This window comes from Shimia haliotis, assembly GCF_900114415.1.
In the GTDB taxonomy this organism is placed as follows: Bacteria; Pseudomonadota; Alphaproteobacteria; order Rhodobacterales; family Rhodobacteraceae; genus Shimia; species Shimia haliotis.
In genome coordinates, this window is record NZ_FOSZ01000002.1 from 341,191 (window position 1) to 454,945 (window position 113,755).

116 protein-coding genes, 1 other RNA gene and 1 riboswitch (2 of these 118 running past the window's edge) are annotated in these 113,755 nt (G+C 58.5%); of the genes, 63 read left to right on the forward strand and 54 right to left on the reverse strand.

Going from position 1 to position 113,755, the window contains the following annotated elements; translation table 11 throughout:
* Window positions 1–277: the beginning of a glycine--tRNA ligase subunit alpha gene (locus BM069_RS07070; RefSeq protein WP_093322210.1), read on the reverse strand. 653 nt of this gene lie to the left of the window's left edge; 277 of the gene's 930 nt are visible here — the first part of the coding sequence; it begins with the start codon at window positions 275–277; the stop codon falls past the left edge of the window.
* Window positions 278–429: 152 nt separating this feature from the next.
* On the opposite strand from BM069_RS07070, the gene BM069_RS07075 reads away from it, so the two are divergent.
* Window positions 430–2,190 (forward strand): trypsin-like peptidase domain-containing protein, encoded by a 1,761-nt coding sequence (locus BM069_RS07075; RefSeq protein WP_093322213.1) that lies wholly within the window; start codon window positions 430–432, stop codon window positions 2,188–2,190.
* A gap of 83 nt (window positions 2,191–2,273) precedes the next feature.
* Here the strand turns inward: BM069_RS07075 and BM069_RS07080 are convergent, their stop codons facing one another.
* The 4 genes from BM069_RS07080 to metZ form a co-directional block, all read right to left on the reverse strand.
* Window positions 2,274–3,920 carry a thiamine pyrophosphate-binding protein gene (locus tag BM069_RS07080; RefSeq protein WP_244503556.1) on the reverse strand — a complete coding sequence of 549 codons (1,647 nt, stop codon included), beginning with the start codon at window positions 3,918–3,920 and terminating at the stop codon, window positions 2,274–2,276.
* Entirely contained in the window at window positions 3,920–5,368 is a 1,449-nt protein-coding gene (locus BM069_RS07085) for a TrkH family potassium uptake protein (RefSeq protein WP_093322215.1), read from the reverse strand. The genes BM069_RS07080 and BM069_RS07085 overlap by 1 nt, the downstream gene beginning before the upstream one ends.
* A 131-nt stretch (window positions 5,369–5,499) precedes the next feature.
* Window positions 5,500–6,597, reverse strand: a complete 1,098-nt coding sequence (gene folE2, locus BM069_RS07090; RefSeq protein ID WP_093322218.1) for a GTP cyclohydrolase FolE2 — start codon at window positions 6,595–6,597, stop codon at window positions 5,500–5,502.
* A gap of 196 nt (window positions 6,598–6,793) precedes the next feature.
* On the reverse strand, window positions 6,794–7,981 hold the full coding sequence (metZ, locus tag BM069_RS07095; RefSeq protein WP_093322220.1) for an O-succinylhomoserine sulfhydrylase: 1,188 nt from the start codon (window positions 7,979–7,981) through the stop codon (window positions 6,794–6,796).
* 65 nt (window positions 7,982–8,046) lie between these two features.
* Window positions 8,047–8,124, reverse strand: a riboswitch (SAM riboswitch).
* Window positions 8,125–8,225: 101 nt separating this feature from the next.
* On the opposite strand from metZ, the gene BM069_RS07100 reads away from it, so the two are divergent.
* From BM069_RS07100 to rnpB, 6 genes are all read left to right on the forward strand, one after another.
* On the forward strand, window positions 8,226–8,912 hold the full coding sequence (locus tag BM069_RS07100; RefSeq protein ID WP_093322223.1) for a glutathione S-transferase N-terminal domain-containing protein: 687 nt from the start codon (window positions 8,226–8,228) through the stop codon (window positions 8,910–8,912).
* 258 nt (window positions 8,913–9,170) lie between these two features.
* A complete protein-coding gene (gene gatC / locus BM069_RS07105; RefSeq protein WP_093322226.1) occupies window positions 9,171–9,458 on the forward strand; it encodes an Asp-tRNA(Asn)/Glu-tRNA(Gln) amidotransferase subunit GatC in 288 nt (95 codons plus the stop codon).
* A 49-nt stretch (window positions 9,459–9,507) separates the two neighbouring features.
* Complete coding sequence (gene gatA / locus BM069_RS07110; RefSeq protein WP_093322228.1) at window positions 9,508–10,995, forward strand: Asp-tRNA(Asn)/Glu-tRNA(Gln) amidotransferase subunit GatA; 1,488 nt, start codon at window positions 9,508–9,510, stop codon at window positions 10,993–10,995.
* Window positions 10,996–11,031: 36 nt separating this feature from the next.
* Window positions 11,032–11,844 (forward strand): hypothetical protein, encoded by an 813-nt coding sequence (locus BM069_RS07115; RefSeq protein WP_093322231.1) that lies wholly within the window; start codon window positions 11,032–11,034, stop codon window positions 11,842–11,844.
* A gap of 3 nt (window positions 11,845–11,847) precedes the next feature.
* The gene (locus tag BM069_RS07120) at window positions 11,848–12,498 is read left to right on the forward strand and encodes an N-acetylmuramoyl-L-alanine amidase (RefSeq protein WP_093322234.1); all 651 of its coding nucleotides are present in this window, start codon (window positions 11,848–11,850) and stop codon (window positions 12,496–12,498) included.
* 72 nt (window positions 12,499–12,570) lie between these two features.
* Window positions 12,571–12,947, forward strand: an RNA gene (gene rnpB / locus BM069_RS07125) — RNase P RNA component class A.
* A gap of 9 nt (window positions 12,948–12,956) precedes the next feature.
* Here the strand turns inward: rnpB and BM069_RS07130 are convergent.
* Window positions 12,957–13,892: a LysR family transcriptional regulator gene (locus BM069_RS07130; protein ID WP_093322827.1), complete on the reverse strand. Its 936-nt coding sequence runs from the start codon at window positions 13,890–13,892 to the stop codon at window positions 12,957–12,959.
* A 98-nt stretch (window positions 13,893–13,990) separates the two neighbouring features.
* Here BM069_RS07130 and BM069_RS07135 point away from each other — a divergent pair, with 98 nt between their 5' ends.
* From BM069_RS07135 to BM069_RS07155, 5 genes are all read left to right on the forward strand, one after another.
* Entirely contained in the window at window positions 13,991–14,488 is a 498-nt protein-coding gene (locus tag BM069_RS07135) for a lactoylglutathione lyase family protein (protein WP_093322236.1), read from the forward strand.
* Window positions 14,489–14,615: 127 nt separating this feature from the next.
* Window positions 14,616–15,293: a lysoplasmalogenase family protein gene (locus tag BM069_RS07140; protein WP_093322239.1), complete on the forward strand. Its 678-nt coding sequence runs from the start codon at window positions 14,616–14,618 to the stop codon at window positions 15,291–15,293.
* A gap of 50 nt (window positions 15,294–15,343) precedes the next feature.
* Window positions 15,344–16,567 (forward strand): signal recognition particle-docking protein FtsY, encoded by a 1,224-nt coding sequence (gene ftsY / locus BM069_RS07145; protein ID WP_093322241.1) that lies wholly within the window; start codon window positions 15,344–15,346, stop codon window positions 16,565–16,567.
* Between the two features lie 78 nt (window positions 16,568–16,645).
* Entirely contained in the window at window positions 16,646–17,548 is a 903-nt protein-coding gene (locus tag BM069_RS07150; protein ID WP_093322244.1) for an EamA family transporter, read from the forward strand.
* Window positions 17,549–17,559: 11 nt separating this feature from the next.
* Window positions 17,560–18,189: an inner membrane-spanning protein YciB gene (locus BM069_RS07155; protein ID WP_093322246.1), complete on the forward strand. Its 630-nt coding sequence runs from the start codon at window positions 17,560–17,562 to the stop codon at window positions 18,187–18,189.
* 75 nt (window positions 18,190–18,264) lie between these two features.
* Here the strand turns inward: BM069_RS07155 and BM069_RS07160 are convergent, their stop codons facing one another.
* Window positions 18,265–20,277, reverse strand: coding sequence for a M3 family metallopeptidase (locus BM069_RS07160; protein ID WP_093322248.1), 2,013 nt, complete (start codon window positions 20,275–20,277; stop codon window positions 18,265–18,267).
* Window positions 20,278–20,388: 111 nt separating this feature from the next.
* Here BM069_RS07160 and BM069_RS07165 point away from each other — a divergent pair, with 111 nt between their 5' ends.
* Window positions 20,389–21,597 (forward strand): trans-sulfuration enzyme family protein, encoded by a 1,209-nt coding sequence (locus tag BM069_RS07165; RefSeq protein WP_093322252.1) that lies wholly within the window; start codon window positions 20,389–20,391, stop codon window positions 21,595–21,597.
* Between the two features lie 42 nt (window positions 21,598–21,639).
* On the opposite strand, the gene BM069_RS07170 is transcribed toward BM069_RS07165, so the two are convergent.
* The 4 genes from BM069_RS07170 to BM069_RS07185 all read right to left on the reverse strand — a co-directional run bounded on the left by BM069_RS07170 (window position 21,640) and on the right by BM069_RS07185 (window position 25,286).
* A complete protein-coding gene (locus BM069_RS07170; RefSeq protein ID WP_093322255.1) occupies window positions 21,640–22,701 on the reverse strand; it encodes a HesA/MoeB/ThiF family protein in 1,062 nt (353 codons plus the stop codon).
* A complete protein-coding gene (gene dut / locus BM069_RS07175; RefSeq protein WP_093322258.1) occupies window positions 22,701–23,168 on the reverse strand; it encodes a dUTP diphosphatase in 468 nt (155 codons plus the stop codon). The genes BM069_RS07170 and dut overlap by 1 nt, the downstream gene beginning before the upstream one ends.
* 48 nt (window positions 23,169–23,216) lie before the next feature.
* Complete coding sequence (gene coaBC, locus BM069_RS07180) at window positions 23,217–24,407, reverse strand: bifunctional phosphopantothenoylcysteine decarboxylase/phosphopantothenate--cysteine ligase CoaBC (protein ID WP_093322260.1); 1,191 nt, start codon at window positions 24,405–24,407, stop codon at window positions 23,217–23,219.
* Between the two features lie 72 nt (window positions 24,408–24,479).
* Entirely contained in the window at window positions 24,480–25,286 is an 807-nt protein-coding gene (locus BM069_RS07185; protein WP_093322263.1) for a ChaN family lipoprotein, read from the reverse strand.
* A gap of 135 nt (window positions 25,287–25,421) precedes the next feature.
* Between BM069_RS07185 and cobU the strand changes: the two genes are divergently transcribed.
* The 5 genes from cobU (at window position 25,422) to BM069_RS07210 (ending at window position 29,655) form a co-directional block, all read left to right on the forward strand.
* Complete coding sequence (gene cobU, locus BM069_RS07190) at window positions 25,422–25,943, forward strand: bifunctional adenosylcobinamide kinase/adenosylcobinamide-phosphate guanylyltransferase (protein ID WP_093322265.1); 522 nt, start codon at window positions 25,422–25,424, stop codon at window positions 25,941–25,943.
* On the forward strand, window positions 25,940–26,518 hold the full coding sequence (locus tag BM069_RS07195) for a histidine phosphatase family protein (protein ID WP_093322268.1): 579 nt from the start codon (window positions 25,940–25,942) through the stop codon (window positions 26,516–26,518). The genes cobU and BM069_RS07195 overlap by 4 nt, the downstream gene beginning before the upstream one ends.
* A 59-nt stretch (window positions 26,519–26,577) precedes the next feature.
* Window positions 26,578–27,444, forward strand: coding sequence for a glutathione S-transferase (locus BM069_RS07200; protein ID WP_093322271.1), 867 nt, complete (start codon window positions 26,578–26,580; stop codon window positions 27,442–27,444).
* Window positions 27,445–27,523: 79 nt separating this feature from the next.
* The gene (locus BM069_RS07205; RefSeq protein ID WP_093322829.1) at window positions 27,524–29,038 is read left to right on the forward strand and encodes a YifB family Mg chelatase-like AAA ATPase; all 1,515 of its coding nucleotides are present in this window, start codon (window positions 27,524–27,526) and stop codon (window positions 29,036–29,038) included.
* Window positions 29,039–29,133: 95 nt separating this feature from the next.
* A complete protein-coding gene (locus tag BM069_RS07210; RefSeq protein ID WP_093322273.1) occupies window positions 29,134–29,655 on the forward strand; it encodes a phage tail protein in 522 nt (173 codons plus the stop codon).
* Window positions 29,656–29,692: 37 nt separating this feature from the next.
* Here BM069_RS07210 and gshB read toward each other — a convergent pair whose 3' ends face one another.
* The 3 genes from gshB to rsmI form a co-directional block, all read right to left on the reverse strand.
* Complete coding sequence (gshB, locus tag BM069_RS07215) at window positions 29,693–30,631, reverse strand: glutathione synthase (RefSeq protein ID WP_093322831.1); 939 nt, start codon at window positions 30,629–30,631, stop codon at window positions 29,693–29,695.
* A 63-nt stretch (window positions 30,632–30,694) separates the two neighbouring features.
* Window positions 30,695–31,087: a YraN family protein gene (locus BM069_RS07220; RefSeq protein WP_093322833.1), complete on the reverse strand. Its 393-nt coding sequence runs from the start codon at window positions 31,085–31,087 to the stop codon at window positions 30,695–30,697.
* Window positions 31,088–31,159: 72 nt separating this feature from the next.
* The gene (gene rsmI / locus BM069_RS07225) at window positions 31,160–32,026 is read right to left on the reverse strand and encodes a 16S rRNA (cytidine(1402)-2'-O)-methyltransferase (protein ID WP_244503557.1); all 867 of its coding nucleotides are present in this window, start codon (window positions 32,024–32,026) and stop codon (window positions 31,160–31,162) included.
* A 95-nt stretch (window positions 32,027–32,121) separates the two neighbouring features.
* On the opposite strand from rsmI, the gene BM069_RS07230 reads away from it, so the two are divergent.
* The 4 genes from BM069_RS07230 (at window position 32,122) to BM069_RS07245 (ending at window position 38,224) form a co-directional block, all read left to right on the forward strand.
* Window positions 32,122–33,288 (forward strand): penicillin-binding protein activator, encoded by a 1,167-nt coding sequence (locus tag BM069_RS07230; protein WP_093322276.1) that lies wholly within the window; start codon window positions 32,122–32,124, stop codon window positions 33,286–33,288.
* A complete protein-coding gene (locus tag BM069_RS07235) occupies window positions 33,248–36,055 on the forward strand; it encodes a [protein-PII] uridylyltransferase (protein ID WP_093322279.1) in 2,808 nt (935 codons plus the stop codon). The genes BM069_RS07230 and BM069_RS07235 overlap by 41 nt, the downstream gene beginning before the upstream one ends.
* Window positions 36,052–37,596 carry a murein biosynthesis integral membrane protein MurJ gene (gene murJ, locus BM069_RS07240; protein ID WP_093322281.1) on the forward strand — a complete coding sequence of 515 codons (1,545 nt, stop codon included), beginning with the start codon at window positions 36,052–36,054 and terminating at the stop codon, window positions 37,594–37,596. The genes BM069_RS07235 and murJ overlap by 4 nt, the downstream gene beginning before the upstream one ends.
* Window positions 37,597–37,705: 109 nt before the next feature.
* The gene (locus BM069_RS07245) at window positions 37,706–38,224 is read left to right on the forward strand and encodes an HdeD family acid-resistance protein (protein ID WP_093322285.1); all 519 of its coding nucleotides are present in this window, start codon (window positions 37,706–37,708) and stop codon (window positions 38,222–38,224) included.
* Between the two features lie 10 nt (window positions 38,225–38,234).
* On the opposite strand, the gene BM069_RS07250 is transcribed toward BM069_RS07245, so the two are convergent.
* Window positions 38,235–38,921, reverse strand: a complete 687-nt coding sequence (locus tag BM069_RS07250; protein WP_093322287.1) for a rhomboid family intramembrane serine protease — start codon at window positions 38,919–38,921, stop codon at window positions 38,235–38,237.
* A gap of 107 nt (window positions 38,922–39,028) precedes the next feature.
* Here BM069_RS07250 and trpS point away from each other — a divergent pair, with 107 nt between their 5' ends.
* A complete protein-coding gene (gene trpS / locus BM069_RS07255; protein ID WP_093322290.1) occupies window positions 39,029–40,066 on the forward strand; it encodes a tryptophan--tRNA ligase in 1,038 nt (345 codons plus the stop codon).
* 161 nt (window positions 40,067–40,227) lie between these two features.
* On the opposite strand, the gene BM069_RS07260 is transcribed toward trpS, so the two are convergent.
* On the reverse strand, window positions 40,228–40,857 hold the full coding sequence (locus tag BM069_RS07260; RefSeq protein WP_093322294.1) for an HXXEE domain-containing protein: 630 nt from the start codon (window positions 40,855–40,857) through the stop codon (window positions 40,228–40,230).
* A gap of 581 nt (window positions 40,858–41,438) precedes the next feature.
* Here BM069_RS07260 and BM069_RS07265 point away from each other — a divergent pair.
* From BM069_RS07265 to BM069_RS07335, 15 genes are all read left to right on the forward strand, one after another.
* Window positions 41,439–41,921 carry a VOC family protein gene (locus BM069_RS07265; RefSeq protein ID WP_093322297.1) on the forward strand — a complete coding sequence of 161 codons (483 nt, stop codon included), beginning with the start codon at window positions 41,439–41,441 and terminating at the stop codon, window positions 41,919–41,921.
* Window positions 41,922–42,032: 111 nt separating this feature from the next.
* Window positions 42,033–43,946, forward strand: coding sequence for a PhoX family protein (locus BM069_RS07270; RefSeq protein ID WP_093322299.1), 1,914 nt, complete (start codon window positions 42,033–42,035; stop codon window positions 43,944–43,946).
* A gap of 181 nt (window positions 43,947–44,127) precedes the next feature.
* On the forward strand, window positions 44,128–44,988 hold the full coding sequence (locus tag BM069_RS07275) for a branched-chain amino acid aminotransferase (RefSeq protein ID WP_093322302.1): 861 nt from the start codon (window positions 44,128–44,130) through the stop codon (window positions 44,986–44,988).
* 170 nt (window positions 44,989–45,158) lie between these two features.
* Window positions 45,159–45,614: a universal stress protein gene (locus BM069_RS07280; RefSeq protein ID WP_093322304.1), complete on the forward strand. Its 456-nt coding sequence runs from the start codon at window positions 45,159–45,161 to the stop codon at window positions 45,612–45,614.
* A 124-nt stretch (window positions 45,615–45,738) separates the two neighbouring features.
* On the forward strand, window positions 45,739–46,302 hold the full coding sequence (locus tag BM069_RS07285; protein WP_093322307.1) for a NifU family protein: 564 nt from the start codon (window positions 45,739–45,741) through the stop codon (window positions 46,300–46,302).
* Window positions 46,292–46,729 carry a GFA family protein gene (locus BM069_RS07290; RefSeq protein WP_483151463.1) on the forward strand — a complete coding sequence of 146 codons (438 nt, stop codon included), beginning with the start codon at window positions 46,292–46,294 and terminating at the stop codon, window positions 46,727–46,729. Before BM069_RS07285 ends, BM069_RS07290 begins: the two co-directional genes overlap by 11 nt.
* A 10-nt stretch (window positions 46,730–46,739) precedes the next feature.
* Window positions 46,740–47,330, forward strand: a complete 591-nt coding sequence (gene tsaB / locus BM069_RS07295) for a tRNA (adenosine(37)-N6)-threonylcarbamoyltransferase complex dimerization subunit type 1 TsaB (protein ID WP_093322310.1) — start codon at window positions 46,740–46,742, stop codon at window positions 47,328–47,330.
* Entirely contained in the window at window positions 47,323–47,739 is a 417-nt protein-coding gene (locus tag BM069_RS07300) for a GNAT family N-acetyltransferase (protein ID WP_093322312.1), read from the forward strand. Before tsaB ends, BM069_RS07300 begins: the two co-directional genes overlap by 8 nt.
* A gap of 158 nt (window positions 47,740–47,897) precedes the next feature.
* Complete coding sequence (locus BM069_RS07305; protein ID WP_093322315.1) at window positions 47,898–48,887, forward strand: BMP family lipoprotein; 990 nt, start codon at window positions 47,898–47,900, stop codon at window positions 48,885–48,887.
* A gap of 84 nt (window positions 48,888–48,971) precedes the next feature.
* Window positions 48,972–49,328, forward strand: a complete 357-nt coding sequence (locus BM069_RS07310) for a molecular chaperone GroEL (protein WP_139216163.1) — start codon at window positions 48,972–48,974, stop codon at window positions 49,326–49,328.
* The gene (locus BM069_RS07315; RefSeq protein ID WP_093322320.1) at window positions 49,325–50,893 is read left to right on the forward strand and encodes an ABC transporter ATP-binding protein; all 1,569 of its coding nucleotides are present in this window, start codon (window positions 49,325–49,327) and stop codon (window positions 50,891–50,893) included. Before BM069_RS07310 ends, BM069_RS07315 begins: the two co-directional genes overlap by 4 nt.
* Window positions 50,886–51,980: an ABC transporter permease gene (locus BM069_RS07320; RefSeq protein ID WP_093322322.1), complete on the forward strand. Its 1,095-nt coding sequence runs from the start codon at window positions 50,886–50,888 to the stop codon at window positions 51,978–51,980. Before BM069_RS07315 ends, BM069_RS07320 begins: the two co-directional genes overlap by 8 nt.
* Window positions 51,980–52,990: an ABC transporter permease gene (locus BM069_RS07325; RefSeq protein WP_093322325.1), complete on the forward strand. Its 1,011-nt coding sequence runs from the start codon at window positions 51,980–51,982 to the stop codon at window positions 52,988–52,990. Before BM069_RS07320 ends, BM069_RS07325 begins: the two co-directional genes overlap by 1 nt.
* 188 nt (window positions 52,991–53,178) lie before the next feature.
* Entirely contained in the window at window positions 53,179–54,093 is a 915-nt protein-coding gene (locus BM069_RS07330) for a sulfite exporter TauE/SafE family protein (RefSeq protein ID WP_093322328.1), read from the forward strand.
* On the forward strand, window positions 54,093–54,857 hold the full coding sequence (locus tag BM069_RS07335) for a TIGR02186 family protein (RefSeq protein ID WP_093322330.1): 765 nt from the start codon (window positions 54,093–54,095) through the stop codon (window positions 54,855–54,857). Before BM069_RS07330 ends, BM069_RS07335 begins: the two co-directional genes overlap by 1 nt.
* A 30-nt stretch (window positions 54,858–54,887) precedes the next feature.
* On the opposite strand, the gene BM069_RS07340 is transcribed toward BM069_RS07335, so the two are convergent.
* The 5 genes from BM069_RS07340 to BM069_RS07360 form a co-directional block, all read right to left on the reverse strand.
* A complete protein-coding gene (locus BM069_RS07340; protein ID WP_093322333.1) occupies window positions 54,888–55,616 on the reverse strand; it encodes an SDR family oxidoreductase in 729 nt (242 codons plus the stop codon).
* Complete coding sequence (locus BM069_RS07345; RefSeq protein WP_093322336.1) at window positions 55,613–57,145, reverse strand: ATP-dependent DNA helicase; 1,533 nt, start codon at window positions 57,143–57,145, stop codon at window positions 55,613–55,615. The genes BM069_RS07340 and BM069_RS07345 overlap by 4 nt, the downstream gene beginning before the upstream one ends.
* A 190-nt stretch (window positions 57,146–57,335) precedes the next feature.
* A complete protein-coding gene (locus tag BM069_RS07350) occupies window positions 57,336–58,034 on the reverse strand; it encodes a substrate-binding periplasmic protein (RefSeq protein WP_093322338.1) in 699 nt (232 codons plus the stop codon).
* Between the two features lie 175 nt (window positions 58,035–58,209).
* Window positions 58,210–59,496: a crotonyl-CoA carboxylase/reductase gene (ccrA, locus tag BM069_RS07355; protein WP_093322838.1), complete on the reverse strand. Its 1,287-nt coding sequence runs from the start codon at window positions 59,494–59,496 to the stop codon at window positions 58,210–58,212.
* Between the two features lie 150 nt (window positions 59,497–59,646).
* Window positions 59,647–61,005, reverse strand: coding sequence for a 1-acyl-sn-glycerol-3-phosphate acyltransferase (locus BM069_RS07360; protein WP_093322839.1), 1,359 nt, complete (start codon window positions 61,003–61,005; stop codon window positions 59,647–59,649).
* Window positions 61,006–61,199: 194 nt separating this feature from the next.
* Between BM069_RS07360 and BM069_RS07365 the strand changes: the two genes are divergently transcribed.
* The 3 genes from BM069_RS07365 to deoD all read left to right on the forward strand — a co-directional run bounded on the left by BM069_RS07365 (window position 61,200) and on the right by deoD (window position 64,526).
* Entirely contained in the window at window positions 61,200–63,179 is a 1,980-nt protein-coding gene (locus BM069_RS07365; protein ID WP_093322841.1) for a protein meaA, read from the forward strand.
* Between the two features lie 193 nt (window positions 63,180–63,372).
* A complete protein-coding gene (locus tag BM069_RS07370) occupies window positions 63,373–63,693 on the forward strand; it encodes an H-NS histone family protein (protein WP_093322340.1) in 321 nt (106 codons plus the stop codon).
* A gap of 128 nt (window positions 63,694–63,821) precedes the next feature.
* Entirely contained in the window at window positions 63,822–64,526 is a 705-nt protein-coding gene (deoD, locus tag BM069_RS07375; protein ID WP_093322343.1) for a purine-nucleoside phosphorylase, read from the forward strand.
* 171 nt (window positions 64,527–64,697) lie between these two features.
* On the opposite strand, the gene BM069_RS07380 is transcribed toward deoD, so the two are convergent.
* The 14 genes from BM069_RS07380 to BM069_RS07440 form a co-directional block, all read right to left on the reverse strand.
* The gene (locus BM069_RS07380; protein ID WP_093322346.1) at window positions 64,698–65,552 is read right to left on the reverse strand and encodes an urea carboxylase-associated family protein; all 855 of its coding nucleotides are present in this window, start codon (window positions 65,550–65,552) and stop codon (window positions 64,698–64,700) included.
* Window positions 65,553–65,574: 22 nt separating this feature from the next.
* Window positions 65,575–67,215: an FAD-binding dehydrogenase gene (locus tag BM069_RS07385; protein WP_093322348.1), complete on the reverse strand. Its 1,641-nt coding sequence runs from the start codon at window positions 67,213–67,215 to the stop codon at window positions 65,575–65,577.
* A 109-nt stretch (window positions 67,216–67,324) separates the two neighbouring features.
* The gene (locus BM069_RS19800; protein WP_170846697.1) at window positions 67,325–67,474 is read right to left on the reverse strand and encodes a hypothetical protein; all 150 of its coding nucleotides are present in this window, start codon (window positions 67,472–67,474) and stop codon (window positions 67,325–67,327) included.
* Between the two features lie 239 nt (window positions 67,475–67,713).
* A complete protein-coding gene (locus BM069_RS07390) occupies window positions 67,714–68,493 on the reverse strand; it encodes a succinate dehydrogenase iron-sulfur subunit (protein ID WP_093322351.1) in 780 nt (259 codons plus the stop codon).
* A gap of 54 nt (window positions 68,494–68,547) precedes the next feature.
* Window positions 68,548–69,378 carry a hypothetical protein gene (locus tag BM069_RS07395; protein WP_093322353.1) on the reverse strand — a complete coding sequence of 277 codons (831 nt, stop codon included), beginning with the start codon at window positions 69,376–69,378 and terminating at the stop codon, window positions 68,548–68,550.
* 9 nt (window positions 69,379–69,387) lie between these two features.
* Complete coding sequence (gene sdhA, locus BM069_RS07400; RefSeq protein WP_093322356.1) at window positions 69,388–71,193, reverse strand: succinate dehydrogenase flavoprotein subunit; 1,806 nt, start codon at window positions 71,191–71,193, stop codon at window positions 69,388–69,390.
* An 11-nt stretch (window positions 71,194–71,204) separates the two neighbouring features.
* Window positions 71,205–71,576, reverse strand: a complete 372-nt coding sequence (gene sdhD / locus BM069_RS07405) for a succinate dehydrogenase, hydrophobic membrane anchor protein (protein ID WP_093322358.1) — start codon at window positions 71,574–71,576, stop codon at window positions 71,205–71,207.
* An 11-nt stretch (window positions 71,577–71,587) separates the two neighbouring features.
* Window positions 71,588–71,971, reverse strand: coding sequence for a succinate dehydrogenase, cytochrome b556 subunit (sdhC, locus tag BM069_RS07410; protein WP_093322843.1), 384 nt, complete (start codon window positions 71,969–71,971; stop codon window positions 71,588–71,590).
* A gap of 263 nt (window positions 71,972–72,234) precedes the next feature.
* Window positions 72,235–72,894: a DUF1194 domain-containing protein gene (locus BM069_RS07415; RefSeq protein ID WP_093322361.1), complete on the reverse strand. Its 660-nt coding sequence runs from the start codon at window positions 72,892–72,894 to the stop codon at window positions 72,235–72,237.
* A 52-nt stretch (window positions 72,895–72,946) separates the two neighbouring features.
* Window positions 72,947–73,699 (reverse strand): DUF4344 domain-containing metallopeptidase, encoded by a 753-nt coding sequence (locus tag BM069_RS07420; RefSeq protein ID WP_093322364.1) that lies wholly within the window; start codon window positions 73,697–73,699, stop codon window positions 72,947–72,949.
* A 7-nt stretch (window positions 73,700–73,706) separates the two neighbouring features.
* Complete coding sequence (locus tag BM069_RS07425; protein ID WP_093322367.1) at window positions 73,707–74,738, reverse strand: MaoC family dehydratase; 1,032 nt, start codon at window positions 74,736–74,738, stop codon at window positions 73,707–73,709.
* The gene (locus BM069_RS07430; protein WP_093322369.1) at window positions 74,738–74,941 is read right to left on the reverse strand and encodes a DUF1737 domain-containing protein; all 204 of its coding nucleotides are present in this window, start codon (window positions 74,939–74,941) and stop codon (window positions 74,738–74,740) included. Before BM069_RS07430 ends, BM069_RS07425 begins: the two co-directional genes overlap by 1 nt.
* 4 nt (window positions 74,942–74,945) lie before the next feature.
* On the reverse strand, window positions 74,946–75,497 hold the full coding sequence (locus tag BM069_RS07435) for an NnrU family protein (RefSeq protein ID WP_093322372.1): 552 nt from the start codon (window positions 75,495–75,497) through the stop codon (window positions 74,946–74,948).
* Between the two features lie 39 nt (window positions 75,498–75,536).
* Window positions 75,537–76,391, reverse strand: a complete 855-nt coding sequence (locus BM069_RS07440; RefSeq protein ID WP_093322375.1) for an HpcH/HpaI aldolase/citrate lyase family protein — start codon at window positions 76,389–76,391, stop codon at window positions 75,537–75,539.
* A gap of 230 nt (window positions 76,392–76,621) precedes the next feature.
* Here BM069_RS07440 and BM069_RS07445 point away from each other — a divergent pair, with 230 nt between their 5' ends.
* Window positions 76,622–76,933: a hypothetical protein gene (locus BM069_RS07445; RefSeq protein ID WP_093322377.1), complete on the forward strand. Its 312-nt coding sequence runs from the start codon at window positions 76,622–76,624 to the stop codon at window positions 76,931–76,933.
* Here the strand turns inward: BM069_RS07445 and BM069_RS07450 are convergent.
* The gene (locus BM069_RS07450) at window positions 76,930–77,670 is read right to left on the reverse strand and encodes a sulfite exporter TauE/SafE family protein (RefSeq protein ID WP_093322380.1); all 741 of its coding nucleotides are present in this window, start codon (window positions 77,668–77,670) and stop codon (window positions 76,930–76,932) included. The two genes, BM069_RS07445 and BM069_RS07450, sit on opposite strands and share 4 nt — an antisense overlap.
* A 42-nt stretch (window positions 77,671–77,712) precedes the next feature.
* The gene (locus tag BM069_RS07455; protein WP_093322382.1) at window positions 77,713–77,916 is read right to left on the reverse strand and encodes a hypothetical protein; all 204 of its coding nucleotides are present in this window, start codon (window positions 77,914–77,916) and stop codon (window positions 77,713–77,715) included.
* A 211-nt stretch (window positions 77,917–78,127) separates the two neighbouring features.
* Between BM069_RS07455 and mdh the strand changes: the two genes are divergently transcribed.
* From mdh to lpdA, 8 genes are all read left to right on the forward strand, one after another.
* Window positions 78,128–79,090, forward strand: a complete 963-nt coding sequence (mdh, locus tag BM069_RS07460) for a malate dehydrogenase (protein WP_093322385.1) — start codon at window positions 78,128–78,130, stop codon at window positions 79,088–79,090.
* A 100-nt stretch (window positions 79,091–79,190) separates the two neighbouring features.
* On the forward strand, window positions 79,191–79,967 hold the full coding sequence (locus BM069_RS07465) for a hypothetical protein (protein ID WP_093322387.1): 777 nt from the start codon (window positions 79,191–79,193) through the stop codon (window positions 79,965–79,967).
* A 72-nt stretch (window positions 79,968–80,039) separates the two neighbouring features.
* On the forward strand, window positions 80,040–80,183 hold the full coding sequence (locus BM069_RS19805) for a hypothetical protein (protein ID WP_170846698.1): 144 nt from the start codon (window positions 80,040–80,042) through the stop codon (window positions 80,181–80,183).
* Window positions 80,184–80,473: 290 nt separating this feature from the next.
* The gene (gene sucC, locus BM069_RS07470; protein WP_093322390.1) at window positions 80,474–81,667 is read left to right on the forward strand and encodes an ADP-forming succinate--CoA ligase subunit beta; all 1,194 of its coding nucleotides are present in this window, start codon (window positions 80,474–80,476) and stop codon (window positions 81,665–81,667) included.
* 5 nt (window positions 81,668–81,672) lie between these two features.
* Window positions 81,673–82,560 carry a succinate--CoA ligase subunit alpha gene (sucD, locus tag BM069_RS07475; protein WP_093322392.1) on the forward strand — a complete coding sequence of 296 codons (888 nt, stop codon included), beginning with the start codon at window positions 81,673–81,675 and terminating at the stop codon, window positions 82,558–82,560.
* A 90-nt stretch (window positions 82,561–82,650) separates the two neighbouring features.
* Window positions 82,651–85,611 (forward strand): 2-oxoglutarate dehydrogenase E1 component, encoded by a 2,961-nt coding sequence (locus BM069_RS07480; RefSeq protein ID WP_093322394.1) that lies wholly within the window; start codon window positions 82,651–82,653, stop codon window positions 85,609–85,611.
* A 3-nt stretch (window positions 85,612–85,614) separates the two neighbouring features.
* On the forward strand, window positions 85,615–87,114 hold the full coding sequence (odhB, locus tag BM069_RS07485) for a 2-oxoglutarate dehydrogenase complex dihydrolipoyllysine-residue succinyltransferase (RefSeq protein WP_093322396.1): 1,500 nt from the start codon (window positions 85,615–85,617) through the stop codon (window positions 87,112–87,114).
* A gap of 147 nt (window positions 87,115–87,261) precedes the next feature.
* Window positions 87,262–88,659: a dihydrolipoyl dehydrogenase gene (gene lpdA / locus BM069_RS07490; RefSeq protein ID WP_093322399.1), complete on the forward strand. Its 1,398-nt coding sequence runs from the start codon at window positions 87,262–87,264 to the stop codon at window positions 88,657–88,659.
* Between the two features lie 68 nt (window positions 88,660–88,727).
* Here the strand turns inward: lpdA and BM069_RS07495 are convergent, their stop codons facing one another.
* Window positions 88,728–89,726, reverse strand: coding sequence for a sterol desaturase family protein (locus BM069_RS07495; RefSeq protein WP_093322401.1), 999 nt, complete (start codon window positions 89,724–89,726; stop codon window positions 88,728–88,730).
* A gap of 281 nt (window positions 89,727–90,007) precedes the next feature.
* Between BM069_RS07495 and BM069_RS07500 the strand changes: the two genes are divergently transcribed.
* Complete coding sequence (locus tag BM069_RS07500; RefSeq protein WP_093322404.1) at window positions 90,008–90,868, forward strand: tellurite resistance TerB family protein; 861 nt, start codon at window positions 90,008–90,010, stop codon at window positions 90,866–90,868.
* 9 nt (window positions 90,869–90,877) lie between these two features.
* Here the strand turns inward: BM069_RS07500 and BM069_RS07505 are convergent, their stop codons facing one another.
* Genes BM069_RS07505 through BM069_RS07520 form a run of 4 tightly spaced genes read right to left on the reverse strand, consistent with a single transcriptional unit; the run spans window position 90,878 to window position 93,786 of the window.
* Window positions 90,878–91,483, reverse strand: a complete 606-nt coding sequence (locus BM069_RS07505; RefSeq protein WP_093322407.1) for a pyridoxamine 5'-phosphate oxidase family protein — start codon at window positions 91,481–91,483, stop codon at window positions 90,878–90,880.
* The gene (locus BM069_RS07510; RefSeq protein WP_093322409.1) at window positions 91,470–92,210 is read right to left on the reverse strand and encodes a lysophospholipid acyltransferase family protein; all 741 of its coding nucleotides are present in this window, start codon (window positions 92,208–92,210) and stop codon (window positions 91,470–91,472) included. The genes BM069_RS07505 and BM069_RS07510 overlap by 14 nt, the downstream gene beginning before the upstream one ends.
* A complete protein-coding gene (locus BM069_RS07515) occupies window positions 92,210–93,112 on the reverse strand; it encodes a cell division protein FtsX (protein WP_093322412.1) in 903 nt (300 codons plus the stop codon). Before BM069_RS07515 ends, BM069_RS07510 begins: the two co-directional genes overlap by 1 nt.
* Window positions 93,109–93,786, reverse strand: a complete 678-nt coding sequence (locus BM069_RS07520) for a cell division ATP-binding protein FtsE (protein WP_093322415.1) — start codon at window positions 93,784–93,786, stop codon at window positions 93,109–93,111. The genes BM069_RS07515 and BM069_RS07520 overlap by 4 nt, the downstream gene beginning before the upstream one ends.
* 146 nt (window positions 93,787–93,932) lie before the next feature.
* Between BM069_RS07520 and BM069_RS07525 the strand changes: the two genes are divergently transcribed.
* Complete coding sequence (locus BM069_RS07525) at window positions 93,933–94,991, forward strand: zinc-ribbon domain-containing protein (RefSeq protein ID WP_093322418.1); 1,059 nt, start codon at window positions 93,933–93,935, stop codon at window positions 94,989–94,991.
* A gap of 3 nt (window positions 94,992–94,994) precedes the next feature.
* Here the strand turns inward: BM069_RS07525 and BM069_RS07530 are convergent, their stop codons facing one another.
* The 6 genes from BM069_RS07530 to argH all read right to left on the reverse strand — a co-directional run bounded on the left by BM069_RS07530 (window position 94,995) and on the right by argH (window position 101,213).
* Window positions 94,995–97,583: a TIGR02302 family protein gene (locus BM069_RS07530; RefSeq protein ID WP_244503559.1), complete on the reverse strand. Its 2,589-nt coding sequence runs from the start codon at window positions 97,581–97,583 to the stop codon at window positions 94,995–94,997.
* A 57-nt stretch (window positions 97,584–97,640) separates the two neighbouring features.
* Complete coding sequence (gene lysA / locus BM069_RS07535) at window positions 97,641–98,906, reverse strand: diaminopimelate decarboxylase (RefSeq protein ID WP_093322420.1); 1,266 nt, start codon at window positions 98,904–98,906, stop codon at window positions 97,641–97,643.
* 82 nt (window positions 98,907–98,988) lie between these two features.
* Window positions 98,989–99,306, reverse strand: coding sequence for a DUF2834 domain-containing protein (locus tag BM069_RS07540; RefSeq protein ID WP_093322423.1), 318 nt, complete (start codon window positions 99,304–99,306; stop codon window positions 98,989–98,991).
* Between the two features lie 73 nt (window positions 99,307–99,379).
* Window positions 99,380–99,577, reverse strand: coding sequence for a hypothetical protein (locus BM069_RS19920; protein ID WP_212611519.1), 198 nt, complete (start codon window positions 99,575–99,577; stop codon window positions 99,380–99,382).
* Between the two features lie 98 nt (window positions 99,578–99,675).
* Window positions 99,676–99,825 carry a hypothetical protein gene (locus tag BM069_RS19810; protein WP_170846699.1) on the reverse strand — a complete coding sequence of 50 codons (150 nt, stop codon included), beginning with the start codon at window positions 99,823–99,825 and terminating at the stop codon, window positions 99,676–99,678.
* Complete coding sequence (gene argH, locus BM069_RS07550) at window positions 99,825–101,213, reverse strand: argininosuccinate lyase (RefSeq protein WP_093322425.1); 1,389 nt, start codon at window positions 101,211–101,213, stop codon at window positions 99,825–99,827. Before argH ends, BM069_RS19810 begins: the two co-directional genes overlap by 1 nt.
* 21 nt (window positions 101,214–101,234) lie before the next feature.
* On the opposite strand from argH, the gene BM069_RS07555 reads away from it, so the two are divergent.
* The 8 genes from BM069_RS07555 (at window position 101,235) to phbB (ending at window position 107,386) form a co-directional block, all read left to right on the forward strand.
* The gene (locus BM069_RS07555) at window positions 101,235–101,852 is read left to right on the forward strand and encodes a TlpA family protein disulfide reductase (RefSeq protein ID WP_425288669.1); all 618 of its coding nucleotides are present in this window, start codon (window positions 101,235–101,237) and stop codon (window positions 101,850–101,852) included.
* 30 nt (window positions 101,853–101,882) lie between these two features.
* A complete protein-coding gene (locus tag BM069_RS07560; RefSeq protein ID WP_093322429.1) occupies window positions 101,883–102,518 on the forward strand; it encodes a hypothetical protein in 636 nt (211 codons plus the stop codon).
* Window positions 102,519–102,584: 66 nt separating this feature from the next.
* Window positions 102,585–102,974 carry a hypothetical protein gene (locus BM069_RS07565; protein WP_093322432.1) on the forward strand — a complete coding sequence of 130 codons (390 nt, stop codon included), beginning with the start codon at window positions 102,585–102,587 and terminating at the stop codon, window positions 102,972–102,974.
* Window positions 102,971–103,900 (forward strand): sterol desaturase family protein, encoded by a 930-nt coding sequence (locus BM069_RS07570; protein ID WP_093322436.1) that lies wholly within the window; start codon window positions 102,971–102,973, stop codon window positions 103,898–103,900. The genes BM069_RS07565 and BM069_RS07570 overlap by 4 nt, the downstream gene beginning before the upstream one ends.
* Before the next feature lie 106 nt (window positions 103,901–104,006).
* On the forward strand, window positions 104,007–104,174 hold the full coding sequence (locus tag BM069_RS19815; RefSeq protein ID WP_170846700.1) for a hypothetical protein: 168 nt from the start codon (window positions 104,007–104,009) through the stop codon (window positions 104,172–104,174).
* 126 nt (window positions 104,175–104,300) lie between these two features.
* Window positions 104,301–105,149 carry an EAL domain-containing protein gene (locus BM069_RS07575; RefSeq protein ID WP_093322438.1) on the forward strand — a complete coding sequence of 283 codons (849 nt, stop codon included), beginning with the start codon at window positions 104,301–104,303 and terminating at the stop codon, window positions 105,147–105,149.
* Window positions 105,150–105,294: 145 nt separating this feature from the next.
* Window positions 105,295–106,470 carry an acetyl-CoA C-acetyltransferase gene (locus tag BM069_RS07580; RefSeq protein ID WP_093322441.1) on the forward strand — a complete coding sequence of 392 codons (1,176 nt, stop codon included), beginning with the start codon at window positions 105,295–105,297 and terminating at the stop codon, window positions 106,468–106,470.
* A gap of 193 nt (window positions 106,471–106,663) precedes the next feature.
* Window positions 106,664–107,386, forward strand: coding sequence for an acetoacetyl-CoA reductase (phbB, locus tag BM069_RS07585; RefSeq protein ID WP_093322444.1), 723 nt, complete (start codon window positions 106,664–106,666; stop codon window positions 107,384–107,386).
* Between the two features lie 87 nt (window positions 107,387–107,473).
* Here phbB and BM069_RS19820 read toward each other — a convergent pair whose 3' ends face one another.
* On the reverse strand, window positions 107,474–107,626 hold the full coding sequence (locus tag BM069_RS19820) for a hypothetical protein (RefSeq protein WP_170846701.1): 153 nt from the start codon (window positions 107,624–107,626) through the stop codon (window positions 107,474–107,476).
* 121 nt (window positions 107,627–107,747) lie between these two features.
* On the opposite strand from BM069_RS19820, the gene gcvA reads away from it, so the two are divergent.
* On the forward strand, window positions 107,748–108,698 hold the full coding sequence (gcvA, locus tag BM069_RS07590; RefSeq protein ID WP_093322446.1) for a transcriptional regulator GcvA: 951 nt from the start codon (window positions 107,748–107,750) through the stop codon (window positions 108,696–108,698).
* Window positions 108,695–109,564 (forward strand): aromatic amino acid exporter YddG, encoded by an 870-nt coding sequence (gene yddG, locus BM069_RS07595; protein ID WP_093322449.1) that lies wholly within the window; start codon window positions 108,695–108,697, stop codon window positions 109,562–109,564. The genes gcvA and yddG overlap by 4 nt, the downstream gene beginning before the upstream one ends.
* Before the next feature lie 22 nt (window positions 109,565–109,586).
* On the opposite strand, the gene BM069_RS07600 is transcribed toward yddG, so the two are convergent.
* From BM069_RS07600 to BM069_RS07610, 3 genes are all read right to left on the reverse strand, one after another.
* On the reverse strand, window positions 109,587–109,751 hold the full coding sequence (locus tag BM069_RS07600) for a YdcH family protein (RefSeq protein ID WP_093322451.1): 165 nt from the start codon (window positions 109,749–109,751) through the stop codon (window positions 109,587–109,589).
* 237 nt (window positions 109,752–109,988) lie between these two features.
* On the reverse strand, window positions 109,989–110,738 hold the full coding sequence (locus BM069_RS07605; RefSeq protein WP_093322454.1) for a tRNA1(Val) (adenine(37)-N6)-methyltransferase: 750 nt from the start codon (window positions 110,736–110,738) through the stop codon (window positions 109,989–109,991).
* A complete protein-coding gene (locus tag BM069_RS07610) occupies window positions 110,735–110,956 on the reverse strand; it encodes a putative signal transducing protein (protein ID WP_093322849.1) in 222 nt (73 codons plus the stop codon). The genes BM069_RS07605 and BM069_RS07610 overlap by 4 nt, the downstream gene beginning before the upstream one ends.
* A gap of 72 nt (window positions 110,957–111,028) precedes the next feature.
* On the opposite strand from BM069_RS07610, the gene BM069_RS07615 reads away from it, so the two are divergent.
* Window positions 111,029–112,030, forward strand: a complete 1,002-nt coding sequence (locus BM069_RS07615; protein ID WP_093322457.1) for a polyprenyl synthetase family protein — start codon at window positions 111,029–111,031, stop codon at window positions 112,028–112,030.
* A gap of 13 nt (window positions 112,031–112,043) precedes the next feature.
* Here BM069_RS07615 and BM069_RS07620 read toward each other — a convergent pair whose 3' ends face one another.
* Both BM069_RS07620 and BM069_RS07625 read right to left on the reverse strand, forming a co-directional pair.
* Entirely contained in the window at window positions 112,044–112,895 is an 852-nt protein-coding gene (locus BM069_RS07620; protein WP_093322459.1) for a 4-(cytidine 5'-diphospho)-2-C-methyl-D-erythritol kinase, read from the reverse strand.
* A protein-coding gene (locus BM069_RS07625) for a tetratricopeptide repeat protein (RefSeq protein ID WP_093322851.1) crosses the window boundary here: on the reverse strand, window positions 112,879–113,755 show its 3' portion. 836 nt of this gene lie beyond the right edge of the window; the window shows 877 of its 1,713 coding nt (coding positions 837–1,713); the start codon falls outside the window, past its right edge; the stop codon is at window positions 112,879–112,881. The genes BM069_RS07620 and BM069_RS07625 overlap by 17 nt, the downstream gene beginning before the upstream one ends.

Sequence of the window (113,755 nt, forward strand, 5' to 3'; positions counted from 1 at the left end):
GGCTCGGTTTGATCAGCACCTGATACTGATAGTAATGCTGCAAGCGGTTCGGGTTCTCGCCATACCGCCCGTCAGTCGGGCGACGCGACGGCTGCACATAGGCCGCAGCCCAGTGTTTGCTGCCCAATGACCGCAAAGTCGTCGCGGGGTGGAACGTACCGGCACCCACTTCCATGTCATAAGGTTGCATGATCGCACAGCCTTTCTCGGCCCAATAGGCCTGAAGACGCAGGATGATCTCCTGAAAGCTGCGGGGTTTGCCGTCAAATTGTGTCATGCTTGATCCCTCTGGAAACGCGGGTCTTGCTTAAGCGGATGCGCCAGCGGGGTCAATTGCACCCTCGCGCAAATTAGACGTGCAACACAGCGGGAAACTGCTAAATAGGTCAGACAAGAACAATGTCATGAGTTTCAGGGGCTCCTCCGAACATGTTGCGCACACTTCTGTCGCTGATTTTTTCAATCACCATTTCAATTTCTGCCGTTTCGGCACAATCCACCGAAGATACCGTCTGGGTTCAACTCGAGGCTCAGCCCAGCCTGACCGTCGCACAGGACCGAATCCGCGGCTATGCCGCGACCATGCAAGATGTGAACGGGTTTTCTCTGGGCGGCGGTTGGTATGCCGTAGCCCTCGGGCCTTACGTGCGCGAGGACGCCGAGCGTGTCCTACAAGTCTATCGCGCCGAGGGTGTGATCCCGATCGACAGCTACATCGCAGTGTCAGCAGACTACCGCAGCCAGTTCTGGCCGGTGGGCGCAAACCTGCTGGATGGCGTTGCTCCAGCCGCACCGCAAATCACGCAGGACACACAACCCGATGCGGTTGTGGTTGTCGAAGAGCCCGCACCGCAAGAGCCCGAGGTGCCTGATGAAACCGTCCGCGAGGCCCGTTCCTCGGAGGCAGCATTGTCGCGTGAGCAAAAAATGCAGTTGCAGGTCTATTTGCAATGGGGCGGCTATTATAACTCCGGCATCGATGGGGCCTTTGGCCGTGGCACCCGCAACTCGATGGCCAATTGGCAAGCCGACAACGGCTTTGATCCCACAGGCGTTTTGACAACCCGTCAGCGCGACACTCTCCGCGGCCAGTACTTTGCTGTTCTCGAAGGCATGGACTTGCGCCTTGTGTCCGATTTGGACGCAGGGATCGAGATGCAAATTCCCACCGGCGTCGTGCGCAAAGCCGCGAGCGAATACCCGTTCGTGCGCTTTGAAGCCAGCTCCGACCTGCCCGCCACCGTGCTCCTGATCAGTCAGGCGGGTGATCAAAACACGCTCTTTGGTCTCTATGACATCATGCAAACGCTGGAGGTTGTACCTCTGAACGGCCCGCGCGAGCGCAAGAAATCGTCCTTTACCCTTGTGGGCGAAAACGCCGACATCATCTCCTACACCCAAGCAGCGCTTGAGGACGGAGAAATCAAGGGCTTTACCCTTGTCTGGCCCGCCGGTGATGAAGAACGCCGCACCCGTATTCTCAATGAGATGAAGGCGAGCTTTACCCGCATCGATGGCACCCTCGATCCCGCCGCGGGTGACGATGATGCGCAAAGCATCGATCTGATTGCCGGTCTTCAAGTGCGCAAACCGCGCCTGTCTCGCTCCGGTTTCTTTGTCGACACGCGCGGCCATGTTGTGACCACCGTCGAAGCCGTGGCAGCCTGTGAAAAGGTCACGCTCGAAGGCGAATATGAAGCCAATGTGACCCTCATCGACGAAGCCCTAGGAATCGCCATTCTCAGCCCGAAAGCGGCGCTGGCTCCGATGGGCGTGGCCTCGTTGCGCTCTGGAGCGCCGCGTTTGAAATCCGAAGTCGCCGTGTCTGGCTATAGCTACGAAGGTGCGCTGGGCGCACCCACCATGACCTTCGGGCAGCTCTCCGACGTACGCGGCCTTGGCGGCGAACAAGAGCTGACGCGCCTTGCTCTGGCCCCACAGCCCGGTGATGCGGGCGGGCCGGTGTTTGACGCCGCGGGCTCGGTCTTCGGCATGCTCCTTCCGCGCGCCACCGACACCGCCCAGCAGTTGCCGAGCGAAGTGAACTTCGCGGTCAACGCTGACGCCATCCGCACCCTTTTGGTGCAAGAGGGTATTGCGACGGGCACCGCCGACACTGGTACCACCCTCGCACCGGAAGACCTGACAAAAATGGCCAGCGGCATGACCGTTCTGGTCAGCTGCTGGTAATCTTACTTTCCGCAAAACGCCAAAGGCCCGAAGCAGTGCTTCGGGCCTTTTCTTTGTCTGGACAGCGAAATTGGATGCGTCTTTCAGGACAGGGCCGAGGTCATCCGGATCAATGTCGGTCGGTCCACCTGAAATGCCTCCGTCAAAGCAGCTTGTAGTTCGTCCAACGTTGCAGGCTCCGTTGCGAGGCACCCATAGCTCTCTGCCAACTTGCAGAAATCAGGGTTCAGCGCGACAACTGCATTGGGCGCAATCTGGCTTGCCACCATGCTGTCCTCGATCTCTTTGAGTTTGTGGTTGTCCCACAACAAAATCGGGATCGGCAGCTTCATCTCAACCGCCGCACCAAGTTCCTGCACCGTGTACTGGAACCCATAGTCGCCGGCGATACACACCGTCGGCTTGCCGCGCCGCGCCATCGCGCCGCCAATCGACGCCGGCAGCGCATAGCCCAAAGTACCAAAACCGGTTGGATGGTGCCAAAATCCCGGTTGATCGATATCCCAGACTTCCTTTGCGACATAGGCAAACTGAGTCATGTCTGAATAAATCATCGCATCCGCAGGCATCACCTCCCGCAAGGCATCACAGATACCCGCAATCCCCGGACGCTCCGCATCGCTTTCCGCGCGGAACCGCGCCTTGGCGTCGGCAATCTCTTTCGCAGACCATTTGGCAGGCATCACCTCATCCGGCAAATCGTCCCGCATCGACAAGGCAAAGGCAAAATCCGCGCGCATTTTCATCACAAACGAGAACGCATCCGCCAGAACCGTGGTGTCCGCCCGATGCCGATCCACCAGAACCTCAGGGTCGATATCCACGCGAACGAACTGCCCCGTGTGGCCCAGCTCATCACGCCACAAGTCACACTCGCTCAATTCCGTGCCGATCGCGATCACCAGATCGCTCTCGCCAATGATCCGCTTGCTTTCGGCCCGCCCCAGATAGGTGCCAAAACTCATCTCGTCATCCGACGCCAAAAGGCCGGAGCCTGCATAGGTCATGAAAGCAGCAGCGCCGGTTTCCTTAAGCAACAAACGCATGTGCAAGGCCGCTGCGCCGCCAGAAACCGCCAACCCTCCGCCTAGAATGAACAGCGGCTTACGCGCATTCAGAAGATCCAGCGCAATCCCACGCATGTCCCCGGCTTCCAAGCCGGGATGGCTTTCCATCGCGCCTGGGACCGTCGCGGGCGCCTCAGGCGCCATCTCCCCCAACAGGCCAATGGGCACCTGAATGTGCTTTGACCGCGGACGTTTCGTTTCAAATTCGACAAAGGCCCGATCAATCAGGTCATAAGCCGCGCGCGGGCTGCGCGCCTCCTCGGACCAATCGCAAACCGTTGCCGCAGCAGCGCGCTGATCCTTCATCTGATGCAACTGACCACGATGGCCGACGTGCTCGTCAAGACAGCTCGAAATCGTCAGCACCGACACGCTGTCGGAATAGGCCTGCCCCAGCGGCGTCATGATGTTGCACAGCCCGGGTCCGGTGATGACATAGGCCACCCCCGGCTTGCCACTGGCCCGCGCATAGCCATCCGCCATGAACCCCGCGCCCTGCTCGTGGCGCGCAAGAACATGCGTGATGCCGGCCTCTTCGATGCCGCGATACATCTCGACATTGTGCACACCGGGAATGCCGAAAATCACATCCACACCGCGCGATTTCAACATATGTGAAATCTGCGCTCCCAAGGGGCGCATTGCCTCACCCTTTTGACCCATCAGGCCCTCCAGAATTGAACAGTAAAGAGTACATAAACCGCCAACAGCTCCAGCCGGCCAATCAACATGCCTGCTGCCAAAAGCCATTTGGCCGTATCATTGAGTGTCGCGAAATTGCCCGCGGGACCGATGATATCCCCCAATCCCGGACCGATATTTGCCAGCGCCGCCGACGCCCCCGAAAGCGCCGTTGTGAAATCCAGCCCCGTAAGCCCCAAAAGCACGGACAAAACGCCAAGCGACACCACGAAGAACACAAAGAAACTCATCACCGAGCTCAACACATCATCCTCGATTTTGCGCCCCTGATAGGTCGCTGCGAACACGCCGCTCGGATGCTGAATTTTTCGGATCTGCACTTTGATGGACGCGAACAAAAGCTGATAGCGGAACACTTTGATCGAGCAGGCCGTCGACCCCGCGCAGCCCCCGATCAGCCCCGCAAAAAACAGCACCGCCACCGGAAACCCGCCCCAAAGCATATAATCTGCGCTCGCGTATCCGGTTCCGGTCAGGATCGAGACTGAATTGAACATCGCCTTGCGCAGCCCCTCTTCTGAGCGCACCCCCATGACCATCACCTGCCACAAAACCAGCATTGTCACGATCACCAACGCAATAAAGAAAAACATGCGGATCTGGCTGTCTTGAAACAACGGTTTGGCGCTGCCTGCGGTCAGCTGGACAAATCGAACAAACGGCAGGGCCGCGAGGAACATGAAGATCACCGCCACATATTCCGAGCCCGATCCGAACGCTCCGAAAGAGGCGTCATAGTTCGCAAATCCCCCGGTCGCGATGGTCGTCATCGCATGCACCAAACTGTCAAACTTGCCCATGCCGGTGATGCGGTAAGCCAAGGCACAAATGGCGGTCAACGCCAGATAAATCACCGAAATCCGGCTCGAAATCTCTGTGGCACGCGGCAAAATTTTTCCAAAAGTATCAAAGCCTTCGCTGCGGAAAATCTGCATACCGCCAACCCGAAGCTCCGGCAAAAACACCATGGCCACAACAATGATACCAATGCCGCCCAGCCATTGCAGAAGGCCCCGCCAGAACAAGATCCCACGTGGCAAATCCTCAAGACCGGAAAACACCGTCGACCCTGTGGTTGTCAGACCTGACATGGCCTCAAAAAACGCATCCACTACACGGGCTTCGGTGGCGCCAAACACAAATGGCAACGCCCCAAACATCGGCAAAGCAAGCCACACGCCGGTGGTCAGCAAAAAGGTTTGCTGCAAGGTCAGTCGCGACCCACGCCCGTTGTGACAGGACAATGCCACCAGCCCCCCCATCAGAAACGTGGTCAAAGCGCTGGCGAAAAATGCGCTCCAATGAGGATCGTTGTCATACAGATCAATCGCCATCGGCAACAGCATGACAACCCCGAGGCTCGCCACCAAAAGGCCAATCAGATATGCAACGGGTCGCAGGTCAAACATGGGCGCAGGGTTGGCCGCTCACTCGCCGCCTGTCAAGCACCCCCAGTCCACCAAAACAGCGCCGGACCGCCTGTCTTGGCGGCAGGGCGGCAAAAACGACCTCTCAAAAGTCACGCGCGACCATCGTAGTTCTACCCTACGTGGAACAGCGTAGAAAACAGTTTCGGGTCAAGGCTTTGCGCCTCAAAGAACGGCCCATCGGTCAGAATGCTGACCGCGTCGTGGCTGTGCAGGCTTTCCTGATGGCTCGCGATCACGCGGAAATCGCCAATCCGCGGATCGGCCTTCAATTGCTCGCAGAACAGCCGTGCCGCATCTTCCACAAAGATCGGATTGGCCGCGTTCAACTCCGCAAACGCCTGTTCATCCTCGCGTTTGACCATCACCTGCGTTTCCGTCGGCACCGCTGCTCGGGCCAGATCAATCAGATCCTCGAACCACAGCATACCATCGGTCACGTTCACCGAAATCCGCGCCACCGAGCGTTGCGAATGAGGCGTTGCCAATTGCCCGCGTTCTGAGCGCGCATGTTCGGATAACTCCAGCGAACATGGACAGGTCGAGGAATACACATAATCCAGATGCATCACTTTATGCAGCTGCCCGTCCTGTTGCACCTTTTCCAACGCAAAATCGTAGTATTGATACCCCTGAAGACCAGAGCGCAGCGAATTGATCTTCATCGGATAGGAAAACCGCATCTGGAGCCGCGCATCAAAGCTCTCCAGATCGGTGATGTAATCGGCCAAAGCCGCCTCCATCACTTCAAAGCTGAAGGTTTTTTCTGCGTGTTTGTAAAACGAACGCATGATGCGGGACATGTTGATGCCCTTTTTGTCCGCCTCAAGACTCACAGTTCCGGTCACGCTGGTTTGCAGGCTGATGTCGCCATTGTCGCGGGTATGAAACCGGATCGGCAGGCGGAAGTTGGAAATTCCGACGTGCTGGATCTGCTGCTTTTCCCCTTTGATCAGGCTGGACGGTCCATTCTGCAAATCAGGCAAAGATTTTCGGTACTCCGGCGTGACCTCAAAATTCTCGTCATAATGACGCGACAGCGCAGGATAATTCGCTTTCAACTGATCTGGCAAAAGACGCGCCACAGAGGGATCAAGCTCGGCAATCTCGGTCACAGACGCAACTTTGGCCCAAGCGCGCAAGGTCTCAAGCGCCGCCTCCGCCTCTTTGCGGGAAATCTCGTCGTTTGATTTTGGAGTCTGCATGTTCATGATCCAAGCCACCTTTCGCGCCTCAACGCCGGTCTAACTTAATGACACGGCGGGCTAAATGCCAATTACGCATTCTATTACGCTCAAAGCGACGTTGCGGATCGATTTGCCGCAACGAAAAAGGCGGGCCGCGGCCCGCCTTTCAACCCTGACGCAGCCCCAAGGCCCGCGTCTTGTTTCGATTTTCTGGCGTTGGCTATGCCTGTGACGCCGCAACCGCCTGCGTGATGTCCTTGATCAGATCGTCCGTGTCTTCCAATCCCACAGAGAACCGCACAAGACCGGACGTGATGCCAAGTTCCGCCTTCTGGTCTTCAGGCAGACGTTGATGGGTTGTGGTTGCCGGATGGGTTGCGATCGACTTGGCGTCCCCGAGATTGTTGGAAATCACCGCAATCTCCAGCGCATTCAGAAACTTGAACGCTGCCTCTTGGCCACCTTTCAAGTCAATCGACAAAACCGTGCCGCCCTTGCCGCCCAATTGCGTCTGCACCAGCGCATTCTGTGCATGCGCCTTCAATCCCGGATAGATCACCCGCTCCAAGGCCTCACTGCCCTCAAGCGCTTCGGAGATCGCCAAGGCACTCGCAGCCTGCGCCCGCACTCGCAGATCAATGGTTTCAAGCCCTTTAAGCAGCACCCATGCATTGAACGGGCTCATGCTGCCGCCAGTATGTTTCATATAGGGTTCAACCGTCTTGCGGATGAACTCCTGCGTGCCAAGGATCACGCCGCCCAAACAACGTCCCTGCCCGTCGATGTGTTTGGTCGCCGAATAAATCACCGCATCCGCACCCTGCGCAATCGCGCCGCTGAAAACGGGCGTCGAGAACACATTGTCCACAACAACCTTGGCGCCTTTGGCGTGCGCGATCTCGGCAACGGCAGCCACGTCGATTACCTCAAGCGTCGGGTTGGACATGCTTTCAAAAAACACTGCCTTGGTGTCGTCGCGCACCGCCGCGCGCCATTCATCAAGGTTGGTGCCATCCACAAATGTCACCTCAACGCCAAAGCGGCCAAGAATTTCCTCAAGGATGTATAGGCAAGAGCCAAAAAGCGCCTTGGCACTGACCACGTGGTCGCCCGCCTTCAGCATTGAGGTCAACGCACCGCTGACCGCTGCCATACCGCTGGCTGTGGCAAAGGCATCTTCTGCGCCTTCCAGTGCCGCAATGCGTTCTTCAAACATCGCCACCGTCGGGTTGCCATAGCGGGCATAAATGAATTCATCCGGGCCGGTCTCGATAAACCGCGCTTCGGCTTGCTCGGCGCTGTCGTAAACAAACCCTTGGGTAAGGAAAATCGCCTCGCTCACCTCATTGTATTGGCTGCGTCGCGTGCCACCATGCACCAGTTTTGTGCGTGTGTTCCAATCGCTCATCTTTGTCTCTCCCGGGCCATCGTGAGCGGCCCAAATAAAAAGCCCCGTTCCGGCCAAGCGGAAGGGGCTCCTTCGTCTCGACCTCTTTAGCGGCATGTTTAACGTGGCCCGCAATCCGGTAACAAATCGCCACGCCAGCGACCTACGCCGCAGGTGCAAAAAGGTCAAGACCATTTGACCGCAAGCCCCTTGCGAGCGCGGCTGAAACCGGCATCATGCCTCACGAATATGCAAAGGATGCGCCATGACTGCCCCCATCGACCTTTATTACTGGCCCACGCCCAACGGTTGGAAAGTCTCGATTGCCCTCGAAGAGATGGGGCTCCCCTACACCACCCACCTCATCAACCTTGGCAAAGGCGATCAGTTTGCGCCCGATTTTCTGAAAATCGCGCCCAACAACCGCATGCCCGCCATCCTTGATCCCGACGGGCCTGACGGCAAACCCATGTCCGTTTTCGAAAGCGGCGCCATCCTGCAATACCTCGCCCGCAAAACAGGGCGCTTCATGGGCGCCACCGAGCGTGACCGCATCGCGGTTGAAGAATGGCTGATGTGGCAAATGGGCGGGCTCGGACCAATGGCCGGCCAAACACACCATTTCCTGAAATACGCGCCTGAGGACATCGCCTACGCCAAAGACCGCTACCGCAGCGAAACCGCCCGACTCTACGGTGTGCTCGACCGACGGCTTGCCGAACGCGAATACGTCGCCGGTGACTTCTACTCCATCGCAGACATGTCGATCTGGGGCTGGGCCTCGCTCTGGGAAGGTCAGGAGCAAAGTCTGGAGGACAAACCGCACCTCGCGCGCTGGCTCAAACAGCTCTGGTCCCGCCCCGCCCTGCGCCGCGGCCGCGCGCTGCAAGCAGACCTGCGTGGCGACCGCTCCGACACATGGGTGCAGGCAGACCTGTTTCCGCCCACCTAAGGCTCCCGCCCCCTTCGATGCCTGCCGGCATCTGCCAGCGGTTGGGGGCAGCTCAGCTGCGCTGAGCCTGTGGGTATCTATGGCCAGGAAAAACGTGCCTTCCTATTGCCGAAAATACCTCGGGGGTGAGGCCGAAGGCCGAGGGGGCTGGCCCCATATATGCACCCCCTGAGCCAGCTTCCGCCCGCTCTGCGCTTGCACCGCCAAAGCCTGCGCGCTAAAGGCTGTAGCCAAGTTCTAATCCGGAGAGTTCAAGCGATGTCGATTGACGAAAGCACCGCCGCCAAAGTGGCGAAACTGGCCCGCATCAAGGTCGAAGAAGACGCCCTGCCCGCTCTGGCGCAGGAATTCAATGCCGTGCTTGGCTTTATCGAACAGCTCAACGAGGTGGATGTTGAGGGCGTGGAGCCGATGGTTTCAGTCACCCCGATGCGTCTGAAGCGTCGCGAAGACGTGGTGACGGATGGCGACCAGCAAGAGAAAGTCCTCTCCAACGCGCCCGACGCGCGCGAAGGTTTCTTCACTGTTCCCAAGGTGGTCGACTAACCGTCCCTCCTTTCCGATTTTTGCCCGATATCCAGAAGGCGCACCCGATATGACCGATTTGACCAAACTCACCCTTGCCGGCGCACGCGACAAACTGCGCGCAGGCGATGTGACCTCCGTGGAACTGACCGAAGCGTTCCTGACTGCCATCGACAAGGCCGACGCGCTCAATGCGTTTGTTCACAAAACACCGGAACTGGCGCTGGAACGCGCCAAGGCGGCCGACGCCCGCATCCAGGCCGGCGACGCACCTGACATGTGTGGCCTGCCCATCGGCATCAAAGACCTGTTCTGCACAAAAGGCGTGCCAAGCCAAGCCGCCAGCCGCATCCTCGAAGGCTTCACGCCGGAATATGAATCGACCGTTTCCCAGAAACTGGAAGACGCAGGCGCCGTCATGCTGGGCAAGCTCAACATGGATGAATTCGCCATGGGCTCGTCTAACGAAACCTCCGTTTATGGCAACGCCATCAACCCGTGGCGTCGTGGCAATGACGACGCAGACCTGACCCCGGGTGGCTCCTCCGGTGGTTCCGCCGCTGCCGTGGCCGCTGACCTGTGTTTGGCCGCAACCGGCACCGACACCGGCGGCTCGATCCGTCAGCCTGCGGCCTTCACAGGCATCACCGGCATCAAGCCCACCTACGGCCGCTGCTCACGCTGGGGTGTTGTCGCCTTTGCCTCCTCGCTGGATCAGGCAGGCCCGATGACCAAAGACGTGCGCGACGCCGCCATCATGCTTGAGGCCATGTGCGGCCACGACGCCAAAGACAGCACTTCCTCCGAGCTGGCTGTGCCGAACTTCGAGGCCATGCTGACCGGTGACATCAAAGGCAAAAAAATCGGTATCCCCAAGGAATACCGCATGGACGGCATGCCCGCCGAGATCGAAAAACTCTGGGCCGAAGGCACCGAAATGCTCAAGGCCGCAGGCGCCGAGATCGTCGACATCTCCCTGCCGCACACCAAATACGCCCTGCCAGCATATTACGTGATTGCACCGGCAGAAGCCTCGTCCAACCTCGCGCGTTATGACGGCGTGCGCTACGGCCACCGCGCCACCTTGGGCGCAGGCGACGGCATCACCGAGATGTACGAAAAAACCCGCGCCGAAGGCTTCGGTCACGAAGTACAGCGCCGCGTGATGGTTGGCACCTATGTGCTGTCGGCTGGCTTCTATGACGCCTACTACAACCGCGCCCGCCGCGTGCGCACGCTGATCAAGCAGGACTTTGAAAACGTCTTCGCCCAAGGTATCGATGCGATCCTGACGCCCGCCACCCCATCTGCGGCCTTTGGCGTTGGCGAGATGACCGACGCCGACCCGATCCAGATGTACCTCAACGACGTCTTCACTGTGACTGTGAACCTCGCAGGTCTGCCTGGTGTGTCGGTCCCCACCGGCCTCAACGACCAAGGTCTGCCTCTGGGTCTGCAACTCATCGGGCGCCCGTGGGAAGAAGGCGATTTGCTAAACACCGCCTATGCTCTGGAACAGGCCGCAGGTTTTGTAGCCAAGCCCGCGCAATGGTGGTAAAACCAAGCCAAAGCTAAAAGAGCAGGCAAGGTTACAATGACACGGTTTTTCCTCACAGGGTGCGCTCTGGTGGCGCTGGCAGCATGTCAGCCCGCCATTCCCGACAGCGCCGCGGGCGTGGGTTTTGACAACATCCACAACTCTCCCGAAGCGCGCGCCAAACGTGACGCACAACTGAGCGGAACCGCCCTACCCAACCCGCAAGCAGTCAGCGGCGAAACCATTCCCGCCGCCCCGACTGTGGCGGCGGCGCCTTTGGCAACAACGGCAACAGCCTCCGCCCCGCCGGCACCTGCCCCCGCACCAGTGGCCCTCGCACCGGCCGCCACCGCGACCACGTCCGAAGCCGCCGAGATCGCGCGCGAAACCCAGTCTGCTCTGAATGCGGCCTCCGTCAATTCCGGCCAACAGCCGCTTGACGCCAGCCCATCAAATCCGGCACCCGAGGTATTTTCCAACCCCGGCATCTCTGACAACAGCTTTGGTACCGTTGGGGATCAGCGCTCCATCGAAGCCGACGCCGCCCAGCGGGAACGCAACAAGGCGCAATATCAGGTTGTCACCCCAGGCGCCGTGCCGACCCGCTCGGGCAGCACCGGACCCAACATTGTGGCCTATGCTTTGTCGACCACCAATCCGGTCGGCGTGAAACAGCACAGCCGCCTAAAGCTGAAAACAGCAGCTCAATACGAAGCGGCCTGTTCCGCATACCCAAGTTCGGACCTCGCCCAAATCGCTTTCCTTGAAAAAGGCGGGCCCAAGCGCGACCGACTCGGGCTTGATCCTGACGGCGACGGCTTTGCCTGCGATTGGGATCCGACCCCTTTCCGCAGCGTGTCTGGCAACTGAACCTTGGCCGACGCGCCCAAGATCATAGATCATCCATCTCCGAACTTCGGGCCGCGCCGCGACGGGTTGCGGCCCGAATTCATTGTTCTGCACTACACCGCCATGGACACCGCAGAGGCCGCTCTGGGCCGTCTCTGCGATCCCGACCCCGAGGTCTCAGCGCACTACCTGATCTGTGAAAAAGGGCGTATTTTCAAACTTGTGGACGAAGATATGCGTGCATGGCACGCGGGCGCTGGCACGTGGCAAGGCAAGACCGATCTCAATTCCCGCTCCATCGGGATTGAACTGGACAATCGCGGCACACACCCGTTTTCCGAGCCGCAAATGACGGCGCTTGAGGCCCTGCTGCCCGCGATCATGACCCGATGGGACATTCCCGCCTCCGGCGTCATCGGTCATTCCGACATGGCACCGGGGCGCAAATTCGACCCCGGCCCGCGCTTTGACTGGCGCCGGTTGGCCCTTGCGGGGCTCGCCGTATGGCCGGACGGGCGACAGGCCGTTGGTGACTGGGCAACCGCCGCTTCGCGCCTTGGCTATGACACAGACATCCCCGAAGCCCTAAGCGCCTTCCGCGCAAGGTTCCGCCCTTGGGCCAAAGGCCCACAGGACGCCGAGGATGTGCGCATTGTGACGCGCCTGACGTCCTGATCTCCCGCCGCTGTCCTGCAGCCGGCACCCTTCCATTGACCCGCGCCACCTTTCGCCCTACACCGCCCCTGCGCAGAGGGCCGGATGGCCGCGGGGGCATTTGCCCGCGAGGAAAGTCCGGACTCCACAAGGCAACGGTGCCGGGTAACGCCCGGCCGGGGAAACCCGAGGGATAGCGCCACAGAGAACAGACCGCCTTTGTCCGCAAAGGTAAGGGTGAAACGGTGGGGTAAGAGCCCACCGCGGACTTGGCAACAAGGACGGCACGGCAAGCCCCACCGGGAGCAATGCCAAATAGGGACCGCGCGTGAGCAATCACAGGGCTGCTTTGGCCCGAGCAGGTCCGGGTTGGCAGCTAGAGAGCGTCTGGCAACAGGCGCTCTAGATGAATGGTCATCGAACCGGGGCAACCCGGGGAACAGAATCCGGCTTATAGGCCCTCTGCGCGTATCCCCCACTCACCGCCTGACGTCGGCTGATGCTGTTCTTCCAGAGGGATCTCCTCTGCCCAAGTCGTCCGCGGCCTGCTGAATGACCTTGGCAATCGCCGAGATACGCGCGAATTTTGCCCGCCCCTGCCGCGTGATCAGCCAAAGATCCTGAAATCTCTGCTGCATCAGCGAAACCACCATCAGCTTTGCCTTGTCTGGGAAGGCTTCCACGCCAGACCGAGGCAGTATTGTGTAACCCAGCCCCTGTGCGACCGGCACCGGAATTTGCCCGATCTGATTGACCGAAGTTCTTACCTTCAGGCGGTCCGACCCTTTGAAATCATCAGGAAAATTCGCCGAGAACAGCTCATCGGCATAGGCGAACCCATCCGGATGTCCAACCATGCCCAACGCTTCCAGCGCGCCCAGATTCAAATTTTCTGTTTGATGGCCTGCCGGCACCACAAGGCAGAGTTCTTCGTGTGCCATATGCGTGGCCTTCAACCTCGGGTGATCAGGATTCCTTGCCACCACCCCCAGATCAAGCCCCCCTTCCAGCACCGCGTTGACAATGCTGGCTTGTGGGGCCGCCGTGACATTCACCACCAACTCCGGCGCTTCGCGCAACTGTTCAAGCATCAACGGATACATCCACATCGCAAAACTGCCGGAACAGCCGACATTCACGACGCCGGTTTTGGGGTCATCCAGCGTCACAACGTCCTGCAACGCCCGCTCCTGCGCCCGCCTGTCGCGCCCAACTTTTAGAACCGCCTCACCCGCAGGCGTCACTGAAAAAGCCTTACCATCTTGTGTAATCAAAGGCTTGCCCACCTGCGCTTCCAGCTTTCGCAGATGTTGCGACACGCCCGGCTGGGTCATGCCCAATTGCTGCGCAGCGCGTGTGAAATGCCCCACATCGCAAAGTGTGGTAAAGGTCTCAAGCCAGGTTGCATTTAGCACGATCATTCCAAAATATTATCAAAAACATACAATATGATAATTTCACAAGCCGATCAAAGCCACCTATTTCTTGATCACATTCTGAAAAGGACACTGACATGACCCCGACCCCCCGCACATTCTCCCACATCGGCCTTTCCGTTCCCGATCTGGACAGCGCCGTCAAATTTTATTCCGAGGTGCTAGGATTTTACGTCATAATGCAGCCCACCGAGATCCTCGAGGACGACAGCGACATCGGCCAGATGTGCACCGATGTCTTTGGTCCGGGCTGGGGTAAAATCCGGATTGCCCACCTCGCCACTGCAGATCGCGTTGGCATCGAGCTTTTTGAATTCGACGGCAACACAGCCCCCGCGAACAACCTGAACTACCGCCAACACGGTACATTCCATTTCGCCATTCAAGACCCCAACCTCGAAGACCTGCTTGCGAAAATCGTTGCCGCAGGTGGCAAACAGCGTATGCCCGTGCGCGAGTATTTCCCCAACGATAAACCCTACCGCATGGTCTACGTCGAAGACCCCTTTGGCATCGTGTTTGAACTCTACAGCCACAGCTACGAGTTGACCTATTCCGCAGGCGCTTACGAGTAACGCTCTTTGGCATCCCCGTTGCGCGGGGATGCCCACCTTCCGTTGCAGGACCCCACCTCCTTTCGGTGTTTTCCCTTGACCACTCCCCCGCTAAGGTCAGCGCATCTTTTGCAACAAAAGCCTGACCATGACGCCCTTTGAAATCATTGCCCTGCGCCAAACGCTGAAATTTGTCTTTCTCGCCGTTGGCCTGATTGCCACCCTGATCTATGCGGTCTTTTTCTGTCACCGCCCGCCAAGTCGCGCCAAAACCATCGTCAAGGCCATCCCCATGCCAGCATTTGCCGCCGCCGCATGGATCAGCTTCGGCCACCCCGCCGTCACCATTGCGCTTTTGCTCTCGGCAGTTGGCGACATTGCCCTGTCCCGCGACGGCGAGCGCCCGTTCCTGATTGGGTTGATCGCCTTCGCCACAGCCCATGTGGCCTTCATCATCCACTTCTGGACCATTGGCGCGGGTCCGCTGGATGCTCCTTGGTATCTGATCGCAGCGATTGCCCTTTTTGCGCTCTCAACCGAACGTTGGCTGATCCCTTTCACTGGCGATATGCGCTGGCCCGTGCGCATCTATGTGGTCCTGATCGCCCTCATGGGCCTTACGGCGCTTGGCCTGCCCACAATGCCGCTCGCCACCATCGGTGCCTTTGCGTTTTTGGCGTCTGACACCATCCTGTCGCTGCAACTCTTTCGCATGTCCGACACCTCCCGCCTCCAACGCCCTGCCTCCGTCGCGCTTTGGTTGCTGTATGCCGGCGGGCAGTTCCTGATCCTCGCTGGCAGCGGTTGGGCCACGCCGCTCTTTTAAGTCCAACCGAATAATACTAAGTGGAGTGAGGACGTTTTCCGGAGGCCCCAATGGCGTTTTTTTCCAAACTCAAAGACCGCTTGTTCAAATCTTCTTCCAAACTCGAAGAAGGGCTTGATGCCATTGTCGAGGATGGCGGTCAGGAAGAAGCCGTCGAGGCCCCTGTATCTCAGCCTGAGCCACAACCGGACCCAACGCCTGCCCCGACACCGGAACCGACGCCAGAGCCTGATCCGCAGCCTGAACCAGAACCCGCGACAGAGCCCACGCCAGAACCCGTCACTGCACCTGAACCGGAGCCTGCATCCGAACCAGAGCCGTCTCCTGAACCTGCCCCCGCACCTGCTCCGAAACCCGAACCAACTCCAGCACCCGCCGCGACAAAACCCGGCCTGCTTGCCCGCCTCACGGGCCGCACCGTCGCGCCGACCGAGGTCAAGCGCGAGCTCGACGACGACATGCTGGAACAGCTCGAAGAGCTGTTAATCGCGGCGGACATGGGCGTCGACACCGCCCTGCGCGTCACCGCCAACATCGCCGAGGGCCGCATGGGACGCCGCGTTTCTTCTCGTGAAATCAAAGAGATGCTTGCCGCCGAAGTGGCCCGCATCATGGACACAGTCGCGCGCCCGATGCCGCTTTACCCGTCCAAACCGCAGGTCGTGCTTGTGGTGGGCGTGAACGGGTCGGGCAAAACAACCACTATCGGCAAACTCGCCAGCCAGTTCCGCGCAGCGGGCAAATCCGTAGTTATCGCCGCCGGCGACACCTTCCGCGCAGCGGCAGTCGAGCAACTGCAAGTCTGGGGCGAACGTGCCGGTGTGCCGGTGCTCACCGCACCCGAAGGTTCTGACCCTGCATCGCTCGCGTTTGACGCCATGACCAAAGCCGAGGCGGACGGCGCCGATCTTCTGATGATCGACACCGCAGGGCGATTGCAGAACCGTCAGGACTTGATGGAAGAACTCGCCAAAATCGTGCGCGTGATCCGCAAGAAAGATCCCGATGCGCCGCACAACACATTGCTGGTGCTCGATGCCACGACCGGCCAGAACGCCATTTCGCAGGTCGAGACCTTCCAGAAACTCGCCGACGTGTCGGGCCTCGTGATGACCAAACTCGACGGCACTGCGAAGGGCGGCATTCTGGTCAGCCTCGCGGACAAATTCGGCCTGCCGATCCACGCCATTGGTGTCGGGGAACAGATCGACGATCTGCAACCTTTTGATCCCGAAGAGTTCGCCGCCGCGCTGACAGGTCTGGAGAAAAGCTAAGGTGCAAGCTTCGACCCGGAAACAAGGTGACATAGTCTCCGCCGGGTCCCGCCCGCCTCACATAGAGAACCCTGATCCATGAGCGATTGGCTGATCTCTCTCGAAGGCACTGACGCAGGCCATCAAGTGGCCCTCATCCTAGCGCTGGCCGCCGCCTTTCTGCATGCCGTCTTCGGAGCTCTACAGAAAGGCCGGCACGACCCGTGGCTCACCCGCGGCGCGATTGATTTCTCCTACGCCGCAATGGCCGCACCCTTTGCGTTCTTTGTCGTCCCATGGCCGGAACCCCACATGTGGCCGATCTTCGCAGGCGCGTTCGTCATCCATTTGGGCTACAAATTCCTGCAAAGCTGGGCCTACACCAAAGGCGCCTTTACAGTCGTCTACCCTGTCGTGCGCGGCACCGGCCCCTTCTTCACTGTCATCGGGGCTTACCTGATCTTTGGTGAAACCTTCACAGGATACCAATGGCTTGGCGTGCTGGTCCTGATGTCGGGCATCCTCGGTCTCGCGGTCTACAACATGGTCTTTATGACCGAAGGCCGTGACACGCTCGTGTCTGCCATGGTCATTGCCCTCTTCACCGGCTTCTTCGTCGCGCTTTACACCACCTATGACGCCTACGGCATTCGCGCCACCGCCGACCCGTTCACCTTCCTTGCGTGGTTCTTCCTGATCGACGGCCTTGTCTTTCCCGTCCTCGCCTTCCTGCGCTGGCGCTCGATGACTGACGCACCCGCGCCCGGCCCTCTGATGCTGCGGGGCTTCTTTGGAGGTCTGGTGGCTTTCGCCAGCTTCGGTTCCGTCATGCTCGCCACGCGGCTGGACAAAGTTGGCGAAGCCGCCGTGTTGCGCGAAACCTCTCCGATCTTTGCTGCGCTTATCGGCTGGCTGGTGCTCAAGGAAACCGTCGGACCGCGCCGCATTGCCCTTATGGCATTGATTGCCGCTGGCGCTGTGATAGTTGAGATCGGAGGATAACAGGAGCGCCCATGTCTGACCAAACGCCAGATCAGCCGGAAAAAAAGATCAACCCGATGCTCAAAATGGGCTTGGAACTGGGACCAATCGTCCTGTTTTTCATCGGCTACATGCGCCTGAAAGACCAGGTTTTCACCATTGGTGGCACTGAGTATCAGGGATTTATCATCGTCACCGCGTTGTTCGTGCCCCTGCTGATTTTGACCACCGGGATCCTGTGGAAACTCACCGGCCATCTGTCCAAGATGCAGATCATGACGCTGGTTCTCGTGATCGTGTTCGGCGGCCTCACGGTTTGGCTCAACGATCCCAAGTTCATCAAAATGAAGCCGACGATCCTTTATGCAGCCTTTGGCGGCATTCTCGCGGTTGGCCTCGCACGCGGCCAATCATATCTGCGTCACGTGATGGAAGGCATGATGCCGCTTGAGGACGAAGGCTGGATGATCCTCACCAAACGCCTGATGCTGTTCTTTTTTGGCCTCGCAATCGCCAACGAACTTGTCTGGCGTTTGATGAGTGAACAAGCCTGGGTCAACTTCAAAACTTTTGGCCTGACGGCGGCGGTGTTCGGGTTTTTCATGACGCAAAGCAAAGTCTTCTCCGAATATGGCATCGAAGAAGACGAGGACGCCGAGTAAAGGGGGCTTTGCCCCCGTTGCAGCAAGCTGCGCCTCCCCCAAGGTATTTTGGGCAATAAGAACCTAGCGACAGGCTCAGGCGGCCAGCCCCCGCCCCTTCAGAAGCGCCTCAACGCCCGGCAGACGGCCGCGGAATCGTTTGTATAGTTCATCCGCCTCCACAGTGCCGCCAGTCGACAGGATATGGGTTTCAAGCGCCTTGGCCGTGGCCGCATCAAACGGGCTGCCCGCTTCCTCAAAGGCCTCAAAGGCGTCCGCGTCCATCACCTCTGACCACATATAGCTGTAGTACCCCGAGCTATATCCATCACCCGCAAAGACATGCGCAAACTGCGGCGTCGCGTGACGCATGGTGATCGCACGCGGCATGCCAAGACTGGCCAGCACTTCTGTTTGTTTCGCCATCGGATCGGCCGGCGCATCACCTTCATGGAACGCCAGATCAACCAATGCGGACGCCACATATTCCACCGTTGCAAACCCCTGATCAAAATTCGCCGCACCCAGCACCTTCTTCAGCATTGCCTCAGGCATCGGCGCGCCGGTCTCTGCGTGCGTCGCATACTCCGCCAGCACCTCCGGCACTTCCAGCCAGTGTTCGTAAAGCTGGCTTGGCAGTTCCACAAAGTCCCGCGCCACGGATGTGCCCGACACGCTTTCATAGGTCACGTTGGACAGCATCTGATGCAGCGCATGGCCGAACTCATGGAACAACGTGCGCGCGTCGTCATAGCTCAGAAGCGCCGGATCTCCCTTTGCAAAATTGCAAACGTTGATCACCACAGGCCCTTGCACCTTGGGAAATTTCGCCTGCCCCCGCATGGCCGAACACCACGCGCCGGACCGCTTGCCACCCCGCGCGAAATAATCACCAATGAACACCGCCACATGATCGCCATCCCGCGTCACCTCCCAGGCGCGGCAGTCCTCATGATAAAGCGGCACGTCCAGCTCTTTGAACTCAAGGCCGAAAAGACGTGTCGCACAGGCAAACGATGCCTCAATCATGCGCTCCAGCTGCAAATACGGCTTCAGCGCCGCCTCATCCAGATCGTGCTCTGCTTTGCGCCGCTTCTCCGCGTAATACCGCCAGTCCCACGGTTCCAGATCGCCATTGATCCCGTCCGCATGCATCATCTCGGTCAAAACTGCGCCGTCTGCTTCCGCCCGCGCCTTCGCCGGCTCCCAGACCGCCATCAACAACTCGCGCACCGCCGCCGGTGTTTTGGCCATTTCAGTTTCCAGCTTGAAGTCCGCGAAACAGTCATAGCCCAAAAGCTTCGCCCGTTCTTCGCGCAACGCCAGTGTTTCAGCGGCAATCCCACGGTTATCGGTCTCGCCACCATTGGCCCCACGCGCGGCCCATGCGGCAAAGGCTTTCTCGCGCAAGTCGCGGCGCGGCGAGAACTGCAAAAACGGCACGATCAACGACCGCGATAGCGTCACCACCGGTCCGCCAGCGGATTTTTCCTCGCCCGCCGCCCGCGCGGCATCGACAACAAACGCTGGCAAGCCCTCTAGGTCATCCTCGGCCAGTTCCATAAACCAGTCGCGCTCATCCGCCAGCAGGTTCTGCGTGAACTCCGTTCCCAGAACCGCCAGCCGCGACTTTATCTCCTTCATCCGCGCGTCCGCATCGCCCTCAAGCGCCGCACCGCCGCGCACAAACCCGCGATGAGTCAACATCAGAACCCGCTGCTGCTCCGCGCTCAGATCCAGCGAGTCGCGCGCCTCCCAAACGGTGGCAATCCGGCCAAACAGCGCTTTGTTTGACGAAATCTCCGCCCCGTGCGCGGCCAGTTTCGGCGAAAACTCCCGCTGCAATTCCTGCCGCGCCGGATTGCTTTCTGCCCCTGCAACGGAAAAGAACACCGACAACACCTTGTCGAGCGCACCGCCCGCGACCTCCATCGCCTCGATGGTGTTGGCAAAATTCGGAGCCTCGGGATTGTCGGCAATCGCCGCAATTTCCGCCTTGTGCTCGGCCAAAGCCACCTCAAATGCGGGCGCAAAATCGTCGTCCGAAATCGCATCGAACGGCGCGATTTCAAATGGGGTGGTCCAGTCGGCAAGCAGCGGGTTGGTCATAGGTGAGGTCTCCTTTTGTGGCCACCCTAAGCGCGTGCGCTGCAGGTCGCAATCAGGCTTGCAATCACAAGGCCGCGCCCCCACGCTGACGCCACGCAAGGGAGGACAGACATGACACATCGCAATAGCCGCAAAGGCGTGATGACCACAGCCATACACGCAGGCGAAGCGCCCGATCCCGCCACCGGTGCCTCCGCGCCGCCGCTGCATATGTCTTCGACTTTTGTCACCGATCAGGTCGCGGGTTTCTCGGCTCACGATCTGGAAGAGAACAGCGCATATCTCTATGCCCGCTGGGGCAACCCGACAGTACAGATGCTGGAGAAGAAACTTGCCGCCCTCGAAGGCGTTGAAGATTGCCTTTGTGTGGCCTCCGGCATGGCCGCGGCAACCGCGATCTTTCTGACCTTCCTATCCGCAGGCGATCACGCCATCGTTTCCGATGTCTCTTATGCCGGCGTCGCTGAGCTTGCCCGTGACACCCTTCCGCGCTTTGGCATCGCAGTGGACACGGTGAACATGTCCGACCCCGCCGCCGTGGCCGCCGCGATCCGACCCAACACAAAACTCATCCACACCGAAACACCGGTGAACCCCATTGGCCGCCTGACCGACCTTGCTGCGATCTCGGCCATCGCCAAGGACGCAGGCGCGCTTCTGTCCTGTGACGCCACTTTTGCATCGCCTCTGGGACAAAATTGCGCAGAGCTTGGTGTCGATCTGATCATGCATTCCGTGACCAAATACATTGGTGGTCACGGCGATGCGGTGGGTGGGGCGGTTGCGGGGTCCAAAGAGTTGATCGCAAAAATGCGTGCGGAGGCGTCCATTCACCACGGCGGCGTCATGTCGCCGTTCAATGCATGGCTCATCGCACGTGGGCTGTCACTGTTGCCGCTACGCATGAAGGCGCACGAAACAGGTGCGCAGGCCGTCGCCGAATGGCTCGAAACCCGCGACGCAGTGACACGCGTGATATACCCCGGTTTGAAAAGCCACCCGCAGTATGATCTCGCGCAGCAGCAAATGACCAACATGTCGGCGATGATCTCCTTTCAGGTAGGCAACACCGCGCAGGGCGAAGCCACGGCGCAGGCGATGATCGAGAAACTCGAAACCATCCACTACGCCGTGTCTCTGGGTCATCACCGCAGCCTGATTTTCTGGATGGGCACCGATGCACTGATGGACACGTCCTTCCGGCTTAGCGGTGACCAACTTGCCAGCTATCGCGCTTTTGCCGGCGATGGAATTTTCCGCCTTTCGGTCGGATTGGAGGACGCCGACGATCTGATTGCCGATTTGGCAAAAATTCTCTGAGGCGCAAAACCACACCGTCGCAATACAGTCGCGATACCGACGTTATACCGACGTCGGTTTTTCGCCACCGCACGTCGGGCAATCCGCCCGCCGTTTGAGAGTGATTTTCCGTGTCTCGCCCCACAGCGCGTCATAGATCATCATCTCGCCCCGCAGCACCGCACCGGCTCCCGTGATCAGCTTGATCGCCTCAACTGCCATCATTGTGCCAACAATCCCTGGCAATGGCCCAATGACACCTGCCTCCGAACAACTCGGCGCCAGTTCCGGCGCCGGCGGCGTGTCAAAAATGCACTGGTAACACGGCGCACCGTGGGCGGGGTCGAACACGCTCAGCTGCCCTTCCCACTGAGAAAGAGCGCCAGAAATCAAAGGCTTGCCAAGCGCAACACAGGTGCGATTGACCAAATAGCGCGTGTCAAAGTTGTCCGTGCCGTCCAAAACGAGATCATACTCCGCAATCAACTGGCCTGCATCATCTTCACTCAGGCGCCGATGGTACGGCTTCACCGTCACAAAAGGATTTTGAGCCTGCATGGCCCCGGCTGCGGAAAACACCTTCGGCTCGCCGATCATCCGGTCTGGATGGATCACTTGCCGTTGCAAGTTTGAGTTGTCGACAACGTCGTCGTCCACCACTCCGATTGTGCCAACACCAGCCGCCGCGAGATATAGCAGAACCGGCGATCCAAGCCCACCAGCCCCAACAACCAACACCTTGGCATCCTTGAGTTTTTTCTGCCCCAATCCGCCCATTTCGCGCAGCACAATATGGCGCGCATAGCGGTTCAATTCAGTCTCGGAAAATGGCCCTTGTGGTGCGTCCACCATGGATGTCTCAACCTTCTCTTCCGCTTTTCGGCGCAACGTTTCCAACCCGCGACGATAAGCCCAAACAAGCACAACAGCAGCCCCGATCAAGGCCCAAAGAGCGGGACTTTCGCCCGTCGCCATGCGCAACGAATGTCCGTCAGGCAAAGCCAATTGTAGCCCCAAAACAGCCAGGTAAAGCACGCCGATCATGACCCAGCGCATTTGTTTTGGCGCGCCGGTCAACACCCCCACGCCCCAAATCGCTGCCGCCATGACCAGCACCAAAAGCATCAGTTCACTCCGGTCGAGCCAAACCCGCCCACACCGCGCACACTCTCGCTAAGCTCTTGATGTAATTCAAAATTGCCGACCACCACAGGCGCCACAACCATCTGTGCAATGCGCATGCCGTGGGCAATTTCAAAGGGCTCTTGCCCTGCATTCAGAACAATCACCCCAAGTGGTCCCCGATAGTCGCAGTCAATCGTCCCAGGGCTGTTGGGCAAAGTAATTCCATGCTTCAGGGCCAGCCCCGAGCGTGGGCGCATTTGCACCTCAAATCCCACTGGAATTTCCAACGACAACCCCGTCGGCACCAAGGTCCTCTCCCCAGGGGCAAGGGTCACGCCGGCGCGCAGCTCAGGCGGAAAATTCGCCCGTACATCCGCTCCCGCAGCGCCCTCTGTTTCATAAGATGGCAGGGCCACAGACCGATCCGCCGTAACCAGCCAACGCAGTTTAATGGGCACTTCTGTCATGCTGTTCGCTTCCCAAATAACGGCGCGTTGCGCTCAAAATACGTTTACTTACAACGCCTTCGCAATGCGTTCCGCCAAGATCTTTGCGACTTCGGTCTTGCCCATTCGCGGCCAGCTTTCCGCCCCATCCTCAGAAATCAACGTCACCGCGTTCTCGCTTCCGCCCATGATGCCGGTCTCTGGGCTGACGTCATTGGCAACAATCCAATCGCAGCCTTTGCGCGTGCGTTTTGCGGTCGCGTTCGCAAGCACGTCATCGGTCTCTGCGGCAAACCCGACAACCAGTTTCGGACGTCCGTTCTGCAATTGGCTCACGGTTGCCAAAATGTCGGGGTTTTCCGCAAACTCCAATTTTGGTAAACCCTGCTTGGTCTTTTTTATCTTGCTGTCAGACGCACTTGCCACACGCCAATCTGCCACCGCAGCGCTGAACACCGCAGCATCCACCGGCAAGGCCTCCTGCACGGCCTGCATCATTTCCTGAGCGGATTGCACTTCCACCAGATGCACCCCTCTGGGACGCGCCGCATCCGCAGGTCCGGTGACAAAAACCACCTCCGCCCCTTGCGCGACCAGGGCCTCGGCAATCGCGGTGCCCTGCGCGCCCGATGACCGGTTGGCAATATAACGCACAGGATCAATCGGTTCATGCGTCGGTCCCGAGGTCACAAGAATCCGGCGACCTGTCAGGGGCCCAGCCTTCATCGCACCTTCGATTGCAGCAACAATTTCAAGGGGTTCCGACATCCGTCCTGGGCCATATTCCCCACAGGCCATATCGCCCTCATTGGGCCCCACAAAACTCACACCATCAGCCTTCAGTGTCGCCAGATTGCGCTGTGTCGCCGGATGGTCCCACATGCGCACATTCATCGCAGGCGCCACCAGAACCGGGGTGTCCGTCGCCAACAAAAGCGTCGACGCCAAATCATTTGCCAATCCATTGGCCATCTTCGCCATCAAATCCGCCGTGCCCGGCGCAACCACGATCAAGTCTGCGGAACGCGACAACTGAATGTGCCCCATCTCCGCCTCATCGGTCAGATCAAACAAATCTCGATAGATCTTTTCGCCAGCCAAAGACGACACCGACAACGGCGTCACAAATTCCTCAGCTGCCCGCGTCAGAACCGGCGTCACCAAAGCGCCCCGTTCACGCAACCGCCGGATCAGATCAAGCGATTTGAAGGCGGCGATTCCACCCGCGATGATCAAAAGAATGCGCTTGTCCGTCAGCATGTTGAGAGCCTTCTTTGCCAGATTGGCCCAAACCTATGCCGCAGGCGCGCATGACACAAGCCGACCTTCGACCTATTTGAATGCCGCGCAGGGGTCTTCCCGATCCACGGCATCCGTGACCAGCCACAGATCAAAAGGCTGTGACCTTTCTGGTGTCGCCTCAAATTGCCCGATGGACAATACGGTCACGCCACTGCCCATCAAGGCCGCCGCACCCCAATCGGTACGCGCATGTCCATTGCCGGTGATGACGGCCACGGGGCCGCCAGTGGCCTCAAGCGCCTGCGTCGCGGCCCGCGCCAATGCCGCGTCACGCAACCGCTGCGCCAAAACCATTCCGGGCAACATATCTGCCGGCAAAGCGTCACAATGTGCCCTCATCTGCTTGGCTTCCCGCTCTGTTTGCTGGGCCTCAGGCAAGGGAGCCAATAGTCCAAACTCTTCAGCGCGCGGCCCAAAAACCGCCCCCACATCGCTGCCCATAACTGCAGCGCGCGCATCCTCGCGCGGAACCTGCGCCCCGTAAATTTCGGCGCCTGCACTGGCCTCAAAAACCGGATAGTACACAGAAAAATCAGGCCACCCGCTCTGCGCCCAATCCAATGTCGCTGCCAATGCGTCCTGATTGCCAAGCAAGTCTGGCGTAACCTTGGCGGCCATCTCCGGCGTCAGCATCTCAAACACCACGGCACTTGGCCTTAAAGAGCGGAGGGCCAAAGCCTGATGCTCATGGTGATACACATTGTCATGAACCTCACCCAAGAAAACGACCTGAGCCTCAGGCAACGCACCCAGCGCAGCCGGTGAAATCTCCTCGGACCACGCGAGCAGCGGAACAACACACAGGGCGGTCGCCATCGCAGCAAGAGATCTTTTCATGTCTGTCCTTTCGCAGGTCTTGAACACTCTGGCAACAATAACTGATTATTTCACTCAACAAAACAACACAACGCCGCCCCTTGCGTTCGCCGTATCTTTTGCCAATCTACGCGCCATCGCAACGGGTGAGACCAGATGCTGCCAAAACTAAGCTTGATCCTAGGGGGGGCTGCCTCCGGCAAGTCGGCCTTTGCCGAATCCCTTGTGACCGCAAGCGGCGCTCCTCGCGTCTATATTGCCACCGCGCAGGCTTTTGATGACGAGATGCGTGCCAAGGTCGCCGCCCATCTCGCCCAGCGCGGCACAAATTGGCGCACCATCGAAACCCCTTTGGACGCGGCCGGTGCCCTCACGCAGGTGCATGAAACCGAGGTGGTTTTGCTCGACTGCGCGACCATGTGGCTGTCCAATCACCTGCTCGCCGAAAACGACATCTCCGCCGAATCCGACCGCCTGCTGAAGGCCCTTGAGGTCTGTGCAGGCCGGGTGGTGGTGGTCTCAAACGAAGTCGGCCTCGACGTTGTGCCAGACAACAAACTTGCCCGCCAATTCCGCGACGCCCAAGGCAAACTCAACCAAGCCATCGCAGCCCGTGCGGATCTTGCCGCGCTTGTCGTCGCTGGCTTGCCGATGGTGATCAAAGGAAACCTGCCATGACCCGCCTGCATCTTGTGCGCCACGGACCGACCCATGCCAAAACCATGGTGGGCTGGTCCGATCTGCCTGCTGATTTATCAGACACTGCAGCGATCAGTCGCTTGTCCGATTTCCTGCCCGCATCTGGCCTTGTGATCTCGTCAGATCTGTCTCGCACGATTGCCACAGCCGACGCCATTCAAGGCACACGGCAAAGGCTTGATCATGATCCGGATCTCCGAGAAATCCACTTCGGCGACTGGGAACTTCGCAATTTCAAAGAGATAGAGGCCGAAGACCCCGAACGCATCCGCGCATATTGGGAACATCCCGGTGATGTGCGCCCCCCCAATGGCGAAAGCTGGAATGAGGTCGCCTCGCGCGTTGATCGCGGCATTGATCGGCTGATTTCAAATCATACGGGCAAGGATTTGATCATTGTTGTGCACTTCGGGGTTATCCTGACCCAAGTCCAACGCGCCGAAAAACTCACCGCCTCGGAAGTATTCGCCCACCGCATCGACAATCTGTCCGTGACCTCGATCCACATCGATGACAAGGCGTGGTCGTTGCAGCATATCAATCACATTCCTTGATACACCCCACCAAAATCTTTCTCTTTGCCAATAGCTAAGGTGCGCCTACCGTTGCGCGTATGACCTATCATCTTCTTCTCGGCGATTACGCCTATTCGTCCTGGTCGCTGCGCGGCTGGCTCTTGTTTGAAAAATTTGACATTCGCCGCGATCAAACCATGGTCGATTTCTCCGACCAGTCTGTCGCAGAGCAACTGGCCCAATATGCCCCGGCCCGTACAGTTCCGACAATGATCACGCCAGAAGGCGCGGTTGTTTCCGACAGCCTCGCCATCGCAGAAGAACTTGCGTCCCGCCATCCCGACGCCGGCTTTTGGCCCACGGATGCCAAAGCACGCGCGACGGCCCGCTCTTTGGCTGCGGAAATGCATTCCGGCTTTATGGCGCTTCGCTCTGACTGCCCGATGAACCTGCGCCTGTCGTACGAAGATGCGTCTCCGTCCAAGGATGTGATTGCGGATCTCGCGCGTATCGAAACCATCTGGTCGCACGCACGAAAAACCTGTGCCGCCGAAGGTCCGTGGCTGTGCGGCGACTACTCCATCGCAGATGTCATGTTTGCGCCGGTCGCAGCACGCATCGCCGGTTATAACCTGCCCGTCGGCAATGCAGCTGCTGCCTATGTGGCGGCGCATCTTTCCGATCCAGCTTTCCGCCGCTGGCGCGCGATGGGCATGGTGCGCGGTGCAACTCTCCCGTGGTATGCCAAGGACTACACCACACGCCCATGGCCTGGTCCCAACGCCCGTGCAGCGCGTGCCATCGACGAAGGCACGCCGGAGAACGCGACCTGCCCCTACTCGAGCAAACCATCCACTCACCTGATGGAAATTGACGGCCGGACCTTCGGGATGTGCAACGCGTTCTGTCGCGACAAAACCGTTGCTGATCCCGAAGCTTGGCCGGCATTCATGGCTCTGCTCTAAGGGGGCGTTAACCATTCACTAACCAAAAGCCGCCTACCATCCTTAACAATTGTTAACGGTTTTGATGGGCGGCTTTTCCATGGTGGCACGGGCCTATACGGTCGCATTTGAAGGGGTCGAGGCCCATCAGGTCGAGGTGCAATGCGCCGTCACTCCGGGGCTTCCGGCCTTTTCAATCGTCGGCCTGCCGGACAAAGCCGTCAGCGAAGCCCGCGACCGTGTCCGTTCGGCCCTCGCCGCTATGGCCATCGCCCTCCCCTCAAAACGCATAACAATCAATCTGTCGCCAGCTGACCTTCCCAAAGAAGGATCTCACTTCGACCTCCCCATCGCAGTGGCCTTGCTGGCCGCGATCGGCATCATTCCACAGGATGCCTCCGAAAGCGCAGTTAGCCTTGGCGAGCTCTCGCTTGACGGGTCGCTGGTTGCGGTCACTGGCGCGCTCCCCGCTGCTATGGCCGCCGCCGAAAAAGACCGCGCCCTGCTTTGCCCCAGCGCCTCCAGCCCCGAAGCCGCTTGGGTCGCAGCAACACAGGTGATCGGCGCAGGATCCCTCGCAGACGTGGTTCAGCACTTTTCCGGCCAATCCCCCTTGCCCCCCTCGGAACCAGGCGAAGTTCACAATGACCCCAGCACCGTCGATTTGCGGGATGTAAAGGGACAGGAACGCGCAAAGCGCGCCTTGGAGATTGCCGCAGCGGGCCGCCATCACCTCTTTATGGTCGGCTCGCCCGGTTCGGGCAAATCCATGCTCGCAGCCCGTTTGCCAACCATTTTGCCCCCCCTCACGCCCGTCGAGGCACTGGAAACTTCCATGATCCACTCGGTCGCCGGCCTGCTGGACCAAGGCGGCATTTCACGCACTCGCCCCTTTCGCGAACCCCACCACACCGCCTCCATGGCGGCCATCGTTGGCGGTGGCCGCCGCGCCGCACCCGGCGAAATTTCCCTCGCACACAACGGGGTGCTGTTCATGGACGAGTTGCCTGAATTCTCTCGCCCTGTATTGGAAACCCTGCGCCAGCCAATCGAAACAGGCAAAGTTATGATCGCGCGGGCCAATGCGCATGTGACTTATCCGTGTCGCTTCATGCTGGTCGCCGCCGCGAACCCCTGTCGCTGCGGCCACATGTTTGATCCAGCACAGGCCTGCGCCCGCGTTCCCCAATGCGGCGAAGACTACCTTGGCCGTCTTTCGGGACCGCTGTTGGATCGCCTTGATCTGCGCATCGAAGTGCCGCCGGTGTCGTTCACCGACCTTGACCTGCCTGCCGATGGTGACACCTCGGAAGCCGTTGCCGCGCGAGTGAAAGGCGCCCGCGACCGCCAACTCAGGCGCTTTCAAGGGCACGATGGCATCCGCGCCAATGCCGATGCCCACGGTGGCTTGCTGGAGGAAATTGCGTCACCAGACGCCGAAGGACGCGAATTGCTCATGCAAGTTGCAGAGAAATTCGGCCTCTCCGCGCGCGGGTATCACCGTGTGATGCGCGTCGCGCGCACTATTGCCGATCTGTCCGGATCGAGCACCGTTCGCCGCCCCCATGTCGCCGAAGCCGTCAGCTTTCGCCTGAGCCCCGAGACAGGTCTTTGACATCTAATGTGCGGTTTTTCTTGAGTTTGTCGCGAGGCGCGATAATTCTTGGGTGTTTTGAATAAATTCACCACAACTCAAGGAAGAAAAATTACATGGCTGACAAAAACGCATACACCGGTGAGATTCGTTTGTTTGGATTTAGTTTTACGCCGCTAAACTGGGCGCGGTGTGACGGTCAACTTCTAGATATCAGCAACAATCAGGAATTGTTTTCCCTGCTTGGAACTCAATTCGGCGGTGACGGGCGCAGAACATTTGGCCTTCCGGACCTGCGCGGTCGGGTTGCTGTGCATCAAGGCTCCGGTCCCGGTTTGGGGCGTTATGAAATGGGGCAGAAGAGCGGCATGGAAATGGTCCAGCTGACGGAACGGGAAATGCCGAGCCACACTCACGCGCCTCAAAGCTCTGATCAGCCTGGGAACAAACAAACCCCGTCCGGGGGCGTCTCCGCTGATGAAAACCACTCCGGATTTGCTCTTTACGGGACGACGCCTGACGGGGTGATGCAGGAGACAACTTCAGCCGGTGGCAACATGGCGCACAACAATATGCAGCCTTACACAGTTGCCAATTATTGCATCTGCCTCAAAGGCATCTACCCCAACCGACAGTGAGGCTCGCCCGCCTCAGTATAAAAGCAGACGTCAGGCGTTAACCCCCGCGCCTGGCTTCGATGGCTTCCCAGATTTTCTCGGCCACATTCACATCGTCAAACCGTTCCAATTCCTGAATGCCGGTGGGCGAGGTCACATTGATTTCGGTCAGATAATCTCCGATCACGTCAATCCCGACAAACACCTGTCCTTTTTCCCGCAGCAACGGACCAATCGCCGCGCAAATTTCCTTGTCCCGCGCGCTCAATCCGATTTTTTCCGGCCGGCCGCCAACGTGCATGTTGGACCGCGTTTCACCCTTTGCTGGCACGCGATTGATCGCACCAACAGGCTCTCCGTCGACCAGTATCACGCGTTTGTCGCCATTGCTCACGTCCGGCAAAAACTTTTGCACAATCAAAGGTTCGCGGCTGAAACCGGTGAACAACTCGTGCAACGAGGTGAGGTTGCGGTCATTGGCATCAAGCCGGAACACCCCCGCTCCGCCATTGCCATAGAGAGGTTTCAGAATCACGTCCCCGTGCTTGTCTTTGAACGCCTTGATGGTCTCGAGATCCCGCGCAATCGTGGTCGGCGGTGTCAGTTCGGGGAAATCCAGCACCAAAAGTTTCTCGGGATAGTTCCGAACCCAGAAAGGATCGTTCACCACCAGCGTATCTGGTGCCAGCCGGTCAAGCAAATGCGTCGACGTGATGTAGTGCATGTCAAATGGCGGGTCTTGCCGCAACCACACGACGTCCACTTCCGAGAGGTCCAGTCGCACCTCGGAACCGAGATCAACGTGATTGCCCACCTCGCGGCGCACCGTCATCCAGTGTCCACGCGCCGTGATCTGCCCCTCTTCATAGGCCAATTTATCCGGCGAATAGTAAAACAGATCATGCCCTCGCGCCTGCGCCTCTTCGGCGATGCGGAACGAACTGTCTGCGTTGATGTCGACAGACTGGATCGGATCCATCTGGAATGCAATTTTCATGAGCGGCACCCTCTTTTTGTGCCACATTCATGGCGCAAGCCGATCAGAGGTGCAATGCCTCCGTCATGCCGCCCACAACGCATTCTCAAGAATGTGAATGCGCCCCAAATCGTCCATCAACGCCACATCAAACCGCATAGGGGTCAAAGCGCCCCCGGGCTCCTGTCCGACAAATTCTTCTGCGGCACGCATCAGACGCGCCATCTGCCGCGGCTGAAGCTGCCCGGATGCGCTTGCAAAATTCCGGCTTTTCTTCACTTCGACAAAGACCATCTCATTGCCGTTGCGCATCACCAGATCAATTTCACCGGCTTTGCCACGCCATCGCCGTTGCGCCACAGTCATGCCAGCCGCTTCATAGTGGCGCGCGACAGAGGCCTCCGCGGCCTGCCCTGCCAGATAATTCCTCTGGCCACGTCTTTGTCGGGACGGAAGAGGCGTTTGAGCCTCAGACACGTCGCGATGAAAATCAAACACACCAAACTCTCAACTACAAAACTCAACAACAACGCCCCAAAGGGTATCACATCAGTCCGCCGTCTGTTTGAGTTTCAGGGCAAGTTGGTAAATTTTCCGTTTATGACCACCATACGCGTCTGCAACTTCGGCGGCTGCATCGCGCACCGAAAGCCTCTTCAGAGCCCCTATCAAAGCGGCTTCGATTTCCTCAGGACTGGCGTCTTTGACCTGATTTCTCTCAATTAATACAACGATTTCTCCTTTCGGAGGAGCGTTGGCAACACTCTCGGCCAGGGTCTGCAAAGTGCCTCTCCGCACTTCTTCGAATTTCTTGGTCAGCTCGCGAGCCACGGCAGCCTGCCGCTCAGCGCCAAAGACCTCCATCGCGTCAATCAACATCGCGCCGATCCGCTTGGGGGACTCATAAAACACCAGCGTGCCGGGAACGTCGGCCACCGCTTCCATAGCTGCGCGACGTGCCTTTTTCGCATTTGGCAAAAAGCCGGCAAAGAAAAACGCATCCGTCGGCAAGCCAGCAAGGCTCAGGGCTGTGACAATCGCCGATGGTCCGGGCGCGGAGGTGACCAAAAAACCCTCTTCTGCGACGGCACGGGACAGGTGGTATCCGGGATCCGCAATCAACGGAGTGCCCGCCTCTGACGCATAGGCCACCGAGCGACCCTCAGCGATATGCGCCACCAACCGCGCACGGGATTTTTCTCCCGAATGGTCGTGGTAACTCACAACAGGCCGATCTCCGAGAGGCACCCCATGAATTTCCAGCAGTCGCTTCATCGACCGCGTATCTTCTGCCGCAATGATGTCGGCTGAAGCCAAAATATCCAACGCCCGCAACGTAATGTCTCGCGCGGTCCCGATGGGTGTGGCGACAAAGTACAATCCCGGTTGCAAATGCACGACTTGATGATTCCCCACTGGACCCGCCCCTTCTTCCGTTTATTATCCGCGACATAACCAGAATCCGTCCGCGCCCAGCGGCCGCCCGCCAATCAGGGAATGGAGTTACTCCGATGTTGTCTTTGTTTAAACCCGCCCGCCGGTTTGTAAAAGGGGCGGTTCTCGGACTGTCTGCACTCACGTTGCTGGCCTGTGTGCCCGGAGGCGGCGGGCCGACCATCGCCACCAACAAACCGGTTCCTGTGGCGCTCCTTGTTCCAAAAGGCAGCAGCAATTCCGGCGACGCCGTACTGGCGCAAAGCCTCGAGAATGCTGCAAAGCTGGCCATTGCCGATCTCGACGGTGTGCAGATCGACCTGCGGGTTTATCCGACAGCCGGCGACCCGGCGACGGCGCAGGCTTCGGCGGTTCAGGCGGTCGATGAAGGGGCCAAAATCATCATCGGTCCGGTCTTCGCCGAGGCCGCCAATGCTGCGGCCAAAGCCGTTGCGGGGCGCAACATCAACGTGATGTCGTTCTCCAACAACACCTCCGTCGCCGGCGGCAATCTTTTTGTTCTGGGTCCGACCTTTAACAACACCGCCAACCGGTTGGTGAGCTTCTCCAAAGCCAACGGCAAACCCCGTATTATGGTTGTCCATGCCGACAACGCGTCCGGCACTCAGGGCAAGGCCGCTATCGAAGTCGCAATCTCGCAACAAGGTGCGCAGCCGGCAGGCTCCGTCAGCTATCAATTCTCGCAAGAAGGCGTGATTGCGGCGGTGTCGCAGATCAAGCTGACCGCCGACAACAACGATGTGGATGCGATCTTTCTGACCTCAAACACATCGGGCGCGCTGCCGTTGATGTCGCAACTCCTGCCCGAGGCAGGCCTCAGCCCCAACAACACACAGTTCATCGGTCTGACCCGCTGGGATATCCCGTCGCAGACACTGGAACTCCCAGGGGTGCAAAACGGCTGGTTCGCCTTGCCAAACCCGACGCTCACAGAACAATTCCAAAGCCGCTACGCGCAGGCTTACGGCGGCCTGCCGCACCCGATCGGTGGATTGGCTTATGATGGCATTGCGGCGATTGGCGCACTGGTCAAGGCCGGTAAATCCGACGCATTGACGACCAGTGCGCTGACCCAGAGCGCAGGTTTTCAGGGCGTGAACGGCATCTTCCGCTTGCTCGCTGATGGTACGAATGAACGCGGGCTGGCCGTGGCCACAATCCGCGACAAAAAGGTGGTGATCATTGACCCAGCCCCGCAACGTTTCGGAGGCGCAGGCCTCTGAGGTCCACGCCATTTTTCCGGCCGAGCCCTCGGCCGGTCTGATCCGCCCGGCTGACGAAATTTTCGACCGCGCGGCCGTGACTGCGGAAATCGAAGCGATTTTCGCACAGACCGGAGACGACGGGCGACGCGGTGATGTCGTCAAAGTCCTTGCGGCCCGTCGCAAGGACGCGATGGCGGCGATCGCTGACGCCTTTCGCGATGACCCCTGGGCGGCGCGTGCAATGACACGCTCCTACACCTGGCTCACTGACTGTCTGGTCAGCTGCGCCTATCATGTTGCCACAGAACGGTTGCATCCGCTTTCGACCCCGACCGAAGCGGAGCGCCTGTCGCTGCTCGCCGTCGGCGGTTACGGACGTGGCGAGATGGCGCCGCAATCAGACGTCGATCTGCTGTTTCTGACGCCTTACAAGATCACCCCTTGGGCGGAGAGCGTGATTGAATCCATGCTCTACATTCTCTGGGATCTTCGCCTAAAGGTCGGCCATGCATCGCGTACCGTGCGCGATTGCCTGCGTCTGGGGCGCGAAGATTTCACGATCCGCACTGCCCTTCTTGAGCACCGATTTCTACGCGGGCATGTGCCCTTGGCGGAGGAACTTGCCGAGCGGCTCGAAGAAGAACTCTTCAAAGGCACCGAGCGCGAATTCATCGACGCCAAACTCGAAGAACGCGACAACCGGCATCTGAAACAGGGCCAGCGATATGTTGTTGAGCCCAACGTCAAAGAAGGCAAAGGCGGTCTGCGCGACCTGCAGTCTCTCTTTTGGATCGCAAAATACGTCTATCATGTCTCTGACGTTCGTGAGCTGGTGGCGCTTGAGGTGCTGCTTGAGGATGAACTGGAACGGTTCGTATCCGCCGAAGACTTTCTCTGGGCGGTGCGCGGCCACCTGCACCTGATTGCCGGACGCCCTTCAGAAACCCTATCTTTTGATGTTCAGGTCGAAGTTGCCGATGCGCTTGGCTACCAGGATCGCGGCGGGCGCCGTGGCGTGGAGCACTTCATGCAGGACTTCTTCCGCCATGCCACATCGGTGGGGGATCTGACACGCATCATTCTGACCAAACTCGAAGCGGATCACGCCAAATCCGCGCCGTTGATGGAGCGTATCTTCCGCCGCCGCCGGCGCGTAAAATCCGGCTATCAGGTGATCCACAACCGCCTCGCGGTGGCCGATGACGCGACCTTCCTAACCGACCCACTCAACCTTCTGCGCCTCTTCGAAGAAGGATTGCGCACCGGCATGTTGATTCACCCCGACGCCATGCGGCTGGTGACAGCCAATCTGCATTTGATCGACGACGACATGCGGGCCAACAAGGAAGCCCGCCGGATTTTTCTGGATCTGCTGCTCAAACACGGCAACCCCGAACGCGCCCTGCGCCGGATGAACGAACTGGGCGTTCTGGCTGCATTTATTCCGGAATTTGAGCCCATCGTGGCGATGATGCAGTTCAACATGTATCATTCCTACACGGTGGACGAGCACACAATTCAGGTGATCGCCAACTTTACCCACATCGAAAAAGAAGAACTTCAGGACGAGCTGCCGCTCAGTTCCGAAATCTTGAAAACCGGCATCAACCGAAAGGTTCTGATGGTTGCCATGCTGCTGCATGACATCGGCAAGGGCCGCGACATCGACCACTCGGTGCTTGGCGCACAGATCGCCCGCAAGGTCGCCCCGCGTCTTGGCTTGAACAAATCCGAGGTCGAAACCGTGGAATGGCTGGTGCGGTATCACCTACTGATGTCGGACATGGCGCAGAAACGCGACATCGCAGATCCCCGCACCGTGCGCGATTTTGCCAAGGCGGTGAAAACCGTGGATCGCCTCAACCTGCTGACAGTTTTGACGGTTTGTGACATTCGCGGCGTTGGACCGGACACATGGAACAACTGGAAAGCCGTCTTGCTGCGTGCTTTGCACGGCCAAACCAAACTGGCCCTCGAAGACGGAATGGAATCCATCACCCGCGAAAATCGCGGCGCGAAGGCCAAAAAGACGCTTCGCGAGGAATTGTCCGACTGGCCAGCCAAGGACATCAAGAAAGAAACCGGCCGACACTATGACCCTTATTGGCAGGGTTTGCACATCACCGCACACAAGGTCTTTGCCGAACTTTTGCGGGGCATTCCTGACGATGAAATCCGCATCGATCTGCATCCAGATGACGATCGAGACGCAACCCGCGTCTGCTTTGCCATGGCCGACCATCCGGGCATTTTTTCGCGCATGTGCGGCGCGCTCGCCTTGGTCGGGGCCAACATCGTTGATGCGCGGACGTTCACATCCAAAGACGGATTTGCCACAGCCGCCTTCTGGATTCAGGATGCCGAGGGCAAGCCGTATGAATCCGGTCGTCTGCCAAGATTGCGCCAGATGATCGAGAAAACTCTCAAGGGCGAGGTTGTCACACGCGACGCGATGCGCAGCCGCGACGTGATCAAAAAGCGCGAGCGCGCCTTTAAGGTGCCCACAACAATTGCTTTTGATAACGAAGGGTCGGAAATCTATACGATCATCGAAGTCGACACCCGAGACCGGCCGGGCCTGTTGTTCGACCTCACGCGCACATTGGCGAATTCCAACGTCTATATCGCCTCTGCGGTGATCGCCACATATGGCGAACAGGTTGTCGATGCCTTCTATGTCAAAGACATGTTTGGCCTCAAATTCCACTCTGAAAGCAAGCAAAAGACACTGGAAAAACGCCTGCGCGAAGCCATTGAACAAGGTGTGGAAAGGGCAACCGCTTGAAGCCGATCCGTCTGATACGTGGTTTCCTGACCGTTGGCTTCTGGACATTGATGAGCCGCATTCTCGGCTTTGTCCGAGAAATTCTGTTGCTCAGCTACCTCGGCCCCGGCCCTGTGATGGACGCTTTTGTTGCAGCCTTTCGCTTGCCTAATATGTTCCGCCGCTTCTTTGCCGAGGGCGCGTTTAACGCCGCGTTCGTACCGATGTATTCCAAGAAATACGAGGCCGGCGAAGACCCCGACGGATTTGCCAGCGATGCCTTCTCGTGGCTGACTTTGGTGGTACTCACTTTGACGGGGCTGGCGATGGTCTTCATGCCGGCGCTGGTCTGGGCCACTGCCGAGGGGTTTTGGGGCGATCAACGCTTTGACATGACCGTCGGTTATGGCCGCATCGTCTTTCCTTACATCGTTTTCATGTCGCTCGCGGCGCTGTTTTCCGGTGTGCTCAACGCCCGCGGCCACTTTGCTGCCGCAGCCGCAGCACCGACGCTCCTGAACATTATGGTGATTCCTGCGCTGGTTCTTGGCGATCTGTTTGGCGAAACCGTGGTTTATTGGCTGCTTTGGACCATCCCTGCCGCAGGTGTGGCGCAACTTGCGCTGGTCTGGTTCGCGGCCTATCGCGCCGGCGCGCGGATTTGCCTGCGCATACCTCGGCCATCCGCCGACATGGGCAAAATGGTCACAGTCGCCTTTCCCGCCGCGCTGGCCTCAGGGGTGATGCAAATCAACCTCGTCGTAGGCCAGATCGTCGCCTCCGCCAACGAAGGCGCGGTCAGCTGGCTCTATGCCGCAGACAGGTTGTACCAATTGCCTTTGGGGGTGATTGGCATCGCGGTCGGCATTGTGCTGTTGCCCGAACTCTCTCGTCGCCTCAAAGCAGACGACACCGAGGGCGCACAGGACGCTTTCTCCCGCGCCACCGAATTCGCGATGTTTCTGACAATTCCCTGCGCGGTGGCATTTCTCGTTGTTCCCCTGCCCATCGTTTCCGTGCTGTTTGAGCGCGGCGAGACAGGCGCAGACGACAGCGCTGCCATCGCTGTCGCCTTGTCGATCTACGCCATCGGCCTGCCGGCTTTTGTCCTGCAAAAACTCCTGCAGCCGCTCTACTTCGCTCGGCATGACACACGATCGCCGTTCCGGTTTGCGGTTTGGGCAATGGTGGTGAACGCTGGACTATCCTTTGGCCTTGCGCCTTTTATCGAATGGCTCGCACCAGCGATCGCTGCAACGGTGGCAGCTTGGGTCATGATCGCTCAGCTGGGCTGGGGTGCGCGCAAATTCGGAAAAACCGCCAAGTTCGACGCCCGGTTGCGCAAACGCCTATGGCGCATCGTCGCCTGCAGCGTCGTCATGGGTGCGGCGCTTTGGTGGCTCTGGATCGCGTTGATCCCATGGCTCGGCAGCCCGGGCTGGCGCTATATCGCTCTGACCGTACTGGTTGCGGGAGGTGCGGCGGTCTATTTCGCAATGGCCCGTCTTATCGGGGCATTCTCCAAATCCGACCTGAAACAGGCCGCGCGTCGACGCGGCTAAAAGGCGGACATCTTACAAAAATCATTGCCAGTGCCCCCCATTCCGACTTTACATCGTGGCATTCAGATATTCGGCGAACAAACAGCCGACATCACAAGGGGAAAGTGTAATGAATTGGATTCTCATGCTGATTATCGGCATTTTATCGGTCGCTCTGGGCGGCCTAGCACTCGCCAACCCGTTTGGCGCTTCGGTCACAGCCACCTTCATCGCGGGCTGGAGTTTTGTTTTTCTCGGGGCTGTTCAGGTCATCGCGTCCTTCTCGGCGCCAAGCACCGGAGCCAAGGTTTTTGGCGTTATCTTCGGCCTGATCGCCCTCGCAATCGGCATCAACATCCTGCAGGAACCCCTCAAGGGCATGCTGACCCTGACCTTTGTCGCCGGCATCATGTTTCTGGCCTCCGGCATCACTAAGGCGTGGTTTGGCTTTTCCGGTGCAGAAGGCACCCCACGCCTTGCGCTTTTCCTTTCGGCGCTTGTGTCAATGGCCCTTGGAGCCATGGTTCTGTCCAACTTCCCGCAATCCGCAGCGGTTATTCTCGGCGTGTTGCTGGCCGTGGAACTGATCTCTAACGGCATAAGCGCAATCGCCTTGGCGGTGATGACCAAAGACATAGATCAGGCCTGACCAGCTCAAATCACTGGCGGCGGATACGCTCGCGTATCCGCTGCCAACCTCCCGGCACCAGCAAAAAGCTCATCAAAAAGCCTGCGGCAAAGCCGAACACATCGGCCACCCAATCCGGATTGCCGCCAAACACCAGCCCGAACACCAGCTGGATCGCGACGAGCATCCCGATCAGGGAAAACGCCCGCACCTGCGGCGCACCCAGCACCCCAAGCTGTACCCACATCAAAAATGTATACGCCCCGATCAGCCCGTAAACGCCGGGATAGCTGCCAACAAGCGGCTCCGGTGTATCGAGGATCAACGCGTATGCCAGCGCCCCGATGACGCCAGAGCCAATGAAGACAACCAGTGTTGCAAGTTGCGAGAACACCTCGCCCACCATCTTGCCAATCGCCAGCAAAAGCACGCCACCAAACAAGGCATGGGTGAAATTGTAGTGCACAAACAAATAGGTGACGAACCGCTTCACATGCTCCAGAGGCCAACTGCCAGTGGCCAGCATCCAATCAAAGATTTCCGCCGAAAATGCGTATTGCTGCATGCCAGACAGGCGCCAGCCAACTGCACTCGGCCCGCCAATCAGCCCCTGCGACCCCGCCCAGAACGCGGCCTCAACGCCGACCAACAACAAAAACAGCGCCACAACAACGGGTGGAAGCGGATTAACCGGACTCTGATCATCGGGATGGCTCATATGGCACGTTCCTTCTTGTTCCCCATGGCCCCGCGCATGACTTCTTGACGGGGTATTGCGCCCTGAGTAAGGCAAGCAAACCTATTAATCCAGACGGAGTAACTCCCATGACTGAGGCGGTCCAAACGTCCTCCACCTTTACCCCACGCGTCTTTTCCGGGATCCAACCCTCGGGCGGCCTGACGCTGGGCAATTATCTCGGCGCGATGAAGCGCTTTGTCGACATGCAAGAGGCCGGCACGCACGAGACCGTGTATTGCATGGTTGACCTGCATGCGATCACCGTCTGGCAAGACCCCGACAAGCTGCGCCGCGCCACCCGCGAACTCTGCGCCGGTTTCATCGCGGCAGGCATTGATCCGGCCAAGTCGATCCTCTTTAACCAGTCCGCCGTGCCCGAGCACGCGCAACTGGCATGGATCTTCAACTGCGTCGCCCGCATGGGCTGGATGCAGCGCATGACCCAATGGAAAGACAAAGCTGGTAAGAACGCGCAAAACGCATCTCTGGGTCTGTTTGCCTACCCCGCCCTGATGGCAGCAGACATCCTGATTTACCATGCCACCCATGTGCCGGTGGGCGAGGACCAGAAGCAGCACCTCGAGTTGACCCGCGATGTTGCGATCAAGTTCAACCACGACTACGGCGTGGACTTCTTCCCTGTCACCGAGCCGGTGATCGAGGGCGCAGCGACGCGCGTGATGTCGTTCCGCGATGGCACCAAAAAGATGTCCAAGTCCGACCCGTCGGATGCGTCTCGCATCAACATGACTGATGACGCCGACACCATCGCCAAGAAAATCCGCAAAGCCAAAACCGATCCGGAGGCGTTGCCATCGGAGGTCAAAGGGCTCGAAGAACGTCCCGAGGCCCGCAATCTGGTGAACATCTACGCGGGCCTGTCCGGCCTCACCGTCGATCAGGTTCTGGCGGACGTCGGCGGCAAACAGTTCTCTGAGTTCAAACCGATGCTGTCGGAACTGGCGGTCGCCAAACTCGCGCCAATCAGCACCGAAATGGCCCGCCTGATGCAGGAACAGGACGAGATCGACAAAATCCTTGCCCAAGGCGCAGGCCAGGCCCGCGAAATCGCCGCGCCGATCCTGAAAAAAACCTACGAGATCGTTGGAATGGTCGGGGCGTAAGTCACCTGCCATTCAATCCATCAGCAAAGCCCTGCCCCTTCGTGGCGGGGCTTTTTTATCTTCAAATGTCAGCTGTGCGGACAAAGTTGCCAGTCGCACAGAAGGACGAGGCCCCCGATTCCTGCGTAAACCTGCCGTCGGGCGAATTCGCGCAAGGTCTGCTATTGCTGCATGAATATCGTCAGAATGGACACCAACACCAACCCGAAGCCGAGGGTGAATGTTATCGCGACCTTCGCGGAGCCGATCAGTCGCGACAGCGCGAATGGTCCAAGTATCCAGTAGACCAGTCCTGTCACGAATCCGGGGAAATACTCCCCCATCAAGATGACCCACCAAGTATGAGCGATAGCATTGCCAATTGCGCCATACACGATGAAGAAGAGCATTGGCGCGACAAGAAAGCGGATGTTGCGGGACAGAACCAGAATGCAGGAAATCGAGAAACCGAAGTAGGACACCATGTTGACGCTGACAAACAAGTCGGCACTGAACGGCTCCGCTCCGTAAAGCACTGGAAAAAGTTCCTGAAACCCCGTCCTGAACTCCTCGGTGAAGTGGATGAACTGCCAAGCCAGTGTTCCAAAAAACACCGGATAAAACGAAACCGGCTCTGGCAACTCGGCTTGTGCCTGGAACATCCACAGAAGCAGAGCCGCCACACCGACCAATCCGACAACAAAGGTGACAACCAATGGCCTGCCGCCAATTAGAGTGAACGCAACGGCCATGATCATCGTAAGGGCCAATGCAACGATCAGGTCGGTTCTTGTGAGCGACTTGTTTTCCATTTCACTATCCTCAGCGCGTTATCCTATCACTGGCTCAGACCCGCCTCTTGCTGGGTGCGATTTTCGATTGGTAGCGGAAACAAACAAGTGGCATGGATCGGTGACATTTGAGCGTGATACATTTCAGATGTTTTGGCGACAAGTAAACGCGAATGCTCCCAACACCGGACATCTGACAATAGAGATCAGATGTCCCCAATGTCCGTAAAGCTGCCGCTAGTGCAACTGCAACATCAGTCAAAATGGGCTCGACCCCACCTTCGCTGCAAGCGGCCTCAACGTCTTCTGCGCGGACAAGTTGCCATTCCAAATCAAAAAAAGCCGCCACCGGACCGAGGGGTGGAAGCAAAACACCCGTCTCGTGAGGGTGTTTCCGGCGCGGCTAAATCAAAGCTTTGGTCTAGGTGAGCAGGTGAAAGGGGTGTTTGCCTCATATCGCTCAGCCGCCAACTTTTGGTTTGGCACCACCCGCACCCTCAATACGCCCCTCTTGCGCATTCCCGCACATCTGTCGCGCCCTGACGGCAGTTTCGCGCAGATCATCCCCGCCCTACCATGGAGCAAATCACAGGAGAGCCCCCATGAAGGCGACACACCCGCAAACCCGCATCGGCCATGTCCACCTCAAGGTCGCCGACCTTGACCGCGCGATTGCATTCTATTCCGGCGTTCTGGGCTTTGAGGTTCAGGCCCGCTATGGCAACGATGCCGCCTTTCTAGGCGCTGGCGGCTATCACCACCATATCGGGCTCAACACATGGTCCTCCAAAGGCGCCACCCCGCCCCCACCCGGCCACACCGGCCTCTTTCACACCGCTTTTCTGTACCCCAACCGCGCCGAATTGGCCGATGCTGTGAAGCGTGTGATCAACGCGGACTACGCCATAGAAGGAGCCTCTGATCACGGCGTGAGCGAGGCTGTCTACCTCACCGACCCTGACGGCAACGGCGTCGAGCTTTATTGCGACCGCGCCGAAGCCGACTGGCCGCGCAATCCCGATGGCTCGCTGGCGATGTATACCCGCCGCCTTGATCTGAACGCGCTCTTGGCCGATGCGGCCTGACACAGGCTGTCACAAAACTGAAACCCCCTTGTCACGAATCCGTTCTCAAGGCCCAATAAGGTTGTGCCAGCCCCGAACAGGGCCTGAGTAAACGCAAGCTTGGAGCCAGCAATGGACCATATCGACCAGACTTCCGACGACCTTGCTTTCGACGACATCGACGAGCTGATTTCTCCCCGCGCCGAGGAGATCGATTTTGACCGCGTGGTGGACACGGCGCTGTCCCGTCGTGGCTTTCTCGGCGGTGTGATGACCTTTGGCCTTGGCTCCTTCCTTGTCGGCACCACCGCGATGACTCGCAACGCGGGCGCTGTTGGCCAAACGCCGGCGGACCGTTTCGGCTTTGCTCAGGTGGCCGCCAACACGGATGACACCATCACACTGCCCGAAGGCTTTGAATGGGAACAGGTTGTGGCTTGGGGCGATCCGCTTTTTACCGACACCCCCGCTTTTGACGAAGCCACCCGCGGCACCGCCGCCACACAGGCCCGCGCCTTTGGCGACAACAACGACGGCATGTCGCTCTTCACCAAGGACGGCCGCACGGTGATGGCGGTGAACAACGAATACGCCAACCGCAAAATCATGTGGGGCAACAACGCGGACGGCAAACCTGCCTCCTCTGACGATATCGAAAAGGGCATGATGGCGCATGGTGTCTCGGTTTTCGAAGTGGCCCGCGACGACGCGGGCAACTGGCAGGTGGTTCTGGACAGCGACCTGAACCGCCGCATCACGCCCCAGACCGATATGGACCTGACCGGCCCTGCGGCAGGCCATGACCTTTTGAAAACCGCCGCCGATCCGTCTGGTATGGCCACCAAAGGCACATGGAACAATTGCGGCAACGGCGAAACGCCTTGGGGCACCTACCTGACCTGCGAAGAAAACTTCAACGGCTACTTCTCTGCCGCAGATGAGGCGCACGAAGTCTCTGCCGAACTCAAGCGCTACGGCGTGTCGTCCAAAGACTGGGGGTACGGCTGGGCCAAAGTGGACGACCGCTTTGACGTCGCACAAAACCCGAACGAGCCGAACCGCGCGGGCTATGTGGTCGAAATCGACCCGTTTGATCCGACCTCGACCCCGAAAAAGCGCACCGCTCTGGGCCGTTTCAAACACGAAAACGCCGCTGTGGTTCTGGCGCCTTCCGGTCACGCTGTGGTCTACTTGGGCGACGATGAGCGCGGCGAGTTCCTCTACAAATTTGTCTCTCACGGCATTTATGCCGCCAGCGGCGACAACTCTGATCTCTTGGAAAACGGCGACCTGTTTGTGGCCAAATTCCATGATGACATGCGTGGCGAATGGCTGGCGCTGACACCGGACACCACCGGCATGTCAGACGCCGAAATCCGCGTCCACACCCGTCAGGCCGCGTCCAAAGTTGGCGCGACGACCATGGACCGCCCTGAATGGGTGGCGGTGAACCCGACCAAAGCTGAGGCCTATGTTGCGCTCACCAACAACAAGAACCGCGGCAAGAAACCAAACGCCGGAGGCGATGACACCTCGGCAAACGGCCCCAACCCGCGCGTGAAAAACCACTACGGCCAAATCGCACGCTGGATGCCCGACAACGAAGATCACGCCGCCCAAGGCTTCAGTTGGAACCTCTTCGCGTTGGCGGGCAACCCCGATGTGCATGACGACGCCTATGCAGGCTCGGAAAACATCAACGCAGGCAACATGTTCAACTCGCCCGACGGCATGGCGTTTGACAGCACGGGTTTCTTGTGGATCCAGACCGACGGCAAATATTCCAACGAGGGCGATTTTGCCGGCATGGGCAACAACCAGATGCTCGCCGGCGACACCAACACCGGCGAAATCCGCCGGTTTTTGGTTGGCCCCAATGAATGCGAGGTCACAGGGCTGTGCTGGTCGCCGGACCGCCGCACCATGTTTGTCGGCATCCAGCACCCCGGCGAGAAAGGCAACAGCCACTTTCCTGGCGGCGGCACATCTCTGCCTCGCTCCGGCGTCTTCGCAATCCGGCGCACGGACGACGGCCTGATCGGCTAACCGCACTATTTGGGTGGAATACGCACCTAGCCCGGACAGCAAAAAGACGTTGGTTTCCGGTTCGCGCAGCGGTCACTTCGCCTTGGTGATCCATCACATCACAAATCGCGATACCTGCCCTCTGGACCTTCCCAAACGTCGGGCATACTCTCCGCGCCAGCGAGAGAGGGGAGTTTACTCAATGGCCACCGGCAAGAATATCCGCACCTATTTCAACGGCACATGGCATGACGGTGACACACCGATCATTTCGGCCGCCGACCATGGCGCGTGGCTTGGCTCCGGCGTGTTTGATGGCGCGCGGTTTGTGAACGGGCTGATACCGGATCTCGACAAACACTGCGCCCGCACCAACCGTTCCGCCGAAGCGTTGATGCTCACCCCTACGGTGTCCGCTGACGACATGGTCGAAATCGCGCTCGAAGGTCTCAAGGCCTACGACAAGGGCGCTGCAGTTTATATCCGCCCAATGTATTGGGGCATCGACGGCGACGCGACCGCGATTGTGCCCAGCGCTGACAGCACCGGCTTTGCGATCTGCCTCGAAGAAATTCCGATGGCGCCTGAAACCGCGTCGGCGACGCTCACCAAAACCCATTTCCGCCGCCCGACGCTGGATTGTGCGGTGGTGAATGCCAAGGCAGGCTGCCTGTATCCCAACAACGCCCGCATGCTGCGCGAAGCCCGCGCCAAGGGCTTTGGCAACGCGCTTGTGACCGACGCCATGGGCAATGTGGCTGAAACCGCCACCGCCAATATCTTTATGGTGCGCGACGGCGAGGTCTTTACGCCTGTGCCAAACGGCACCTTCCTGTCCGGCATCACCCGTGCGCGCCACATCGAAAACCTCAAGGCCGACGGGGTAGCAGTGCATGAAACCGTGCTGACCTATGCCGATTTTGAGGCGGCCGACGAGGTCTTTATGTCTGGTAACATGAACAAGGTGACTCCCGTGTCCGCCTTTGATGACCGCCAGTATCAAATCGGCCCTGTGACCCGCCGCGTGCGCGAGATGTATTGGGATTGGGCGGCATCTGCCTGACACCAAGGACCGGAAATCCAGACGCAAATGGCTCAAAGCCACACTGCAGCGTGCCAAGCCATTGTCTGAGCTGCGCCCCCGGTCCGGACAAAAGCGTGCCATCATCACACGCAAAACCTGTTGCGCCGCTTGTCCCTTCCCGCCAATATCGCGCAAACGGGAGAAACCTCATGCGTAAGTTCCTTGTTGTTCTGGACGAAAGTCGCGAATGCCTCAATGCTATGCGCTTTGCCGCAATGCGCGCTGCCAACACTGGCGGTGGGGTCAAAGTGCTGTCCGTCATCCCGCCCGAAGAATTCAACCACTGGATCGGTGTCAGCGGCCTGATGCGGGAAGAAGCCCGCGAACGGATCGAGGTCCACTTCGAGGTCTTTGCCAAATGGATGCGGGATCGTCAGGGAGTAGATCCTGAGTTGAAAATTCGCGAAGGCGAAGCGGTTAAGGAAATCCTCTCCGAGATCAGCGAAGATCAGGAAATCGGCGTTCTGGTTCTGGGCGCCAACAACGATCGCAAAGGCCCCGGCCCGCTTGTCACCCAGATGTCGCGCAGCTCCGGTTCTCTGCCCGTGCCAATGACCGTGGTGCCGGGTGACTTGAGCAAAGACCAACTCGAAGCCATCACCTAGGCAGACTTATGCCGCCAAGTTCTTTTTGCGCGACAATCGGCACCCCACACCTTAGAATCATTCTAATCCTTGACTTGCCGCCTGCAGAGGCGCATATCCATTCCTGATAGGAAAGGTCTGCCATATGTTTATTCAAACTGAATCCACGCCAAACCCGGCCACTTTGAAATTCTTGCCCGGTCAGACCGTGCTTGAGACAGGCACTGCCGATTTTCCAACCGCCGATGGGGCGTCCGCTTCCCCACTCGCCACCCGCATCTTTGCAGTGAATGGCGTTGCCGGTGTGTTTTTTGGCAATGACTTCGTGACCGTCACCAAAGGTGATGCGATCGAATGGGACCACATCAAGCCCTCCATTCTTGGCGCGATCATGGAACACTTCCAATCAGGCCAGCCGGTCATGGCAGGCGAAGCCACAGCGCCCTCCGGCCACGCCGAACATCACGGCGAAGATGGCGAGATCGTCGGCCAGATCAAAGAACTGCTCGACACCCGCGTCCGCCCTGCAGTGGCGCAAGACGGAGGCGACATTACCTTCCACGGCTTTGACCGCGGCGTTGTGTACCTGCACATGCAGGGCGCCTGCGCCGGTTGTCCGTCCTCCACGCTGACCTTGAAAATGGGCATCGAAAACCTGCTGCGTCACTACATTCCCGAAGTGACCGAGGTCCGTCCGGTTGCCGTCTAAGGCCGACACGACTGGAAAAATCACGGGACGGTGCTATTGTGGCGCCGTCCTTTTGCGTTCTGACACCCCGCCTGCGACGGTCGCCTATTGCCATTGCTCCGATTGCCGACGCTGGACCGGCGCGCCCCTGCCCGCATTTGCGGCCCTCAGCACCACTGACCTGCACACAAGTCCCGACCAAGGCGTCGGTGTTTCTCATTCCAAGGGCGTCACCCGCTGGAACTGTACCTCCTGCGGCTCACCTCTCATGGCACGGTTTGAGTATCTGCCCAATCAGGTCTATGTTCCCCTCGGCCTCCTAGATCAGGCCGCCGACCTGCCGCCCGCGCTGCACTGTCATGCCAACGCAGCCTATCCTTGGCTGCATGTTGACGACGACACACCGCGCATCACCGGCACCGCCCGGGACACTCTGAACGACACGTAAGGGACCATTCGTGACCACCGCCCCCTTGATCCTCGGCTTTGACACCTCCGGCCCGCATGTGTCCGCCGCACTATTGCGAGGCAACGAAACCCTCGCGCTCATCAGCGAAGACATGAAACGCGGCCAAGCCGAACGCCTTATGCCTATGCTCGAGGAAACCCTCGTTCAAGGTCAGGTCACTTGGGCCGATCTCTCCGCCATCGGCGTCGGCATCGGTCCCGGCAACTTCACCGGCATCCGCATTTCCGTCAGCGCGGCCCGTGGCCTCGCGCTCGGTTTGGCCATACCCGCAGTCGGGGTTTCCTCATTTGAGGCCACGTCGCTGGACGAAACTGCACCGCACATCGCCACCGTTCCGGCCCCACGAGAGCAGGTTTATGCGCTCGGCGAAGGTTTCCCCGACCCGAAACTCATACCTGCCACCGAGGTGAACGCAGCACTTGTCCGGTCGCTTTTGCCGCCAGATCAACTTGTCACCAACATCGCCCGCATCGCGGCGACCAAACACACCCAGTCGCCCCCACGCCCCGCGCCACTCTATATCAAACCCGCCGATGCGGCTCCGCCGCGTGACCCTGCTCCGGTCATCCTTTATGACTGACGCCGCCGCACTTGCCGCCATTCATGCCGCGGCCTTTGACAACACCCGCGCATGGTCGGCTGACGAGATTGCCTCCCTTTTGGATAGCCGCCTGACATTCGTCATCCACCAGCCCGAAGGGTTTGCCCTCGGTCGTGCGGTGGCCGATGAGGTCGAGCTTCTGACCCTTGCCGTCCACCCTGCCGCGCGGCGCCAAGGCCATGCGCGCGCGCTTCTTCTGGCGTTTGAAGACGAATCGGAAAATCGGGGTGCAGCCCGCGCATATCTGGAAGTCGCACAGGACAATATCGCCGCGCTTGCCCTCTACAAAGCGGCAGGCTACCAAACCACCGGCACCAGACCCGCTTACTATCGGCACAAGGACGGCAGCCAAATAGCTGCCAGCCTTATGGAAAAGGCGCTAAACTAGACGCAGGCCCGATTCGCCGACCAGTTTTTTGGCCAAATAGTCAAAAATCCGGTTGACCCCTTGGGACACTGTGGCCTTACTTGCACGATGATCCTTCGGGATTGAACCAATGGACCGGCAATACAAACGACCGATCCGCTCATATATGGGAGACATTCATGAGCCTCATGCACAAATTCCTCGGCGCAGCTGCAGCCGTTGCCCTCTCCGCAGGCGCAGCGCTGGCAGAACCGGCGCTGATCTTTGACCTTGGCGGCAAATTCGACAAATCGTTCAACGAAGCAGCCTTTGGTGGCGCGACCCGTTGGGCCGAAGAAACCGGCGGCACTTTCCGCGAAATCGAACTGCAGTCCGAAGCTCAGCGTGAACAGGCTCTGCGCCGTTTCGCCGAAGCTGGCGCAAACCCGATCGTCATGACCGGCTTTGCCTTCGGCAACGTTCTTTCCGAAGTCGCACCTGACTATCCTGACACCAAATTCGCCATCATCGACATGGTTGTGGATCAGCCCAACGTGCGCTCTGTTGTCTTCAACGAGCACGAAGGCTCCTACCTTGTTGGCATGATGGCCGCTCAGGCATCTAAATCCGGCACCGTTGGCTTCATCGGCGGCATGGACATCCCGCTGATCCGTAAGTTCGCTTGCGGCTACGTTCAGGGCGTCAAAGCCGTGAACCCCGACGCAACCGTGATCCAGAACATGACCGGCACCACGCCGGCCGCATGGAACGACCCGGTTAAAGGCTCCGAGCTGACCAAAGCGCAGATCGCGCAAGGCGCGGACGTTGTATACGCAGCGGCAGGCGGCACCGGCGTTGGTGTTCTGCAAACCGCAGCGGACGAAAACATCCTGTCGGTTGGTGTGGACAGCAACCAGAACCATCTGCACTCCGGCAAGGTTCTGACTTCCATGATGAAGCGCGTGGACAACGCGGTTTATGAAGCCATGACAGCCGGCGTTGATCTGGAAACCGGCTTCAACGTGATGGGCGTGGCCAACGGCGGCATCGATTACGCCATGGACGAGCACAACGCCTCCCTCGTGTCCGCAGACATGAAGGCGAAAGTGGACATGGCAAAAGATGCCATCGCTTCCGGTGAACTGGCCGTACACGACTACATGTCCGACAACACCTGCCCGGTGGAATAAGACGCGCAGCCCAACCCCGCGTTGGGTGTGAAAATCGGGGCCGTGCCATTGCGGCGCGGCCCCATCCACAAACAAAGGCCCGTCATGACAAACGCGATAGACGCATTCTTCGCCGCATGGGGCGAGGCTGTCTTGGACACACGCACCGACATGCTGCGCGGGTCGCTGTCCTCTGATGTCTCCTATGCAGACCCCCGCACGCCGGACCCGATCACAGACACTCAAGCCTTGATCGACTACGTCGGCATGTATTCGCAATATGCCTCCGGCGCTTCGGCGCATGTTGTGGCCTCAAGCGACACCGCAGGCACCACACGTGTGACCGTCGCTTTCCGCATGGCGGACGGCAACGAGCAACTTGGCCAATACTTCATCGAACTCGACGACCAATCCCGCATCACGCGCGCGGTTGGCTTCGCAGGACTCGGAGCACCTGAATGACCGCACCGGCAATTGAACTCAAAGGCATCTCCAAAGCCTTCGGCCCCGTTCAGGCCAACAAAGACATTTCCATCTCGGTCCAACCCGGCACAATTCACGGGATCATCGGCGAAAACGGCGCGGGGAAATCCACGCTGATGTCGATCCTCTACGGATTTTACAAAGCTGACGCGGGCGAGATTTTTATCAAGGGACAGAAAACACAGATCCCCGACAGCCAGCACGCTATCAAAGCGGGCATCGGCATGGTTTTCCAGCACTTCAAACTGGTGGAAAACTTCACCGTTCTGGAAAACATCATCCTCGGTGCCGAAGACGGCGCGATGTTGACCACCTCGCTGGGCAAAGCCCGCAAGGAGTTGAAGCATCTGGCGGATGAATACGGGCTCAACGTTGATCCCGACGCGGTGATCGAAAACCTCTCTGTGGGCCACCAACAGCGCGTCGAAATCCTCAAGGCGCTTTACCGCAAGGCCGAGATCCTGATTTTGGACGAACCGACGGGCGTTCTGACCCCCGCTGAGGCCGACCAGCTTTTCCGCATTCTCGACCGTCTGCGTGAAGAAGGCAAAACCATCATCCTGATCACGCACAAGCTGCGTGAAATCATGGACACCACCGACACCGTATCGGTGATGCGCCGCGGCGAGATGACAGCCACCGTCAAAACCTCCGAAACCTCGCCCGAGGAATTGGCCGAGCTTATGGTCGGCCGCAAGGTTCTGCTGCGCGTTGACAAAGTACCGGCGACCCCAGGCAAAACAGTTCTTGATGTCAAAGGCTTGCGGGTTGTGGACGAGAAAGGCGTGGAACGGGTCAAGGGCATCGACCTGACTGTGCGCGCCGGCGAAATTCTCGGCATTGCCGGTGTGGCCGGCAACGGTCAGTCCGAATTGCTTGAGGTTCTTGGCGGCTTTGCCGACGGCACCGGTGTGATCACCATGAACGGCACGGAAATTCCGCTCACGGGTCAAGGGGCCGACGGCCGCGCCCGCCGCGACGCCGGCATCAGCCACGTCCCCGAAGACCGCCAGCGCGAAGGCCTTATCATGGAGTATTCCGCATGGGAAAACACCGTATTCGGCTATCACCGCGACAAGGACCATCAATCGGGCATCCTGATGGACAACGCCGGTATTCAGGCCGAGGCTCAGGAAAAGATGGACCGTTTTGACGTGCGTCCTCCCAATCCGAAACTTGCGGCCAAGAACTTTTCCGGCGGCAACCAGCAAAAAATCGTTTTGGCGCGTGAAATCGAACGCAATCCGGACCTCTTGCTGATCGGACAACCCACCCGTGGCGTCGACATCGGCGCGATCGAATTTATCCACCAGCAAGTCGTCAACCTGCGCGATCAGGGCAAGGCGATCCTACTGGTTTCGGTGGAACTCGATGAGATCATGTCTCTGTCAGACCGCATCGCGGTCATGTTTGACGGTCACATCATGGGCGAGCGCGACCCCGCGCAAACCAACGAACGCGAACTCGGCCTCCTGATGGCCGGTATTACTGACACCTCCGCCGTCACCAACGGCGCTTCCGAGGAGGCTCTCAACGATGGATAAGATGCCAAAATGGGCCGACATCGTCCTGATCCCCGTCATTTCCCTGCTATTGGCGGCTTTTTTCTCGTCATTGGTTATTCTGGCCATCGGCGAAAGCCCGGTTGAGGCGTTCAAACTCATGGTTGACGGCGCGCTGATGCGATCCGCTGGCTGGGGGTATACGCTGTATTACGCCACCAACTTCATGTTCACCGGCCTTGCTGTGGCGGTTGCCTTCCACGCGCGGCTGTTCAACATCGGCGGCGAAGGTCAGGCGATGATCGCCGGCCTCGGCGTGGCGCTGGTGTGTCTTTACATTCCGTGGCCCCACTGGTCACTGGCGATCCTCGGCGCATCCGTAGGCGCGGCCCTCTTCGGCGCGCTCTGGGCGCTGATCCCCGCCTATCTGCAAGCCCGCCGTGGCAGCCATATCGTGATCACCACGATTATGTTCAACTTCATCGCGGCGGCCCTGCTGAACTACGTGCTTGTCGAACTTCTGCGCCCCGTCGGCGCAATGGACCCTGCCTCCGCCAAGTTCCCTGCCGGAACCCATCTGCCCACTTTCCAGGACATGTTCTCCACTGAGAGCAGCAAGATGTTCCGCGGCGCCCCTGCCAACGTGACATTCTTCCTCGCGCTGGCAGCCTGTGTCTTTGTCTGGCTTCTGATCTGGCGCACCCGTCTGGGCTATGAAATCCGCGCCTTCGGCCAATCCGAGACAGCCGCCAAATACGCGGGCATCAGCCCAGTGCGCATCACAGTTATCGCCATGCTGATCTCTGGCGCATTGGCGGGCATGATGGCTGTGAACACCACCATGGGCGAAAGCGAACGCCTGATCCTGAACGCCACCGAAGGCGCTGGTTTCATCGGCATCGCCGTGGCGCTTATGGGCCGCAATCACCCGCTGGGCGTATGTGTCGCCGCGATCCTGTTTGGCTTCCTCTATCAGGGCGGCGCCGAACTGGCTCTCTGGACCAACATCCCGCGCGAGCTGATTGTTGTGATCCAAGCCCTTGTGATCCTCTTCACAGGCGCTTTGGACAACATGGTCCGCGAACCGATTGAAAAACTCTTCATTGCTATGCGCCGGAGGAACGCCTGATGGAATTTCTCGATATCGTCCAACTTCTGGACACGTCCATCCGCCTCGGCACACCGCTGTTGTTTGCTTGTCTCGCAGGTCTGTTCTCTGAACGCTCAGGCGTCGTGGACATCGGTCTTGAAGGCAAAATGCTGATCGCCGCCTTCTTCTCGGCTGCAGCGGCCTTCTATACGGGCAACGCATGGCTTGGCCTGCTCGCAGGCATCGCCGCCTCTATGGTGCTCGCTGTTATCCACGGCCTCGCCTCGATCACTTTCCGCGGCAATCAGCTGATTTCCGGTGTGGCGATCAATTTTCTTGCGGCAGGCATGACCGTTCTGGTCGCGCAAAGCTGGTTCAAACAAGGCGGGCGCACTCCGCCCCTGACCGGCAATGGGCGCTTTGGCAACGTCGAGCTGCCTTTTGCCATCGGTCCCACCGAAGCCGAAGCTGCAGGACGCCCTCTCAGCCAGATGATCGGCGAGGCCGGCCCGATTCAACAGCTCTACTCCGAACTGATTTCCGGTCATTCGATCCTCGTTTATCTGGGTGTCCTGGCAGTTGTTGCAACATGGTGGATCCTCTTCCGCACCCGTTTCGGCCTGCGCTTGCGCGCTGTGGGTGAAAACCCCGCCGCAGTCGACACTGCTGGCGTGTCGGTCATCCAACTGCGTTACGCCGCAGTGCTGATCTGTGGTGTGCTCTGCGGTCTCGCTGGGGCTTACATGGCGACCTCGCTTCAGGCCGGTTTCGTAAAAGACATGACCGCAGGCCGTGGCTTCATCGCGCTCGCAGCGTTGATCTTTGCGAAATGGCGTCCTGTCTATGCGATGTGGGCTTGCCTGTTGTTCGGCTTTTTCCAAGCGCTTGAAACCCGCCCGGACCTGATCGAAGCGGTGATCGGCATGAAGGTGCAGATCCAGCTTCTTGGCGCCCTGCCCTACATCCTGACCGTGGTGATCCTCGCTGGCTTCATCGGCAAAGCGATCCCCCCAAAGGCCAGTGCAGAGCCCTACATCAAGGAACGCTGATCCTTACAAAGCCCCGCCTGATTGGCGGGGCTTTTATTATTCAGCCCGGTCACTCGCCGCGTTTGCGCAGCGTGTGACCAACTCCCACCCCTCAATAAGTCCAGTTTTCCATCACCTATCTGTCCTGCAAGCAATTTCTCCCTCTGCTGCGGTTGCAATCTGACGCCGTGTAAAGGTATCAAAAATATATGCAGATTTACCTTCCCATCGCCGAAGTCTCAGTGAATGCGTTTTTGCTTCTGGGCATGGGCGGCATGGTGGGAATCCTGTCCGGCATGTTCGGCGTCGGCGGCGGGTTCCTGATGACCCCGCTTCTATTCTTCATCGGCATCCCGCCAGCGGTTGCGGTGGCCACCGAAGCCAACCAGATCGTCGCCTCCTCCTTTTCCGGTGTCCTTGCCCACCTCAGGCGAAAAACCGTCGACCTTCGAATGGGCACCGTCCTATTGACCGGAGGCCTTGTCGGCGCAGCTTTTGGGGTCGTGATCTTTAACCACCTGAAGTCTCTTGGACAGGTCGATCTGCTGGTCAAACTCTGCTACGTGGTCTTTCTTGGTGTCATCGGCTCTTTGATGTTTGTCGAAAGCCTGAACGCCCTGCGCAAATCGCGCAACAATGTCCCGCCCTCCCGCAAGAAACACAACTGGATCCACGGCCTGCCGTTCAAGATGCGCTTCCGCGTGTCCGGCCTATATATCTCCGTGATCCCGCCCCTGATCGTCGGCGTCTTTGTCGGCATTCTCTCCGCCATCATGGGTGTTGGCGGCGGCTTTATCATGGTGCCCGCCATGATCTATCTGCTCGGTATGCCCACCAAGGTTGTTGTCGGCACCTCACTCTTTCAGATCATCTTTGTCACCGCCTTTACCACACTCTTGCACGCGACCACCAACTACACGGTAGATATCGCTCTTGCGGTGCTCCTGCTGATCGGCGGCGTAATCGGGGCCCAGATCGGCACGCGCCTTGGCACCTATCTCAAGGCCGAACAACTGCGCATACTTCTGGCGCTTCTGGTGATCCTCGTCTGTGCCAAGCTGGCACTGGATCTGCTGATCCAACCGACGGAATTGTTCTCCATCGGCGCCTCGGAGGGCCACTGATGCTTCTGCGCGCCGCCCTCTTCTTTCTTTGCATGCTGTCGCTGCCGCTGCGCGCTGAAGAAGTTGTGCTTGGTCTCAGTCAGGACAAAGTCGCGATCACAGCCACATTCGACGGCTCTGAAATCCTGATTTTTGGCGCCGTCAAACGCGAAGCTCCGATCCAGTCAGAGCCGCCGTTGCAAGTGGTGATCGCGGTGTCTGGTCCGAGCGGACCCGTCACTGTCCGACGCAAAGAACGCAAGTTGGGCATTTGGGTGAACACTGAATCGGTCGACGTTGACGCAGCGCCCAGTTTCTATGCGGTCGCAACATCCGCGCCTTTCTCCGAAGTCCTCTCCAATGTCGAGGATCAACGCCACAAGGTCTCGATCCCACGAGCGATCCGTTCCGTAGGCGCGCCGATGACCGTAAGCAATGCACAGTCCTTTTCCGAAGCCGTGATCCGCATTCGCAAATCCGAAGGCCTCTACCAAATGCTTGAGGGAGCCGTGCGATTTGACGAACAAACGCTTTTCCGCACATCCATTTCGATGCCTGCGAACCTGACCGAAGGCGACTATCCCATGCGCATTTTTCTGACGCGCAGCGGCAAGGTGGTGTCCACGTTCGAGACCGTGATAGACGTGAATAAGGTCGGCCTCGAAAGGGTTCTCTACGACCTCTCCCGTCAAAAACCCCTGCTCTACGGCCTCTTGTCCCTCGCGATCGCCATTGCCGCAGGCTGGGGCGCATCGGCCGCGTTCACGCTGCTCCGCAGAGGTTGAGCCCACCCCGTCTTTCGTGGCCCTTATGCGTTAACCGCGCCCGATAAAGGGCATCTTGGTCGCCATCACGGTCATGAACTGCACGTTCGCATCCAGCGGCAAGCCCGCCATATGCACCACCGACGATGCTGCCGAAGCCACATCCATCGTGGCCATCGGCGCTTTGCCATCAGCCACCAAAGCCTCGTTCAACCCTGCCACCATATCCGTGGCTGCATTGCCGATATCGATCTGTCCACAAGCGATATCAAAAGGCCGCCCATCCAGCGACAAAGTCCGCGTCAGGCCGGTGATCGCGTGTTTGCTCATGGTGTAGCAAACAGATCCCTCGCGCGGCACATGGGCCGACAAGCTGCCGTTGTTGATAATGCGGCCACCCTGCGGCATCTGTCTGCGCATCTGCGCAAAGGCTAGCTGCGCGGCGACAAACATGCCGCGCACGTTCACGTTCATCACCTCATCAAAGCCAGCCAGCGGTACCTCGTCGATCGAGCCTGCTGGCCCGAACAGCCCCGCATTGTTAAACAGCGCGTCAAGCCGACCCGCCTCGCCGACAAAGCGATCAAACGCCGCCGCCATGGCCGCCTCATCCCTCACATCAGCTTCCAGCACCACTGCCCTGTCATACCCCGCGGCTAGTTCTGCCAGTTTGGCGCCAGATCGCGCCAAAAGACCAACCTGCCAGCCCGCCTTCAGAAACATCTCCGCTGTTACGCGCCCTATGCCCTGACTGGCGCCTGTGATGATGATGCTTTTCATGACATGTCCTCCTGCGTTTCCAACGTCAGCGGCACCGGCGCCACCGCCAGATCGTCCACCCGCAAATCAAAAGTCGGCTTTGCCAGCCGGTTGCGCACAACCCAATAAAGTCGCTCGCTCGCCCGCGTGATCGCCACATAAGCAAGCCGTTTCCACAACGGCTGCCCCGCTTCGATCCGGTTCATACGCGCGGCCACAAACAGGTCCGGCGCAAAAACTTGCACGTTCTCCCACTGGCTGCCCTGCGCCTTGTGAATTGTCACCGCCGCCCCATGCAGGAACGTCGCTCCCATGCGAGCGGCAAAAGGAATAAACGGCTCTTCCTCATCCGGCTTTTCGATCTTCACGATCGACGCCGCCGACACGCGCGGATCTTCGGCCCCCATCACATGCAGACGAGAGAACCCCGGTTTGCGGCCAGGGCCGAGATACACCACCTGCGCGCCCTTGATCAGCCCGCGCGCCTCCAGATCAAGCCGCTTTTTGCGATGTTTGGCCGGCAATTCGATGCCGTCACAGATAAGTGGCTCACCCTCAAGCAACTCGTCCTCGGGGGCGAAATGCACCTGACGGAACGCATTGATCAACCGAATGCGCGTTGCATTGCGCCACACCAACACAGGGCTGCGCGCCATCAGGTCGACCTCGACCCGCTGCCCCAAAATGACGCGATCATCCAGCCGCGCCTTGTCCTCAATCATCCGCTCAAAATCCTGAAACGACAATTCCGGATCGGCCAAAGCATGGGCCAGATCAAGGATCGGGTTGTCGGCATCCTGCCGGTGAATACGTTCCAGATTGTAAACCGCCGGCGCGGGCAATTTATCAAACACCATCGCGCCCGATTGATTCACAGGAGCGAGCTGCGCCGGATCGCCAAACAGCACCAGCGTGCTGAAAATCTCTTTCAAATCATCGAATTGCTTGTCGTCCAGCATCGAGCTTTCATCGATAAAGCCGATGTCCAGCGGATCATCCCGCCGCTTCCAACCGGTGATGAAATCACTGCCACGCAACCCCGCAGCTGCCAAGGCACCGGGAATGGACTTATGCAGTTTGTAAAACTCCAACGCACGGTCCAGCGCCTCATCCGTGAGGCCTTCGATCTCCGGTCGCTCGCCATTTTCCGCAAGCCATTCCGCGATCTTCTCGTATTCAGGGTCATAAACCGGCGTATAGATAATTCGGTGAATGGTGGTCGCCGGCACGCCGCGCATCCGCAACACACTCGCCGCCTTGTTGGTCGGCGCCAGAACCGCCAGTGTGCGTTTGTCCTTCTTACGCTTGCCTTCATAGTCGCCCGACACGATGTCGACACCCGCATCTTCCAGTGCCTTCACCATCTCCGCCAACAAATGCGTCTTGCCCGATCCCGCTTTGCCAGTCACCGCGGCAACAGACACTTTTCCATCTCTGGGGGGATGCAGAATCCCCTCGTCTAAATCCACGCCAACGCCTTTCAGCAGGGCAGAAATATTGTCAAAGGCCTCGGCCTGATCATGGCTGAAAGTGAGTGCGTTTTCGGTCATGGCGCGACCCTATAGCGGGCGGCGAAAAGGGGCCAGCGGGTTTCTCGGGCGCACGTCCCAATTGTTGCCACTCCTCACTCTCCCCCCTCAACCGCCAAGCCGACAATCCGGCGTCAGCTGCTGCTTTTTACGGCAAAAGAATGCCTCCAACCTTTCGGCCAGAGGCACTCATCACGCCAACCCGCAAAGCTCACTTTGTGTTGGCATCCCACGCATCGCGCAAGGCTTCGCCGTCAGGGTGCGCCTTGGAGAATAGGATATGCATCGCAACCGAACGCAAAACGCCGGTCTTACCGATGCTCTGCTCTCCCTCGCCCAGCACATCGCGCACATAGGCTTCGCCTGCAATCTCGTTCTCGATCATCACATCCGCACGCCCCGCTTCCAGCAACCTCCAAGCCGCCTCAGTCGAGGTCACTGTGTGCATCTCCACGCCGGCGTCAGCGAACGCCTTTTCATACCAATAGCCAGCGAGCCCAACAGGTTTCAGCCCTAACTCTTTAACTTCGCTGATCGAATTCACGGACAACCCGTTTGGATGCTTGGATTTGCTGTAGAAGAACACGTCATAATGCTCCTCCAGAGGCTCTTGCGGAAAATGGAAATCCGCCCCTCGTTCATCGGTATAGGACCATGAGAAAGTGGCGACATAATCACCCTTTTTGGCCAATTCATAAGACCGCTTCCATGGCATGTATTCCAGCTCGATGTCATAGCCCGCAGCCTTCATAACTTCACGCACGCGCTTGGTATGTGTTCCGTTGTCCGGCAAGGCCTCTCCAATGTAAGGAGCCCAATCTCCCGCCGCGATGGTGATCGTTTCAGCCTGCACACTCGAGGCCATTCCCACCGACAAGAAAAATGCAGAAATCAAGTAACCAGTCTTCATGACTTACTCCATAGGTTATTCCGCCAAACTCATAGAGAAGACTGATTGACACGAGATGAACTCCTGAACGCAGGGGAACCACAAGTTGCCCTCCCCCAACAAAAAACCCCCGAGCCTTGCGACCCGGGGGTAAGTCAAAAAACGGGGGAAACCGTTCAGACCAATTTCATGTGGCTCACTTGCCAGCCTCAAGCACGTCTTCCAGCGTGCGCAGGCCAGTTTTCGGCGCTTGCACCAGAACCGACATATTGCCCGGCTTGTGCTCGTTGCGCAGCATCTTCATGTGCGCGTCCGGCAGTTCCGCCCAAGGGAAGACTTCGGACATGCACGGGTCCAGACGACGCTCAACCATCAGCTTGTTGGCGGAGGCCGCCTGCTTCAGGTGGGCAAAGTGGGAGCCCTGCAGACGCTTCTGGTGCATCCACATGTAACGCACGTCGAATGTGCAGTTGAAACCGGAGGTGCCGGCGCAGATCACAACCATGCCGCCCTTTTTCACAACAAAGGTGGACACAGGGAAGGTTGCCTCGCCTGGGTGTTCAAACACCATATCGACGTTCACGCCTTTGCCGGTGATGTCCCAGATCGCCTTGCCGAACTTACGCGCCTCTTTGAACCACTCCGCATATTCCGGAGTGTTCACGGTGGGCAGTTGGCCCCAGCAGTTGAAGTCCTTGCGGTTCAGAACGCCTTTGGCGCCCAGCCCCATCACAAAGTCACGCTTGTCTTCATCCGAGATCACACCAATCGCGTTGGCACCTGCGGTGTTGATCAGCTGGATCGCATAGGAGCCCAGACCACCGGATGCGCCCCAAACCAGAACGTTCTGGCCCGGCTTCAGGTCATGCGGCTCGTGGCCGAACAGCATGCGGTACGCAGTCGCCAGCGTCAGCGTGTAACACGCGCTCTCTTCCCAAGTCAGGTGCTTGGGACGCGGCATCAGCTGCTGTGCCTGTACACGGGTGAACTGCGAGAACGACCCGTCCGGTGTTTCATAACCCCAGATACGCTGGCTGTCGGAATACATCGGATCGCCGCCGTTGCACTCTTCGTCGTCGCCGTCATCCTGGTTGCAGTGGATCACAACTTCGTCGCCCACTTTCCAGCGCTTCACCTTGTCGCCCACGGCCCACACGATGCCCGAGGCATCGGAACCGGCGATGTGATACGGCTGCTTGTGCACGTCAAACATCGAAACAGGCACGCCCAGACCGGCCCAAACGCCGTTGTAGTTCACGCCCGCGGCCATCACGAGGACCAGCACTTCATGGCTGTCCAGCGTCGGCACGTCGACCACTTCCTGCAACATCGCCTTGTTCGGCTCGCCCTGACGCTCACGGCGGATCGCCCAGGCATACATCTGTTTCGGCACATGGCCCATCGGAGGCATTTCACCGACTTCATAAAGGTCTTTTTTCGGAGCGTCATAAGACGCGATTGCGCTTTCGGTATCCAAGGCCATCGTGCCCTCCAGCTGTTCATGTTGCCGCGATGCAGAATCGCGTTCCCTGACCATGAAATATCTACGGGACGGTAATATTGCAACCGCATTTGATCTGGTTTTGAAATTTTATAACCCAGCAGTCGCAGCAAAAATGCTGCAATTGCACAATCACCTCAGCAAATGGGTGATCGAATTGGCATAAAAAGAAAGCAGATCACGCCGGTCTGGGATCGCTTCGAAGCTTCCGTTCCTACGGACAATGACGCGGCGTTCCTCCAGAATTCGTATGCCCACCTCCGCCGCATAACTCAGGTCATCGCGCGGCAAATGCACATGCTCAGGGCGCAACTCCTTCAGCCAGCCGTCATAGGCCGCCTCAATTGCCGCCCGACTGATCGGACCGTCATGTGCCTGAACAATCGCAGCCACCATCGGCGCCGGCAGCACCGGCACCACCTCATTGATGCCCGACATCAGCCTCTCGGCAAGCGGTTCAGCCACCTCTCCCTCATGGCTCTTTACAAACTCCGACAACGACACCGGGCTTCCAAAGCTTACGGCCGCATAGCCAAACTTGTGATAGCGCCCGCGCATACGCAGCCAGATTTGTTTGAAGAAAAAACCGACAATCACGCTGATCTTCGCGTCAAACCGCCGCCCACCCGAGGCATTGGCATTGATCAAAATCCGATCCTCCAGAACACGATCATAGTTCAGGGCCACCGGCACAAACACCACGTCCCGCCCCTCGGACTCAAACGGATCGGTGATGTACTTCAGCAATCCCAGCTTGGGCAGCTGAGGCGCGCCATCAAGGCTCAACCCGCCTTCGGGGAACATCGCCTGCGTCACGCCGCCCTGCGTCGCCAGCCTCACATAGGCCGCCAGAACCTTGCGATACAAGGCGTTGCGCGATTTGCGACGGATAAAGTAGGCCCCCATCGCCTTGATCAGACGCGACAATGGCCAGACCCGCGCCCATTCACCCACCGCATAGGCCAAGGCCGATCTCTGCGCCGCAAGATAGGTCACAAGCACGTAATCCATGTTGCTGCGGTGGTTGATCACAAACACCACCGTTGCATCCTTTGAAATGGCGTTGATCCCATCCTCGTCAAAATGCACCAACCGTACGCGATACAAAGCGCGGCTAATGAACCGCGCCAGCCGAATGGCAAATCCGAAATAGGCAGATGCCGAAAACGACGGCACGATCTCGCGGGCGTACCGCTTGGCTTCCTCAAAGGCCACGTTTTCCGGAATACCTTCTTCCGCCGCATGCTCCGTGACCGCCTGTGCCACATCGGGTTGGTAAATAAGCCGCTGGATCATGTCATGCCGACGCGCCAGCTTGAACGGCTCAATCGGCCGCTCCAACCGCTCGTTCAATCGCGACACCGCCTTCTCCATCCGTCGCCGGAAGAACCAGCGCACCGATGGGAACAAAAGATGGCTGGCCGCTGTCACCGCTGCAAACAGCAGGATCAGGATAAACAGCCAAACAGGTAACTCGACAGTCTGCGTCATGGCCCACCCTTGCAACGCCTTGGCCGCGCGGTAAACAGGAAAATCGTTCGGTTTGCACCGGCACCATTCTTCACGACCCCACGTCGCCCTTTGCCGCATTGCAGCAAAATGTCTTGCAAATGAAATTTCGCAACTCTAGTTTCTCACGCAACAATATTGCCGACGTGTTTTTTGCACTGATTCAGGAGGCCCCTATGTCGCAGACGCAGCAAGACCGCACCAAGGATCGCCCGTGGCTGATCCGCACCTATGCCGGTCACTCCACCGCCAAGGCCTCCAACGCGCTTTACCGCTCCAACCTTGAAAAGGGTCAGACGGGCCTGTCGGTGGCCTTCGATCTGCCCACCCAGACCGGTTATGACAGCGACCACGTCCTGTCCCGCGGCGAGGTGGGCAAAGTCGGTGTGCCCGTCTGCCATCTGGGCGACATGCGCACGCTGTTTGATCAGATCCCGCTGGAACAGATGAACACCTCCATGACGATCAACGCCACCGCACCGTGGTTGTTGTCCCTCTATATCGCGGCGGCCGAGGAACAGGGGGCCGACGTCAGCAAGCTGCAAGGCACCGTGCAAAACGACCTGATCAAGGAATACCTGTCCCGCGGCACCTATATCTGCCCGCCCGAACCCAGCCTCAAGATGATCGCGGACGTGGCCGAGTATTGCTATACCAATGTGCCCAAATGGAACCCGATGAATGTCTGCTCCTATCACCTGCAAGAGGCCGGCGCGACGCCAGAGCAGGAGCTGGCCTTTGCTCTCGCCACCGCCATCGCAGTTCTGGATGCGCTGAAACCTCGTGTGCCCGCCGAAGACTTCCCTGCCCTTGCGGGGCGTATTTCCTTCTTTGTGAATGCCGGTATTCGGTTCGTCACCGAAATGTGCAAAATGCGCGCCTTTGTGGATTTGTGGGATGAAATTCTGGAAACCCGCTACGGAGTGGAAAACCCGAAATACCGCCGTTTCCGCTACGGGGTTCAGGTCAACTCATTGGGGCTGACCGAACAACAGCCGGAAAACAACGTATATCGCATTCTGATTGAAATGCTGGCAGTGACCCTTTCCAAAAAGGCCCGCGCCCGTGCTGTGCAATTGCCCGCATGGAACGAAGCGCTCGGCCTGCCCCGCCCTTGGGATCAGCAATGGTCCATGCGCATGCAGCAAATCATGGCCTTTGAAACCGACCTTCTGGAATATGACGATCTCTTTGACGGCAATCCCGCCGTGGATGCAAAGGTCGAAGAATTGAAAAACGGCGCGCGCAGCGAACTTTCCAATCTGGAAAGCATGGGCGGCGCAATTGGCGCAATTGATTATATGAAGTCCCGCCTTGTGGATTCCAACGCCGATCGCCTTGGCCGTATTGAAGCGGGCGAAACCGTGGTTGTTGGCGTCAACAAATTCCAGAAAGGCGAGCCCTCACCGCTTATGACCGGCGACGGCGGCATCATGGTTGTGGACCCCGCAGTGGAGCAGGAACAGATCAACCGCCTTGCCGAATGGCGCAGAGATCGCGACGCCGCCGCCGTCGAAAAGGCCCTCGCCGATCTGCGTGCAGCCGCGGCCAATGGCGACAACGTTATGCCGGCCTCCATTGCCGCCGCCAAGGCAGGGGTAACCACCGGTGAATGGGCGGCTCAGATGCGCAGCGTACACGGAGAATATCGTGGTCCCACAGGGGTTTCCGGCGCACCGTCCAACAAAACCGAAGGTCTGGATGACCTGCGTTCCGCCGTTGATGCAGTCTCCGACAAACTCGGTCGCCGCCTGAAATTCGTGATCGGTAAACCGGGTCTGGATGGTCACTCCAACGGCGCCGAACAGATCGCGTTCCGCGCCCGCGACTGCGGTATGGACATCACCTATGACGGCATCCGTCTTACACCCGAAGAGATCGTGTCCAAGGCGCTCGAGGACGACGCACATGTGGTTGGCCTGTCCATCCTGTCCGGCTCCCACATCCCATTGGTCGAAGACCTGATGGACCGCATGCGCGCGGCCGGATTGGGCGAAACTCCGGTGATCGTCGGCGGCATCATCCCTGACGAAGACGCAGACCGCCTGCGCGCGATGGGCGTGGCCCGCGTGTACACGCCCAAGGATTTTGAGCTCAATACAATCATGCAGGACATCGTGACATTGGCTGACCCCAAGGCCGTCGCCGCCCAGTAACAAAGCCCCGTAGTCGCCATTTTCCAGCCGCCAGAAAAGCCCCGAATTTCAATTCGAAATTCGGGGCTTTTTGCGATTTCGGGCCATATCTGCTAGGCTGTATTTGCATTTACACTAACACAAATAGCAACTTGCACCCCGAAAGGAATTTCCGTCGTAGTACTTTTTAGTCAATGAAGAGGATGGAATTGACATGAACTTGACCAAGATGTCGTATGACGAATTGGTGTCTCTAAAGTCGGAAATAGACATCGAAATCAAAAAGCGCGAGGCCGACCGCCGCAGAGATGCACTCAAAGCCGTAGAAGAAGCCGCAGAACAATTCGGCTATTCTCTTGCTGACCTCGCCGCAGCAACCGGCTTGGGAAAACGCCGTGGCTCCCTGAACAAAGGCGTGCCGAAATACGCGGATCCAGAGGACAAGACGCGCACCTGGACCGGCAAAGGCCGAAAACCCAAGTGGTTTGATGAAGCTCTGGCCGCAGGTGTTACACCGGAGCAGATGGAACTCTAGGGCCCTCCGCGCGGTTTCCCGCCTTTCAGATGTCTAAAAGGGTGTTTCGCCGGAAATCTCCTTGCAACCGGATACCGGTTTGCGGCATCTGGGCAAATCTTTTTACTTTTGATTGAATGGGAGTCCCCATGACTGTTCATATTGGCGCCAAACCCGGTGACATCGCTGAAACCGTCCTTCTTCCGGGCGACCCGTATCGCGCCCGCTGGGCCGCCGAGAACTTTCTCGAAGATGCGGTCTGCGTGAACGAAGTCCGCGGCATGCTTGGTTTCACCGGAAGCTACAAAGGCAACCGCGTCACGATCCACGGCACCGGTATGGGCATGCCCTCGACCTCGATCTATGTGAACGAGCTGATCAAGGACTACGGCGCAAAAACCCTGATCCGTATCGGGTCCGCCGGTGGCATGCAGGAGCACGTGAAAGTGCGCGACGTGATCATTGCGATGACAGCGTCGACCCTGTCCACACCGTCACGCGGCATCTTCAAAGAGCTGAACTTTGCTCCTTGCGCCGACTACGGTCTGCTGCGTGCCGCAGCCGATGCGGCCGAGGCCAAAGGCACACCGACCCACGTGGGCGGGATTTACAGCTCGGACGTATTTTATGACGAGCGCCCCGACCTGAACGAACAGATGGTGCGCCACGGCATTCTCGGTGTCGAAATGGAAGCGGCCGAACTCTACAACCTCGCCGCCCGCCACGGTGTGCGCGGTCTCGCGGTTCTGACGATCTCCGACCACCTTCTGACCGGCGAAGCGCTGCCGTCTGAGGATCGCGAAAAGAGCTTCGGTGACATGGTTGAAATCGCGCTCGAAGCTGCCTTCGCCTGAACCGACCAAGGTGCACGCCCCCGCGAGGAAAGCCGTGCCCAATCAAGCCAGTAACGCAACGCCCGCGCCATTCACCGGCGCGGGCGTTTCTTTTTTCGGCTTTCACCACCGACGCAATACCGACGTTTTACCGACGCAATACCGACGACGCCAAAACCGTCATTCACCAGATTAACCCTGATCCCGACCGTGGCTGCGGTCATAGCCGTTCATTGCAGCAGGCTCCCACCCGTCAAGCACACCCGCTTTGGGCGCAAAGACTTCCACCAATAACGGAAAACACGCCGCCTCATCCGAACTATGCTCTGCGCTGCAATCCCCACCGGGACAGGCCGACAGCCCGCCCAACAGGTCAATCTCGGCAAAGAACTCCAGATAATCACCTGGGCGCACAGGGCTGGCTTTCATAAAATACTGCCCCGTGTCGCGTGTGAAACCGGTGCACATAAAAACGTTCAAAACGTCATGCACATGCGGCTCCGCCTCGTGCAGCGACATCCCTGTGTGATCCGCCAATGCGCGCGTCAGGTTGGAATGACAGCAATAGTGATATTGGTTATCATTCAAAAGGTTAGACGTATAGGGATCGCACCTCGTGCCAATCACGTCATGTACCGACCCGCCATATTCATCGATCCCGTACCAGCCCAACGTATCTGCCACGATCGTCGCCATCGGCCGCAACGTCGGAAAGCTCGACCAAAGCCGCTCTCCGGTGGTCACATGGGTGCCATGCAATGCCCGCGTCTTGCCGGAATAGAACCGCTCCGACAGATCGTTCAGGTTCCAGAAATTCAAATCCCCGACCTGCGATCCTTCCACTGAGGAAATGCGCACGAAATGCCCTGCGGGCACCTCAAAACAACGCGCATCCCGTGCTGGCACCAAGGTTTCCCCGACCTTTTCTGCCCCATCCCTCGCGGCCTGATACAGCGCCAAGGGCACCTCGGGCAAAGTTTCATTCGGATAGCAGATCACAGGCTTTACCGCTTGCCGTTCTCTGGCATCTTCAGGCGTTTTACACATCTGCTAACCTCTTGTTTTCAAATCACACTGACCGCCCAACGGCGCGACCCGAGAAGATACAGCCGCCAAGGAAGGTGCCTTCAAGTGCGTTGTATCCATGGTAGCCGCCACCACCAAAGCCGGCAACTTCTCCGGCCGCAAACAGCCCCTCAAACGCAGTGCCGTCCGGACGCAAAACCTGCCCAGTCACATCCGTGTGCAAGCCGCCCAAGGACTTACGTGTCAGCACGTTCAAACGCACAGCGATCAACGGCCCGTTTTCACGATCCAAGATGCGATGCGGCTTGGCAGTGCGGATCAAGCGATCACCGCGATAATTACGAGCCCCGCGAATGGCGGTGATCTGGACGTCCTTGCTGAACTCGTTGTCTATCTGAGCATCGCGCATCTCGATTTGCGTGCGGATTTTCTCAATATCTACCGGCACTTGCGGTGTGATCTTGGTCATGCCCGAAACCAACTCTTCCAGACTGTCAGCGACCACAAAATCCTCACCATGCTCCTTGAACGCCTCCACCGGCGCAGGCGCACCTTTGTTCAGCATCCGCCGTTTCAGCACCTCAGACCACTTGCCCGAAGTCAGGTCGGGGTTCTGCTCAGAGCCCGACAACGCAAACTCTTTCTCGATGATTTTTTGCGTCAGAATGAACCAGCTGTGCTCATGCCCCGTCGACAGAATGCGCTTGAGCGTGCCTAGGCTGTCAAAGCCTGGCAAATAAGGCGCTTCCATACGCTCTCCATTGGCGTCAAACCACATTGACGACGGCCCAGGCAGAATGCGAATGCCGTGGTTTGGCCAAATCGGATCCCAGTTCGCCAGCCCTTCGGTATAGTGCCACATTCGGTCGCCATTGATGATGCCCGCACCCGCATTTTCTGCGACGCGCTGCATTTGCCCGTCCACATAATCCGGCACACCGGCAACCATGCGCTCGGGCGCCTTACCAAGCCGGTCCTCGGGCCAATACTGTCGCACCATATCGTGATCGCCGCCAATGCCGCCGGTGGTGATGACAACAGCCTCCGCGCGGTGCTCAAACGTGCCGATCACCTCGCGGCTGGTAGATTTACCGCGATCTGCACCATCGCTGGCCAGAACATCGCCCTGCACGCCTTTGACAATCCCGCCTTCAACGATCAAGCCGCTGACTTTGCGGCGAAATTCCATGGTAATCCGCCCCGCCGAAGCGTGGGCCCGCACCAAGCGTTCAAACGGTGCAACCACACCTGGGCCGGTGCCCCATGTGATGTGAAATCGCGGCACAGAATTGCCGTGCCCATGCGCCATCTCTCCGCCGCGTTCAGCCCAACCAACAATCGGAAACCACCGCATGCCGACCGACTTAAGCCACGGATGCATCTCGCCTGCTGCAAACTCCAGATAGGCTTCCGCCACCTTGCGCGGATTGGCGTCCTCAGGCCTGTCAAACTGCGCCGACCCCATCCAGTCGCCAGACGCAAGCGCATGGCTATCCTTGATCCCCATCCGCCGCTGTTCCGGCGTGTCGATCATAAAAAGGCCGCCCAGCGACCAGAACGCCTGTCCACCAAGGCTCTGTTCGCCCTCCTGATCAAGCAGCAACACTTTGCGCCCCCGATCCGCCGCCTCATTGGCAGCCACCAGACCGGCCAAACCACCGCCCACAACAATCACGTCAAACATGACAAAGCCTCCCCGTTTCCAGAGAGGCTAGTCAAACAAACCGGATGCTCCAAGAGCAACCTCGCGTCAGGGCTTGGTGCTGCGCCGAAACGCGGCCCGCACGATCGCCTTAAGCGGCTTTAACATAGGCGTAGTATGCTTCCTGCGCCGAGGTGTCCACTTTGCGAAGCGGCTGGTTGTAATAGGCATAGGACTGCTCAAGCAATTCCAATGCACGGGCGGCGAAATCTTCGGTCTTGGCGTTATCTGAGGGCGACATGAACTGTTCTCCAAATCTACTGAGTCGTCCCCTCCCTGCTCGCCGATATAGGCCTGTGCTGCGGCGCAGAAAAGAGCCTGAGACGCAATGGCGGCATGCAAAATATGCAATGGCATACTTAGGCGCACAAATGGCGGGAATTCCCAAAAAGTCGAAACAAATTGACGACTTTTTCCCCCTGAAAAACCAAAAAGGCGGCCCGAACGGACCGCCTTCATACTGCTTTTTCTTCTGTCGGATCAGACGTGGCGCTCGACCAGCATCTTTTTGATCTCGGAAATCGCTTTGGCCGGGTTCAGACCCTTCGGGCAGGTCTTGGCGCAGTTCATGATGGTGTGGCAGCGGTAGAGTTTGAACGGATCTTCCAGATCGTCCAGACGCTCACCGGTCGCCTCATCGCGGCTGTCGATGATCCAGCGGTACGCATGCAGCAGCGCGGCTGGCCCGAGGTATTTGTCGCCATTCCACCAGTAGCTCGGGCAAGAAGTCGAGCAGCTGGCGCACATCACACATTCATACAGACCATCAAGTTTCTTGCGGTCTTCAATCGACTGTTTCCACTCTTTTGCAGGGCGGTTGGTCTTGGTTTCCAGCCACGGCATGATCGACGCGTGCTGTGCATAGAAATGGGTCAGATCAGGGATCAGGTCTTTCACAACCGGCATGTGCGGGAGCGGATAGATCTTCACGTCGCCTTTGACCTCATCAAGGCCATAGATGCAGGCCAGCGTGTTGATCCCGTCGATGTTCATCGCGCAGGAGCCACAGATGCCTTCACGGCAGGAGCGGCGGAAGGTCAAAGTCGGATCGATCTCGTTCTTGATCTTGATCAGCGCGTCCAAAATCATCGGACCGCATTTGTCCATATCAAGGAAGTACGTATCAACGCTCGGGTTTTTGCCATCGTCCGGATTCCAGCGATAAATCTGGAATTTGCGCACGTTGGTTGCGCCTTCCGGCTTTGGCCAAGTTTTACCGGTGGTGATCCGGCTGTTCTTGGGGAGGGCAAATTCGACCATGGTCTTTCCTTCCTATCCGTGGGTCAGCGCGCGACGCGCGTCCCTTCGTCCTTCTCAGGCCTTCCGATCCGTCCGATCAAAAAGCGATTGATTGTCTTTCACCAGCGCGGCGACCTTTTTTCGGGCCGGTTGGGCAAGGCCCAAACCATTGAGCTGGCGCATGAATTCCAAAGAACCCGCATTCAGGCTCTGATTGCTGCGTCCCGCGAGGGGCGCCAGCGTGTTGATCTCGTCATCTGTCAAACCAGCCAACTTCAAAAGTTGCTGACCGGGGCGTTCAGGCGTGGTTTCCTCCTCAAGAGCAAAAACACTCAGGCGGTCCTTGCCAACCACATCTGCGATCTCTTGCGCCACCGCAGACCAGTCACGCGCTTCCGCCACCTCGGCCTCAAACTGCGCCTTGGTGCCTGCGTAACTATCCGACTTAACTGCCTGATTATACACGCTCTTCAGCCAGCCATCGCGCTCACGCGTATAAAACACGTAGTCGGGCTTAAACGGCGCCAATTCGGCCTCAATCAGTCCCATGATCTCACCCGCCCGAGGATAAAGCGCCCGCACATCGCGCCGCCCCATCATCGCTCCGATGATGTTCTCATGGCTGATGATGCAAACGCGTTCATCCCCTTCAAGCTCGGCTCGCACCTGCCCCAGCAAATTCACCAGCGACGTCTTATGCGCCGCAGGCTTCAAGCTATACATGGCACAGGTTTTGCCCAACTCGCGGGTCAGAGAGCCCTTGGTTGGCACACGGATATCCACCCGCCCCGCAAGCGCTTCCTGATTGAGTTTCAGGAAGCGATGCAATGAGGTCGAACCGGTTTTCTGGGCACCGATATGAACGATGACCCGCCGGTTGGCCGATATGTCGCGCGCCGCGCTCAAGAGCCAGCCTTAGAACGTCCGCGCCTTGGGCGCGATCTTCTTGAGGCTGATGCCGCCTTCGTCTTCATTGGTCAGCGGGTCGGTGATCACTGGGCGATAGCTTAGGTCCACCTTTTTGCCGTCAATGCGGCTGACGGTGTGCACACGCCAGTTCTTGTCATCACGCTCGGAATAATCCTCATGCGCATGTGCGCCGCGGCTTTCCTTGCGGGCTTCAGCACCATGGATTGTCGCCAAAGCGTTTGGCATCAGGTTGGTCAGTTCCAGCGTTTCCATCAGGTCGCTGTTCCAGACAAGCGAGGTGTCGGTGACGTGCAGGTCGTCCATCTTGGCTGCAATCGCCGTCATCTTCTCGACACCTTCTTTCAGCGTCTTGTCGGTGCGGAACACCGCGGCGTCAGCCTGCATCGTGTGCTGCATCTCAAGACGCAGTTCAGCCGTCGGCACGCCGCCTTTAGCATTGCGCAGGTTGTCGAAACGATCAAACGCCGCATCCACAGACGCTTGGTTCAGCACAGGGTTGGGCGCGTCCGCATCCACCACCTTGCCTGCGCGGATCGCAGAGGCACGGCCAAAGACCACGAGGTCGATCAACGAGTTGGAACCCAGGCGGTTGGCACCGTGCACAGAGGCACAGCCCGCTTCACCCACGGCCATCAGGCCTGGCACAACACCGGTCGGGTTGTCTTCTGTCGGGTTGAGAACCTCACCCCAATAGTTGGTCGGGATACCGCCCATATTATAGTGAACGGTCGGCAGAACCGGGATCGGCTCCTTGGTCACGTCCACGCCCGCAAACACCCGTGCGCTTTCCGAGATCCCCGGCAGACGCTCGGCCAGCGCTTCGGCCGGCAAGTGGTTGAGGTTCAGGTAAATGTGGTCGCCATTGTCGCCCACACCACGACCTTCGCGAATTTCCATAGTCATGGAGCGCGACACGTAATCGCGCGGTGCGAGGTCTTTGTACTGGGGCGCATAACGCTCCATGAAACGCTCGCCTTCGGAGTTGGTCAGATAACCACCCTCACCACGCGCGCCTTCGGTGATCAGACAGCCGGAGCCATAGATACCGGTCGGGTGAAACTGTACGAATTCCATATCCTGCATCGGCAGGCCCGCGCGTGCCACCATACCGCCACCGTCACCGGTGCAGGTGTGTGCGGAGGTCGCAGAGAAGTAGGCACGGCCATAACCGCCTGTGGCCAACACCACCATTTTGGCGTTGAAGATGTGCATGGTGCCGTCGTCAAGCTTCCAGCAGACCACCCCCTGACACTGCCCGTCCTCGGACATGATCAGGTCGATCGCGAAATACTCGATGTAGAATTCAGCGTTGTTCTTGACCGACTGGCCATACAACGTGTGCAAGATCGCGTGACCGGTCCGGTCCGCCGCTGCACAGGTCCGCTGCACGGCGGGGCCTTCGCCGTATTCAGTCGTGTGCCCACCAAACGGACGTTGATAGATCTTGCCTTCTTCGGTACGCGAGAACGGCACGCCATAGTGCTCCAGCTCGTAAACCGCCTTGGGCGCTTCGCGGGCGAGGTATTCCATAGCATCCGTATCACCCAGCCAATCAGAGCCTTTGACGGTGTCATACATATGCCACTGCCAGCTGTCGGGCCCCATGTTGCCAAGCGAGGCAGCAATGCCGCCCTGTGCCGCAACCGTGTGGGAGCGGGTCGGGAAAACCTTGGTCACGCATGCTGTGCGCAGACCCTGTTCTGCCATACCCAAAGTGGCGCGCAGACCGGCGCCACCGGCACCCACCACGACCACGTCGTATTCGTGTGTTTCGTATTCGTAAGCAGCCATGTCTCAGATCCTCAAAGCGCGATTTTCGCCAGCGCGAACAGGCCGGCCGCTGTCAGGCCGTAGGTCATTGTGATCACCAGGATGATCAGGACTTTCTTGGTCGATTTGCGGGTGTAGTCCTCGATCATCATCTGCGCGCCCTTGCGAAAGTGCGCGAGGCCAAAGACCAGCACCAGCGCCGACAGGATCGCTGGGAACGGACGGCTCAACGAAGCAATCACCTGTTCATGCGGCGCGCCAAGAAGCGAGCCGAACATGTAAATGAAGGCCGGCACGATGAACGCCAGCCCAACGGCACTGACTTGCATATACCAGTGATGCTCTGTGCCGGCGTGGGCAGAGCCACGGCCTTCGGCACGTTTGCGGTCGGTCAGAAAACGCATGATAGGCCTCCTCAGACGATAATGATTGTCAGAACGGTCAAAACGACCGAACCGATGATGCAGGCCCAGCCGAGCTTTTCGGCGGTGGGAATATCAAGTCCCTTGCCCGCATCAAAGATCAGGTGACGCAGTCCGGCAAGGTAGTGATACCAAAGGCCCAGCGCCGAGAGAGCAAAGAAGACATCGCCCACGAGGCTCGTGGCAAAACCATTGGCCACAGCGAAATGCTCCGGCCCGGCCGCAGCGGCCAGAAGCCACCAGACGATAACAAAAGTCGTGACGATCATCGCATTGCCCGTGATCCGCGTCAGGATCGACGTCATCGACGTCAGCTGTGGGCGATAGATTGTCAGGTGAGGTGAAAGCGGGCGTTCGACCCTTTTCGCGTCAGCCATGTTGAATCCTTTCCGGTTCCCTTGCCACTTTACTAACGTTTTTTCGCGGCCTGTCACGTTGCGGGCCAGCAAAAAGCCGCGCTTTTTTGGCACAGTTTGCGCTTATTTGGAGCTTTGTGATCACACCCAATAAATCGTGATCACAAATTTCAAACCTTATAAATTCAGTCAGAATTCAATTGCGCAATTCCTGTGCATTTCCAGAGAGAATATCCCGAATCCGACGTTCGGGAAACTGTTTGCGCTCACATCATCCGAGGAATTTATGGCGATCCCGCAAACTGCTCGGCCACTTCGCGGATCAACTTTTGCCGAATGCGCGCCGGATAGTCCTCAAATCCGTTTGCGGTGACGACAAAGGCGCCCGCTCCCGTGATCACATTCTCCCAGAAATACCCTGTCAGGTCGGCCTCATCGGTTTCGATCACCAATGCGTTGACCGTCACCCCCATTGCCGCCAAACGCCCCCGCCCTTCTGCCGGCGCAATGCCCTCATTGGAAATCCCGTCGCCCGACACATCCACAACCTGACGACGGCACTCAGGCGCTTTTTCCATAAGATCCGCGCCACGCCAAAGCGCGTCGCCGATCGCCGTAGAATACTTGGACCACGCCCGTGGCATGGCCTCGACCGCCAGCGCCAAGGCTTCTGCGTCTTGCGCATTGCGCACCCGCGCCCAAGGCACCGACACCTGCTGTCGCCGCGTACCGGTCCATTGCATCAACGCAACCGCAGCTTCGGCCTTGATCAGCGCCTCAACAACAACCCCGTCCCGTAATCCCGTGGCCAGGCCATCCATCTGAATGCGATATTCCTGCGGATCAATGCTTCCAGAGACATCCACCGCCAACAACAGCGCAATGTCGCATGCCGCAACGGGGGAGGCCGCCAAAGCGACAGAGAAGGATGCCAGACGCAACATAGGCACAGCCTACAACGCTAGCCCGCGTCGCAAAATCACCTTGTCGTGTGGCTTAAAACTCCGGTGCCATCTCCACCAATGCGTCGGCAAATTCTGTGCACATCACGATTTCCCGTGCGGCGGGATCATAAAACGCGTTGGCCTCGTCACACTCCAGAACCGAGACAAACAAATTCTGCGGCAGGCGGAACTCCTCATTCAGCGCCTGAACCTCTGCCTCAACGATCTCGGCGGTCAACGCGCCACCATCCGTGTTCACCTCCACCTCGCCCATGCGGATGGTGGTCCCACCTTTGGCGGACACGATCTCGTCCATCGCCGCGCCCCAACTGGCGGCGGCCTGATCATACTCATCGGGGCAATAGTCGGCTCGCTCCTCCGGCAGACCAAGCTCAAGCGCCACATCTTCGCGTGCATCGGGATTGGCCCCGTAGAAAATGCACACCGTATTGTAGTAGCGCTGCAAATCCGGCCCGTGCACATCCCAGAAGGCAATTTCCGCGGTGGCCTCAGCCTCGCCCAGAAATCCAAAAGCGGCGTCGTAAGCGATCTGAACCGCCGCGTCCTCCTCATAGAAAGCATCTATCAGGAAAATCGACAACACATCCGCCGCATCCTCTTCCTGCCCGAAAATCGGCAGATCGAGGACATCGATCAAAGCATGCCCTAACTCGTGATAGAAAATCCCGAGCAGGTTGCTTTCGACATATGACAGAGTCGCTTCGTCTGTGCGGTCAAAATTCACTTCGGCCTGCACTGGGCAGGCCAAAGCAAGAGAGGCGGCAAAAAGGCATGATTTCAGCATGCCGGTATCACATCGGCATGAGCGCCCAGTAGTCAAGATCAAGCAGGACGTCAGGCTGATATTTTCCATCTTCACCCTTAAGCGCAAACGGCTCTCCGCCTTTGGTCGCCACCAGACGCAGTCGGATCGCACCAACGCCGGGCGCGGAGGTCTCGGCCTTGTCCAGCACCTCGGACCATGCCTTGACCGTCAGACCGGAGAACGCCGGATTGGCATGTGCACCACCGTTCAGGCCGACAATCATCTGCGCATTTGCGAGACCGTTGAAGCTCAGGGCGCGCGCCAGCGAAATAATGTGCCCACCATAGATCAAGCGCTGCCCATCAGGACGGAAAGTGGCATCAAAATGCACCTTGGCCGTGTTTTGCCAAAGCCGCGTCGCCATCATATGCTCCGCTTCCTCCAGCGTCACACCATCGACGTGGTCGATGGTCTCACCGATTTCATAATCGCCCCAACGATGCGCTTCACCCGCTTGAGTGAAATCATAACCCGAGAAATCCAATCCTTCAGGGATCACCAGATCCGCAGGGTCGATCACTTTGGACAGTTCCGGCACCACCGTTTCCGGCGCAGGCGCATCCACATCACGTTTGCGCACCATGACCCAGCGCACGTATTCCATGACCACCTCGTCACGCTGATTCATGCCGCGTGTGCGCACGTAAACCACACCGGTTTTGCCGTTGGAATTCTGTTTCAGACCAATCACTTCGCTGGAACTTCGCAGCGTGTCACCGGCATAAACGGGCTTCAACCAACGCCCTTCGGCATAGCCAAGGTTCGCCACAGCATTCAGCGACACATCCGGTACGGTTTTGCCGAAAACCACGTGAAACGCCGCCAGATCATCCAGCGGAGATTGCGGCAAGCCAGACGCCCGCGCGAACTCGTCGCTGGAATACAAGGCGTGCCGCGCCGGATAAAGCGCGTGATACAAAGCCCGCTCCCCAGCTCCCACTGTGCGCGGCACAGCGTGATCAATCACCTGCCCCAGCGCATAATCTTCAAAAAACCGGCCCGGATTGGTCTTGGCCATCAGTGTTCTCCCAGTTTGATCTCCGGGGTGTAAGTGCCTTCGACTTCCTTCACCACCGCCTGACCGCAGCGCATGACGCCTGTGGCCTGACAGAAGGTCTGGGTCGGGGAGCCATGCAGCTCCCACCCCTTGTTAAGTGCGTCTGTCACTTTGTGGCAGAACGCTGACGTGTCTTCCTCAGACAGAAAACGATAAAGTTTCATGGGGTTACGCTCCAAATGGGGACGGGCCCACCAGCCCGTGAATGAAGCCAATTACACCCACAAGGATGATGGACGCCACCAGGAACATCCCGTCCTTGGCGATGCTGCCGTGCTCGGTGGGCTCCCATGGCCCTTCGGCGCGGTTGATGATCACGATCTCAAGCAGCGACCACACCAACAGCCCGCCGAACAAAACCACCGACGGCATATCCGGATTGACCCACAAATGCGCGCCCGCCCAAAGTGCAAACCCGATCAGCATTGGATGGCGCACGCCGTTAAGCAGCTTGCCCTTGCGTGGTGCAGGGCTCATCATAAAGATCGCAATCAACACCGCGAGGTTGTTGATATGTTTGGCAAAACTCGGCGTGGACCACAGCGTGTCCGTCACCTCTGCACTGCGGTAGCCCAGCGTCATCAGCACGATGGACAACAAAAGCAGCAGGGCCACGATGCCCTTGCCTTTGTCGCCCATCGGCTCCCGCACACCGGGCATCGCACGTTTAAAGAAATGGGCACCGGCCCACAGCAAAACTCCCAAAACCAATAAAGTCATCTGGCTCCCTCGCTAGAAAATTGTGTTTCGGGAGAAACGTTACTCTTCCAGCGCGGCGATTGCATCCGCCTTCGCCAAAATCTCACGGGCCGTCACAACGTGCAGGTTTTCGACAATCTTGCCGTCCACCACCGCAACACCCTGACCGCTGGCCTCGGTTTCTTCATAAGCCGCAATCTGGCGCTTCGCCAAATCGATCTCGGCCTCGCTCGGCGCGAAAGCTGCGTTCGCCACATCGACTTGCGCGGGGTGAATAAGCGTCTTGCCATCAAACCCCATGTCGCGGCCCTGATCGCATTCCACCTTCAGCCCGTCTGCGTCTTTGAACGCGTTATAAACGCCATCCACAATGACAATGCCCTCGGCCTTGGCCGCCAGCAAACACAGACCGAGACCGGCCATCATCGGCAGACGGTCAGCGCGGAACCGGGTCTGCAATTCCTTGGCCAAATCATTGGTGCCCATGACAAAACCCGTCAGTTGCGGATGCGCAGCAATCTCGGCTGCCTTCAGCATCCCACGCGGTGTTTCCATCATCGCCCAGATCGGTTTTTCCCCAATCAGCGCCGCCAGCGCATCAAGCTGCGCAGTGCTTTCAACCTTCGGCAACAGCACCGCGTCGCAATCCATCGCAGCGGCAGCCTTGGCATCCGCTTCGCCCCACTGGGTGTCCAGCCCGTTGATACGCACGATCCGCATCCGGCTGCCATAGCCGCCCTGCTCCAACGCAGCCGCCAAGGTCGCGCGGGCGTTCTCTTTCTCGTCAGGCGCTACAGCATCCTCAAGGTCAAAGATGATCGCATCCACAGGCAGGCCGCGGGCCTTTTCCAGCGCCCGATCCTTGGACCCGGGAATATATAGAACCGACCTATAGGGACGTGCGCGCTGATCCATGACTCTCTCCGTAATTTTGTTGCGCAGAATGGGGCATTTTTCTCAGATAACTTCAAGGCAAATTTTGCCGCACCGCAGAAATACCCGCCGTAACGCCCCGTCTTTTTGCCACTGCGCACGCCGCATTAACCAAAATTTCCCGCGACACACACCACGCTATTGCGATCAACGGGGGCACCAAGAGCCGATCAATCGGCCTCCCTCATCACATCATTTGAAAGGACAGGCAGATGAACCCTATTGATCTCAAGGTGGCCTTGGGCTTTGGACTTCTGATCATGGCTGCAACCCACGCCGATGCGCAAAACAACTGCGCCGCGCGGGAAACCGTCATTCAACGGCTTGCCGATCGCTATGGCGAAACCCGTCAGGCCCTCGGCCTCGCCCAGCAAGGCGCGGTCTTTGAAATGTTTGCCTCGGAAAACTCCGGAAGCTGGACCATCACAGTGACCATGCCCAACGGCACCACATGTCTGGTGGCCAGCGGACAGGCCTATGAGGAACTGGCAGAGGCGCTTCCACCGCAGGGCGATGGCGCCTAAGTCAGTGCGTCAAAAACCAGCTTGAGACCGGTGAGCGAGAGCAACACATAGGTCACGCCGAAGAAAGCCCGCTCCGGTATCGCATAGTGGGCTTTCACGCCAATGTAAGCGCCCAGAACAGCAAAGGGCGCAAGCATCACGTCCGCCCAAAGCGTTTGCACCGTAAACGCGCCAAGAAACGCATAGGGCACAAATTTTGCGATATTTATGACCCAGAAGGTCAATACCGTGGTCGCCTGATAGGTGGTTTTACCCACGCCCCGCGACAACAGATAAACCGCGGCAGGTGGCCCGCCCGCGTGGCTGACAAAACTGGTGAAACCGGCAACCAGTCCCGCGACATACCCCGCCCAAACCGGCATCGACATCCGCCGTTTCGCGCTCGGCCAAAGCTGCCACGCGACAAAACCGAGCGAAACCGCGCCAATCAAAAGGCGCAAAACATCGTCGTTGGCCACCGAAAAAAGCCACACACCCAGCGCCACACCGGGCAAGCCGCCCAGGATCAACACCCGCGCTTCAGGCCAGCTCCACTTGTTCCAGTAGGGCCGCAGTGTGATCAGATCCACCAGCATCAACAACGGCAACATCACGCCCAACGCTTCGCGAGGTGGCATCACCAAGGCCAAGAGGCTGGCGGAGGCAAAGGCTGCGCCGGATCCAAAACCTGCCTTTGACACGCCGGCAAAGACAACCGCCAGCGCGGCCAAAACAAAAATCGGGACAGAATCAATCAAGACACTGCCCCCTCTTTTGCGAAATTTTCAGGCGAAACCGCCTCAGCTGCCCTTCAAAATCTTCTTGCGCTGCTGTTCGTATTCTTTCTCGGTCAACAGCCCCTGCTTGTAAGCCGCTTCAAGAGATTCAAGCTCCTGACCAATTGTGGTTGTTTGCACGTTGTTGTTTGTTGTGCCGCCGCCACAGGCCGAAACGGTCATCCCGATGAACGCCAATGCAATCAGGGTTTTTAGAGCAGATTTCATAAGACCTGGTCCTCAGTATTTGTGTTTGTCCTGACGACCATCTACGCCTACCCCGCGCGATATTGCAAGCGCGCGCTGAGCTAGAAATCGGCCACTTTCTGCAAGAGCAAACACGGGACTCGCAACCATGCCGCACCTGCAAACACTTGCTTCAAGGCGAGATTCCGCTTAAGCCACCCGCGACAATTCACACGGACCGGAGATTGATCCCATGGCACGACCCAAGATCGCCCTCATCGGCGCAGGTAACATTGGCGGCACGCTCGCCCACCTCGCCGCCCTCAAAGAACTCGGTGACGTCGTTCTCTTCGACATCGCAGACGGCCTGCCGCAGGGCAAAGCGCTCGACATCGCGGAATCCGGCCCCGTTGAAAAAATCGACGCCGCCATGTCCGGCACGTCCGACTATGCCGACATCGCCGGCGCAGACGTCTGCATCGTGACCGCTGGTGTTGCTCGCAAGCCAGGCATGAGCCGCGACGACCTTCTGGGCATCAACCTCAAGGTTATGAAATCCGTTGGCGAAGGCATCGCAGCCCACGCGCCCAACGCATTTGTCATCTGTATCACCAACCCGCTGGACGCGATGGTTTGGGCACTGCAGAAATTCTCCGGCCTGCCGACTCACATGGTCTGCGGCATGGCAGGTGTTCTGGACAGCGCGCGTTTCCGCCACTTCCTCGCCGAAGAGTTCAACGTTTCAATGCGCGACGTAACCGCATTTGTTCTGGGCGGCCACGGCGACACCATGGTGCCGTCCGTACGTTACTCCACCGTTGCCGGTATCCCGCTGCCTGATCTGATCGAAATGGGCTGGACCACACAGGAAAAACTGGACGCCATGGTGCAGCGCACCCGTGACGGCGGTGCCGAAATCGTTGGCCTGCTGAAAACCGGCTCCGCATTCTACGCACCTGCCGCCTCCGCCATCGAAATGGCCGAGGCTTTCCTCAAAGACCAGAAACGCGTTCTACCCTGCGCCGCCTACTGTGACGGCGACCTTGGCGTAAAAGACATGTATGTCGGCGTTCCCACCGTCATCGGCGCCGGCGGTGTCGAGAAAGTTGTGAACATCAAGCTCAACAAAGAAGAGCAGGACATGTTCGACGTATCCGTGAACGCGGTGAAGGGTCTCGTAGACGCCTGCAAAGGCATCGACGGCTCGCTGGCGTAAGCCACACCAAAGCACATCTGCAAAAGCCCGCCACACCGGCGGGCTTTTCTTTTTGGCGCACCCCCTTGCCTGAAAACCCTTTTGCCGCCAAACAATTGGCATGATCGGTCTGAACCGCCCCCTCGACACGACCAATGGCCTCAAACTGTTGGGAGAGCGCAATTCCGGCACCAATGTGCTGGAACATCTGCTGCAGCACATTCCCGATCTGCATCTTTTTCCCAGCCTTCCCATGCTGACGTGGCGCGAAGTTCACCGGTTCAGGCATCCTCTTTCAGCGCTCTGGCGCTACCACGCGGCCCGAGAAGAAACTCTGGACCATTGGCACACCCGCGACCTGCCAATATCCGGTGGCTGGAAACACGCAGCCCCCAATCAGGAATTTCGCTCCAGCTTCCTAAAAACAAAACAGCCCGCCGTCCTGATTATGCTGCGCCATCCGGCAAGCTGGCTACGCTCCATGCACCGCAACCCGTTCCACACCTTGGTCAAAGTGCCCACAGACTTCTCCGCCTTCATACGCACCGATTGGCAAGTGACCATGCGCGACGGCGTGCCGTCTGCTCCGCTGCCCGCGCTCTACGCGGCCAAACTCAAGACCTATGCCGACCTGCTCGCCAGCTATCCCAACAGCGCGCTCATCCGATACGAAGACCTGCTAAGTGATCCCACCGCGACACTGACCGCACTTGGTCTGGAAGGGCCTGCGCCGTTCGCCCTTCCCGCCGATGACCCGCGCGCCTTTGCGAAACCATCAAACTCCACGTCCTTTGGCGACAGGGCCGCCGCTAGCTTCGACAACCTCTCCGCCGCGGATCGGACAGTTGTCTGCGATTGTCTGGATGGCTCGCCCGCGTCGGACCTCTATCCCAGCTGATCAACACTAAAGACTCAGGTAACGCTTTGCGTTTACCCTACTGGCAAATATTTCCTGATTTGAGGCTTTGACATGCACACCAAACTTCTCCTTGCGCTCTCGCTGCTGGTGTCCTTCACCCTGTCCGCTTGCGGATCCAACGAGGATCTTCCGGTGCGTACCACACCGCAGCTTGAACATCCTGTGACCGGCAAAATCTCCACCGGCGAAACCTGACCCACCACCACACGTTCGTTGGCAACGGGGCCCCCTTGTCGCAACCATCATGGCGACCACAACCACGCCCGTCGGCCACAAGTTGCCCAAACTCATCGGTTTGAGTCGGTCTGCCGTGCCATTTAGGCAATCCTAACCCCGAATTGCTGCATCCCGCCAATTTTGTGATCACACTTTTTCTGAGTGTGATCACAAACAGCGAAAAATGCGCTAACATTTCAGAAATCGCTATATCCCCTTGCGTATCATGTGGCAAAACTCCGCCAATCGCAGCAAGATGGGACAGTTCCATGAACATCCACGAATATCAGGCGAAAGCCCTGCTTCGCTCCTACGGCGCTCCGGTGTCCGAAGGGCGCGTTGTTCTCAAAGCAGAAGATGCCAAAACCGCCGCCGGTGAACTTGACGGCCCGCTCTGGGTTGTAAAGGCACAGATCCACGCAGGTGGCCGCGGCAAAGGTTCCTTCGTAGAACCCGACGCCGGTGAAAAAGGCGGTGTCCGCCTCGCCAAGTCGGTTGAAGAAGCCGCCGAAGAAGCCAAAAAGATGCTGGGCCGCACCCTTGTGACCCACCAGTCCGGCCCTGCCGGCAAACAGGTGAACCGCATCTACATCGAAGACGGTTCCGACATCGAGCGCGAACTCTATCTCGCGCTTCTGGTGGATCGCCAGACCTCCCGCGTCAGCTTCGTCTGCTCGACCGAGGGCGGCATGGACATCGAGGAAGTGGCCGAAGCCACGCCTGAGAAAATCCTGTCTTTCTCCGTAGACCCAGCCACCGGCTACCAAGCCTATCACGGCCGCCGCGTTGCTTTCTCTCTGGGCCTCAAAGGTGCACAGGTCAAAGAATGCGTCAAACTGATGGGCATTCTCTACAAAGCCTTCATGGAAAAAGACATGGAGCAGCTGGAGATCAACCCGCTGATCGTCATGCCTGGCGGTGCACTCAAAGTGCTCGACGCCAAGGTTGGCTTTGACGGCAACGCCATCTACCGCCACCCCGATGTGGCCGAGCTGCGCGATGAGACTGAAGAAGACCCCAAAGAGCTTGAGGCGTCCAAGTATGACCTCAACTACATCGCTCTGGACGGTGAAATCGGCTGCATGGTGAACGGCGCCGGTTTGGCGATGGCCACCATGGACATCATCAAACTCTACGGTGCAGAGCCTGCCAACTTCCTCGACGTAGGCGGCGGCGCGACCAAAGAGAAAGTGACCGAAGCGTTCAAGATCATCACCTCTGATCCAAACGTCAAAGGCATCCTCGTGAACATCTTCGGCGGCATCATGCGCTGTGACGTGATCGCAGAGGGCGTTGTGGCGGCTGTCAAAGAAGTGGGCCTGCAGGTTCCACTGGTTGTGCGCCTCGAAGGCACCAACGTCGAAGCCGGCAAAGAGATCATCAACACCTCCGGTCTTGATGTGATCGCAGCGGACAACCTGTCCGACGGCGCCGAAAAAATCGTCAAAGCGGTGAAAGGATAACACCCATGGCCATTCTCGTAGATGAAAACACCAAGGTTATCTGTCAGGGCTTCACCGGCTCACAGGGCACCTTCCACTCTGAACAAGCCATCGCCTATGGCACAAAAATGGTCGGCGGCGTGACCCCGGGCAAAGGCGGCATCGACCACCTCGGCCTGCCGGTCTTTGACTCGGTCCACGACGCCAAAGCCAAAACCGAAGCCAATGCTTCCGTGATCTACGTTCCACCGCCCTTCGCCGCGGATTCGATCCTCGAGGCGATTGATGCGGAAATGGAACTGATCGTTTGCATCACCGAAGGCATTCCGGTGCTGGACATGATGAAAGTGCAGCGCGCACTGGAAGGTTCCGCCTCCCGTCTGATCGGCCCCAACTGCCCCGGTGTCATCACGCCGGATGCGTGCAAAATCGGCATCATGCCGGGCCACATCCACAAACGCGGCTCTGTCGGCGTTGTGTCCCGCTCCGGCACCCTGACTTATGAGGCTGTCAAACAGACCGCCGACATCGGTCTGGGCCAGTCCACCGCCGTGGGCATCGGCGGCGATCCGATCAAAGGCACCGAGCATATCGACATCCTAGACATGTTCCTCAGCGACGACGAAACCCAGTCGATCATTATGATTGGTGAAATCGGGGGCTCCGCAGAAGAAGAAGCCGCTGAGTTCCTCGCGAATGAGCGCAAGAAAGGCCGCTGGAAGCCGACCGCAGGCTTCATCGCCGGCCGCACGGCCCCTCCCGGCCGCCGCATGGGCCACGCGGGCGCGATTGTTGCCGGTGGCAAAGGTGGTGCCGACGACAAGATCGCCGCGATGAAAGAAGCCGGCATCGTTGTTGCCGACAGCCCCGCCGGTCTCGGCGAAGCTGTGCTCAAAGCCATCGAGCTGGGCTAATTTGACATCAGGGCAGGCGTCACGCGCCTGCCCTACCTTCGCTTTGCCATTCTGCAGAGCACACGAAACCCAATTGTTCGGGAGTCCTCCATGACCGACCAGTCACCCAACGACGTTTTCCACGCCTCCTCCTTTATGCAGGGGCACAACGCGGAATATCTCGAACAGATGTATGCCCGCTACGCCGCCGACCCCTCAGCGGTTGACGAAGTCTGGCAGGAGTTCTTCCGCCAGCTTGGCGATGCGGAGCTGGACGTCAAAGCCGAGGCCACCGGCCCGAGCTGGGCGCGCACCGACTGGCCGCCACAGCCTGCGGACGATCTGACCCAATCCCTGACCGGTGAGTGGGAAGAACAGGTCGAAGCCAAAGCCGCTGGCAAGAAAATCAAAGAAAAAGCCGCCGCCACGGGTGTCGAAGTCAGCGACGAGGCGATCAAACGCGCCGTGCTGGACTCCATCCGCGCGCTGATGCTGATCCGCGCCTACCGTATCCGCGGCCACCTGATTGCCGACATCGACCCGCTGGGCATGCGCGATCAGACCCCGCATCCGGAACTGGATCCGAAATCCTACGGTTTCACCGATGCCGACATGGATCGCCCGATCTTTATCGACAAGGTTCTGGGGCTCGACATCGCGACCATGCGTCAGATCATGGCCATCGTGAAGCGCACCTATTGCGGCACTTTTGCGCTGCAATACATGCACATCTCCAACCCAGAGGAAGCGGGTTGGCTGAAAGAGCGCATCGAAGGCTACGACAAGGAAATCACCTTCACCCGCGAAGGCCGCAAAGCGATCCTGAACAAGCTGGTTGAGGCCGAAGGTTTTGAGAAATTCCTGCATGTGAAATACATGGGCACCAAACGTTTTGGTCTGGACGGCGGCGAAAGCCTGATCCCCGCGATGGAGCAGATCATCAAACGCGGCGGCAACCTTGGGCTCAAGGAAATCGTCGTCGGCATGCCGCACCGCGGCCGCCTCTCCGTGCTCGCCAATGTGATGGCCAAGCCTTACAAGGCGATCTTCAACGAATTTCAGGGCGGCAGCTTCAAACCCGAAGATGTGGACGGCTCCGGCGACGTGAAATACCACCTCGGCGCCTCCTCTGATCGTGAATTTGATGGCAACACCGTCCACCTCAGCCTGACGGCCAACCCCTCCCACCTCGAGGCGGTGAACCCCGTGGTTCTGGGCAAGGTTCGCGCCAAACAGGACCAGCTCGGCGATGAGGCCCGCACGGCCGTGATGCCGATCCTGCTGCACGGCGACGCGGCCTTTGCCGGCCAGGGTGTCGTGGCGGAATGCTTCGCGCTTTCGGGCCTCAAGGGCCACAAAACTGGCGGCACGATGCACATCGTTGTGAACAACCAGATCGGCTTCACCACCGCGCCGCACTTCTCGCGCTCCTCGCCCTACCCGACAGACAACGCTCTGGTGGTCGAGGCTCCGATCTTCCACGTGAACGGCGACGACCCCGAGGCCGTGGTTCACGCCGCCAAGGTCGCGACAGAGTTCCGCCAGAAGTTCGGCAAGGACGTCGTAATCGACATGTTCTGCTATCGCCGGTTTGGTCACAACGAGGGCGACGAGCCCATGTTCACCAACCCTGTGATGTACAAAAACATCAAGAAGCATAAGACCACGCTCACGCTCTACACGGAGCGTCTGGTCAAAGACGGCCTGATCCCCGAGGGCGAAATCGAGGATATGAAGGCCTCTTTCCAAGCGCATCTGAACGAAGAGTTCGAAGCCGGCAAGGAGTTCAAACCCAACAAGGCCGACTGGCTGGACGGGCGCTGGTCGCATCTGGATAAACGCGGTGAAGACTATGAACGCGGCCAGACCTCAATCAAGGACGAGACCATGGCCGACCTTGGCAAGGCGCTCTCCTCCGTGCCCGAAGGATTCCCGCTGCACAAAACGGTCGGTCGCCTTCTGGACACCCGCGGCAAAATGTTTGAAACCGGCAAAGGCTTTGACTGGGCCACGGCCGAGGCAATGGCTTTCGGCTCGCTCTTGACCGAAGGCTACCCCGTGCGCCTCTCCGGTCAGGACGCCACCCGCGGCACCTTCAGCCAGCGCCACTCCGGCATCATCAATCAAGACACCGAAGAGCGTTACTACCCGCTCAACAACATCCGCAAAGGGCAGAGCCAGTACGAAGTTATCGACTCCGCCCTGTCCGAGTACGCGGTGCTGGGCTTTGAATATGGCTTCTCTCTGGCAGAGCCCAACGCTCTGACCCTGTGGGAAGCGCAGTTTGGTGACTTTGCCAACGGCGCGCAGATCATGTTTGATCAGTTCATCAGTTCCGGCGAAAGCAAATGGCTGCGCATGTCCGGCCTGACCGTTCTGCTGCCGCATGGTTTCGAAGGTCAGGGCCCAGAGCACTCCTCTGCGCGTCTGGAACGCTTCCTGCAAATGTGCGGTGGTGACAACTGGATCGTGGCGAATTGCTCGACACCTGCAAACTACTTCCACATCCTGCGCCGTCAGCTGCACCGCACCTTCCGCAAGCCGCTGATCCTGATGACACCCAAGTCGCTTCTGCGTCACAAGCTCTGCATTTCCGAAGCGGAAGACTTTGTTGATGGTTCCTCCTTCCACCGTGTGCTGTGGGATGATGCCCAAAAAGGCAATTCCGACACCACCCTGAAGAAGGACAAAGACATCAAGCGTGTCGTCATGTGCTCCGGCAAAGTCTACTTTGACCTGCTCGAAGAACGCGATGCCCGTGGCATCGACGACATCTATCTGATGCGCATCGAACAGTTCTACCCCTTCCCGGCCCTCTCGCTGATCCGCGAGTTGGAACGCTTCAAGGGGGCCGAAATGGTCTGGTGTCAGGAAGAGCCCAAGAACCAGGGTGCGTGGTCCTTTATTGAGCCCAACATTGAATGGGCGCTGACCCGTATCAAAGCAAAACACACCCGTCCGGTTTACGCAGGCCGCGCCGCTTCGGCCTCGCCCGCAACCGGTCTGGCAAGCCAACACAAAACCCAACAAGCCGCGCTCATTGATGCGGCACTCTCCATGGAAGGAAACTGATCCATGACCGAAGTACGTGTCCCCACCCTTGGCGAATCCGTCACCGAGGCCACCGTTGCCACATGGTTCAAGAAACCCGGTGACGCAGTTGCTGTCGACGAAATGCTCTGCGAGTTGGAAACTGACAAAGTTACCGTCGAAGTGCCCGCCCCTGCCGCCGGCGTTCTGGGTGAAATCGTAGCCGCCGAAGGCGACACCGTGGGCGTTGACGCCCTGCTCGCTGTGATCAACGCAGGCGAAGGCGCAGCCCCTGCCCCTGCCGCATCTGCGGCACCTGCCGCTGCCCCCGCCGCATCCGGCGGCGATGCGGTCGACGTGATGGTTCCGACCCTTGGCGAAAGCGTCACCGAGGCGACCGTGTCGACTTGGTTCAAAGCCGTCGGCGACACCGTGGCGCAGGACGAAATGCTCTGTGAGCTGGAAACCGACAAGGTCTCCGTCGAAGTGCCCGCCCCAGCCGCTGGCGTGCTGTCCGAGATCGTCGCGCCGGAAGGCACCACAGTGGACGCAAGCGCCAAACTCGCCGTGATCGGCGGAGCCTCTGCTGGCGCAAGCGCCGCACCGGCTGCAGCGCCTGCTGCCGCGACCGCACCTGCGGCGTCCGCAGACGTTGAGAACGCGCCTTCCGCCAACAAGCTGATGGCAGAAAAAGGCATCGATCCGGCTGCTGTCACTGGCACCGGTCGCGACGGTCGCATCATGAAAGAAGACGTGATGAAAGCCGCACTCGCTCCGGCACCTGCACCTGCTGCCGCCGCAGCGCCAGCTGCCGCCCCTCGCGCACCAGTTGCTGCAGCGGATGAAGCCCGTGAAGAACGTGTGAAAATGACTCGCCTGCGCCAGACCATCGCGCGCCGTCTGAAAGACAGCCAGAACACCGCCGCGATGCTCACGACCTACAACGAGGTCGACATGGGCGCGGTGATGGAACTGCGCAACCAGTACAAAGGTGAGTTCGAGAAAAAGCACGGCGTGCGTCTGGGCTTCATGTCCTTCTTCACCAAAGCCTGCTGTCATGCACTGAAAGAAGTACCCGAGGTGAACGCCGAAATCGACGGAACCGACATCGTGTACAAGAACTTCGTACACATGGGCGTCGCCGCCGGCACCCCGACCGGCCTTGTGGTGCCTGTGATCCGCGATGCCGACAGCATGTCTTTTGCCGAGATCGAAAAAGCGATCGCAGAAAAAGGCAAACGCGCCCGTGACGGCAAACTCTCGATGGCGGAAATGCAGGGCGGCACCTTTACGCTCTCCAACGGCGGTGTCTATGGCTCGCTGATGTCTTCCCCGATCCTGAACCCGCCACAGTCCGGCATCCTCGGCATGCACAAAATTCAGGACCGCCCGATGGCGATCAACGGCGAAGTTGTGATCCGCCCCATGATGTATCTGGCCCTCAGCTACGACCACCGCATAGTCGACGGCAAAGGCGCCGTGACTTTCCTCGTGCGCGTGAAAGAAGCGCTCGAAGATCCGCGCCGCCTGCTGATGGATCTCTGATCAAATTTGGGGCGCCGGTCATCTTGATCCGGCGCCCCACTTTCATTGGCCTGAAATCAGGCAGCGCGCACCGACGCAATACCGACGTAATACCGACGCGATACAGCCCCGCAATTTCGGGCACCGCAAACCAAAGGAAAATGACCCATGTCCCAATATGACGTCATCATCATCGGCGCTGGCCCCGGCGGCTATGTCTCCGCCATCCGCTGCGGCCAGTTGGGCCTCAAAACCGCCATCGTAGAGGGGCGCGACACACTGGGCGGCACCTGCCTGAACGTGGGCTGTATCCCATCCAAGGCATTGTTGCACGCCACCCACATGCTGCACGAAGCCGAGCACAATTTTGCGGGCATGGGCCTCAAGGGCAAATCGCCGTCGGTGGATTGGAAGCAGATGAAATCCTACAAGGAAGACGTTGTTTCCCAGAACACCACTGGCATCGATTTTCTAATGAAAAAGAACAAGGTAGACGTGATCAAAGGCTGGGCGTCTATTCCTGCGGCGGGCAAAGTTGCGGTGGGTGACACCACCTATGAAACCAAGAACATCGTCATCGCTTCGGGCTCCGTGCCTTCCTCCCTGCCGGGCGTAGAGGTCGACAACGACAAAGGCGTCGTCGTGGACAGCACCGGGGCGCTGGACCTGCCCAAAGTTCCTAAGAAAATGGTTGTGATCGGCGCCGGCGTTATCGGGCTTGAGCTTGGGTCGGTTTACCAACGCCTCGGCTCTGATGTGACCGTGGTGGAATACATGGATGCCGTCTGCCCCGGCATGGACGCCGACGTGCAGCGCACCTTCAAGCGTATCCTTGAAAAACAAGGGCTTAAGTTCGTCATGGGCGCCGCGGTGAGCGGTGTCGAAGCGACCAAAACCAAAGCCAAAGTCAAATACGCCACAAAGAAAAAGCCGGACGCCGAAGAGGTTCTGGATGCCGATGTGGTGCTGGTGGCAACGGGCCGCAAACCCTATGCCGAAGGCCTTGGCCTTGATGCGCTTGGCGTCAAGATGACAGAGCGCGGCCAGATCGCCACCAACGCAAGCTGGGCCACCAACGTGCCTGGCGTCTATGCCATCGGTGACGTGATCGAGGGCCCGATGCTGGCCCACAAAGCAGAGGACGAAGGCATGGCGGTCGCCGAAGTGATCGCAGGCAAACATGGCCACGTGAACTACGGCGTGATCCCCGGCGTGGTCTATACCACCCCCGAAGTGGCCACCGTTGGCGCGACCGAAGCTGCGCTCAAGGCTGAAGGCCGCAAGATCAAGGTTGGCAAATTCATGTTCATGGGCAACGGCCGCGCAAAGGCTGTGCATCAGGGCGACGGATTTGTGAAAATCATCGTCGACAAAGAAACCGACCGTATCCTCGGCGCGGCCATCATTGGCCCCGCAGCGGGCGACATGATCCACGAACTTTGTGTGGCCATGGAATTTGGCGCATCAGCTCAGGACATCGCGCTGACCTGTCACGCCCACCCGACCTATTCGGAAGCCGTACGCGAAGCCGCATTGGCCTGTGGCGACGGTGCGATCCACAGCTAAGTGGAGTTCAAATCCCAAAAGCAAAGGGCGGCTCTCTGAGCCGCCCTTTTTGTTTCGCAATCAATGGATTATTCAGCAGGCGTCCTCGGCTTTTTCCGCTCCCAACCCTTCTTCAAACGCCGCCCAGCTTTGGCAAATGGCATCCCGTAGAGCTTCCAGACACTATCCATCTCCATGGACTTCATGCCCAGAACGCCAAACTTAACGTCCCGATTGTCCTCGGGCATTGTGTATGTCCCGAAAATCACATCCCACATAGGGAACATGAACGCGAAATTCTTGTCGCAATGTTCTGGGTGGCAGCTGTGATGCACATGATGATGCGCGGGGGATGGAAAGATCTTGGACCAGTTCCCCGGCCAACGCAGCCAGATGTGGCTGTGGCGCAGATTGTAGGCAAAAATATTGAAAAGGAACAGCAAGACGGGAACACCAATGATCGTGATATCGTTAGGCAGCACCCCAAGTAAATTGTAGGTCACACCCGTCACCACGCCATAGCCCACACCAATCGCAAAAAGGTAAAACAGATTGTCGATGGGGTGTTCGCGGTAGTTGGACAAAGGATGCATAACCTCTGCGGAGTGGTGTACTTTGTGGAACTCCCAAAGGATTGGCACCTTGTGCTGAAGATAGTGCACGGCATACCCGATAAAGTCGCTCACCAGCACCGTCACGAACATATAAAGCAACACGATGCCCAAACCGACATGCCCGCGCACCGTTGGCTCCAGCTGGGTCAGGTGCGTGCCCGTAATCCACTTAAAGACGAAAGCCATCGCCGCGGCCAGAACGCCAAACAGCAAGAAATGCCCGATCAACTTGTGAAAGAAGAAATAGCGCACATCCAGCCAGGCCGAAGGATGCCCCCAGACCGATTTGGGAAACAGAAAGCTCAGGAATGAGCCGGCTTCAGATTTTTTCGCTTTGCGCGCAGCAAGGTACACCCCAAAGGCAAAGATGATCGAACTTGCCAGATAGAGAAGATAGATGCGCTGCGTCGGGTCAAAAATGGCCGAGAAAAAATGCCGGACATAGTCCAGATAGGATGCAATAAAATCCTGCACGATTGCTGTACCTCTATGTTCACCGCAGGTCTTTTGCCCGCACTTGTTTTTCGCAACGATAATTCATTTGTGCGCTACGGTCATCCTTTCTTGCCCCCTTGGCAGCGCATGGTGCGGCTGCGTGGCCAACCGGCGTCACCACCGAAAACTGGCGCGCAATGCAGGCCCGAATTCCGCCCCGATTTGAGCCACGTTTTTACCAATATCCATCGATAAACCCGACTAAGGCACGGTAATGACCGCACCGTAGAAATTTCGAATGTTTGTTTTTGAGGACAGTTATGCGTCTATTTTTTTTGGGTTTGATGGCCTGTTTCACCTTCCTTTTCAGTCCGCACGCGGCCGAAGCAAAGCGCAGCGGAGGGCTGATCAGTTACGGGCACTACGGGGATCTCCATTTTGTCGCCCAAACAGACATCACGCGTGACAACACCGGACCACTATCGATCTGTGTCCGCGCAAAGACCTATCATCTGTCCTTCATCAACATGTGGACCTCGCCCCAAGGCTATGTTCTGGCGGAAAACAAATGTGAGGCGGAGTCCTTTTTTGACCTGCCACCGGAGTTTCTAGAGCTTGGCAAAGTTGCGACAATGATCCCCGCCTCTGTGCCCGACACACCATTTCTAACGGCCATACAATACGCCCAAGGAACCGTTGGCACCGCCTTGATCGCCATGCTGGTTGCCGTGCACCTTTTGGTCAAGTTTGCCCATTCCCGAGACAGCCGCGCTCGTCGCAAGGCGAAACCAAGCCAAGCGGCACTGTCAGAGCGCTTGTTGACCGCGCTGTGCCACGCAGCCAAAGCCGACGGTCGGATAGATCAGCGGGAAATTGAATTGATAGCTGACGTCCTGCACAAAGCCTGTGGCAAAAACTATAGCCAGTCCGACATTTATCAGGTGATCAAGAAAGCCCAAACCAACCTGTCGGAGGCCGACTTCTGCGCCTTCGGAGAGGGTCTCACGCACAAACAGCGGATGATGATGGTTCAGGCAGTACTGGACACTGTCGCCGCGGATGGCGAAGTCTCTGAGCCAGAGCATCGGTTTGCCATTGGCTTGGCAGGTGCTTTGGATATCACCCGATCTGAATTTCTGGACATGCTCCGGTTCGTACCGCAACCGCCAACACACGCCTAATTCGGCCTGTCACCACATGGTCTTTGCAGCGCGTGCGCCCCATGCGGCATCGTAGGGCGCACCACCTTCTTCACCATGCGTCTGCTCGGCCAAAATCTCGCCCGCGGTTGGCAATCCGGCACTCTGGTCCCCTGAAGTCCAGACACCCGCCCGCAAAAGAGCGCGGGCGCATTGGGTATAAATCTCGGCAATTGAAATCACGATCACGGATCGAGGGTGGCGCCCATTGACTTCGAACTGCTCGCAACAGGTCGCGTCCACAGTCATCTTCGCGGTTCCGTTGACCCGAACAACAGTGTTGGATCCCGGCACCATAAACATAAGGGAAACACGCCCATCCGAGACAATATTGCGCAATGAATCCATACGGTTATTGCCCCGCCAATCCGGCATCGCCAGCGTTTTGGGGTCAAGTTCAAGCACCACCGGCCCATCGTCACCACGCGGGCTTCCATCTGTGCCCTCAGGGCCGACTGTGGTCAGCACACAGAACCGCGATGCCATGATCCATTTTCGATAAAGCGGCGTCAGATGATCCGCAACTTTCGCGGTCGATGCGATGCCCGGCTCACCGTAAATCGCCTCCAGTTCGGCAATGTCGTCAATCCACTGCATCCGGCTCAAACCCCGCTTCGCGCATCAACGCATTGGACCGCGTTTCGATCACCTCTTCCAGTTGGCTCATAAAGGCTTTTTGATCTTCACCTGGCTCAATCCGGTCCAGAAATTCCACCACGGCCAACCCCGGTTTTCTCAACATTGTGCCTTTGGGCCAGAAAAGTCCCGCATTTGTTGCAACTGGAACGGCCGCCTGCCCGGTTTCTTTGTACAGAACGTATGGCCCAACTTTATAGGGCGTATATTCCCCTGCCCGAACACGGGTTCCCTGCGGATAGATCACCAATTGACCAGGTGGCACACGCCCGCTTTCGACATCAGCAAGCATCGACTTGATCGCGGCACCCCGCTTACCGCGACGCACGGGAACGCACCCGAGGCGCCACGCGTAAATGCCAATAATCGGAGTAAAAAGCAGCTCATATTTCATGATGAACCGCGGCTGCGGCACCGCCTTGTAGATCATCATGATGTCCAGAAACGACTGGTGCTTGGCCGGCACCAAAACGGCTTCTGTGGGTACTTCACCTCTGATTTCGGAGCGGATGCCCACCATCCATCGTGCGGACCAGATCGCCCAGGTCGCATAGGCGTTGCAAGCCGTAGAGGCGCCTTTGGGTGACACGAGCGCCCAAGGAAAGAACACGATGCCCATCGCCGCCATGACCACGGCGTTTTGTACCACGTAAAGGAAAGACATAATCCACTGAAACGCCAACCGCATCAGGTCAACTCCCTCAATGTGCGCCGCGCGGCAGCGCCAGTTGCCAGATATGCCACCACTGCCGCTAGCGGCGGTACAATCAGCGGTAAGGCCCAGCCCACGCCGCTAAAGCCGAGCCCCGTCAGAAAGCCGCCTTCATCCTGTGCAGCCGGCAACAGGAAAATTGCGGCCATGCCCAAGACCGTGCCAACCAGCGCTCCCGCGAGGCTGCGCAGGGTAAAGCGACGCACAAAAGCCTGTGCAATATAGGCGTCCTGAGCGCCAATCAGACGAAGCACGGAAATCACTTGCGCGTTTGCAGACAAAGCGGCGTTTGCAGCCAAAGTGATCATCGCCGCTGTAGCCGCCCCGATCAAAGCAATCGAAACCCAACCCAAAAACCGCAATCGTCCCGCTGCTTTTTCCAACGGTTTGCGCCAGCGCGTGTGATCGTCCAACACGGCTCCAGGCACTTCTGCCTGCAAGCGATGACGAAGCCCAATGGCATCGTATCCCTGCTCGGTTTCCTTGATTTCAATGAGTTGCGGGATAGGCAGGCTGTCGACAGGCAGATCAGGTCCGAACCACGGCGACAGCAAATCGCGCTGCTCCTCGCTGCTCAGCGGGCGGGCGCTGGCAACCCCCGGCGTGCTCTCCAGCACCCGCAGCGCCGTTTCAGTCTGTGCGTCCAATTGCTCTGCGGGGGCCGAAATCCTCAACGTCGAGCTTTGCGCCAACTCGTTCCCCCAACGGGTCGCAAGCCGCCCCGTTGCCAAAGACAATGCAAGGGCAAATACCGTCAAAAAGGCCATGGCACCGGCGGCAAACAACGTCAGACGCGCGGTATACCCTGTGGGAGGCACCACGCGATCCGCTTGGGCATCACCGACAAAAACCGTGGACAGCGCTCTGAAAACCTTCACAGATCCGCCCCCGCGAGTTGTAGTTTGCGATTGGAGATACGCAGAACCCGAGCCTGAACGTGACCTTTCGCAGCACGGATCAGGTTCATGTCGTGGGTCGCGATCATGATCGTCTTGCCCATTTTGTTAAGTTCTACCAGCAACTGCAAAAGACGCTGAGACATTTCCCAATCGACATTGCCCGTCGGCTCATCCGCCAGAACCACATCCGGCGACATGATCACCGCCCGCGCCAGAGCTGCGCGTTGACGTTCCCCGCCCGACAGCTCCGGCGGCAAGGCACCCGCACGGCTACCAAGCCCGACCCAGCTGAGCAATTCCTTAAGGTTGGCCACGTTTTCAAGGCTTTCCCGCCCCGACACAGCCAAAGGCAACGCCACGTTTTCCCGCACCGGAAGGTGATCCAGAAACTGACAATCCTGATGCACCACGCCAATCTGGCGCCGCGTCATCGCATGATCATCACGGGTCATCTCGCGCACATCGCGACCAAAAAGTTGCACCTGTCCAGCCGTTGGCACCAAAGCCCCGTAACACAGTTTGAGAAATGTGGTTTTGCCAGAGCCTGACGGACCGGTCAGGAAATGGAACGATCCCGGCGCGATCTTGAGTGAAACATCACTCAAAAGTTCGCCGCCGCCATAGCTGTAGGCAATATTGCTGAGTTCGATCAACTGGGACCTCTTTTTCTTGGCCTGTTGTGCCTGAGCATCGCGTCGGTTTCAATCCACTACGCTGAAGCCTTTGCACTTTCGCGGGGTTTTGTTACAGAATATGGTTCAAGAACAAAGAGAAGATATGGGGGCAACGGGGACTTGCGATGCGGCTGATCTGCCCGAATTGCGGCGCTCAATACGAAGTGCCTGACGATGTCATTCCTGCCGAGGGCCGGGATGTGCAATGCTCTAACTGCGGCGATACGTGGTTTCAGGCCCACCCGGATGCGGTGCAGGCCAAAGAACCGGTTGCGGAACCCATACAAACAACGGCGGAACCTGAGCCTGTTGAAGAAGAAGACGCCCTTCAGGACACCTTTGAAGAAGTCGAACCACCCGAGGTTCAGTTCGACACACCAGAGGATGGAGAGCCGGACTTCGGCGGCGAAGATTGGGATTTGGACGACGATCTGGAGGACGATCCAGAAGAAGGCGACGACGAAGACCATTGGCAAGACGCGGTTGCAGCCACCGATGATCCCGTAACGGATGAGCCCTCTCCCGCTCAGGATGAGCAGGATTTTGCAAAGCGAACCGACGACGAGCACCGGGAAGAGGAAGACGACACGCCTCCGCCAACACCTCAAAGGCGCAGCTTGGCACCGGCGGTCGCCGATGTACTGCGCGAAGAAGCCGAACACGAGGCGCGTGTGCGTGCCGAAGAGCAGGAAACTCTGGAAACGCAGGCGGAATTGGGTCTCGCCGCGCCCGCAAGCGATGCTTCTAAACGCGCCCATGAGGCGCGCGACCGGATGCGGAAACTGCGCGGGCTCCCCGAGGCTGATGACGCACCTGAACCCGCCCAACAAACCGAAATTCGGGACAGCCGCCGCGATCTGCTGCCTGACATCGAAGAAACGAACTCGACCCTGCGCCACACAGGCGATACCGCCCGTCAGGTCGATGCCGATACCCCGCAAACCAGCGATGCAAGTCGCGGGCGCGGTTTCCGCCTAGGGTTCGTGCTGGTTATTCTGGCCGCCGCTGCCGCCGTCTATGTCTACAGCAGCCACGATCAATTGGCCGCGAGCTATCCGCAATATGCTCCGCAGATTGACGGTTTTGTAGACGGCGCTAACAACGCGCGGGTTTGGCTCGACACCAAAGTCACCTCTCTCTTCATTTGGCTCAACGAGCTTGCCGGAGGCACTTCAGAGGGCTGATTTTCAGAACCGGTCGAGCAATCGCTCAAGATAATTCCGTTCCACTTCCGGTCTCTCGGCTTCTCCGGCCCGTCGGCGAATTTCGTCAAGCAAGCGTCGGGCCTGACGATACACATCCTCGCCCTGCAACAGGCCGTCATCGGTTCCCGCAGCCCCGCGGTTGCCTTGTGAGCGCCCGAGCGGATCACGGTTTTCGCCTTGGGCCTGTGTATTGCCCTGAGAGCCTTGTTGCTCTTGCGCCAAGGCCTCACCCAATGACCGCATGCCGTCCCGCAGCGCATCCATGGCCTCTGCCTGACGGTCAATTGCGGTGGCCAGATCATCCTGCCTCAGGGCTTCTTCTGCACCATCCATAGCCTCACCGGCGCGCCCCAGAGACTCCCGAGCGTCATCCCCTTCCGGAGACCCGCCTCCCGGCAGATTACGCATCTGTCGGTCCAATTCCTGACGCAAAGCCTGCTGGCGGTCTCCAAGGCCCATGTCCTCGGATTCTCCCCCCTGCTGGCCGGACTGGCCGCTGTTAGCCTGCCCCTCGCCTTCCGCCTCGCCTTCACCTTGCCCTTCGCCACCGGTGCCGTCATGGGCCGTGCCACGACCTTCGCCACCGCTGAAACCTTCGTTCTCACCGGATTGGCCTGCCTGTGCATTGGGGTTGAATTGCTCCTGCAGCTCGCGGAATGCCTCGTCCGAAAGACCTTGCTGCTCGCGTAGAGTGTCCGAAAGCCCCTGCATCGCCTGGTCTCCTTCGCCGCTTTGGCTTGGCCCCTGCGTAACCTGCATGTTTTCCAGCATACGCTGCAACTCTTCCAGAGCTTGCTGGGCCTCAGCCATACGGCCTTGTTCCATCAACTCCTGAATGCGATCCATCATCCGCTGCAAGTCGTCTTGATCCATCTGCATCGAGTTTTGCGCTTGCTGCTGGTCCCCGGATTGCTCACCTTCTTGCTGATTGCGGCGCGCCAACTCGCGCATGTAATCCTCGGTCGCCTCACGCAATTCCTGCATCAACCGTTCGATCTCGGAATCGCTGGCACCGTTTTTCATGGCTTCTGCCAATCGGTCCTGTGCTTGTTGCAAACGCTCCAGTGCGTTCCCAAGATTTCCGTCTTCCAGATTAAGCGCCAATTCCCAAAGCGCGTCGGCAAGTTCATCGCGCTTTTCATCTGACAAACCATAGGCATTGAACGCCTCAAGCCGCCGCAGGATCGCGCGCGTCCGCAGATAATCCGTTTCGCGCTTAAAAATCCCGTCTACAGGATTGTGGCTCAGGGCCCGCATCACTTGCGCCACACGCGGTGCATTTTCTTTAGACCACAACAAATCGCGGCGCATCTCGATCACAGCCGCAGCCAAAGGATCAAAAAAGCCGCGCGCAGGCAAATCGATGGGCAAGGTGATGCTCTGCCCCTCCTGTCCTGCTGCATCTTGGGCTGTCAAAGTCACCGTGACCGGCAGATGCGCCCAGACATGTTGGGAAAAATCTTCGATCAGCGTTTCCTCAAAGGCCGATCTGTCACCTGCAATTGGCAATGGCAAAGGCACGTCAATCGGCTCTCTGGAGTCCGGCTCAGCTGTCAATCCATAGCGCCGGTCAACATGCGCAAGGTCCAGTTCAATGCGCGCGGTGCCGCCGACCACTTCATAGTCATCAAAGACTTCAAACGGTAGGGTCATTTCGCCTCGCGCCGATGTGTCTGCCTGACCTGTGATCGCCACTTCCGGCGCGCGGTCTTTTGTCAAAATGACGCGCCATTTGGCATCCCCGGCGCCGCCAATCTCCAGCGTACCGTCCTGCGTTGCGACAAAAGACTGCTCTGGTTCTGCCGCGCTCGGGATTTCTCCGACGCGGCCCGAAACGGTCTCAGCCACAGTCAAAGCCCCCACTTCACCATAAAGGCGCAAAAGGATTGTACTGCCTTCGGCGATCTCAAGATCGCCGATTGGTTGGTCATTGAGGTAAAGCGTCGGTTTGCCGGTATAGGCCGGCGGCTCTATCCAACCCTCCCATGTTGGTCCTGCAGCGAGACCAGAAGCAGCATCACCTGAGGCCAGTTCCTTGATGTCACCCACACGCGCCACCGATCCGAACAGAAGGCCGATCAACAAAAGAAGCGTCGCGATATACCGCAATCCAAAGGGATCAAACCGCGACAAACGTAAGTCAGGCGCAATCGCGCGCGCCTCTGCGGTGCGTTGGGCCATGCGATCCTGATGGGCCTGCCAGATGGCCTGCGATCCATCATCTTTCCTGCCAATTGCAGGGTCATCCCGCAACGCCTGAATAGGACGTCCCGGAAGCGTGGCGTCCAGTCGTGAAATCGCATCTTCGCGGCTGGGCCACCGCATCTGGCGGATGCCGACAGCGGCAAACCAACAAGACGCCAAAACCGCCAGAAATCCAGCAGCCCATGAAATCTCGAAAGGCAAAACGTCCAGCGCGCCCATCATGACCGCCGCGGCACAAGCAAAGAGAATCGTCCAAACGGGCCAAAATGCGCGGGTGAGAGTTTCTGCCAACAGGCCAAGCCTAGTCAGCCCGAGCACGAAACCCAAGCGTTTCAAGGCTGTTTCACTGGTCGTCCGGTTGCTCACGGCGCTCCCATCCACAAGGCAATTTGGGGCCGGACCTCGACCCCCGAGGCACCTGCCTCAAAGCCATGCAGGAATGCTATCGCGGTTTATCATCTCTTCATAGGTCGGGCGTTGGCGGATAACTGCAAATTGATCCCCCTTCACGAGCACTTCCGGAATCAAAGGCCGCGAGTTGTATTCGCTGGACATCACTGCGCCGTAAGCCCCAGCCGACCGGAACGCGACAAGATCGCCCGCTTCTAGCGTTGCCAAATCGCGGGCCTTGGCAAAGGTGTCGCCGCTTTCGCAAACAGGCCCAACAATGTCATAGCGCGCCGGTTCCTGTCCGGGTTCAGGCTCTTGAACCGGCACAATATCGTGGTGCGCCTCATACATTGCCGGCCGGATCAAGTCGTTCATCGCACCGTCAATAATCAGGAACTCGCGGTCTTCGCCGGATTTCACATAGATCACCTTGCTGACCATGATGCCCGCGTTGCCCGCAATCAGGCGACCCGGTTCAATTTCGATCTCGCACTCCAAGTGCCCAAGCGTCTTTTTGACCATCGCGCCATATTCCACCGGAAGGGGCGGCGCAGAGTTGGAACGCTCATAGGGAATTCCCAGCCCGCCCCCAAGATCCAGACGACGGATGTTGTGCCCATCCGCGCGCAGAGTTTCTGTCAACTCCGCCACTTTATTGTAGGCCAGTTCAAATGGCTCAAGCTGTGTCAGCTGCGAGCCGATGTGTACATCGATACCAACAACGTCCAGCCCCGGAAGACTGGCGGCCAGAGCATAAACCTCGCGCGCGCGGCTGATCGGGATGCCAAATTTGTTTTCGGATTTTCCGGTGGCGATTTTCGCATGGGTTTTGGCGTCTACATCCGGATTGACACGGATCGCAATCGGGGCCGTTGCGCCAAGCCGTGTGGCCACAGCGCTGATTGCCGCCATTTCCGGCTCGCTCTCCACGTTGAACTGCCGAATGCCACCGCTTAGTGCCAATTCAATTTCGTCTTCGGTTTTGCCCACGCCGGAGAACACGATCTTGTCGCCGGGCACTCCTGCGGCCTTGGCCCGCGCATATTCACCGCCCGACACCACGTCCATTCCGGCGCCCACTGCGGCCAACGTCTTCAGGATCGCCTGATTGCTCGCGGCCTTCATGGCATAGCAAACAAGGTGATCCGTGCCTTCAAGCGCCTCGTCAAACAGACGGAAATGCCGTTCAAGTGTGGCGGTGGAATAACAGTAAAACGGCGTGCCAACCTCAGCAGCAATTTCGGTTACGGGTAAGTCCTCGGCATACAGCGCGCCGTCGCGATAGAGAAAATGGTCCATGCGGCGCCTCCTGCCGGTCAATCATACGTCAGCAGACGTCATAACGCCGAGATAGGCGCCGTACAATGGCGCAAATCGACGATCAGCGGATCGGCTTTGCGCGCAGGAAAAGATAAAGAGGCAAGCCGCAGCTGACACCGATCATCCACGTCGCCGGAATGGCCAACAAGGCAAGCCAGTTCCGCCTCACCGACACTTCGGCGATAATCCAGACATTCAGGGCAATAGCCGAGATCACAAGATCCCAGTAAATTCCGGTGACGGCGTCATTGGCCTTCCACAGCGCGACCATGGCCTGAAGGTCAAACCCGTTCTCCGCTATCCACGGCGCGAAATACGCCATGGGATGGATCGCACCCCAAATGGCAAGAGCAAGAAAGACATAGCGTAAAGGGGACATAGCGCGCTCCGGTTCAAGGTGGTGTCAACAGTTACGCCCGACACGCCCGTCCGGTTCAACCCTTCAAAACAATTTACCAGCAACCATAACGATAACAGCCGCCGCCGACGGAAATGCTCACTGGTCCGTTGCTAATGCCGATATGGCCGGACGTGTGAACGCCATCAGAGCCTATTCCGACAGTGCCCGACATCGTGGGCGTCCACGGCTCTCCGTCCACTCCACAGCCCGCAAGCAGACCCATCATCGCAACAACAAAAACGACTCGCATATCAACACCTGAAAATTAGCAGCTCCCGTAGTTTATCGCGCCGAGCCCTTTTTGGCAAAGCGCGACTAAGGGGAAAAGCCGTCAAATGTGGCTGCGGATCAAAACGACGTCACAACCCCGACGCGCGCTGTGCCACTTACAGTGATGCCTGACTTTTTCTGCGGCTCCGGTTCCGGCGGACGGTACCCTGTCGGCTCACAGGCCGCCAAAGCCAGAATAGCAAGTGCCAACGCGCCGCGCAAAATCATCAGAGAGCTTCCTTCCACCGCGCGATCTGCTCGCGCACCCGTTGCGGTGCTGTGCCACCGTACGACAGACGCGAAGCGACAGAATTGTGCACACCCAAAACATCAAAGACATGAGCGGTGATCGCTTCATGTACGCCTTTCATATCTTCCAGCGTCAGGTCCGACAAATCGCACCCGCGGGATTCTGCCAGAGCAACAAGCGTGCCTGTAACATGGTGCGCGTCGCGGAACGGCATATTGAGAGCCCGCACCAGCCAATCGGCCAGATCGGTCGCTGTTGAGAAACCGCTTCCGGCTGCGGCTTCAAGGCTCTCGCGGTTGGCCGTCATATCTTTGACCATGCCTTCCATAGCGGCCAGCGCCAGCATCAGGTTGTCCGCCGCATCAAAGACCTGCTCTTTGTCTTCTTGCATGTCTTTGGAGTAGGTCAGCGGCAGTCCCTTCATCACCATCAGCAGCGCAGTGTTTGCACCAAAAATCCGGCCAATCTTTGCGCGAATCAGCTCGGCCGCATCAGGGTTCTTTTTCTGAGGCATGATCGACGAGCCGGTTGAGAAGCGATCCGACAGTGTCACAAAGCGGAACTGCGCAGAGGACCAGATCACCAGTTCCTCGGCAAAGCGGCTCAGGTGCATGGCGCAGATGCTGGACGCCGACAGGAATTCGAGCGCAAAATCGCGATCTGCAACAGCATCCAAAGAGTTGGCTGCGGGACGGTCAAATCCCAAGGCCTCAGCCGTCATCGCGCGATCAATCGGAAAGGATGTGCCGGCCAAAGCCGCCGCACCCAAGGGCGACTCGTTCATGCGCGCGCGCGCATCCTGAAAACGGGTCAAATCACGACCCAGCATTTCGACATAAGCCATCATATGGTGGCCCCATGTGACGGGCTGTGCGGTCTGCAAATGAGTGAAACCTGGCATCACCCAATCGGCGCCGACTTCGGCCTGCGCCACAAACGCACGGATCAGCGCGGCAATGCCGTCGATCGCAGCGTCGATCTGATCCCGCACCCAGAGTTTGAAGTCTGTGGCGACCTGATCATTGCGGCTGCGTCCCGTGTGCAAACGGCCAGCGGGTTCGCCAATAAGGTCCTTCAGCCGTGCTTCCACATTCATATGGATGTCTTCCAAAGCCGCGGAGAATTCGAAATTGCCGCTTTCGATCTCTGACAAGACCGTGAGAAGCCCTTCCCGAATGGCTTCGGCATCGCTATCAGTCAGGATGCCCGTCTTGGCAAGCATTGCCGCATGGGCCCGCGAGCCTTCGATGTCTTGCGCCGCCATTCGCTGATCGTACCCGATCGAGGCGTTGATCGCCTCCATGATCGCATCCGGTCCTGCGGCAAAGCGGCCGCCCCACATCTGGTTCGAGGTATCTTTGGTCATCGTCTGCCCTTCGGAGGGAAAATGAAAAGTTTCGGGTTCATCAAGCAGTGTTCCGCGTCGGTTTATACGGCGTGCGCAGCAATCGCAATCGCGGCAGGCCTGTTTGTCTCTGCAACCGGGGCGATGGCCGGTGACACGGTCACAATCGAAAACCTGACAGAGATGCGCGACGGCGACATGCGCAAGCTGAACTTCCACAGCGACCCAAAGAAAGTCTCCACCAATGCCTTCATTTCCGAGGATGGCGAGGACATCACACTTGACGCTTACGAAGGCAAAATCGTTTTGCTGAATTTCTGGGCCACATGGTGCGCGCCCTGCCGTCACGAAATGCCGATGCTCTCCGAACTTCAGACGCAACTTGGCGGTGACGCCTTTGAAGTTGTCACCATTGCCACAGGCCGCAACATGGTCCCCGCCATGAAAAAATTCTTCGAAGAGATCGGCGTCGACAATTTGCCACTCCACCGCGACCCCAAACAGAAGCTGGCCCGCGACATGGCAGTGCTTGGGCTGCCCGCAACGCTGATTATTGATGCGAATGGTCAAGAAATTGCGCGACTTCAAGGGGATGCGGACTGGTCGAGCGAAAATGCGCGTGCTATCGTCGCTGCGTTAATAATGATGAACACTCAGTAAATATCCGCAAGAGCGGACGCGCATACCCAAATGATCGACCGCATAATGCCTCTGTTGAAAACTTGCCTGATTTGCACGGTGGCCTTGTCCGCCGGAGTTGGTCATGCGCAGGGTATCAACGTCGAGAAAAAGAAAAGTCGCCTGCACGAATTAAGCAGTGTCAAACTGCGCGGAAATGCCAAGTCGAGTTTCAAAACGTTCAAACGCAAGGCCGACTTCTACGGAGTGTTCTACGCCAATCCGGCCGAAAACACCGCAGGGTATTACTACAACGCCAGTTCACTGGACGTCGCTGACGGCTATGCCCGTGCGGCCTGCGAAGCCAACTCCCGCAGCCCGTTTGGCTGTGTCCTCTACGCCCGCGTTCTTCCCAAGAAACACGACGCTTCCGCCACCGGTATCACCCTGTCTAGACAGGGCAACAAAGACTTTCGCGAATACCAACGCCTTCAGGATCCTGAGCGCTACGGCGCTTTCGCCCAAAGCGCTAATGGCGCTTCAGGTTTCAGTTGGGCCGAACACAGCCGCGACGCCGCCGAATCCGAGGCGCTGCGCCGATGCCAAAAAGCTGCCCGCAAACTGTGGCGAAAAATGCCGAAAGAGATGCGAACCGCCGCAACCGATCCCAGCAAACAAGCCTGTCAAATTGTGCATCGGTCCGGTTGACCCCACGCCACCTTTGACAAACACCACTCATAGAGGCTTCCTTTTGTCCGGAGGAGGACGACGGGCATGTCTTTGGAAATATTGCTCGCATTGGTGATCGGCGGCATCGCCGGCATTGCTGCGCTACTACATTTTCTGGGCCTGACAGCGCCCCATCGGTTCACTGACGAAGCCACGGCCGTGGCTGCCTGGGAGCGGGAGGTGCCCGAACTTCCGGCGACCAAGGTCTCGCTTTCCACTGATGCCCATGCAGCCCTGATCGCCTTTGATGGCGGGCACGGTATTGTCTGGAGCTTTGGGGACGACACAGTTGCCCGAATTCTCGGCGCCAATCAGCCCGAGGTCACACAAACCGGACTGCGGTTCACGTTTCCTGACTTTGGCTCTTCCAATCTCGATGTGCAGCTCGACGAAAAGACGCGCGCTGCTTGGCTCAAGCTGCTGGAGGCACAATGACCGACCAAATCACCTATCCGGATGTTGTGAAACTGGCTGTGCCCTTTTTCATCGTGGCGATTCTGATCGAACTTGCATGGATCGCAATCAAGGGACGCGGCGGGCGCTACGAAACCCGCGACGCTGTGACGTCATTGATCATGGGCGCCGGCAATGTGGCGTCCGGCATCATTCTGGGATTTATCGCCTACGGCTTCTTCATGGTTCTCTGGGAAATCACGCCGCTTGATCTGGGCAACAGCTGGTGGATCGTTCTGATTTGCTTCGTACTGGACGACCTGCGCTATTATTGGGTGCATCGCTTTGGCCACCGCATCCGTTGGGTTTGGGCCAGTCACGTCAATCACCACAGCTCGCAACACTACAATCTGACCACGGCCCTGCGCCAGACATGGACCGGCACATTCACGTTTATGATGGTGGTCCGGGCGCCTCTCATTCTTCTCGGGTTTCATCCGGCAATGGTGCTGTTTTGCGGCGGCGTGAACCTGATCTACCAGTTCTGGATTCACACCGAAGCGATCAACAAATTGCCACGCTGGTTCGAAGCAGTCATGAACACGCCCAGCCACCACCGCGCCCACCATGGCCGCAACGCCAGGTATCTCGACTGCAACTATGCAGGTGTCTTTATCATCTGGGACAAGATGTTTGGCACCTTTGTTCCTGAACAGGACAGTGATCGGGTCGACTATGGCCTTGTTCATAACCTTGGTACATTCAATCCGTTGCGTGTCGCATTCCATGAGTGGATCGGCATTTTCAAAGACATGACGCAGCGCGGCCTGACCCTTCGGGAACGCCTGATGTATGCCGTTGCGCCCCCGGGCTGGAGCCATGACGGAAGTCGGAAATCGTCTGATGAACTCAAGGAAGCGCACCTTGAACGTCACCCCGAAGATCGCGGCACCGCTGGCTTTTCCTGAGTTCGATCCAGGGCCTTGGTGAAGCAAAAGAAGAATGTGGCGATTTCTTGACTTCCGGTGCGCAAGACATACATTGATTCCGTAAGACAGCAGTAGGAGCGATCAGATGTTCGTTAAAGCCTCCACAATTCGTGATCTTGTTTCCCGTGCCATGGCGCACATGTCCGACTTGGTATCGGCGCTTGCTGTCACCTTTCACGGCCCCCAATTGGACGAGCGTGCCGTTCTGGTTCCGGTTCGTGTAGAGCGACGCGACCCGCGCCTGCCTCGCTAATTCCCAAGGGCATACCTAGAATTCTACTCGTTTTGCCGGCGCCCTCTATAGAGGACCGTTAAAGAAGGATTCACCCGTTCTCCGTTATTCTGCACGGACTTTCACCCGTTTTGCAGGATGTCGTGCATGGACCGCCCGAGGAAAAAGAAAAACCGCAAAGCCGCGATGAGCCGCGAGCAACGGAATCCGTTGACCTACGCTGTTAGCAGTCGCGATTCGTCCACGTTGGACATGGTCCGCGATGCGATCCGGCACAAACAGGTGATGCTGGCTTTCCAACCGGTGGTTCAATCAGGCAAAACCAAACACGCCGCCTACTTTGAAGGATTGCTGCGGGTTCTGGACGAAACCGGCCGCATTATTCCGGCCAAAGATTTCATCGACGCAATTGAGGACAGCGAACTCGGGCGACAGCTTGATGGTCTCGCTCTGGAACTTGGCCTCGAAACGCTGGCGGCCCAACCCAACCTGCGTCTTTCCATCAACATGTCAGCCCGCTCCATCGGCTACGCGCCTTGGATGCAAACACTTCAAAAAGGTCTGGCGCGCGGGGCGACCGTACCGGAACGCCTTATCCTTGAGATCTCCGAGAAATCCGTGACACAGGTACCCGACATCGTGCGCGGCTTTATGGAAGACCTGCAAATCAAAGGCATCTCTTTCGGACTAGATGACTACGGCTCGGGCCTGTCCTCCTTGCGCATTTTCCGCGACTTCGACTTTGACATCGTCAAGCTTGACGGTGGCTTCAGCCACAACATTGCCAACGACTCCGCCAATCAGGTACTCGCCGGCGCTGTTGCGGCCATTGCAGAGCGTTTTGACATGATCTCTGTCGCCAGCCGCATCGAAAGCCCCGCAGACGCGCAGACAATGCAGGAACTCGGGTTTGACTGCCTTCAGGGTTTTGCCTTTGGGGCACCGACCGTTTCTCCCCCCTGGACCAGAAAAAACCGCCATTCCTCCGCGGCGTAACGGGCTCTCCCCTCCGCTGAGACAAGCTGTCCGTTGCCGCAGTGCGGCAAATACGCTACTTACGTTGCGGAAAGGTGCGTCAGCACCTTGTTGGAGGGGCGTCGAGCGGTGATGCTGCGCCCGACACCAAGTGGAGGACTACCATATGACCAATGTCGTGATCGCTTCCGCAGCCCGCACCGCAGTGGGCAGCTTTAGCGGATCTTTCGCCAACACTCCGGCCCATGATCTGGGCGCCGCTGTGCTTGAGGCGCTTGTTGCCCGCGCAGGCGTGGAAAAGGCAGATGTATCTGAAACCATTCTCGGTCAGGTACTGACCGGCGGTCAGGGTCAAAACCCCGCGCGCCAAGCTCATATCAATGCCGGCCTTCCGCAAGAAAGCGCCGCTTGGGGCATCAATCAGGTGTGCGGCTCAGGTCTGCGCGCGGTTGCTCTCGCCGCACAGCACATTCAGTTGGGCGACGCCAGCATTGTTGCTGCGGGCGGACAAGAAAACATGACCCTGTCCCCTCACGTTGCGCACCTGCGCGCGGGTACCAAGATGGGCGATGTCAAATACATCGACTCCATGATCCGCGACGGTCTTTGGGATGCCTTCAACGGCTACCACATGGGCCAAACCGCCGAGAACGTCGCTGAGAAATGGCAAATCAGCCGCGAGCAGCAGGACGAATTTGCTGTCGCCTCGCAAAACAAAGCGGAAGCCGCTCAAAACGCAGGAAAATTTGACGATGAGGTGATCCCTTTCACCGTCAAAACCCGCAAAGGTGACATCATTGTGGACAAGGACGAATACATCCGTCACGGCGCCACCATGGCAGCCATGCAAAAGCTGCGCCCCGCTTTCGCGAAAGACGGCTCAGTGACCGCCGCAAACGCGTCCGGTCTGAATGACGGTGCCGCTGGCGCCCTCCTGATGTCTGCTGACGAAGCCGAAAAGCGCGGCATTGAACCGCTCGCACGGATTGCGTCTTACGCCACCGCCGGACTGGATCCGTCGATCATGGGTGTTGGTCCGATCTACGCCTCCCGCAAGGCGCTGGACAAGGCTGGTTGGTCCGCCGAAGAACTCGATCTTGTTGAGGCCAACGAAGCCTTCGCTGCGCAAGCTTGTGCCGTGAACAAGGACATGGGTTGGGATCCGGCCATCGTGAACGTGAACGGCGGCGCCATTGCCATCGGTCACCCGATTGGCGCATCCGGCGCGCGCATCCTGAACACACTTCTGTTTGAAATGAAGCGCCGCGACGCCAAAAAAGGCCTCGCAACGCTTTGCATCGGCGGCGGCATGGGTGTCGCTATGTGCCTTGAGCGCCCGTAACTCCGGCGCCCTGCACGTGATTCTGCATCGGGGCGCCCAATCGGGCGCCCCGATGCTGTTTTAGGGAGGCAATTTCGCACTAGCAGCATAAAAATATCTGCGGTGCGGCAATTCATCACGCAATTATGTTGCGTAGTGCGTTTATAGATCGTAACAGAATTACCAGACCATTTATCTAATTGGAGGGACCATCATGGCAAGAGTAGCACTCGTCACCGGCGGCAGCCGCGGTATCGGTGAAGCCATTTCCAAAGCACTCAAGGCCGAAGGCTACGAGGTTGCAGCCACCTATGCAGGCAACGACGAGAAAGCCGCGGCTTTCACAGCGGCCACTGGCATCAAAACCTACAAATGGAACGTCGCCGACTATGAGGCGTCCAAAGCAGGCCTCGCGCAAGTCGAAGCCGATCTTGGCCCGATTGACGTTGTGGTGGCCAACGCGGGCATCACCCGCGACGCGCCGTTCCACAAAATGACGCCAGAACAGTGGCACGAAGTCGTCGACACCAACCTGACCGGCGTTTTCAACACCGTACACCCGTTGTGGAACGGCATGCGCGAACGCAAGTTCGGCCGCGTCATCGTGATCTCCTCGATCAACGGTCAAAAAGGCCAGTTTGCTCAGGTGAACTATGCGGCAACAAAGGCAGGCGATCTCGGCATCGTCAAATCTCTGGCACAGGAAGGCGCCCGTGCTGGCATCACTGCCAACGCGATCTGCCCGGGCTACATCGCCACAGAGATGGTGATGGCGGTTCCAGAGAAAGTCCGCGACTCCATCATTGGCCAAATCCCGACAGGTCGTTTGGGTGAGCCTGAAGAAATCGCACGCTGCGTGACCTTCCTTGCCTCTGACGATGCCGGCTTCATCAATGGCTCGACGATCTCGGCCAACGGTGGTCAGTTCTTCGTTTGATCTTAACGGTCAGATTACAACCAACAAAAAGGGCCGGTCGCGCGACCGGCCCTTTCTTATATGTCCCGTAAGTGCCTAGCGACAGGCTCAGCGGGACGGCACCGTAAGGCCATAATCGGCCAGCGGTGTTTCGGATTTGCCAAACAGCCACTTGAGCATGCCGGCAAAGGCGCGGCCACGTTCTGCGTGGGCCTTTTGCATGGCTTTGGCGATGCGGGCATTTGTAGGAACTTCAATCATGGTCGCCTCCTCGGGCTGCTTGTTGTCAGTATTTCTTAACTGCAACCAATATGAACACTGCAATCAAAACCCACAAACGAGAGTTTTGACATCTTCACTTAAGTAATATTTAACTGAAGTCATGTCAGACCGCCTCCCTCCCCTCACCGCATTGCGGGCCTTTGACGCCGCTGCACGCCACATGTCCTTTGCCAAAGCGGCCGAGGAGTTGTTCGTCACGCCGGCGGCCCTGTCGTTTCAGATCAAATCGCTTGAGGAACATCTCGGCGCGCCGCTGTTTCACCGCCTTAACCGCGCCGTGACATTGACCGAAGCCGGAGAGGCGCTTGCCCCGGGCGCTCAGGAGGGCTTTCGCACACTCAATGCAGCGTGGCGAAGCGTCCAGCGATTAACCGACGATGCAACCTTGATGGTCACAGCAGGACCCGGCTTTACAGCCAAATGGCTGGCCCCAAGGTTTTTTGAATTTGCCCGTGCCCACCCCGAAATTGATCTGCGGTTCTCCGCCACACTGCGCAACGTGGATTTCGCCCGCGACGAAGTGGATGTGGCAATCCGCTTCGGGCTCGAAAAAGACGCTCCTGGACTTTGGACATATCCGCTAGCCCGCGAATGGGTGACGCCGGTAATGACGCCGGAGATCGCTAAGGAATTCCCGACACCGCAGTCTCTCGCCAAGGCCACGCTAATCCACGACGAATCCATCAATTTCCTCAGACCCCGTGCCGATTGGGCCGCATGGATTCGCATGATGGGGCTCGATTTTGACACATCACACGGCCCACGATTCTCTGGGGCGGACCACTCAATCGACGCAGCCCTCGCCGGTGCTGGCGTCGCTTTGGGCCGCCGCGCTCTGGTGGTGAAAGATCTGAACGAAGGCCGCCTTGTTGCGCCCTTCTCTCAAGCCATCAGCCTTCAGGCCCGATTCCGGTTTTTGTGCCTTCAAGGCGCGCAGGACCGGCCGCACATCGCAGCTTTCCGACATTGGATACTGGACGAAATCGCAAAAACCGCGCACATAACAGATGCCCTGACTTTGACGCCCATAGAGGACATCCCCCCAGCATGAGCCGATCTCGCGCCACATACATGGGTTTCATTGCCATTTTTCTGTGGTCATTGCTTGCGCTGTTCACGGTTGGCAGCGCCCCGACGCCGCCCCTGCTTTTGAACGCCATCTGTTTTGGCATCGGCGGAACTCTCGGCGTGGTCTGGGGAATGACGACAGGAAACCTGTCAGCCCTGCGCCAAGTTCCATGGCACGTTTACCTGCTTGGGACGATTGGCCTTTTTGGCTATCACGCGCTGTATTTCAGCGCATTGCGCAACGCGCCCGCCGCAGAGGCGGGGTTGATTGCCTATCTTTGGCCTCTCCTGATTGTATTGCTATCCGGTCTTTTGCCTGGCGAGCGCCTGCGCAGCGGCCACCTGATCGGCGCTGGTCTTGGTTTGTCCGGTGCTGCCCTGATTATCCTCGGCGGCGGAAGCGGATTTGATCCGGCACATATCAAAGGCTATCTGCTGGCGATTGCCTGCGCCCTGACATGGTCTGTCTATTCGGTTGGGTCGCGGCGCTTTGGCGATATCCCAACCGCCTCTGTCATCGTGTTCTGTCTCGCCTCCGCGATTTTGTCCGCGGGACTGCATCTGATGCTTGAGGACACAGTCTGGCCGCAAGGCGCTATGGGCTGGGCCTCCACAATCGCACTGGGGCTCGGCCCCGTCGGCCTTGCCTTTTATGTCTGGGATATCGGTGTCAAACGCGGGGACATACAGCTCTTGGGGACAGCCTCCTACGCGGCGCCGTTGCTGTCTACTTTGGCCCTTGTCGCGGCCGGTTTTGCCGCGCCAACATGGAAGCTGGCGCTGGCAGCCGTTTTAATCACCGCAGGGGCGATTTGCGCCGCATTTGCCAGCATCAAAGCTGACCGGTAAACCTCGTCGCGGCGAGCTTAATTTACACTGATAGACGCGTAATCTCTTCCTTGAGCTTAAGCTTTTGCTTCTTCATTTCGGCGATATCCTGATCGCTGGACCCCGGTGAACGCTGCTCCGCTTCCACTTGCTCAGAAAGTGCTTCGTGCTTGCGTTTCAGTTCTTCCAGGTGTGCGCTTACGCTCATGTCGTCTCTCCTATCAAAACAAAAACTGTAATTTGATTGCAGCACAGAATCCGGCTTCTGTCACGTCCGACTTGCATCGCTTTTGCGACAACAGCAATTTACCGCTGACCGCAATCTGCCACATCTCGCAACTCAGAAGTGTCGCGCATATGCGCAACCAGTCGGAATCGCACACTTTTAGAAAACAACAGCCTTTTGCCGCACATTGGCACCGGTCCTTGGGTCGCGCCAGCCGGCTTAGGTGATCTCCAACGCAGCCCCGTTGCGCAGGACAGCGCGAATCCGTGCTGTATAGCTATCCGCGTCCGACTCATGGTGTGTGCCCTCATGCATCACAACCGGCGCAGACAAGCGAAAATCAGATCGCCCTCCCTTGCGCGCACGGATCAAAACCAAGCCGGCATCACGGCTTACTCGCGCCTGCAATGGTGTGACCTGCACAGACCCCAACCGGCCGGAGAACGCCGCCAAAAGACCAGGCAGCCGCTCCGCACGGTGAATGAAGCTTGCAAACCCCTTGGGCTTGAGCCGCCGTGCGGCCACATCCACCCAATCGTCAAGCGGCGTGTCCTCACCCATGGCAACCTCGCGGCCCGAATCCTGCGCCCGCGTGCTTGCTGCGCGGTCGAAATACGGCGGATTGGCGATCACGTGGTCAAACTGGCGGTCTCGCAAACTCGCAGGCATGTCGCTTAGATCGCCGGTCACGATATCCGCCTCAATTCCGTTCAGCGCAGCATTCTGCCGTGCCAAATCTGCATAACCCTGCTGCACCTCGATCGCACTCAAAGTCAGATCCGGCACGCGACGCGCCAGACAAAAAAGCGCGGTCCCGACACCGCAGCCCAATTCCAGCACAGACTGCCCGTCCTTCGCAGGCACCGATGCCGCCAACAATACCGGATCCACCCCAGCGCGGTATCCTTTCGCCGGTTGACGTAAAATCAGTTGCCCACCCAAAAAGGCGTTTTCGGTGAACGCGCTCACCGGGTCCGCCCCAAGGCGATTCCGTTGTCCGCCATCACAGCTTCCGCCTGATCAAGGTCTTGTCCAAGAACCATCAACCGTCTTGGCAAAATACCAATACTGCCTTCCAGCACGCTCATATTTACGTCCATTTCAAAGCAGTCTATACCCTCTCCTTGAAGAAGGGCGGAGGCAAAGGCGATGATCGTCGGGTCGTTGCTGCGCAAAAGCTCTTTCATATGAAGGATGTAAGTGCAGGGCTGCGGTGTTGTCGACCCTCGCCACAAAAAGTTGAGCCGGGAAAGCGCCATATGGGTCTGGATACTATCACCAGCAAACCTCACGAAGCCCTCGCCGAACTGCTTGCGGACGACATGTCCGCGGTAAACGGCCTGATCGAAGATCGCATGGCCTCAGAACATGCCCCACGCATACCCGAAGTCACTGCGCACCTCGTTGGCGCCGGCGGCAAACGGCTTCGCCCCATGCTGACGCTCGCCGCCGCGCGGTTGTGTGGCTATGAAGGTCCGTTTCATATTCACTTGGCCGCAACCGTGGAGTTTATCCATACCGCGACTTTGCTGCATGATGACGTTGTCGACGAGAGCGCCCAACGGCGCGGACGTCCGACCGCGAACCTGCTTTGGGACAACAAAAGCTCGGTTCTTGTGGGGGATTACCTGTTTTCCCGCAGTTTCCAGCTGATGACGGAAACCGGCAACATTGATGTGTTGCGGATCCTGTCAAACGCCTCCGCGACCATCGCCGAAGGCGAAGTGCTGCAACTGACCGCAGCGACGGATTTGAAAACCACCGAAGGCATTTACCTTCAGGTTGTGCGCGGCAAAACAGCGGCGCTCTTCTCTGCGGCAACCGAAGTTGGCGGCGTGATCGCCGGGGCGGATGCCGACAATGTCCAAGCCCTGTTTGACTACGGCGACGCGCTTGGCATCGCCTTCCAGATTGCAGACGACTTGCTGGATTACCAGGGCGACAGCGCCCAAACCGGCAAGAACGTCGGCGATGATTTCCGCGAGCGCAAACTGACGCTTCCTGTGATCAAAGCGGTGGCTCAAGCCACGGACGAAGAACGCGCGTTCTGGATACGCACCATCGAGAAAGGCCGTCAGGAAGAAGGCGATCTGGACCATGCTATGGCCCTGATGGACAAATATGGCACCCTTGCCGCAACCCGCGACGATGCGCTCGACTGGGCCGCAAAAGCCAAGTCCGCGATCTCCCGCCTGCCGGACCATGAGATTCGCGCGCTGCTAGGTGGTATTGCCGATTATGTGGTCGCCCGCCTGAATTGATCGCGTTTGTGAGCTATCGAAACTTTACGCCGCAGTCTTCGGTTGGAACAATCCACCACTTCGGGAAATCGCGGCGCAGCTGGGCCAATGCCTGATCGCGCAGTGCGACAGTTTTGAAGATGCCAAAGCACGTCGCACCCGAGCCGGACATACGTGCCAGCAGACACCCGCGGCTCAGGCGAAGCTCGTCCAGGCATGCCCCAATCACAGGCTCGATCGCAATTGCCGGCGCTTCCAAATCATTGCGCTGTTCCGCAAGCCACGACACCGCCACATCGTCTTGAGACCAATCAGGAAACGCCTCTGGCATTGCGGAATTATTCTTATTGGGAAGTGCTTTGAATACCTTGGGGGTTGGCACGTCCACGCGCGGATTGACCAAAATCATCGGCCAATCGCACCCTGTACTCAGTCGGCTGATCTGCTCTCCGATTCCTGCCATTCTTGTCAAATCAGGTTCAAGGCAGACCGGCACATCCGCACCGAGTTTCAATATCTCTTCCCCCGAAGGAATTGGAATATTGTATAACGTTGTCAAGGCTCTCAGCGCGGCAGCGGCATCTGATGAACCGCCGCCGACCCCCGCGGCAGCAGGTAAGTGCTTTTCTAGCGTGATCTTGGCTTTTACTCCAAGTAGCTCGGCGGCTTGAAAAACAAGATTGCGGTGATCTGTTGGTGCTCCCGCAGCAAACGGTCCGACCACAGTGACAGTCGTTTCATCCGCCGCTTGGACCGTGATCTTGTCGCCCACATCCGCAAACATCACCAAAGAATCAAGCAGATGATAGCCATCCGCCCGTTGTCCCGTCACATGAAGCGTTAAATTGACCTTTGCAGGCGCAAAGGCTTCAGCCGTCCGAGCCATCGACCACTTTCAAAGGTTCAGACCCTTCTTCCTGCAAAACCGCATCCAGGCCGATCTCAAGCTTGCGGCGGATCCGGTCCGGCTTGGCCTCTTCGGCGGTCTCTTCATCCACAAAACTCAAAGCACGGCGCCACTGGAACTGTGCCTCAAGTTTGCGTCCCACCGCCCAGAAACTGTCGCCCAAATGATCATTGACCACCGGATCAACCGGCATCAATTCAGCGGCCCGCTCCATCTGCACAACGGCCTCTTCATAGCGACCAAGGCGGAAAAGAACCCAACCAAGGCTGTCTATGATATACCCGCTGTCAGGGCGCGCAGCGACCGCACGTTCGATCATATCCAGCGCTTCATCCAGCTTGATCTGCTTTTCGACCAGCGAATACCCGAGATAGTTCAGAACCTGAGGCTGCTCGGGGTTGAGCTCCAGCGCCTTGCGGAAATCCGCCTCGGCCTGCTCCCAATTGTCGAGCCGCTCATGGGAAATTCCGCGGGCGTAAAACAGGAACCACTGGTGTTGCTCCAGCGACTCAAATATCTCGATCGACGTGTCATAGGCGGCCACCGCGTTCTCAAAGTCGCGTTCTTGGCGATGCAAATCCCCCAAGGCCGAATGCACATAGGGCAAGTCGCCCTGACTGCGCGCCAGTTGTTCCAAAACTTCGATTGCCGCTTCGGTTTTGCCGGATTCACGTAACGCCTCCGCACGCCCCATTTCGGCTGCGTGGAACGACGGGTGGTCCGCGGGCACCCGTTTGTAGGCCTGCGAGGCCAATTCGTACTGATTGAGCGTTTCCAACAGCTCCGCCGTCATCAGGATCGCTTCAATGTGATCGGGCCTAAGGCTTTCCGCCACTCGT

Coding starts and splice junctions, on each gene's coding strand:
- BM069_RS07075 (WP_093322213.1), top strand. CDS start 430: ATGTTGCGCACACTTCTGTCGCTGATTTTTTCAATCACCATTTCAATT.
- BM069_RS07080 (WP_244503556.1), bottom strand. CDS start 3,920: ATGGGTCAAAAGGGTGAGGCAATGCGCCCCTTGGGAGCGCAGATTTCA.
- BM069_RS07085 (WP_093322215.1), bottom strand. CDS start 5,368: ATGTTTGACCTGCGACCCGTTGCATATCTGATTGGCCTTTTGGTGGCG.
- folE2 (WP_093322218.1), bottom strand. CDS start 6,597: ATGAACATGCAGACTCCAAAATCAAACGACGAGATTTCCCGCAAAGAG.
- metZ (WP_093322220.1), bottom strand. CDS start 7,981: ATGAGCGATTGGAACACACGCACAAAACTGGTGCATGGTGGCACGCGA.
- BM069_RS07100 (WP_093322223.1), top strand. CDS start 8,226: ATGACTGCCCCCATCGACCTTTATTACTGGCCCACGCCCAACGGTTGG.
- gatC (WP_093322226.1), top strand. CDS start 9,171: ATGTCGATTGACGAAAGCACCGCCGCCAAAGTGGCGAAACTGGCCCGC.
- gatA (WP_093322228.1), top strand. CDS start 9,508: ATGACCGATTTGACCAAACTCACCCTTGCCGGCGCACGCGACAAACTG.
- BM069_RS07115 (WP_093322231.1), top strand. CDS start 11,032: ATGACACGGTTTTTCCTCACAGGGTGCGCTCTGGTGGCGCTGGCAGCA.
- BM069_RS07135 (WP_093322236.1), top strand. CDS start 13,991: ATGACCCCGACCCCCCGCACATTCTCCCACATCGGCCTTTCCGTTCCC.
- BM069_RS07140 (WP_093322239.1), top strand. CDS start 14,616: ATGACGCCCTTTGAAATCATTGCCCTGCGCCAAACGCTGAAATTTGTC.
- ftsY (WP_093322241.1), top strand. CDS start 15,344: ATGGCGTTTTTTTCCAAACTCAAAGACCGCTTGTTCAAATCTTCTTCC.
- BM069_RS07150 (WP_093322244.1), top strand. CDS start 16,646: ATGAGCGATTGGCTGATCTCTCTCGAAGGCACTGACGCAGGCCATCAA.
- BM069_RS07155 (WP_093322246.1), top strand. CDS start 17,560: ATGTCTGACCAAACGCCAGATCAGCCGGAAAAAAAGATCAACCCGATG.
- BM069_RS07160 (WP_093322248.1), bottom strand. CDS start 20,277: ATGACCAACCCGCTGCTTGCCGACTGGACCACCCCATTTGAAATCGCG.
- BM069_RS07165 (WP_093322252.1), top strand. CDS start 20,389: ATGACACATCGCAATAGCCGCAAAGGCGTGATGACCACAGCCATACAC.
- BM069_RS07170 (WP_093322255.1), bottom strand. CDS start 22,701: ATGCTTTTGGTGCTGGTCATGGCGGCAGCGATTTGGGGCGTGGGGGTG.
- dut (WP_093322258.1), bottom strand. CDS start 23,168: ATGACAGAAGTGCCCATTAAACTGCGTTGGCTGGTTACGGCGGATCGG.
- coaBC (WP_093322260.1), bottom strand. CDS start 24,407: ATGCTGACGGACAAGCGCATTCTTTTGATCATCGCGGGTGGAATCGCC.
- BM069_RS07185 (WP_093322263.1), bottom strand. CDS start 25,286: ATGAAAAGATCTCTTGCTGCGATGGCGACCGCCCTGTGTGTTGTTCCG.
- cobU (WP_093322265.1), top strand. CDS start 25,422: ATGCTGCCAAAACTAAGCTTGATCCTAGGGGGGGCTGCCTCCGGCAAG.
- BM069_RS07195 (WP_093322268.1), top strand. CDS start 25,940: ATGACCCGCCTGCATCTTGTGCGCCACGGACCGACCCATGCCAAAACC.
- BM069_RS07200 (WP_093322271.1), top strand. CDS start 26,578: ATGACCTATCATCTTCTTCTCGGCGATTACGCCTATTCGTCCTGGTCG.
- BM069_RS07205 (WP_093322829.1), top strand. CDS start 27,524: ATGGTGGCACGGGCCTATACGGTCGCATTTGAAGGGGTCGAGGCCCAT.
- BM069_RS07210 (WP_093322273.1), top strand. CDS start 29,134: ATGGCTGACAAAAACGCATACACCGGTGAGATTCGTTTGTTTGGATTT.
- gshB (WP_093322831.1), bottom strand. CDS start 30,631: ATGAAAATTGCATTCCAGATGGATCCGATCCAGTCTGTCGACATCAAC.
- BM069_RS07230 (WP_093322276.1), top strand. CDS start 32,122: ATGTTGTCTTTGTTTAAACCCGCCCGCCGGTTTGTAAAAGGGGCGGTT.
- BM069_RS07245 (WP_093322285.1), top strand. CDS start 37,706: ATGAATTGGATTCTCATGCTGATTATCGGCATTTTATCGGTCGCTCTG.
- BM069_RS07250 (WP_093322287.1), bottom strand. CDS start 38,921: ATGAGCCATCCCGATGATCAGAGTCCGGTTAATCCGCTTCCACCCGTT.
- trpS (WP_093322290.1), top strand. CDS start 39,029: ATGACTGAGGCGGTCCAAACGTCCTCCACCTTTACCCCACGCGTCTTT.
- BM069_RS07260 (WP_093322294.1), bottom strand. CDS start 40,857: ATGGAAAACAAGTCGCTCACAAGAACCGACCTGATCGTTGCATTGGCC.
- BM069_RS07265 (WP_093322297.1), top strand. CDS start 41,439: ATGAAGGCGACACACCCGCAAACCCGCATCGGCCATGTCCACCTCAAG.
- BM069_RS07270 (WP_093322299.1), top strand. CDS start 42,033: ATGGACCATATCGACCAGACTTCCGACGACCTTGCTTTCGACGACATC.
- BM069_RS07275 (WP_093322302.1), top strand. CDS start 44,128: ATGGCCACCGGCAAGAATATCCGCACCTATTTCAACGGCACATGGCAT.
- BM069_RS07280 (WP_093322304.1), top strand. CDS start 45,159: ATGCGTAAGTTCCTTGTTGTTCTGGACGAAAGTCGCGAATGCCTCAAT.
- BM069_RS07285 (WP_093322307.1), top strand. CDS start 45,739: ATGTTTATTCAAACTGAATCCACGCCAAACCCGGCCACTTTGAAATTC.
- BM069_RS07300 (WP_093322312.1), top strand. CDS start 47,323: ATGACTGACGCCGCCGCACTTGCCGCCATTCATGCCGCGGCCTTTGAC.
- BM069_RS07305 (WP_093322315.1), top strand. CDS start 47,898: ATGAGCCTCATGCACAAATTCCTCGGCGCAGCTGCAGCCGTTGCCCTC.
- BM069_RS07310 (WP_139216163.1), top strand. CDS start 48,972: ATGACAAACGCGATAGACGCATTCTTCGCCGCATGGGGCGAGGCTGTC.
- BM069_RS07315 (WP_093322320.1), top strand. CDS start 49,325: ATGACCGCACCGGCAATTGAACTCAAAGGCATCTCCAAAGCCTTCGGC.
- BM069_RS07320 (WP_093322322.1), top strand. CDS start 50,886: ATGGATAAGATGCCAAAATGGGCCGACATCGTCCTGATCCCCGTCATT.
- BM069_RS07325 (WP_093322325.1), top strand. CDS start 51,980: ATGGAATTTCTCGATATCGTCCAACTTCTGGACACGTCCATCCGCCTC.
- BM069_RS07330 (WP_093322328.1), top strand. CDS start 53,179: ATGCAGATTTACCTTCCCATCGCCGAAGTCTCAGTGAATGCGTTTTTG.
- BM069_RS07335 (WP_093322330.1), top strand. CDS start 54,093: ATGCTTCTGCGCGCCGCCCTCTTCTTTCTTTGCATGCTGTCGCTGCCG.
- BM069_RS07340 (WP_093322333.1), bottom strand. CDS start 55,616: ATGAAAAGCATCATCATCACAGGCGCCAGTCAGGGCATAGGGCGCGTA.
- BM069_RS07345 (WP_093322336.1), bottom strand. CDS start 57,145: ATGACCGAAAACGCACTCACTTTCAGCCATGATCAGGCCGAGGCCTTT.
- BM069_RS07350 (WP_093322338.1), bottom strand. CDS start 58,034: ATGAAGACTGGTTACTTGATTTCTGCATTTTTCTTGTCGGTGGGAATG.
- ccrA (WP_093322838.1), bottom strand. CDS start 59,496: ATGGCCTTGGATACCGAAAGCGCAATCGCGTCTTATGACGCTCCGAAA.
- BM069_RS07360 (WP_093322839.1), bottom strand. CDS start 61,005: ATGACGCAGACTGTCGAGTTACCTGTTTGGCTGTTTATCCTGATCCTG.
- BM069_RS07365 (WP_093322841.1), top strand. CDS start 61,200: ATGTCGCAGACGCAGCAAGACCGCACCAAGGATCGCCCGTGGCTGATC.
- BM069_RS07370 (WP_093322340.1), top strand. CDS start 63,373: ATGAACTTGACCAAGATGTCGTATGACGAATTGGTGTCTCTAAAGTCG.
- deoD (WP_093322343.1), top strand. CDS start 63,822: ATGACTGTTCATATTGGCGCCAAACCCGGTGACATCGCTGAAACCGTC.
- BM069_RS07380 (WP_093322346.1), bottom strand. CDS start 65,552: ATGTGTAAAACGCCTGAAGATGCCAGAGAACGGCAAGCGGTAAAGCCT.
- BM069_RS07385 (WP_093322348.1), bottom strand. CDS start 67,215: ATGTTTGACGTGATTGTTGTGGGCGGTGGTTTGGCCGGTCTGGTGGCT.
- BM069_RS19800 (WP_170846697.1), bottom strand. CDS start 67,474: ATGTCGCCCTCAGATAACGCCAAGACCGAAGATTTCGCCGCCCGTGCA.
- BM069_RS07390 (WP_093322351.1), bottom strand. CDS start 68,493: ATGGTCGAATTTGCCCTCCCCAAGAACAGCCGGATCACCACCGGTAAA.
- sdhA (WP_093322356.1), bottom strand. CDS start 71,193: ATGGCTGCTTACGAATACGAAACACACGAATACGACGTGGTCGTGGTG.
- sdhD (WP_093322358.1), bottom strand. CDS start 71,576: ATGCGTTTTCTGACCGACCGCAAACGTGCCGAAGGCCGTGGCTCTGCC.
- sdhC (WP_093322843.1), bottom strand. CDS start 71,971: ATGGCTGACGCGAAAAGGGTCGAACGCCCGCTTTCACCTCACCTGACA.
- BM069_RS07415 (WP_093322361.1), bottom strand. CDS start 72,894: ATGTTGCGTCTGGCATCCTTCTCTGTCGCTTTGGCGGCCTCCCCCGTT.
- BM069_RS07420 (WP_093322364.1), bottom strand. CDS start 73,699: ATGCTGAAATCATGCCTTTTTGCCGCCTCTCTTGCTTTGGCCTGCCCA.
- BM069_RS07425 (WP_093322367.1), bottom strand. CDS start 74,738: ATGGCCAAGACCAATCCGGGCCGGTTTTTTGAAGATTATGCGCTGGGG.
- BM069_RS07430 (WP_093322369.1), bottom strand. CDS start 74,941: ATGAAACTTTATCGTTTTCTGTCTGAGGAAGACACGTCAGCGTTCTGC.
- BM069_RS07435 (WP_093322372.1), bottom strand. CDS start 75,497: ATGACTTTATTGGTTTTGGGAGTTTTGCTGTGGGCCGGTGCCCATTTC.
- BM069_RS07440 (WP_093322375.1), bottom strand. CDS start 76,391: ATGGATCAGCGCGCACGTCCCTATAGGTCGGTTCTATATATTCCCGGG.
- BM069_RS07445 (WP_093322377.1), top strand. CDS start 76,622: ATGAACCCTATTGATCTCAAGGTGGCCTTGGGCTTTGGACTTCTGATC.
- BM069_RS07455 (WP_093322382.1), bottom strand. CDS start 77,916: ATGAAATCTGCTCTAAAAACCCTGATTGCATTGGCGTTCATCGGGATG.
- mdh (WP_093322385.1), top strand. CDS start 78,128: ATGGCACGACCCAAGATCGCCCTCATCGGCGCAGGTAACATTGGCGGC.
- BM069_RS07465 (WP_093322387.1), top strand. CDS start 79,191: ATGATCGGTCTGAACCGCCCCCTCGACACGACCAATGGCCTCAAACTG.
- BM069_RS19805 (WP_170846698.1), top strand. CDS start 80,040: ATGCACACCAAACTTCTCCTTGCGCTCTCGCTGCTGGTGTCCTTCACC.
- sucC (WP_093322390.1), top strand. CDS start 80,474: ATGAACATCCACGAATATCAGGCGAAAGCCCTGCTTCGCTCCTACGGC.
- sucD (WP_093322392.1), top strand. CDS start 81,673: ATGGCCATTCTCGTAGATGAAAACACCAAGGTTATCTGTCAGGGCTTC.
- BM069_RS07480 (WP_093322394.1), top strand. CDS start 82,651: ATGACCGACCAGTCACCCAACGACGTTTTCCACGCCTCCTCCTTTATG.
- odhB (WP_093322396.1), top strand. CDS start 85,615: ATGACCGAAGTACGTGTCCCCACCCTTGGCGAATCCGTCACCGAGGCC.
- lpdA (WP_093322399.1), top strand. CDS start 87,262: ATGTCCCAATATGACGTCATCATCATCGGCGCTGGCCCCGGCGGCTAT.
- BM069_RS07500 (WP_093322404.1), top strand. CDS start 90,008: ATGCGTCTATTTTTTTTGGGTTTGATGGCCTGTTTCACCTTCCTTTTC.
- BM069_RS07505 (WP_093322407.1), bottom strand. CDS start 91,483: ATGCAGTGGATTGACGACATTGCCGAACTGGAGGCGATTTACGGTGAG.
- BM069_RS07510 (WP_093322409.1), bottom strand. CDS start 92,210: ATGCGGTTGGCGTTTCAGTGGATTATGTCTTTCCTTTACGTGGTACAA.
- BM069_RS07525 (WP_093322418.1), top strand. CDS start 93,933: ATGCGGCTGATCTGCCCGAATTGCGGCGCTCAATACGAAGTGCCTGAC.
- lysA (WP_093322420.1), bottom strand. CDS start 98,906: ATGGACCATTTTCTCTATCGCGACGGCGCGCTGTATGCCGAGGACTTA.
- BM069_RS07540 (WP_093322423.1), bottom strand. CDS start 99,306: ATGTCCCCTTTACGCTATGTCTTTCTTGCTCTTGCCATTTGGGGTGCG.
- BM069_RS19920 (WP_212611519.1), bottom strand. CDS start 99,577: ATGCGAGTCGTTTTTGTTGTTGCGATGATGGGTCTGCTTGCGGGCTGT.
- BM069_RS19810 (WP_170846699.1), bottom strand. CDS start 99,825: ATGATTTTGCGCGGCGCGTTGGCACTTGCTATTCTGGCTTTGGCGGCC.
- argH (WP_093322425.1), bottom strand. CDS start 101,213: ATGACCAAAGATACCTCGAACCAGATGTGGGGCGGCCGCTTTGCCGCA.
- BM069_RS07555 (WP_425288669.1), top strand. CDS start 101,235: ATGAAAAGTTTCGGGTTCATCAAGCAGTGTTCCGCGTCGGTTTATACG.
- BM069_RS07560 (WP_093322429.1), top strand. CDS start 101,883: ATGATCGACCGCATAATGCCTCTGTTGAAAACTTGCCTGATTTGCACG.
- BM069_RS07565 (WP_093322432.1), top strand. CDS start 102,585: ATGTCTTTGGAAATATTGCTCGCATTGGTGATCGGCGGCATCGCCGGC.
- BM069_RS07570 (WP_093322436.1), top strand. CDS start 102,971: ATGACCGACCAAATCACCTATCCGGATGTTGTGAAACTGGCTGTGCCC.
- BM069_RS19815 (WP_170846700.1), top strand. CDS start 104,007: ATGTTCGTTAAAGCCTCCACAATTCGTGATCTTGTTTCCCGTGCCATG.
- BM069_RS07575 (WP_093322438.1), top strand. CDS start 104,301: ATGGACCGCCCGAGGAAAAAGAAAAACCGCAAAGCCGCGATGAGCCGC.
- BM069_RS07580 (WP_093322441.1), top strand. CDS start 105,295: ATGACCAATGTCGTGATCGCTTCCGCAGCCCGCACCGCAGTGGGCAGC.
- phbB (WP_093322444.1), top strand. CDS start 106,664: ATGGCAAGAGTAGCACTCGTCACCGGCGGCAGCCGCGGTATCGGTGAA.
- BM069_RS19820 (WP_170846701.1), bottom strand. CDS start 107,626: ATGATTGAAGTTCCTACAAATGCCCGCATCGCCAAAGCCATGCAAAAG.
- gcvA (WP_093322446.1), top strand. CDS start 107,748: ATGTCAGACCGCCTCCCTCCCCTCACCGCATTGCGGGCCTTTGACGCC.
- yddG (WP_093322449.1), top strand. CDS start 108,695: ATGAGCCGATCTCGCGCCACATACATGGGTTTCATTGCCATTTTTCTG.
- BM069_RS07600 (WP_093322451.1), bottom strand. CDS start 109,751: ATGAGCGTAAGCGCACACCTGGAAGAACTGAAACGCAAGCACGAAGCA.
- BM069_RS07610 (WP_093322849.1), bottom strand. CDS start 110,956: ATGAAAGAGCTTTTGCGCAGCAACGACCCGACGATCATCGCCTTTGCC.
- BM069_RS07615 (WP_093322457.1), top strand. CDS start 111,029: ATGGGTCTGGATACTATCACCAGCAAACCTCACGAAGCCCTCGCCGAA.
- BM069_RS07620 (WP_093322459.1), bottom strand. CDS start 112,895: ATGGCTCGGACGGCTGAAGCCTTTGCGCCTGCAAAGGTCAATTTAACG.